The following is a 115,343-nucleotide window of genomic DNA, read 5'->3' as shown; positions in this document are numbered from 1 at the left end:
CAGTTCTTCGATTTGATGTACGCAAACCAAAATGGCTGGAAGTTCAACGAGCATAAGCAATATACTTTTTTGCGAAAATACAAAAACGAACTGCTTCTCATTGTTGTCAACTTTGATTGTGTGGCTGTTGAAGTTGCCATCAATTTACCCTCGCACGCATTTGATTATCTTCAAATGCCCCAAACGGAGGGATATGAAGCAACCGATTTGCTGACGAACAAAAAGGAAATCATTTCTTTGCTCCCCTACAAAGCTACCGAGACAAGCCTCGCAGCGCACGGAGCCAAAATTTTGAAGATTATTTTTTAGACACACGTTTTCAACACAAAAAAATACCGTTCTGAATAGATGAGCTACTTAATTGAGCTCTGCTTCAGAACGGTATTATTATTTTGTTTTTGTAACAGCCAAACGCTTACATCTTCTTTAAAACAACTGCCGTACGAGCAGGGATGTAAATTTTAAGCCATTCTTTCTTTTCACGTGCATAAAGCGGATCGGCAACGGTAAAGTGCTCAACCGTGTCATCTGTCAGTCCGTTGCCACCGTAAAGAGGACTATCGGTATTCAAAACAGCCATGTATTTACCCGGCGTTACCAAAAAACCATAATCGGTAAAAGACTTCTTGGGGTTGAAGTTGAACACAAAAATCAAATCTTTGCGTTGAAAAGCCAATACCTGATCTTCATCATTGTGCCAGATTTCTTGCACAGGAGTGGTTTGGAAACTCTTCACACCCTTCAATAGCTTCAACATATCAGCGTCAAAGTCGGCCATGACGTGGTAAAGCAGGTTCTTATTATCAACTAAATCCCATTGGCGACGAGCATACTTACAAGACCAACCGTTACCCTCTCTGGGGAAGTCAATCCATTCGGGATGCCCAAACTCGTTACCCATAAAATTAAGGTAACCACCGTTCATGGTAGAAGCCGTAATCAACCGAATCATTTTATGCAAGGCTATTCCTCTGTTAACCACGTAGTTAGCATCACCTTTCTGCATGTGCCAATACATATCAGCATCAATGAGACGGAAAATGATGGTCTTGTCGCCCACCAAAGCTTGGTCATGACTCTCTGCGTAAGAAATAGTCTTTTCATTTTTGCGGCGGTTGGTCACTTCCCAAAATATGCCGGAAGGTTTCCAGTCCTCGTCAATTTTATCTTTAATGGTACGAATCCAGTAATCAGGAATATTCATGGCCATGCGGTAATCGAATCCATACCCGCCATCTTCAATTTTCGCTGCAATGCCAGGCATACCCGATACATCTTCTGCTATGGTGATGGCATTCACCTTTACCTGATGAATCAAATCATTGGCCAAAGTTAAGTAGCAGATGGCGTTATCGTCCTGATGTCCGTTGTAATAATCGGCATAATTAACAAAAGCCTCTCCCAACCCGTGACTGAAATACAGCATAGAGGTTACTCCGTCAAAGCGGAAACCATCAAAAGAATATTCCTCCAGCCAATATTTGCAGTTAGACAACAGAAAATGAATTACCTCATTTTTGCCATAGTCAAAACACAAGGAATCCCATGCCGGATGTTCCCTGCGAGCTCCCGGATAAAAATACTGATTTGGGTCACCTGCAAAGTTAGCCAGTCCTTCCACCTCATTCTTCACGGAATGAGAATGAACAATATCCATAATCACTGCAATGCCCAAAGCATGAGCAGCATCAATAAGTTCCTTTAATTCATCGGGTGTTCCGAAACGAGACGAAGCCGCAAAGAAGTTAGAAACATGATAGCCGAAACTTCCATAATAAGGATGTTCCTGAACGGCCATAACCTGAATGCAGTTATAACCCGCTTTGGCAACACGCGGCAGAATCTTTTCGCGAAACTCGTTATACGTACCCACCTTTTCTTCCTGCTGAGCCATGCCAATGTGGCACTCGTAAATCAACAACGGATCGGTAGCCGGTTTAAAGTTCTTAGTCTTAAACACATAAGGTGTTTGAGGGTCCCATACCTGTGCGTTGAAAATGCCGGTTTGTGCATCCTGCACCACACGGGTAGCCCATGCGGGAATCCGTTCGCCACAGCCCCCATTCCAATGCACAATTAACTTATACAAATCACCGTGATGCAATACATCGGCCGGCAATTCTATTTCCCAGTTTCCGTTTTCCAAACGGGTCATAGCATAAGCCTGATCTTCCTTCCAGTTACTGAAAGTTCCAATCAGATAAATCTGGGTTGCATTTGGAGCCCATTCTCTAAAGACCCATCCTTTACTTGTTTTGTGCAAGCCAAAGTAAAGATATCCCGTAGCAAAATCCGATAGAGATTGTTTTCCTCCGTTTGTCAACTCGGATTTTTTTCCCAGTGCATACCGATAACGACCATTAATAGCCTCTTCAAAAGGCTCTAGCCACAGATCGTGTTTGATGATATTAAGAGTTCTTTCCATGCAGGATGAATTAGAGTGTTTGAAATTTATGCTTTCACTTTCACGATTACCTTTTTGACTCCTTCAGGAGTAACGCCGGGTGCATGACCATCTTGGGGGAAGAATATGGCAAACATACCCGGTTTTACGGTAACATAAGTTTCTGCTAAGCCCTCAAAAAATGTAATATCTTTTTCAGCATTGTAAGCAGCATCGGCAGGTGTACAACTTGATGCAGGAGTATACCCCATTGTTTCAATGCCCGACAATGGAATCTGTATGTCGATAAACTCATTGTGAGTTTCCAATTTGGCCTGTTCTTTTGTTTTAGGATTTGTTTGTGCCACATTGACAACCAGGTTTTTGCCCTGAAGCTCTGTTTTGCCAACCTCTAGCGCATTCAAATCGTGAGATTTTAAAAACTCTACAGCCTGAGCGAACAATGGATTCAGCCCGGCATATTTTTCCAGGTTTTCTAAAGTATCTACTATCATAGTTATTGTAATTAAATAATATTCTTATTCCAAATCATCAATCGTAAAATTCGTAAAGTCCGAGAAGCGTTTCAGCTGCACAAAGACCTCCTCCATTTTGTCGAGCCAGTTGGCATCCATAAAAAAGCTGTCGTCCACCTTATAAGCACAAGTGAAATCTTTGCATTTTAGATAGTCAATGTGCTTGAAATCTTTTGGGAAACCTTTGGGGGCAGTTTTCAAAAATGATTCGCCTATCACCGGAAAATATTGCTTGAAAGAAGGGTCCTCAACTATCGACACATACTCGTCGATGTTTTCATAAATAGACTGCCTTAAAGCTTTCAGTATATTGGGTGGCGGACAGTAACTTCCTCCTGCCAGCATGCAGTTGCCCGGTTCCAAATGAATGTAATAGCCGCAATGGTCAGACTTCTTGCCTTTGGCATTGATGTATCCGCCCAAATGGGTTTTATAGGGAGTTTTGTCTGCACTAAAACGTGTATCGCGATAAATACGGTACGTACAGTCTTTGGGTTGAACACTTCTGATGCTTTCGTCAAACATAGAAATGCGTGTTATGGCTGCTGCCAGAAGCTTTTCAAACTCTTCCCTGACCACTTCGTACTCAGCACGGTGTTCTTGAAACCATTCGCGATTATTGTTCTCTGACAAATCTTTCAGAAATTGAAAAATAACAGGTACGTTCATTGTAATTCATCGTATATAACTCCACAAATGTAGGAAATTTATTTGTAACAAGCTATATTAATAATGAAAAAGCAAGAAAAAAGCATCGGTCCGAAAGAACCGATGCTAATAACACATTTATCAAAAAAACAGACTCTTCTGTTTTCGACGTATTTACTTATCCCAAGCGAATACAATCTTTTACTACTAATCTTTTATCTAATACTATGAAAAACACATTTATATAACATTGGCACAAATAAAAAGGTTCACAAAATCCTATTATTTTTATCAACTATGTTACATTTATGTGTTATTTTAGTTTTTAGAGTCTTTATTCTTTGATATTTATCTTTAAATTCAATTCTTCAAGCTGTGACAACTCCAGCGGAGCGGGAGCATCAATCATCACGTCTCTTCCGGAATTATTTTTAGGGAATGCCATGCAGTCACGAATAGAATCGAGACCGGCAAAGAGTGACACCCATCTGTCGAGTCCGTACGCCAAACCGCCGTGAGGAGGAGCGCCAAACTTAAAGGCATCCATCAAGAAACCGAATTGCTCTTGTGCTTTTTCGGGGGTGAAGCCCATCAGTTCGAACATTTTATTTTGCAGTGCACTATCGTGAATACGAATAGATCCTCCACCTACTTCAACGCCATTAATCACCATGTCATAAGCATTGGCTCTGACGGCTCCCGTGTCTGAATCGAGCAAATGAACATCTTCGGGTTTGGGCGAGGTAAACGGATGGTGCATAGCCATGAATCGTTTCGATTCTTCGTCCCACTCAAAGAGAGGGAAGTCGACTACCCACAAGCAGGCAAACGTATTTTTATCTCTTAATCCCAGTTGGTTGCCCATTTCAAGTCGCAATTCACAAAGCTGCTTGCGGGTTTTCATTGCGTCATCTCCGGAAAGTATCAGGATCAAATCGCCCGGTTTGGCACCGAAGGCTTCTTTCATCTGCTGCAAAGTTTCCTGAGAATAGAATTTATCAACGCTCGATTTCACCGTTCCATCGGCTTCGATGCGTGCGTAAACAAGTCCCTTAGCCCCTATTTGAGGTCTTTTCACAAAATCGGTCAGCGCATCGAGCTGCTTACGAGTATATGTTGCAGCTCCTTCTGCACAAATACCGCCTATAAAAGCTGCATCATCAAAAACAGAGAAGCCATGTCCTTTTAATACATCCATTAATTCAACGAACTGCATGCCGAAACGAATATCGGGCTTATCGCTACCGTAAGTTTTCATGGCATCATGCCAAGACATTCTGGCAAATGGCTCGTTGATTTCTATTCCACGAATGGTTTTGAACAAGTGTTTGGCCATACCTTCAAAGATGGTAATCACATCTTCCTGCTCCACAAAGCTCATTTCGCAGTCAATTTGTGTAAATTCGGGCTGGCGGTCGGCACGTAAATCCTCATCTCTGAAACACTTGGCAATTTGGAAATAACGGTCGAAGCCCGAAACCATCAACAATTGCTTGAATAGCTGAGGCGATTGCGGCAAAGCATAAAATTGCCCCGGATTCATGCGTGAAGGCACCACAAAGTCGCGCGCACCTTCGGGCGTTGAGCCAATAAGAATAGGTGTTTCCACTTCGAGGAATCCCAGTCCGTCGAGATACTTACGCACCTCCATAACCATTTGGTGGCGAAGTTCCAAATTTGAACGAACCGCATTTCTTCTCAGGTCGAGGTAACGATACTTCATACGAATATCATCTCCCCCGTCTGTATTATCTTCAATGGTAAAAGGAGGCGTTACGGCTGCATTGAGAACATGAAGTTCCGAAACGATAATTTCAATATCACCGGTAGGAATGTTGGCGTTCTTATTGAAACGCTCATTGACAATTCCCACAACTTGAATAACAAATTCACGTCCCAGTTTATTGGCCTTTTCGCATAATTCGGCATCAACCTCCTCATTAAAAACCAATTGAGTTATTCCGTAACGGTCACGTAAGTCGATAAAGGTCATCCCTCCCATCTTACGGCTTCTTTGCACCCAGCCTGACAGCGTAACTTGCTTGTTTACATCGGAGATGCGTAACTCTCCACACGTATTGGTTCTAAACATGGTCTTTTATATCTTTATATTGATTATTTCTAAAATAACTATTCTTCCAAAGAATATGCAAAAATACACAATAATTTGCAATTCCACTTTGGTTGCCCCACTAAATCAATCTCTCTTTGTGAGTTTCTTCAGCAGTTCCTTATTTTTATTTAGTAAAGTTCGGTTCTTGGCCGTTATATCTTCAAAGATCGAATCATTTAACTGCTTGAGTCCGTTAACATACTCTTGCGCTTTCTGCAGTACGTTGAGTCCTTCTTTTACCTCCTTTTCGCGGGGCACAAACACCTTGAGTCCATTGGTTATTATTTCAATATTCACCACATGATCGGTCATCATCGGATCGCCATCAAAATGTGCCACACCCGATTTGCTTCTGCTGATTTTTAACTTCTTGCACCTGAAGGTTTTAATGCGGCTATTCTGATCTATTGTTTTATTGAAAAGCTGATACGCTAACGAAGGGACATCGAGCACTGTAAAAGGCTCTAGAATCGTTACATCCAGCAAACCATCTGTCAATGTAGCCTGAGGGGTAATGTATGCGTTGTTGCCATATTGCGAAGCGTTGCCACACGCTATTAAGAAAGCCTTGTGTTTCTCCATCCCGTCTTCCGTTTCCAGCTCATAGGTTTCGGGCTGGTACGTCAAACTTTCCTGCAAAGTCTTTTCCAGGTAAGTAAGTAATCCTCTTTTGCCCGCTTTGGCAAATTTGAGGCTAACAAAAGCGTCGAACCCCACCCCACAAGTGCAAAAGAAAGGAACTTTGTTTATCAATCCGTAATCAATGGTTTCCACCAAAGATTCATTAATAACCTCAAGCGCCTTTTTAGGTTCCATGGGAATTTGTAAATGCCTGGCCAATCCGTTACCCGATCCGCTGGGAACAATGCCCATGATTGTATCGGTATGAATAAGTGAGCGCCCAATTTCATTCACCGTACCATCGCCCCCAACAGCTATTACGGCGTATACGCCTTCCTCAGCTGCTTTTTGGGCTATTTCAACCGCATGACCGGCATAGCTGGTCCATACAATTTCTGACTGATACTTCTCCTTATTAATAATATCATCTATTTGACTTATAATTAATTCCTTGTTTTGAGTTCCCGAAGCAGGGTTCAAAATAAAAATAACTCTTTTCATCATTACAAAAACATGCAGATTATGGGCTAATTCATAAGACAAGAGACAAAAGTAATATTATTATTTTATAGTAGAAGCATAATCATTTTATATTTTTGTTATCTTTGCAGCCTGTTTGAAAGACACATAACAGATTATAAAGCTATAGAACATATTTAATGTGATTCGAAAGCGGATTTATTAATAATATATTCATGAAATTACTACAAGAGAAGTTAGCAAAATACGACCTGCCGCAACAAGTGAAGGCAAAAGGCGTATATCCTTACTTTCGGTGTATCGAAAGTGAACAGAACACAGAAGTAATTATGAGCGGCAAAAAGGTTTTGATGTTCGGCTCTAATTCTTATCTGGGTTTGACAAATCATCCGAAGGTAATTGAAGCTGCTGTTGAAGCTACTCGCAAATATGGTACCGGTTGTGCAGGTTCTCGTTTTTTGAATGGAACACTCGACCTCCATTTGCAATTAGAAAAAGAGCTCGCAGAATTTGTAGGCAAAGAAGATGCCATCATCTATTCTACAGGATTTCAGGTAAATCTGGGTGTCGTATCGTGTGTTACAGGTCGTGAGGACTATGTAATTTGCGACGAACTTGATCACGCCTCCATTGTAGAAGGCCGACGCCTCTCTTTCTCTACAGCGCTAAAATTCAAGCACAATGACATGGCGTCACTTGAAAAGGAGTTGCAGAAATGCAGACCTGAAGCTGTAAAACTTATTGTGGTTGACGGTGTTTTCAGCATGGAAGGTGATATAGCCAACTTGCCCGAGATTGTTCGTCTCTCAAAGAAATACAACGCCAACATCATGGTTGATGAAGCTCACGGATTAGGAGTTTTGGGCCGTCAAGGTCGCGGAACCTGTGATCACTTCGGTGTAACGGATGATGTAGACCTGATCATGGGTACGTTCAGCAAATCATTGGCAGCAATCGGAGGTTTTATCGCAGCCGATGAGTCAATTATCAACTACCTTCGTCACAACTCACGCTCTTACATCTTTAGCGCCAGCAACACTCCTGCAGCCACTGCCGCGGCACGTGCAGCACTGCAAATCATGAAGAGTGAGCCTGAACGCATTCAGCATTTGTGGGACATGACCCATTATTCACTCAAGCGCTTCCGCGACTTAGGGTTTGAAATTGGTCACACCTCAACTCCTATTATTCCGCTGTATGTGCGCGACATGGAGAAGACTTTCATGGTTACCAAAATGTTATTTGACGAAGGAGTATTTGTCAACCCGGTGGTGCCTCCTGCATGCTCACCTAACGATACACTTATTCGTTTCTCGTTAATGGCTACGCATACGCAAGAGCAAATAGACATAGCTATTGATAAGCTGGCCACTTGCTTCAAAAAGCTCTCTATCATTTAAAAAATATAAGAGATTCGACTTTTTATCAAAAAAAAAAGGCATCCGTTTGGATGCCTTTTTTTCTTTGTACCACACCGTTTACATAGCAGCTTTTACTTGTCCAAGAACTTTTGCTACCTCCGCTCTTTCGGGCGACAACGCAACGGCCTCTTCTAAATAAGTACTCGCTTTTTGAAAATCATCACTGGCCGATTTCTTTTCAGCCTCGTATTTTGCAGCATCACTATTAGCCAAAGGAGCCGCTTTTTTAAGCGTAACCGCACCGTTGTTAAAGAACAAAACCCCTAAGCTGTACAAAGCATCCGTTTTCCACTTTTTGCTAGTTACTTCAGTAGCATGCTTGTAACTCTCCTCCGCTTTGGCCAAATTACCCGCCTTCTGGAAAGCCTGTCCCTCTTTCAAATAATAAATAGCATATAACTTTTCAATCGTAGCATTAGCGGGAGCAGCCTGCATCGCTTCTTGCAGCGTAGCCAGATATTCACTGTCCTTATTCAAATTACGTAACGCAGAAGCCTTACCGATGTATGCCGAAGCTACATTGTAATTCTTTTGAATGGCCACATCGAATAATTTGGCTGCATCGGCATATTTTTTTGTACGGTCAGCACACACGCCACAATTGAAAGCCGTAATAGAATCTTGGTAATTGGTTTGCTTCAAATACTGATTGTACTTTGTAAAAGCCACTGCATAGTTTTTGGCCTTCAAAGCATTGTCACCTTCGGACTTCAACTTAGCCGGATCGGGAGTTTGAGCAAAAAGATTAGTTACTACAAAACAGAAAGATAATAATACTAAAAAGTTTCTCATAATAATTTTATTTTAATTTGTCGTTTTCCAAATATAGTGAAATAGCACTTTTCCCAAAAATATTTTTTGATATTTTTAGATTTTTGCAAAACATGTAACGTTTGTTATTGTCTGATTTAGTTTCCGGATGAAACATATTTGCATACCTTTGTTCCCCAACATGACACCGCAAGAAGTACAATCAAAAACCATTGCGTGGCTCAGATTCCCTATGATTATAGGCGTATTGCTGATACACAGCTACAACCCCATTCATCCGAAAGGGGATGTGTTTGTGTTTGTGCGCAACCTATCGTCCGAAGTCGTGGCACGTTTTTGCGTTCCGCTGTTTTTTCTCATTGCCGGCTACCTGTTTTTTTATAAACTGAAGCAGTTTACCGGTGCAACATACCGGGAGAAGCTCCGCAAGAGAGCCTCTTCCCTACTGGTGCCCTACCTGTTTTGGAACTTGTGGGCTATTGCCACATACGTTGTACTACAAGAAGTTTTTGAGTTGCGCACACTGGCTTACGGTCCTGTGGACAGAGTTGAAACGTGGCAGATAGCCGACTATCTGCGGTGTTTCTGGGACATCCGCGCACCGCATTATCCGCTGGTGTATCCGCTGTGGTTTGTACGCGATCTCATGGTAACCGTGCTCCTCACTCCCCTTGTGTACGCAGGCATAAAACGCCTGCCGCACCTCTTCATTGCCGCCCTTTTTGTGGCGTGGATCGGCGGTTTTTCGTTTCGTGTCACCGGACTCAATACGGGTGCCATCTTCTTCTTTTCAATCGGTGCATTGCTGAGCATTCAGGGCAGAAATATGGTAACCGAATGCAGAAAGATACAACGTTTCTCGTGGGTGGCATACCCCGCCATTGCGCTGGCCGATACCCTTTGCAAAGGCACAGTGGCTACCACGTACCTGCATCCGGCAGGCCTCCTGCTAGGCATTGTGTTCACCTTCAACATCACCTCGTGGCTCATCGAAAAGGAAAAAATACGTCCCCGGCATTTCCTGGCTTCGGGAAGCTTTTTTGTGTACGCTGCGCACGAACAAATGCTGAGTCAAATCCGAAAAACGCTGGTCACTTTTGTGCCCGATACCAGTGAAACAGCCTCTTTCATACTGTATCTGCTCCCCCTGTTGCTCACCGTGGGCATTACCTTGGCACTGTATTACCTGCAACAACGTTTCGTGCCTGCGCTCAGTCGCTTTACGGTGGGTAAAAGAGACTGATCCCCACAAAGCAAGGTCGCTCATCGGCTTGAAACCCCGCCTATGAATGGATTACAGAACAATACTTCCCAAAAAAAGAAAGTTTATAAAGTTTTTTCGGGGTCAGTAAGAGAAGTCGAGGCTAATTTCATACGGCTCTGCTCCTCGCCGAAGCCAAACAAGGCAAAGTCGTACTTGCACGGGTCGTGCGGACAAAATTCCTTGAGGTGATCCGTGATGATCAATGCCGTTTTCAGCCGTTCGGTTCGGGGAATGTCCGTCCACAGCTCACGCGAGATGCGCCCCACATGTACATCGAGCGGAATGATAAGTTCCGCGGGCGAGATGCGCTGCCACACGCCCAAATCGACAATGCCGTCATTCCGCACCAGCCAGCGAAGCATCAGATTGGAACGCTTGCACGGGCTCTGCGTAAGCGGCGAAGCCACATGCCGGGTTTGCAACAAAGCAGATAGTTCATGCAATCCGCCCAACACTCCGTTGCGACCGGTAAACAGCTCCTCTAAAGAATGATGCGTGGCGTAAAACCCCTGCAACGCCCGGCAAACAAAGAATAAATCGCGCTCAAAAATAGTGCGGTGCACGTTGCGCGCAGAATCCTCCCATCGTTGCCAGCCACCCTCTATAATAAAGTCGAACGGAGAATCGCCCATCGCTTCGTGCAACCGCTGCGCATCACGGCGCACCATGTCGCGACGCCCCCAGGTGATCACAGAAGTCAGCAAAGCCGACACCTCCACATCTTGCAAACGCGAAAACCGACGGGGAAATTGCACCGGATCCGTATCAATAAACGCCTGCACATTGTATTTTTCTGTCAATTCTTCTAATAAATCCTTTAACTGCATGCACGCAAAGATAGGATTTATCTTAAAATTCCAGCACTTTTTCTATCTTTGCTCTCCTAATTTAATAAAGTAACAGAAAAAATGAGCAATTCCCCTCAAGCTGCTAACAAAGGCTTTACAAGAGCCTTTTGGGTTAGCAACACAGTCGAACTGTTTGAACGCATGGCATACTATGCCGTATTTATCGTTCTAACCATCTATTTATCGAGTATTTTAGGTTTCAATGATTTCGAGGCAAGTATCATTTCCGGGCTTTTCTCGGGCGGTTTGTATCTGCTACCCATTTTGACGGGAGCTTATGCCGACAAAATAGGCTTCCGCAAGTCAATGATCACCGCTTTCACCCTGCTCACCATTGCTTACGTGGGACTGGGTGCGTTGCCCACTTTTCTGGAATCATCCGGACTGGTAACCTACGGCAGCACCACACAGTTTAACGGTTTGCCGCAAAGCAGCGAACGCTGGATTATTGTGCCCGTGCTGGTCACGCTGATGATTGGCGGTTCCTTCATCAAGTCCATCATATCGGCTTCCGTTGCCAAAGAAACCACCGAAGCTACCCGTGCACGCGGCTACTCCATTTTTTACATGATGGTGAACATCGGAGCCTTTACGGGCAAAACCGTTATCGACCCCCTGCGTGATCAGATTGGCGACCAAGCCTACATTTACATCAATTACTTTGCCGGCGCCATGACATTCATCGCCCTGCTGGCCGTTATATTGCTTTACAAATCGGCCGAGACAGCCGGCGAAGGCAAAAGCATGGGCGACATCGGTCGCGGTTTTCTGCGCATCATCACCAACTGGCGATTGCTCATACTGATCCTCATCGTAACCGGTTTCTGGATGGTGCAACAACAGCTTTACGCCACCATGCCCAAATACGTTATCCGCATGGCAGGCGAAACCGCCAAACCCGGATGGATAGCCAACGTAAACCCCTTCATCGTGGTGTGCTGCGTTAGCTTCGTGACACGCCTCATGGCTCGCAAAAGCGCCATTACATCGATGAACATCGGCATGTTCCTCATCCCCATTTCTGCCCTGCTGATGGCGTGTGGCAACCTGCTGGGCAACGATTTGCTGGGCAGCATGAGCAACATCACCCTGATGATGATACTGGGAATTGTGGTTCAGGCATTGGCAGAATGCTTCATTTCACCGCGCTATCTGGAGTATTTTTCGCTTCAGGCACCCAAAGGCGAGGAAGGCATGTACCTCGGATTCAGTCACCTGCACTCCTTCCTTTCGTCCATTTTCGGTTTCGGGTTGGCAGGAATCCTGCTCACCAAATACTGTCCCGACCCCGCTTTGTTCGAAACCCGCGAAGCATGGATGGCAGCCAGCGCCAACGCCCATTACATCTGGTATTATTTTGCAGGCATCGGTTTGGTAGCCGCTTTTGCACTGCTGGCATTTGCTAAAATAACCAACAAAATGGACAAAAAAGGATAGTCGGTACGTTCAGTTCTTTTTTATTGTGTATATTTGTGGCCATTTTACCATCGCGTATATTCAACATGAAAATAAAATTTATAAGCCTTGCCAGCGGTAGTAGCGGTAACTGCTACTACTTAGGCACAGAAAAATACGGCATACTGATTGACGCAGGCATCGGAATCCGCACCATAAAAAAGACATTGAAAGAAGTACAAATACCCATGGAGAGCCTTCGGGGCGTTTTCGTTACGCATGATCATGCCGATCACATAAAAGCCGTGGGACATTTGGGTGAAAAACTTCACATACCGGTTTACACCACCGCGCGCATTCACGAAGGAATAAACAAAAGCTACTGCATGACCGAAAAGTTGTGCCACAGCGTGCGTTACCTCGAGAAAGAAGCGCCCATGCAACTGGAAGATTTCCGCATAACCTCATTTGAAGTTCCGCATGACGGAACGGATAATGTGGGTTACTGCGTAGAAATTGACGGCAAAACATTCTCTTTTGCCACCGACCTTGGCGAGATTACGCCCACCGCCGCCCACTACATTTCAAAGGCCAATTACCTTATTATAGAGGCTAATTATGACGAAGAAATGCTGAAAATGGGTCCCTACCCTGCCTATTTAAAAGAACGCATTTCCGGAAGCACCGGACACATGTGTAACATGGACACGGCCGAGTTTCTGGCCGAAAACATAAGCGAACACTTAAAATACATCTGGCTGTGCCATTTAAGCAAAGACAATAATCACCCCGAACTGGCTTATAAAACCATTGAATGGAAATTAAGAAGCAAAGGAATTATTGCCGGAAAAGATGTGCAACTCGCTGCTTTAAAGCGCAGTACGCCATCCGAAGTGTATGTATTTGAGTAGCCGCTCGAAAAAAGCCTTTAAAAAAGGTTCTTTTTTACTTGCCAGTAAAAAATAAAAAGCCTATTTTTGCACCCGCAAACAGAAAAAAAATGCACTCTTAGCTCAGCTGGTAGAGCAATTGACTCTTAATCAATGGGTCCAGGGTTCGAGTCCCTGAGGGTGTACTTTTCTTGTTGCATATTTGTTGCACTCTTAGCTCAGCTGGTAGAGCAATTGACTCTTAATCAATGGGTCCAGGGTTCGAGTCCCTGAGGGTGTACTTTGTTAGTTTTTGTTGTTTAAATTATAACCCCTTTCTGTTGTGATTCAGAAAGGGGTTATTTTTTATACTTTTATCAGTAACGCCTGCGCGGTGCAGGTCCCATGACTCGAAACGCTATTCCACCGTCTTCAACCTTCAACCTGCCGGACACCGGCGTCGAGCCACGCCTGCCATTGTAAGAAGGCACATACGAGTAACGGTTGCCACCAATGGATTTGAGCTTTCCATATTCCCAGTCGTTGAAATCAGAATAGTAAGAAAACTGAGTTCGCCCGATGCTTTTCACCTTGCCTGCCTCATACGACCAAAAGTCGGAGTAATACTGAAAGCCCACATTGCCGATGCTTTTTATTTTTCCCGATTCGTACGACCAGAAGTCAGAATAATAAGAGAAAGAAACGTTGCCGATGCGTTTCACCTTGCCCGCCTCGTATGACCAAAAGTCGGAATAATAGTCAATGAACGCCTGCGTGTCAATTTCAAGAATGTCGCCATACATGTTAACAACGGCGTAACCACCATCTTCGAGGTCAACCATTACCTCAAACTTGCCGTAAATATCTGTGTAAACGGTGCTGACCTGCGCACCTGCACCTCCGGTAACGAGGAGCAAAAGGAGGGATAAAGCTAATTTTTTCATACGTAATAAATAGTTTTGTTAATTCCAGTAATGTAAATGAATAACACAAAGGTAAATCATAATTTGCAAAATACAAGTAATTTTAAACAAAATTTCCGGCTCGTGCACGCTATTTAATCAAGGTACATGGAGCCGGAAATTACTGTTTACAGTGTCATGGCTTGTGCGCCCACGGCACCAGCAACGGCACTAGCCACTGCGATGATGATTTTCAGGATGATTCCCCAACTGATTTTCTTCATTTTTTCAGGTTTTTAATTCAACAATTGTATTACATTTATGTACCCCATGCCTGACCGGTCAATCGGTTTGGAAAGCGTTATTCGCCAGGGTTATAGAATGACCGGTCGGGCCAGCATTATGCGTTCTGGCTATTGGCATGGACGGCCGAGCCAGCGTTACCCGTTCAGATGACCGGTCAAGCCGCCAAGGAAGCGTTATCCGTTCGGATCATCGGGATCTTCGCCGGTACCCCCTGTGCCACCGGTACCGCCTGTTCCGCCGGTGCCCGGATCAACCGGTTCATCGGGAGTTTCGGCATCCTCCGTTCCCGTCCACCGCTGATACTCCACCCCGCAAAACAAGGCTCGGGTAGCGCCTCGGGTGCTCGGACTGCGGGTCGATGTGGGTGTAAACTGCACCCTGAGGGCGCCAATCTGCGAAGCCGAAACATCATCGGCTTTATTCACGCCGCGACCGCTGGCATTGGCTAGGATGGTAAACGAGCCCAGTCCGTCGAGCCGCACGGTGCGGCTGTTGAGCAACTGTTCTCTGAGCACACTCATCAGGTTGCGAATTACGTTGTGCACATCTCCCGGGGTGAGTGAAGCCTTTTCGGCAATCAGTTCGCCCACTTTCTGGGTGTCGATTACCTTGCCCACTTTGACCAGGCGCGGATGCCATTTCTTCACTCCGTCTTTCGACACAATGTTACTTTGACGTGGTTTGTAAAATAAAGTCATAAATAGTTATTTTTAAGGGTTAATTACTCATGGAAAGAAGCGGGTTCGTGGCATTCAGAACTCTCACTTCTTGCCTTTGTTCCGGAACAGTGCAAAGGTACAACCTGCCCCAAAGAGGGTAACTATGTATGGTTCGCAGTGGTTTATAAAGGGTTGAAATGAACGAAAAACGAATAAAATCGCTAATTAGAAACCGCGTATGAATCAGAAAAGGCGGCCAGCCACACTACGTTCGTTCTAAGGCTCTCCTAAATAGTGTACAATACATTTCACCTGTGCGGGAGTGAGCAGGTGCAAGCGCGATGAGTAGCCCGTTTGCTGCAAACAGTCGGTTAGTTGCCGGTTGCGGGCAATCCACACATTGAGTTTTCTGCGTGCCACGGCAGCCGTGAATTCGGGCAGATATAACTGCGCCAGTTCTGTTTTCGTGAGACTGGTATAGGGAAATTGCATTTCTTGTGTGTCCATTATTCTTTCATTTTAGATGTTTCTTCGCTTATAATTTACCGTTTTTGCGCTGTATCTTGCGTATGTACTTTTCGTACGTATCCATGAACAATTCGGGGTGGTTAAATGCCCAAAGCACATAAACGGCAGGGCGTTCCTTACGCTTCAGCTCGGGTAGATAAGAGAAGTTCAAGATGCGCCACACCAGTCCGCCGATGCCGCCAAGCTCGGTGCGACGGCACATCTCACAAATGGCCGACACGGACTTTTCGTCGGTCACCTCGAGCATGTTCATCACTTCACGCACCCGGGCAACCGCCCGAAGATACGTGCCTTCGTCGTGCGGGGGCGCTCCACGAAGGGAGTTTAAGAGGGCTGCAGGAAGAGTTCCGTTTGCGTCGCTGCTTTGCGGATCGTCGTTCATGTTTAGTGCTCCAGTTGGAAGAGCAGCTTCACTATTACCCCCTCCGAAGCCAGCAGGTTTATAGGCTCCCGAAAACTCTTCCCTAATAGACTCGCCAGACGGAGAAGAAAAAATAAAATCAGCGGAAGCGGAAGACAGACCATTAGAAACAACAGCGGGTTCACCCCTGTTTCCGGCAACGCTTTGTGGGGGCAGGCAGCCCGCGGCTGTTATGCCACACCGGGCGATTTCATCTGCTGTGCTATGCTCTTCTGTAGTCTGTTTTAATTCATTTTGATTTGCTGTACTATTCTCTCCTTTGTTTTGGTTTCCTCTTGTCTCCTCTTGTTTCCTTTGGGGCATTCCTTCCGAAGTAACTGCTTCGGAAGGCGCATTTGGGGGCACTTCGTCCGAAGCAGCCCGTTTACGACCCTTTCTTTTGGGTTTTTCAGCGGGTGGTTGGGGTGCTTCCTGCGGTAATTCAATCAAACTTAATTCGGGATTGATGGTGCGTTGCCGCTTGCAATCCTGATTAATTTTCAGGTAGCGCAGCTGAATGGCGGCCGAGGTAAGCACCGCCTTGTCTTGAAACAAATCAACGTTAAAAATCTTAGCTAAAACGCACGCATCAACAATTTTAGCAGCTAGCTCGGGGTCGCATTGCAGGGTCTCGCTGAGGTCGAAACAAGTGTCCTCATCCCAATTCATGTAATACCCCCGCGTGCGGTAAATATCGGTAAACAGCATCACGATGGCCATGGTGCCCGTGCAACCGAAAGTACGCGCAATGCGGCGTACTTTGGTGTCTTTCATAAAATCAACGTCGAACGGAAAATAATCGAGTCCGTCTTTCTGTGGTCTTGCCATGTTCGTTATTTTGTTATTATAAATTCATTTTTGACATCAAAACAGGGACAGGATTTAAGAAATTCATTCGGTGTAATAACACCGTTGCCATCTGCATCCGGACTGGCATCCCGATGCCCTATCACCTGCTTCACCGAAGGAAAGGTCAGGCAAAGCGCATCTACCAATTTGTGCAATGCCTCCTTCTGTGGCTGAGTGCGCGTGTCGCACGGCTGACCCGCCTCGTTGAGTCCGCCCACGTAACAAATACCTATAGAACGGGCATTCCACCCCATGCAGTGCGCCCCGTCGAGCGTCACGTCACGCCCCGCCTCAATGCTGCCATCCAGGCAAATTACGTAATGATAACCAATGCTCCAAAATCCGCGATCGCGATGCCATGCATCAATAACCGCCGCGGTAACATCGTGACCGACACGTGTGGCCGAGCAATGAATAACGATTGTATCTCTCATCATTAATTAATATATTTACTGTTTATAATTTAAAGATATGTTACTACATTTTTATATTTCCCACAAACGGCAGGTACCCGCAACTGCGTGTTGATGGTAGCTATCGAAAAATTCTCGGCCCGGCACATGGCGCTAACCGACGGATAACGCCTTACCACCTCGCCCGCTTCGTTGAGCACGCCACAAGGCTTGGCCTTAAAATTGACCAGTCCGTGCAGCAATGCATGCTGAAAATTTTCATATTGATCACACCACTCCAGGTTATCCGCCCGGTTGTTCGCTTTGTTACCGTCGAGGTGATTCACCATCGGCAGATTCTTGGGATTAGGAATAAACGCCTTGGCCACCAACCGATGAACCAAGTGTTGAGTCATAATACCCTTCATGCAAATCCACACCGACGCATACCCCATAGAAGAGTTCTTTGCCTTGTGAAAGCAGCTTCCACCACGCTTAAAACTCGCCACCCTGCCGGCATCAGACACCATGTAACGACAGTCGGTTCCTTCAATAAATCTCCAATTTTCCATGATATTGTTTTTTTGTTATAAAATAAAATTACTATTCCTGTTATTTATGAAGTCGGCAAGCCATTCATTTAACGCCTGCCGGCCCATTTTATACACCATTTGAAACGTTCAATACAAGAAGTTTCTTTTGTGTGTACAACTTGCACGCTTTTCGTGTATATACTAAAAACACGCAACGCACAACTAGCGTCAATAGCTTGTAGCTATTTTTAAGGGCAAAAAGACATTGATTACGCTCTTTTCTCGTTTGTTTTTATTATTTTAGAAATGCAAACAGCTCTTTTTAGTTTAACGATTTATTACCGTCAAAGATCATTTTTGAAGCAGAGAAACAAAACCACCACTCACCACCACAAACCACTGATAATCAGGCACATCGAAAAAACCGTTAACTAATTAAACAACACCGGCAAAAAAAATAATTCAACCACCACAAACCGCTGATAATCAAGCACATCGAAATAACCGTTAACCATTTAAACAACACTAGCAAAAAAAATAATTCCACCGATGCAAACTACTGATAATCAAGCACATCGAAAAAACCGTTAACCATTTAAACAACACCGGCAAAAAAAATAATCCCACCAATGCAAACCGCTGATTTTCAAGCACATCGAAATAACCGTTAACCATTTAAACAACACCGGCAAAAAAAATAATCCCACCGATGCAAACCGCTGATCCTCAAGCACATCGAAAAAACCGTTAACCATTTAAACAACACCGGCAAAAAAAATAATCCCACTAATGCAAACCCCTGATTATCAAGCACATCGAAAAAACCGTTAACCATTTAAACAACACCGGCAAAAAAAACAATCCAGCCAATGCAAACCGCTGATAATCAAGCATATCGAAATAACCGTTAACCATTTAAACAACACCGGCAAAAAAAATAATCCAACCAATGCAAACAGCTGATTTTCAAGCACATCGAAATAACCGTTAACCATTTAAACAACACCAGCAAAAAAAATAATCCCACCAATGCAAACCGCTGATAATCAAGCACATCGAAAAAACCGTTAACCATTTAGACAACACCGGCAAAAAAAATAATCCAACCAATGCAAACCGCTGATCCTCAAGCACATCGAAATAATCGTTAACCATTTAAACAACACCGGCAAAAAAAATAATCCAACCAATGCAAACCGCTGATTTTCAAGCACATCGAAATAACCGTTAACCATTTAGACAACACTAGCAAAAAAAATAATTCCACTGCTGCAAACCGCTGATTTTCAAGCACATCGAAATAACCGTTATCTAATTAGTCAACACCAGCGAGAAATTCCCAATTGGCGGCAGAGAGCCTGGCGTTCCTGCTCCAACTCGTCGGCCGAATAATAGCAAGAGGGAGAAGAGGTATCGGGCTGCGGTTCCAGCTCATCGACCATGCTCAACACGTATTGCAACTCCTCGGCAAGCGCCAGGGCAGCCTCGCGAAGCGAATCAACCTGATACTGCTTGCAAAGGCGGATGTGCAGCGCCCGCGCCTCACTTTGGTTGGGCAGTGTGCTCATGGCAGCAAATCCGATTTCGGCTGGATAGCATGCTCAGGAGTGCAAATCTGAATGAGATTAGCCGCTTTGCATGCGCGCCATGCCTGCCGCTGCACATCATAGTAAACCACAAAACTCGTATTGTGGCGAGGTTTATAAGGTCGTTTGAAACAATATTCGTAATTACACAAGGTACCCTCCGCCTCTCTCAGGGTGCCATCTTCTTTCTGATACTGAAAGGTCACATTGCCGGCGTGAAGTTTTTCAATTAAGTTAAATGCTAAACTTGCTTTTTCCATAGCTAAACTAAAACTGCACCCACTTTCTTGCTTGATAATCACTGCTTTAATTCTCAACTGGTTCATAAAATCCATATTCGTCATTTTTAAAATTAGTACTTCTTGATTATGTATTTATATAATCAATTACATCATCTTGATTAATTATTAATAAAAAATTAAGTGCTGCAAACCTAGTAATATTAATCAGATAACTAGAATAAAAAAGTTTCTAAAATTAAAATATGCATTTTAGAAACTTTTTATAGTGGATATTACAAATATCCTGCTTATTTTTGCAGAATAAAAAACCTTAATGTGATTGATAACATTAAACAAAATTAATATACTATGAAAAATATTTTTTCATTAATTGGGAGGAGACAATCGGAGTTATTATTCTATGTGCGCTTATTTTTTGCTAGAAAAGGACGTAAAATAACACAAAAAGACATTGCCGATATGGCCGCTACTACCCAACGTACTGTCAGCAACATCGAAGCGGGCGAATGCATTAACAGCAAAAGCGCACCGCAGATGTTCGAGGCTTATGCGCTTTATTGGCCCGAAATACGTGAGCTGTTCGGCGAGCTTTTCTACATGCTACAGAATATTTTAAGTATTCCGGCCAAGTACAAAGCGATTTTGTGTGATGAAGGAGCCAATCGTTCCAGAGTGCCCCAAAAGTACATTATAGACTTCGACAAGGCGGAACAAGCGCTGGCAATAGACTTCAAGGCCATTACTGCATAAGCGCTATCAGAGTGTAATAAGTGTGTTTTCAAAAGTGAGAGGATGTTGAGAACCTCTCATAAACTAAAAATCACCCTCGCTACAGCTATCTGTAACGAGGGTGATTTGTATGTTTTGGGTATGCTAACACACCCTAAGTTTTCTATTAAAAAGCGAGGTAAGGCTATTGCAAAGCCCCAAATTTATAAGTACCCTTACGAATCACGTTGCCGTCTTTATCGGTTTCAACGAAAGGGCCGTGTTTTTTTCCTTGTTTGAAGAAGCCTTCAAAACGGTTGCCGTCTTTGTCTTCCTGCACCCCGTTGCCATCTTCCATACCGTTCACGAAACTGCCTTTGTATTTGGTTCCGTTGGTCAGCGTCAAAGTACCCTGCCCGTTGGGCTGGTTATCCTTCCACTCACCCTCGTACACATCACCGTTGTTCCATTTATAACGGCCAAAACCGTTGCGCTTATTGTCCTTCCAGTCGCCCTCGTACACAGCACCGTTGGCCCAGGTGAAAGTACCCTTGCCATCTTGCATACCTTCCTTGAAGTTGCCCACATACTTGTCGCCGTTGGCATGATAATAAATACCTGCACCGGTGCGCTCACCCAACAGATAAGCCCCCTCGTAACGGTCGCCCGTGTGGAAGAAGTAAATACCCTTGCCGTGCTGAATATCATCTACCCAGTCGCCCACGTACTTATCACCGTTGGCATATTCAAAAGTACCCTTACCGTCTCTCGAGTCGTTTTTCCAGTTGCCTGTGTACTTGCAACCATCGTTCCAGATGAGTTCGCCTTGCCCGTTTTTCTTGTCGCCCTTCCAGGCACCCGAGTACTTCGAGCCGTTCTTCCAGGTGTAAATGCCCTGACCTTCGCGTTTATCATTTGCCCAGCCCCCTTCGTACATGTCGCCGTTGTGATAAAACATAGTGCCCTGTCCGTGCTGGTAATCTTGAAACCACATGCCCGTGTAGCGGTTATTATTCAGAAAATAATACGTACCGTTGCCGTGTTGCTGATCCTGAAACCACTGTCCCTCGTACTTTTCGCCATCGGGAAAGCTGTACACGCCAAAGCCCTCGCGCTTACCTTTTACGTATTCGCCCTCATACACGTCGCCGTTTTTGAAGATGGTTTTGCCTTTGCCATGGGGTTTACGGCTTTTGAGTTCGCCCGTGTAAACCGATCCGTCTTTGAATGTATAGCTACCTATTTTCACCTCACCCGAAAAGCGTTCGGTGATTTTGCCGAAGAAGCCGCCATTGTCCTGAGCCTGAACAGGTGTGTACGATAAGTAGGAGGCCAATATGATAGTGTAAAAATATCTCATCTATTATGGTGTGTTTTGGATTAGTAATCATCACAAAAATACAATTTTTATTCAAATTACCGCCAGCGCAGCCGGCTATTATGACATCTTTTTACCTGCAACAACCTCTTTTAAAGTCTCTTTACATAAATATTGCTGTGCCAAACGGGCCATATCTTGCGGTGTGGCTTCCTTCACGGCACGCAGCGAACGCCGGAAATAATCATCATCAAGTTTCGACACGTAAATAAATATCCAGCCGTCTTGCAATGCAAAGGCCGATTCATACGAGCGGCACATCTCCCCGATCATGTAATTTTTCACCATCGTAAGTTCCTGTTCGCTCACCGGTTCGGTGTGCAAGCGGTCAATCTCGGCATACACTTCGCGCACAACGGCTTCTACATATTCGTTGTCAGATTCCGAGTTAATCATCAACACACTGGTATCGGGGTACGACATCAGTCCTGCCGAGATGCCATACGTGTAGCCTTTTTCTTCGCGTATGTTCGTCATCAGTCGGCTGCCGAAGTAACCACCGAAAAGGGTGATAAGCACACGCAGTTTCAGGTAGTCTTCGTGGTTGTGGTCAATCGTGACAGCTCCCATCCTGAGGGAACTTTGCACGGCATCCGACTTCTCGGTAAAGATGCGTTTCTGCGGTACCGACTGTATCTCAAAACAAGGCCTGGTAAGGTCGGCCTTGTCGCTCCCGAAGGGTTTGGTGCCCATCACATCGGTCACCGCATCCATCACGGCTGGAGTTATCTTTCCCGCCAAAAAGATGTGACAGTTATCTGACGTGTAATACTTTGCGTAAAACGATTTCAGGTGTTCTGTCGTGAGACTGCGGTAATCTTCCTCCTTCGCAAACTTCCCGTACGGATGGTTTTCGCCAAACAGCGAACCAAGCAGGGAGCGTTGCGACAGATATTCCACATTGGCCAAATTCACTTGCAGCCGTTGCAGGTTCATGTCAACAACGGTGGCGAATTCCTTCTCCGGAAATACCGGTTCGGTCACCATGGAGTGCAGCACCGACAGGGTTTCGCGGCAGTAACGGTTCAGCGTGTAAAGCGTTACGATGGCGTGCTCCATGGAGCAGGTCAGCTCCAGCCATGCCCCATAGTAATCGAGTTTCGAAGCAATTTCGGCCGATGTGTAGCGGGTCGTGCCTTCGCGCAACATGCGGTTGGTAAAAAGCGCCTGAAGCAGGGTGTTCTGACGCAGTTGTCCCGCTTCAAACACCAAGTCGATGCGGCACACTTCCTGTTCGCCGCTGTTGATTACACTGAGCGGAATACCGTTGGGAAGTACCGTGCGCACGGGTTTCTGAAGATCGAGTTCCTCGAGTTCAGAGATGGGTGGTTGTTGGGTTCTGTCCATCTTATCGGGCATTCATCTGACGAAGAAATTCTTCTGCTCGCTGCAAATCCTGAGGGGTGTCGATGCCAATGGTTTCAACGTGGGTGATACCTGCTTTGATGGTGTAGCCGTTCTCCAGCCAGCGCAGCTGTTCCAGCGACTCCGCCAATTCGAGAGCCGACTGCGGCAAGGCGGTTATCTCTTTCAACACCTCGGTGCGGTAAGCATAGAGTCCGATGTGCTTGTAGTACACCTGCCCTTTCAGCCAATCTTTCTTCTCGGCGTTGCGCTGAAACGGTATAACGGAGCGGCTGAAATAAAGTGCATGGCGGTTTTTATTGAGCACCACCTTGGGCGAATTGGGATTCTCCAACGCTTCAAAGCCGTCGGCTTCGGTAAACGGTTTCACCAAAGTGGCTATCTGCGTGGTGGCATCGTTGAAGCATTCTTTGATGGCTTCCAGCTGCGAAGGCTGAATAAACGGTTCGTCGCCCTGAATATTGATAACCACATCAAAATCGCCTCCCGCACGGGTGGCAGCCTCGTAACAACGGTCGGTACCGCTGTTGTGATGCGACGAGGTCATAATCACTTTCCCGCCAAAAGCCTGCACGGCTGCCTCAATACGTTCGTCATCGGTAGCCACATACACCTCGTCGAGCACGCCCGCCACCTGTTCATACACACGTTGAATCACGGTTTTTCCGCCCAGCAGTGCCAACGGTTTCGCGGGGAAACGGGTGGATGCATATCGGGCCGGAATAATTCCCAGAAATTTCATCTTATCTTGTTTTTAAGTTATTCATTGGTCATTACTTGCGCCATGCCGCGCTGCACGTAACTGCGCTGCATGTCGGCCGGTTTCAGCACCCGGTCGTTAAATTGCAACAGGTCGGCATCCAGCTTGATCACCTCGAGTTGCTTGTGAGCAGGCAGTCTACCCGCCTCTCGTTCCAGCTCCTTGAGCGTAGCCCGCACCTCGTGGGCCGTTTGCCGGGTGTGCACCACCGCTACCTGATTGAGGAAGGGCGACGGGTTTTGAAGTCCTTCCGCAGCGGTGAGGTATGCCTCAGAAAAACGAACAGACGGATAAATTTCCGTCAGTCGTTCACGTGCCAGTTGCAGGTTTTGCTCCCGGCCGTCGTTGCTCCCCAGGCAGATAATGCAGGTATTCATGCCACCGGTGCTTACCTGAACAGGTCGTCAATACCGGTGCTTTCCGTCGGCGTAGTCGAAGGATCTCCTTCACCACTACCGCAGGGGTCGAATCCTTCGGGTAACTTGAACCGTTCCGTTTGGTCGTAACCCAGCGACTTGTCGGCATACACCTTATTCATGTAAAGCGCCCAAATAGGCAGAGCCATGGAAGCACCCTGTCCGTCATACATCGTATCGAAATGGATGTCGCGCTCCTCGCCACCTACCCAACAGCCCGATACGAGCGAGGGTGTGAAGCCCATGAACCATCCGTCCGAATTACGGTTTGTGGTACCCGTTTTACCACCCATATCTGCCGTAATGCCGTAGCGGCGCACGCGCCCGCCCGTACCTTCGTTAATCACGGCACGCAGCATAATAAGCATTTTGTAAGCACTGGTAGCGCTGATTACCTCCTCCATTTGCGGAGTGAAGTTGGCTATCACGTTGCCGTCACTATCTTCTATTTTAGTCACCAGCAGCGGTGCCACGCGAATACCCTTGTTGGCAAAAGCAGTGTAAGCGCTCACCATCTCGCCCACGGAAATTTCGCACGGGCCCAAACAAAGCGAGGGTGTGGGCTGAATGTCTTTGTTCAGCACCCCGAACGAGTGAATAAGTCTCACCAACGCATACGGATTGAGTTTACTCATGAGGTAAGCCGAGATCCAGTTGTTAGAACGGGCCAATCCCCATTTCAGCGTAACCATTTCGCCGTAGCGATCGCGCGAGCTGTTGCGGGGCGACCACGCCTCACCGGCCTCGGTAATGATGGTTTGCTCCACGTTGCGCGCCTCGTCACACGGAGAGAATCCGTTTTCCATGGCGAGCGAATACAAGTACGGCTTAATGGTTGAACCAATCTGCCGGCGTCCCACCATGGCCATGTCATATTGGAAATAGGTGTAGTTGGGACCGCCCACGTAGGCTTTCACATGGCCGTTGAACGGATCCATCGACACAAAGCCGGTGCGCAGGAAGTATTTGTAGTACCTGATGGAGTCCATCGGAGTCATCACCGTATCTTTCTCGCCATGCCAAGTGAAAACCGACATCTCTTCGGGCGTGTTGAATGCCCGTCTGATTTCCGATTCCGAAGCACCGTTGTCCTTCATAATGCGGTAACGGTCTGTCTGCTTCATGGCCTTGTCGAGTATCTGTTTCACCTGTTCTTCGGTGAGCTGATTGGTGTAAGGGGCTGTTTTGCGGTTTTTCTTTTCGGCAAAGAAACGACCTTGCAGGTAGCCTCCCAAGTGTTCTTCCACCGCTTCTTCGGCATATTTCTGCATGCGCGAGTCGATGGTGGTGTATATTTTCAGTCCGTCGGTGTAAATGTTGTAATTCGAACCGTCTTTCTTGTGATTCTTTTGGCACCATCCGTACAGCGGGTTTGTTTCCCATGCCAGCGAATCTTCGTAATACTTCTGCATCTGCCAGCTGCGGTAATCGCCACGGCTAGGCTTGCGGGCGGTCATCATGCTGCGCAGGTATTCGCGGAAGTAAGTGGCGAGGCCCTCTTTGTGGTCCACACGGTGGTATTTCAGCGTAAGGGGCAGCTCTTGCAGCGAGTCGCACTCTTCTTCGGTAATGTAATCGGCCTTGCGCATCTGGTCGAGCACCACGTTGCGTCTGCCGCGCGAGCGTTCGTTGAAACGCACCGGGTTGAAGAGCGACGGGTTTTTACACATGCCCACCAGCGTAGCAGCTTCTTCTATTTTCAGTTCCGAGGGTTCGCAACCGAAATAGGTGTACGAAGCGGTTTTAATGCCCACGGCGTTATTTAAGAAGTCGAACTTATTGAGGTACATCGTGAGTATTTCCTCTTTTGTGTAATAGCGTTCCAGGCGCACGGCTATCACCCATTCAATGGGTTTCTGAAACAAACGTTGCGTCACGCTGTTCGCGTCGGGCGAATAGAGCTGTTTGGACAGCTGTTGGGTAATGGTACTACCACCACCGGCATTCTTCTGCATGAATATGCCGCGTTTCACCACGGCACGCGCCAAAGCAATGGCGTCAATGCCCGAATGGTCTTTGAAGCGAACATCTTCCGTAGCAATGAGGGCGTTGATCACGTTGGCCGACAGCTCGTTGTAACTGGTGTACACACGGTTTTCTTTGCTGAGCGACCAAGTGCCCATTACTTTACCGTCTTCGGAGAGGATTTCGGTGGCAAACTTGTAATTCGGGTTTTCCAATTCTTCAATCGCGGGCATGTAACCTATCCATCCGTATGCAATGGAGGCAAACAGCATAACGGCTGCCACTAGGCCTACGGCAAAGAATATCCACAATGCTAATACTACTTTTTTTATCATTTTACGGGTGTATTTTTACGAATAATCACTTCTTTTGCATCTGCAATAAGTGTGCAAAATTAAAATAAAAGTTGCTCTTTCACAACATATTTGCCAAGCCTTTTCATTTTTATCATTTTTGAACGCTTTCGTGCATATTTCTAACACAAAGTTAATGCAAAAATACATGAGGTAACATATTTTATTCGTACCTTTACGCTCCGTATTTATGATGTTGTATAAATTAACAGATAACAATATGGAAAACAGGAGTTTAGTAACCATAGCCGAGTATTCCAAAGAGAAAATTCTCTATATGCTCGAAATGGCGAAGCAGTTTGAAAAAACCCCCAACCGGAAGATTCTTCAGGGTAAGGTAGTGGCCACGTTGTTTTTTGAACCGTCTACCCGCACCCGACTGAGTTTTGAAACTGCTGCCAATCGTTTGGGGGCTAGGGTTATCGGGTTCAGTGACCCCAAAGCAACCAGTTCTTCAAAAGGAGAAACACTGAAAGACACCATTATGATGGTGAGCAATTATGCCGATGTCATCGTCATGAGGCATCACCTCGAAGGGGCGGCACGCTATGCCAGTGAGGTGTCTCCCGTCCCCATTGTCAACGCGGGCGACGGTGCCAACCAGCATCCTTCGCAAACCATGCTCGACTTGTATTCCATTTACAAAACACAGGGAACGCTCGAAAATCTGAACATCTACTTGGTGGGCGACCTGAAATACGGACGCACCGTGCACTCGCTGCTCATGGCCATGCGCCACTTCAATCCTGTTTTTCACTTCATTGCGCCCGAGGAGCTGAAGATGCCCGAGGAATACAAGATGTATTGCAGGCAAAACAACATCAGGTATGTGGAACACACTGATTTCAACGAAGAAATCATTGCCGATGCGGATATTCTGTACATGACTCGTGTGCAACGCGAACGCTTTACCGACATGATGGAATACGAACGGGTGAAGAATGTGTATATATTAAGGAGTAAAATGCTGGAGCAAACGCGCCCCAACCTGCGCATTCTGCATCCGCTGCCCCGTGTGAACGAAATTGCGTATGACGTAGACGATAGTCCCAAGGCGTACTATTTTCAGCAGGCGCTCAACGGACTTTATGCTCGTGAAGCCATCTTGTGTGATGTGCTGGGAATTACTCTTCAAGATATCTTATAAACTGATTAACGGAACGCACAAATGAATAAGAATAAACAAGCTTTGCAGGTGGCCGCTCTAAGAAACGGCACTGTAATTGACCATATTCCTGCCGAAAAGCTCTTCACGGTGGTTTCTCTGTTGGGACTGGAACACATGGAGAATAACATCACCATCGGTTTCAACCTCGAAAGCAAGAAGTTGGGCACAAAGGGCATCATCAAAATAGCCGATAAGTTTTTCTGCGACGAGGAGATTAACCGAATTTCTGTCGTGGCTCCTCACGTGAAACTGAACATTATTCGTGATTACGAGGTTATTGAAAAGAAAGAGGTGTACATGCCCGATGATTTGAAAGGCATCGTGAAGTGTGCCAACCCCAAATGCATTACCAACAATGAACCCATGGCCACACTGTTTCACGTAACCGATAAGGAGAATTGTGTGCTCAAATGTCACTACTGCGAAAAGGAACAAAGAAAAGAAGAGATTGTTATTTTATGAAAGAAGACTGGAAACCGGGAACGATGATTTATCCGCTGCCTGCTGTTATTGTAAGCTGCGGAAGCACCGAGGAGGAGTATAACCTCATTACTCTTTCGTGGGTGGGAACCATCTGTACCAATCCGCCCATGTGTTACATTTCGGTGCGCCCCGAAAGGCATTCGTATGACATTATCAAGAAGAACATGGAGTTTGTGATTAACCTCACAACGAAAGATATGGCGTTTGCAACCGACTGGTGTGGGGTGCGTTCGGGCAAGGATTTTAATAAGTTCGAGGAGATGAAGCTCACTCCCGGCAAGTGCTCCGTGGTGCAGGCTCCGCTGGTGGAGGAGTCGCCCTTGTGTATTGAATGCCGCGTAAAGGAAATTATGGCGCTGGGATCGCATCACATGTTCATTGCCGATGTGGTGAATGTGCGGGCGGATCAGGAGCACCTGAACCGTGAAACGGGCAAGCTGGAGCTGGCCGAAACAAACCCGCTGGTGTATGTGCACGGGGGGTATTTCGAATTGGGAGCGCACATCGGCAAGTTCGGATGGTCCGTCGAGAAGAAAAATAAGAAGTGATAGCCACCTCTAAAAGATAAAGAATGAAACGACTGCTTGCTTTTATCATTTGTTCCTGTGCCGTGGGCAGTATCTTTTCGCAAGAAACAGATACGTTAACAACCGTGCCGTCGCAACAGCATGTAACGGTGTGGCAGCAGGACGAAACGGTTGTGGCTCCGGAGAAAAAGAAAACGCACCGGCTTCCTAACCAACACAAGGTGAACGTTGGTTTCAGGGCGGGGTTCAACTCTACCATGTACCAGGTTTCATCGCTGAAAATAAGCGGCATCACGATCGACGATGTGCAGAACAATTACAAGATTGGTTATGCCGGAACGTTGTTCATGCGGTTCAACATCAGGAAGCATTTCGTTCAGCCCGAGGTGTCATACACCATCAGCCGGGGCGAAATTGAGTTCGACAGACTGGGTGAGCACGGCACGGATGTGGAACCGCAATATGCTTACCTGCGGTCTAGCATTCACAGCATTGACGTGCCGGTGTACTACGGTTACAGTCTCGTGAAAGAAGGGCCTTACAATATGTCGGTCTTTGCAGGTCCCAAACTCAAGTACATCCGCACACGGAAAAACGACATTGAGTTTGAGAACTTCGGGCAGCAAGATGTGGTAGAAGAATTGCGCAGGTTTAACGTGGGAATGGCTGCCGGCGTATCGGTGAGCATATCGCACATTTACTTTGACTTCCGTTACGAACAGGGGTTCAACAACCTCACCAAATCTGTTACTTACACGGATGCAACAACAACCGGAGGAACATCAAGTGGTGATATTTCGTTCAAAAGACGAGACAATGTGCTGAGTTTTTCGCTGGGCGTCATATTCTAAATTGAAATTTTATCGGCATTAATTCCGATAGTTTGCATGAATATATCATTTTTTTTGATTAATTTTGTGCGCTTAAACAAAGGATCTCGAAACAACTACTTATTATCTTACTACAAAAAGAATGAAAAGAGACGATTTAATTTTCGATATTATCGAAAAAGAGCATCAACGTCAGTTGAAAGGCATCGAACTGATTGCATCAGAAAATTTCGTTAGTGACCAAGTAATGCAGGCCATGGGCTCTTGCTTAACGAATAAATACGCTGAAGGCTACCCCGGCAAGCGTTATTATGGTGGTTGCGAAGTGGTGGATCAGAGCGAGCAAATTGCTATTGACCGCTTAAAGGAAATATTCGGTGCCGAATGGGCCAACGTGCAACCGCACTCGGGCGCTCAGGCTAATGCCGCTGTTTTCTTGGCTGTTCTGAACCCCGGTGATAAATTCCTGGGATTGAACCTGGCACACGGTGGTCACCTTTCTCACGGTTCATTGGTTAATACTTCGGGAATAATCTATACTCCCTGCGAATATAACGTGAAGCAAGAAACCGGTCGCGTAGATTACGACCAGATGGAAGAAGTTGCTTTACGTGAAAAACCCAAATTGATTATTGGTGGTGGCTCTGCCTACTCTCGCGAATGGGACTACAAACGCATGCGCGAAATTGCCGATAAAGTGGGTGCACTGCTGATGATTGACATGGCGCATCCTGCCGGACTCATTGCCGCAGGTTTGCTCGAAAATCCGGTTAAGTACGCACACATCGTGACTTCTACCACTCACAAAACATTGCGTGGTCCACGCGGTGGTGTGATCCTGATGGGTAAGGATTTCCCAAATCCATGGGGAAAAACCACTCCGAAAGGCGAAGTGAAAATGATGTCGCAGTTGCTTGACTCTGCTGTGTTCCCCGGTATTCAGGGTGGACCGCTGGAGCATGTCATTGCTGCCAAAGCTGTTTCATTTGGCGAGTGCTTGCAACCCGAATACAAAGAATACCAACAACAGGTTCAAAAGAATGCTGCTGCATTGGCAAAAGCATTGATGGACCGCGGATTTACCATCGTTTCGGGCGGTACCGACAACCACTCTATGTTGGTTGATCTTCGTGCCAAATACCCCGAATTGACCGGTAAAGTAGCCGAAAAGGCTTTGGTTTCTGCTGATATTACTGTAAACAAAAATATGGTTCCGTTTGATAGTCGCTCGGCTTTCCAGACTTCGGGTATCCGTTTGGGAACTCCGGCTATTACGACTCGTGGTGCCAAAGAGGATTTAATGGCTGAAATAGCCGAAATGATTGAAACTGTATTGTCAAACGTAGAGAATGAGGCTGTTATTGCCGAAGTTCGTGCACGCGTAAACAAGACAATGGAGAAATATCCTCTGTTTGCATATTAAGATCTTCTTGATGGACGTCGCGAGACGTCTAAAATGTTTGTTTTTCATAATAAAAAAATTGATTTTATCCACCGCGTTACTCACATTGCGCGGTGGTTTTTTTTATTTAGGTTACAAACGGGGCTTCACAAATTTATCAAGCTCGCTGGTATGAACAGCCAAAATGAACCAAACACCCCGCAGAGGCGTTTGCATGAATAGGGAGCCGTGCCGCAATCAGCTTATTATTCACTTTTCTAAATACATATAGCCTATGAATTTTATTGAAAGATTAATGTCTCAAGAACCTTACCGCATTTTAATAGGAATGGGGCTGTTTCTATTGAGCAGCCTGCTGCTGTACCTAATTTACCAACGCGTAATTAGCGTTTTGAAGCGAAAATCGCTCATTAGAAAGCCGGCTGTCAACAGCTTTGTGATTGACATTCTGAAGATACCTGTTCTGTGGTTGCTTCTATGGATTCTGTTTAAAATATTCAGCCATTCATTCATATCAGAAACGCCTATTTTCAGCACGTTAATGAGCATCAACAACATTTTGCTGATACTCACCGTGGGGTGGCTTGTCATTAAAATAGTGAAAGCATTCTTTTACTATTGGCTCAACAAGCTCGATATTCATACGGCCGACAACCTGAATGCGCGCAGGAACCTTACCCGCATGAAAATCTTTGAAAACATCATCGTTGCCACCATTGTCGTGGTGGTGCTGGGCATTTGCCTGATGACGTTTGAGCAGGTGCGTTCCATTGGTGTCAGTCTGCTCACCTCGGCAGGTATTGCAGGTATTATCGTGGGGTTTGCCGCGCAAAAGAGCATCGCCACCGTGCTGGCGGGTGTACAGATTGCCATTACGCAGCCCATCCGACTGGATGATGTGGTCATTGTGGAGGGTGAATGGGGCCGCATTGAAGAGATTACGCTAACCTACGTTGTGGTGAAGATTTGGGATGAGAGGCGGCTGATACTGCCCGTTACTTATTTCATTGAAAAGCCTTTTCAGAACTGGACACGTAGCACCGCGGAGATTCTGGGAACGGTGTTTCTATACGTTGATTATGCCTTGCCCCTGGATGCGCTGCGCTCACGGCTGACGGAGATTGTGCAGCATCACCCTAAGTGGGACGGGCGCGTAGCCAACATTCAGGTGACCGACACCAAAGAGCGTTACAAGGAACTTCGCGTGCTGGTGAGTAGCAAAGATGCCTCTCTGAACTGGGATTTGCGGGTTGACGTGCGCGAGCAATTGCTGGATTTCATTCAACAAAATTACCCCGGCTGCTTTGCGCAAATGCGTGTGCAGAAGCTGCACACGGAAAGTTTATAAGCCGTGCACAGAAAAGAAATTGGCTGCGCACAACGAGTTTTGTCGTTGCACGCAGCCAATTATGTTGTTGCCGAACGGGTGTTAGCTGAGGCCCTCAATGTGACCGTCAACAATGTCGATGTGTTGCGCCTGAGGCTCTTTGGGTAAGCCCGGCATGCGAAGTATTTCTCCGGCAATGGCAACAATCATCTCCGCACCGTTATTAATGACAATGTCTTTGATGTGGAACTCAAAGTTATTCACCGCACCGTATATCTTGGGGTCGGCCGAGAATGAGTACTGCGTTTTGGCAATACACACCGGATAGTGTGAAATGCCCAATTCACCGATCTGCTTCATCAGGTTGCGCGCGCTGCTGCTGTAAGTCACAATGCTGGCACCGTAAATGCCGGTTGCAATTTTCTCAATCTTTTGCTGCACACTGTCGGTATCCTTGTAGGTAAATTGCAACGGTTTCGACGGGTTATTCTCCACCGTGTCGGCCACCAGTTGTGCCAGTTCCACAGCCCCTTCGCCACCTTGCGAGAAGGCATTGTTCACTGCAAAGCCCACACCCAGTTCGTTGCAATGCGTGCGTAGCAGTTCAATTTCTTCCTCGGAATCCGTAGCGTATTTATTGAAAGCCACCACAATGTTCTGCCCGAAAGCGCGCAGGTTGCGCACATGCTTATCGAGGTTGCGCAAGCCCTCTTTCAGTCCTTCTAGATTGGGCTCTTTGATGCGGTCGAGGCTCACACCACCGTGCATTTTCAATCCCTGAGCCGTAGCCACAATAACCGTCAGCTTGGGTTGTAATCCCGATTTACGACACTTGATGTTATAGAACTTCTCGGCACCGAGGTCGGCACCAAATCCGGCTTCGGTAATCACGTAATCGCCAAAAGTCATGGCCATTTTCGTGGCGAGCAACGAGTTACATCCGTGCGCAATGTTGGCAAACGGGCCACCGTGCACAAAGGCTGCGGTATTTTCGGTAGTCTGCACCAAATTGGGGTGCAACGCCTCTTTGAGCAGCACGGTGATGGCACCTGCCACACCCAAGTCCTTCACGGTGAAAGGCTTGTTGTCGTACGTAAAGCCCAAAATAATGTTTTCAATGCGTCGGCGAAGATCTTGCACGTCTTTCGACAAACAGAGAATAGCCATGATTTCGGATGCCGGGGTGATGTCAAAACCCGACTCCTGGGTAATGCCGTTGCTCTTAGGCCCCAAGCCTACCACGATGCTACGCAGCGAACGGTCGTTCACATCGAGCACCCTGCGCCACAAAATCTCTTTCAGTCCGAAACCTTTCGACTGGTTCTGGTACAGGTAGTTATCGAGCAAGGCTGCAATCATGTTATGTGCGGAGGTAATGGCGTGAAAATCGCCGGTGAAATGGAGGTTAATCTTCTCCATGGGCAACACCTGTGCGTAGCCGCCGCCTGCTGCCCCACCCTTCATGCCGAAGCAAGGGCCCAAAGAGGGTTCGCGCAATGCCACAATGGCTTTCTTGCCAATCTTGTTGAGTCCCAGCGCCAAACCGATGGAAACGGTGGTTTTACCAATACCCGCCCTAGTGGCCGTGATGGCTGTTACCAGAATGAGGTTGCTTTTCTTCACCTTTTCATCGTCTATCAGGTAATCGGGTATTTTGGCTATGTAGCGTCCGTAATTCTCTACTTCATCGCGAGGTATGCCTATCTCTTCGGCTACTTGTTTGATCTTCTTTAGCTCTGTGGTACGTGCTATCTCTATATCCGACTTCATAAAAATGCTATATTTATAATTTTAAAGGTGCAAAAATAACAATAAAATCGGTATGATTGTTTGAGGGATGAGTATATTTGCATATCGCGTAAAACTAACACTTTTTATATGAAAAAACTAATAGTTTTATTTTCCGTGTTATGGATTTCGGCGACCGTGAGTGCGCAGTCGGAAATCAAGAATGACAGTCTGACCTTGTCGATGGGGCAAAACAAAATGTTTGGTGATTTCATTCTCGACGGTAGTTTGTTCACCATGGCTGTGAAGCAATTGCCTTCGCTTGAAGACTTCCTGAAAACTGCCCCCAGCATGGACGGACTGCTGCAATCCATCAACCAGCCTGCCCGCTGGGTATTCGGTAAGGCATCGGCCGACGGGCGCCCTACGTTGCTCTACACCAACCGCATGGATAACTTCTATTCTGTCAATGAGAACATTGGTGTGGCAAGCTATCAAATTACCGATAAAATAAGGCTCAACCTGTCGGGTCAGTACAACGCCGACGGTACCAAGATACGGGGAAACAACCTCCTGCCGTGGGACAAAAACTACTTCAAAGGTGCCATGGAGATGAAGTTCAACAAGAACTTCGGAGTGCGCATTGAAGTGCAGCGGGGTGGTAACAACCCTTACCTGTACTGAAAAAACAAGGGGCTATCCTGTTACGGACAACCCCTTTATTTTTTGTGTATATCAGTGTTATACGGGTATTTACCTCATGCTACCGCCCACAATATCGAGCAACTCATTCGTAATGGTTTGCTGACGTATTTTGTTGTACTGCTTAGTCAACTCCTGAATCAATTCATTGGCATTGTCGGTCGCAATCTGCATGGCCACGGTGCGGGCAGCATGCTCGGACGCGTTGGAGTCGAGCAGTGCCGTAAACATCTTCAGCGTGATGACGCGTGGCAACAAATGGGCAATGAACTCTTCAACCGAAGGCTCCACAATGTAATCAATCTTCCGGCCTGTAGCTTTCTTCTCAGAAGCAGATTCGGCTGTAGAAAGGTCAATGGGCAGATAAGTTTCCTGAACCAACTGGAAACTACCGACCGATTTGAAGTGGTGATAAATAAGCTCCACTTTGTCGACCTCGCCCGCCAGAAACATCTCCATCAATTGAGTAGCCAGCTGAACCGTCTCGTCATACGAAGGCTTATCGGCCATGTGCTGAAAACTACCTTGTGTTTGGTAGCCCATCTTGCGCACTTTCTCCTCAATCTTCTTGCCCACCGGAAACACCAGGATGTTATCGGCACCCAGTTGCTGGTATGACTCATGCGCCAACGCAAACTGCTTCAACACATTGGCGTTGAAAGAGCCGCACAGCGAACTGTTGGACGAGAACACCACGAGTGCCACCTTTTGAACAGGGCGCACACGGGTAAAGGGTGATTCAATTTCAGAATCGGTACTCAGGAAGTTGGTCAGTATCGCATTGAGTTTCGACTGATACGGCAACATACTTTCAATGGCTCCCTGTGCCTTGTGCAGTTTTGCAGAAGCCACCATCTTCATGGCCGATGTAATCTGTCTGGTACTTTTTACCGACCCGATTCTCGTTTTTATTTCTTTTAATGAAGCCATTTGTCTCTCATTTATTCATTAAACCATAAACTGCTTGGCAACCATGGCAGCCGTTTCTTCAATCAGCTTGCTTACCTGGTCGTTAATCACACCGCTTTTCAGCACATCCAGCACATCTGCCTGATGATTGAGTTCGAGCGATTTCAAGAAGTTCTGTTCAAACTCACTCACCTTCTCGAGCGGAATGTTTTTGAGCAGTCCGTGCGTGCCGCAATACAAAATGGCAATCTGCTTTTCAACAGCCAGAGGCGAATACTGCGACTGAACCAGCAAGCGGGTGTTCTTACGCCCTTTGTCGATGGTGTGCGCCGTAACCGGATCCATGTCGCCGCTGAACTTCGAGAAAGCCTCCAGCTCGCGATACTGCGCCTGGTCTATCTTCAACGTTCCGGCCACCTTCTTCATGGCCTTGATTTGTGCATTTCCACCCACACGAGACACCGAAATACCTACGTTGATAGCCGGACGAATACCCTGGTTAAAGAGGTCCGTCTCAAGGAAAATCTGTCCGTCGGTAATGGAGATCACGTTCGTTGGAATGTAAGCCGATACGTCGCCCGCCTGTGTTTCAATGATAGGCAAAGCCGTCAGCGAACCGCCCCCCTTTACCTTATCTTTCAGGCTTTCGGGCAAGTCATTCATCTGGCAAGCCACTTCCTGCTGGTTGATGATTTTGGCAGCACGCTCCAGCAAACGAGAGTGCAGGTAGAAGATATCTCCCGGATACGCTTCACGACCCGACGGGCGGCGAAGAATCAGTGATACCTCACGGTAAGACACAGCCTGTTTCGACAAGTCATCATACACCACCAATGCATGGCGACCGGTGTCACGGAAGTACTCACCGATGGCAGCTCCGGCAAAAGGAGCAAAATATTGCAACGCAGCGGGGTCACCTGCCGTAGCAGCCACCACCACCGTGTAATCCATTGCTTTGTGCTGTTTCAGGGTATTTACAATGTTGGCAACGGTAGAACCTTTCTGACCGATAGCCACATAAATGCAATAAACCGGATTGCCCGCTTCGTAGTTGGCACGCTGGTTAATGATGGCATCCAAGGCAATAGCCGTTTTACCCGTCTGACGGTCGCCAATGAGCAACTCACGCTGTCCGCGACCGATAGGAATCATCGCATCGATAGCCTTCAAACCCGTTTGCAACGGCTCGTTAACCGGCTGACGGAAGATCACTCCCGGTGCCTTGCGCTCCAACGGCATCTCATAAAGCTCACCGCCGATGCGTCCTTTACCGTCGAGCGGTTCGCCCAGCGGGTCAATAACGCGTCCCAGCATGCTTTCACCAACCATGATAGAAGCAATTCGGCGGGTACGTTTCACCGTAAAGCCCTCCTTAATCTTATCAGTCGGACCGAGCAGCACGGCACCCACGTTATCCTCTTCCAAGTTCATCACAATGGCCTTAATGCCGTTGTCGAACTCCAGAAGTTCGTTAGCCTCAGCGTTATTCAGTCCGTAAATACGTGCCACACCGTCACTCACCTGCAACACGGTACCTATTTCATCGAGCTGCACGCGAGCCTCAATGCCTTCGAGCTGTTTGCGCAGCACATCCGAGACCTCACTTACTCTTATATTTTCTGACATAATTCTTTTACTATTAATTTAAAAATTACACCCTAAGAACCTGATAATTAAACAATTCGACGATTCTTATCTATGTACTGCTGCTTCACTTTTTTGAGCTGAGTAGCGATGCTGGCATCCAGTCGGTAGCCGTTGATATCAAAAATAAAACCGCCTTCAATAGAAGGATCTACAGCCGTTTGCAGCTCCATGCGGGCATGAAGCCTCTCAGCTGCCGCGGTTTTAATCCGTTCGCGCGTATCATCGTCAACCGGCACAGCGGTAATCAGTTTCCCTACGCCAATGTGCCTGAGCTTACGATACAGTCCGATGTAGGTCATGCACATAAACTGCAGGAAGTTTTCCCTGCGTTCTTTGAGCACCAGCTGCATGAAGCGCTTGTACTGCTCGCTCACATCGCACGTGTCGGACACGGCAGAGCAGAGCAGCTTCAGCTTTACCTCAGCAGGCAGAACCGGGTTATCGAGCGTCTTCTTCAGTGCAGGATGTGTTTCAAAGCTCTGCGACAAAGCCTTCAGTTCCTTGTAAACCACCCTCTCCGCCTTGTGTTCACGAGCGTAAGCAAGCAGCGCCTTGGCATATCGCATTGAAATTATTCCTATATCCATAAACTACACTTGTTTTAAGACTTACTTGATAAAACTTCATCGAGCATTCTGTCAATCATTTCCATCTGCTCTTTCTCGGTGTTCAACGTTTTGCGAATCACTTTCTCGGCGATGTCGACCGACAGAACGGCTACCTGACGACGAATGTCGCGTATAGCCTCTTCCTTTTCCAACTGAATTTGCGCCTTCATGTCATCCAGTTCCTTCTGAGCAGCCATTTCGGCCTGCTTACGCGCTTCATAGATAATCTTTTCGCGCTCCTGCATGGCCTCTTTCAATATGCGTCCCTGTTCCTTGTTGGCGCTGAGTACGATCGCTTCCCCCTCGCTCTTCAAACGGGCCAACTGCTCGTTAGCTTCTTTGGCTACCTGAAGAGACTGGTCGATGTACACCTTCCTGTCTTCCACCATCTTGATGATGATGGGGAAGCCGTACTTCGCCAAAACGGCAAAGACGATTCCGAAAGACAGCAACATCCAGAACAAAAGTCCACTCTCTGGTAATAATAATGACATAAACTTTCTTTTTTATAAAAAGAATACCAATAAACAAACAACGATAGCCAACAGCGCAACACCTTCAATCAGCGCGGCTGCAATAATCATATTCATACGAATATCTCCGGCTGCATCGGGCTGACGGCCAATTGCCTCCATGGCAGAACCACCAATCTTACCAATACCTAGTCCGGCACCGATTACTGCTAAGCCTGCTCCAAAAGCGGCACCTAATTTGCTAATACCAGCAGCTGCTGCTGTTGCTTGAAATAACATTGTAAGTAACATAATCTTATTTTTTTAAATTATTAATATACTTGTAAGTCTCTTGAAATCATGTAATTAATGAGCCTGCTGTTTTTCAGCAGAGTGCTCTTCTTTGTGCTCCTCCTGTGCCAAGCCGATGAACACCGCCGAAAGCATGGTAAACACATACGCCTGAATGAAAGCCACCAGCAATTCGAGTGCATTCATAAAGATATTGAATAGCACCGATGCAATGGTAAGGCTGCTATTGAGCACCGGTCCCATGCTGGCGGAAATAAATATCAGACAGGTAAGTACCAGCATGGCCATGTGACCCGCCAGCATATTGGCAAACAAACGGATCATCAAGGCAAACGGCTTGGTCAGAATACCTATAAACTCGATGAAAGGCATCATGGGCACAGGCACCTTGAGCCACCAGGGCACATCCGGCCAGAATATCTCTTTCCAGTAAGTACGCGTACCAAAAACGTTCACAATCACGAAGGTAAACAGTGCCAACACCATGGTAATGGCAATGTTGCCCGTTACGTTGGCTCCACCGGGAAAGAAAGGAATCAGTCCCATGAGGTTATTGATGAAAATGAAGAAGAATGCCGTGAGCAGGTAGGGTGCAAACTTTTTGTATTTGGGTCCCACACAGCTTTTAATCACATCGTCATTCACCATCATGATGAACATCTCCATCAAGCCTACAAACCCTCCGGGTGCGGCTGCCCCTCTGGGTTTCTTTTTGTACCAATGAGCCACTCCCAACACAATAACCACAAGCAGCAAGCTGTTAATAAGCAGGGCAAGTGTTACTTTGGTAATGGAAATATCGAACGGGCGAACCTCTTGTCCCGCAGCATCGTGCTCCACAATTTTGCCTTCGTACTTACTGCCTGCCGGAGCGATGGAGAGTCCTTCGTAAGTACCTCCGTTCTCTACCAGTTCCGAAGAAAGAAAGGCATGCCAGCCCGTTGTACTGCTATACACTATGACAGGAAGCGGAATGCGCACCTCTGTTTCCCCCCAGGTTGTGATGTGCCACTCGTATGAATCGCCTATGTGACCGAAAACAATCTCTTTCACATTAACCGGTTCACCCTCGTGTTCGTTGGCCGAAACGGTGGGCACCACGCACAAAAGCAACAGGAAAACAACTATATTATGCAATCTTCTCATTTTCTTTTTTTCTTTTACGGTTGCACTCAAAAGCCAGGAAGAACCAGCTTTCAAATACCAGATTCACCAAATAAAAAATAATGAAAGTAACCATGAACTCCCTTATATGGTCTCTCACCGCCAGGCAATACAACACCAAAATAAAAACGGAGAAAATCATTCTGATGATCTTCAGCGCCAGGTGAAAAAGCACCAGTTTCTTCGGCATGTGCTTGCGACAAGCGTCAAACATATAAATGGAGAACACTCCCAAGACAAAGAAATAAATAGGAATGAACGGATACCAGTTAAAGTAATGTTCCGGCAAAAGGAAATAAAATACCAGCGCTCCCAGCGCAGCTGTCATACAGGTTACTGAGGCAAGAGCACTCAGGTAATTCAATTTGGTTTTGCTAATACTCATTCTTTGTCTATCCTCATTCTTTATGAAACGCACACAGAAACGTTTCCGTTACTTAACTCAACGAAGCCTCCGTTAATTTCCAGTTTACACTCCTTATTGCCCGCCACGTAAATGATTTCTCCCTTTTTAAGAGAGGAAACAATGGGGGCATGATTGGGCAAAATAGTAAATTGCCCCAGCAAACCGGGAAGCGTAACCTGACTGACCTCTCCGTTAAAAAGTTCTTTCTCGGGCGAAACGATGTTCAGTTGCAGAGCCATGAATCTTTATTTTTAGTTGGTTTGTTCAAGTAATTGTTTTCCTTTTTCGATGGCTTCCTCAATGGTTCCCACGTTCAGGAACGCCTGTTCGGGCAGGTAATCGACCTCACCGTCCAGAATCATTTTGAAACCTTTGATGGTATCTTCAATGGCCACCATCGCTCCGGGTACTCCGGTAAACTGTTCGGCCACGGTGAAAGGCTGTGAAAGGAAACGCTGCACACGGCGCGCGCGGTTCACAGTGAGGCGGTCTTCGTCAGACAGCTCCTCCATACCCAAAATGGAAATAATATCTTGCAATTCTTTGTTACGTTGCAGAATCTGTTTCACCCGTTGAGCCACATCGTAATGCTCCTGTCCCACTACCAGCGGATCCAGAATACGCGAGGTCGACTCCAGCGGGTCAACAGCCGGATAGATACCCAACTCCGTAATTTTACGACTCAATACCGTGGTGGCATCGAGGTGAGTAAATGTGGTTGCAGGTGCCGGGTCGGTCAAGTCGTCGGCAGGCACATAAACAGCCTGAACGGAAGTGATGGAACCCGATTTCGTTGAAGTGATACGTTCCTGCATGGCACCCATTTCAGTAGCCAACGTAGGTTGGTAACCCACTGCAGAAGGCATACGTCCCAGCAAAGCCGAAACCTCGGAACCTGCCTGAGTGAAACGGAATATGTTATCGATAAAGAACAGAATGTCTCTAGAACCCGATTCGGAAATATCACGGAAAGACTCTGCCACGGTAAGACCCGACAGGGCAACCGACGAACGTGCTCCGGGAGGTTCGTTCATCTGTCCGAACACCAAGGTAGCTTGCGACTTGGCAACTTCGTCGTAATCCACTTTCGACAAATCCCAATTTCCTTCCTCCATGCTCTTTTTAAACGCTTCGCCGTAGCGGATAACGCCCGATTCAATCATCTCGCGCAACAGGTCGTTACCTTCGCGGGTACGCTCACCCACACCGGCAAACACCGAGAAACCGTTGTGCTTCTTGGCAATGTTGTTAATCAGCTCCATGATCAAAACCGTTTTGCCTACACCGGCACCACCAAACAAACCAATCTTCCCGCCTTTTGAGTAAGGCTCCAGAAGGTCAATCACTTTAATACCCGTATAAAGCACTTCCTGCGTGGTAGTGAGGTCTTCAAACTTAGGCGGTTCGCGGTGAATGGCATAAGCCCCCTTGCGGTCGAGCTCCTTCATGCCATCGATGGAATCACCCACTACATTCATCAGGCGTCCTTTTATCTGCGCTCCCACAGGCATCGTTATAGGCATATGAGTCGATAATACCTTCATGCCACGCTGCAATCCGTCGGTACTATCCATAGCCACCGTGCGTACAGTGTTTTCACCAATGTGCTGTTGAACTTCTACGATAAGTTTCTTGCCGTTGGGCCGTTTGATCTCAAGCGCTTCGTGTATACTCGGAAGTACTAATTCGGCATCAGTACCATCAAAATAAACATCGACAACTGGGCCGATGACCTGAGAAATATGCCCGATAATCTGTGACATAAGCTTCAATATGTTTTTAGATAAGAAAACGTAATTCAGTGTTGTATTGTTCTGGCTAAATAGTTAAGCCAACAACCGTGCAAATATAGACACAAAATAGCGTCATTGTTCTCCTTTACCATAATTTGCCTAACGATAACATTCATTAGTTCTGTGTAAAAGAGTTTTAGAACATAATTTGCTCTGTATTCAACTAAAAAGAATAGTTAAAACGTTAAAAAGTGAAAAGAGCCTTTTTCCTTTATCTACATCAGGCATTGAATGGAAAAAGGCTCTATCGTAAGAAGGTGTGTCGCGGGCGACATACTTATCAATTTAGCAGACTTCAACCTTGGCGGCTAATCGTTTTGCTTTTTCACGCAGGGCGTCCAAATCGCTCCCCGCAGGTGCGTAACAAAGCACCACTCCCATGCGGCGGTTTACCCGTGTGGCGGGCTTTCCAAAGATGCGCAGAAGGGTATCTTCCTCCTTCAGCACTTCTTCTGTTCCGCGGTATGTCGGCGGTTCATTAGAGGCGATGGTCGAAAGAATCACCGCACTCACCCCGTTGCGCTCCAGTTTCACGCAAGGAATAGGCAGTCCCAGTACCGCACGCAGGTGTAGTTCAAATTCATTGAGGTTCTGTGTGCCTGCCAGCGTAACCATTCCCGTGTCATGCGGACGCGGAGAGAGTTCCGAGAAATACACACCGTTTTCGTGGCTCAAGAAGAATTCCACTCCCCACAGGCCGGCACCCGTCAGTGCACGCGTTACCTTTTCGGCCATTTCCTGCGCCTGTTTCAAATGATCGGGATCGATGTGGGCAGGCTGAAAGCTCTCGCGGTAATCGCCCCCTTTCTGCACGTGACCGATGGGTGGGCAAAACAGCGTAGGCCCGTCCTTCTGAGTCACCGTAAGCAGCGTAATCTCACTGTCGAAACGAATAAACTCTTCAATGATCAGTTCGCGAATATCGCCCCGGCTACCGCTGCACCCGTATTCCCAGGCATGTTGCAGCTCGTCGGCACCCTTCACGAGCGACTGTCCCTTACCCGACGATGACATCAGCGGTTTCACCACACACGGGAAACCTATCTGAGCCGCAGCCGCCTTCAATTCTTCGAAAGTAGTGGCGTAAAAGTACTTGGCCGTTTTGATTCCCAGTTCCTTCGCCGCCAAATCACGAATAGCCTTGCGGTTCATGGTGAAATTCACCGCACGGGCGCTAGGCACCACCTGAATACCCTCTTTCTCATAGTCGTAAAGGCGTTCGGTGCGAATAGCCTCAATCTCGGGAACGATGATATCGGGTTGGTGTTTCTTCACCACCGCATCCAGTTCCTCGCCGTGCAACATGTCAATTACCTCAAAGCAATCGGCTACCTGCATAGCCGGCGCACCGGCATACGAGTCACAAGCAATGACGTATTCCCCTTTTCTTTTGGCAGAAATGACAAATTCTTTGCCCAGCTCGCCCGAGCCGAGCAACAGTATTTTTTTCATCAATATGTTGTTTTTAAAATATTTTGCGGTAAATGTGGCAATACGGAGTAGTACCCTTGTGCTCGTAATACTGCTGGTGGTAATCTTCCGCCATCCAGAAACGCTCCGCCGGGCGCAACGAAGTAGCCACCTCGTAGCCTTTTTCGGTCAGTATGTCGACATACTTCTTGGCAACCTCTTGCTGCTGAGGCGACAAATAGAAGATGGCCGATAAGTATTGCGAACCGATATCGGGTCCTTGTCCGTCGAGCTGCGTAAAGTCATGCGTTTCAAAAAACAACTTCACCAGTTCCTCGTACGAAGTAACCTGCGGGTCATACACCACCTCAACCGTTTCAAGATGTCCCGTTGTGCCGGTTTTCACCTCCGGATACGTAGGGAAATCCTTGTGTCCACCCATAAATCCTACCGCTGTGCTCAGCACACCCGCGTGCTTCATGAAATGATATTCCGTGCCCCAGAAACATCCCGAAGCGAAATAAGCCGTACTTGTTTGCATATCTGTTCTCCTTTCTATACTATTTATTATTTATTGATGCTGATCGCGCAACAAATCGTTCACCGTCTTCACCGGGTTGAAAGTCGACAACGGCACCTCTACGAACACCGTGTTCCAGTCGCTCATAGCCCCGTTCCACAGTCCCGGCAGTTCCAGCGCTTTCAGTTCTTTTCCATTTTTTGATTTATACGAGATGAAGCCGGTAGCCTTGTCAACAAAAGCAGTCAGGTCGAACTTATGCCCTTTGTAATCGCGCACAGCACAAACCAAATCTACCGGATTGAAATGCGTACCCTTCACAAACATCTCCTTCTTGGCGGGATCGTTCATATCAATCTGCGAACTCTCCAATATTTGAAGAGATACCGTTCCGTCGGGGTTGTAAGCCAGGAACGGACCGCCGCCCGGCTCGCCCACGTTGGGCACCATGCCACACACACGCATCGGCCTGTTGAGCTTATTGCGCAGATAGATCACCAGTTCGGCATCCTCCAGATTCTTCGTTTCCGGATTCTTGCAGAAAAGCTTCTTCTGTAAGAAGTGCAGCACCTCTAATATCTGCTCGTGCGTGTACTGTCCGCTATCCAGCAACTCCAGATAGTCGAAAGCCTGCTTCTGCAAAGACACCAGCACCCCTGCCAGCAACTTCTTGTAGCGCACCGTGTCATCCTTCAGTCTGTCGGGCACCACATTATCTATATTCTTAATAAACACCACATCCGCATCGAGGTCATTGAGGTTCTCAATCAACGCACCGTGACCACCCGGACGGAACAAAAGCTTGCCCTTGTCGCGAAACGGCTCGTTATTCATGTCGGCCGCAACGGTGTCTGTGCTTTGTTTCTGTTCAGAGAAAGACACATTATATATTACATCGTATTTACTGGCATACGCCTTCGCCTTCTCATTCACCAGCGCTTCGAAGAAGAGTCTGTGCTCCGGTGAAACGGTGAAGTGCACATTGGCACGGCGACTCTTGCCGGCAGCGTAAAGCGCCCCTTCCACCAAATGCTCTTCGAGCGGCGTACGTGCCCCGTCTTCATACGAATGAAACTTGAGCAACCCCTTGGGCAGCGAACCGTAGTTCAACCCCTCGGCCGTGAGCAGCGCAGCCACAACCGCCTTGTAATTGCCCTCCTGCACCAGCTGAGTAGCCGTTTTACCCGTCTGCTTTTCGCAAGCCGCACTTAAATCGGCATAAAAAGCAAAGGACGTCAGGTTCTCAAAAAAGGTACGTTCAAAGGCAGTAGTCGGTTCGTTGTACGCAGCCTCCAGAAACTCAAACAAGTCTTTAAACATGCGGCTTGCAGCGCCCGAGGCAGGTACGAATTTTACGATTGTTTTATCAGCATTCGCATAATCTTCCCATGCAGCCAGAAAAGCATTTTCTGCTTCGGCATCGGGTTTAACAATGCCCTTCTCAACAGAAGCGGCGGCGCTTAGTTCCAAATACGGAAACCCAGTCTTGAAACAATCCAGCTGAGCGGCAATTTGTGCTTCGGAAATGCCTTTCTGCGCCAGTTGTTCTTTGTCTTGCGGTGTAATCATCGTATGAAGTTTTATTAATTGATGCCCAAAAATACAAAATGTTATTTAGTTTGTGCGGTACACTGAACAAAAAAAGCTATTTTTACAACGAAAAATTAGAAGATTAACGGCCGATTTTGTTTCAGCCCGCACAGAAAGCTGAAAATCAACCCAATCGGTATTTGGAAACTAACTGTACGGCAAATTATGGATGCATTTTTTACAAAAACCGAGAAAGCGGAACTGACGGCTCTTTACAGAAGGCTCATGCAATCCGCCGGAGACAGCATTGCCCGAGAAGACGCTAAGAAGTTAAAGAACTATTTGATACAGGCCGCTGCCGACAATAACCTGCAGCGTAATAATTTCGGTATGAACCCCGTGATACGTGACATGCAGACCGCTGTGATCGTGTCCGAGGAGATTGGTATGAAGGGTTCCGTTATCACAGGAATCATGCTGCACGAAATCGTGAAAAGCAACATGCTTTCGCTGGAAGACGTGCGAGCGGCGTTTGGAGACGACGTGGCAAGCATCATCAAAGGACTGGTCAAAACCAACGAACTGTATGCTAAGAGTCCGGCCATAGAAAGCGAGAACTTCCGCAACCTGCTCCTGTCATTCGCCGAAGATATGCGGGTGATACTTATTATGATAGCCGACCGTGTGAACATCATGCGGCTCATCAAGCATGACTCCAACGAGGAAGACCGCATTCGTGTGGCCAACGAGGCTGCGTACCTCTACGCTCCGCTAGCGCACAAGCTGGGCTTGTACAAAATCAAGTCGGAACTGGAAGACCTGTACCTCAAGTACTCCCAGAAGGAAACCTATTACTTTATAAAGGATAAGCTCAACGAAACAAAGGCCTCGCGCGATAAGTACATCGCCTCTTTCATCGAGCCTATTCAAAAGAAGGTGGCAGACACCGGACTCACCTTTGAAATCAAGGGACGAACCAAGTCGATACACTCCATCTGGAACAAGATACAGAAGCAGAAAACACCTTTCGAAGGCATTTACGACCTCTTCGCCATTCGTATCATCATTGATTCCGATCCGGAGAAGGAGAAGCAGGAATGCTGGCAGGTGTACTCCATCGTAACGGATATGTACCAGCCCAACCCCAAGCGTTTGCGCGACTGGCTGTCTATTCCCAAAAGCAACGGCTACGAGTCTTTGCACATTACGGTGATGGGCCCCGAAGGCAAATGGGTGGAGGTGCAGATACGTACCCGACGCATGGACGAGATTGCTGAGCGCGGACTGGCTGCTCACTGGCGTTACAAAGGCATCAAGGGAGAAAGCGGACTCGACGAATGGCTTACTTCCGTGCGTGAGGCACTGGAGAATTCCGACAGTGACTCGATGAAAGTCATGGATCAGTTCAAGATGGACTTGTATGAAGACGAGGTGTTTGTGTTCACCCCCAAAGGTGATTTGTTCAAGCTGGGCAAAGGGGCTACCGTGCTCGATTTTGCTTTCCACATTCACTCCAAACTAGGCAGCAAGTGCATCGGTGCCAAGGTGAACGGCAAGAATGCGCAGCTCAAGCAAAAGCTCAACAGCGGTGATCAGGTTGAAATTATGACCTCCAACACCCAAACGCCCAAGCAAGACTGGCTGAACATCGTAACCACCTCGAAGGCTAAAACCAAGATACGCCAGGCGTTGAAGGAGATGACTTCCCGTCAGCTCGAATTTGCCAAGGAAACCATTGAGCGTAAGTTCAAGAACCGCAAGATGGATTATGACGAGGCGGTGATGATGCGACTCATCAAACGCATGGGTTACAAAACCGTGACGGAGTTCTACCAGAAGCTAGCCGAAGGTGCACTCGAGGTGAACGACATACTGGATCGCTACGTGGAACAGCAGAAGCGCGACAGTGACTCGCACGACGAACTGGTGTACCGCAGCGCCGAGGGCTACAACCTGCAAACAACCTTACAGGAAGAAACCAGTGGCAAGGAAGATGTATTGGTCATTGACCAGAACCTGAAAGGCATCGACTTCAAGCTGGCCAAATGCTGTAACCCCATCTACGGCGACGAGGTATTCGGCTTTGTCACCGTGTCGGGAGGTATCAAGATACACCGCCACGATTGCCCCAACGCCAACCAGATGACCGAACGTTTCGGCTACCGCATCGTGAAAGCACGCTGGGCAGGCAAGTCGGAAGGCACGCAATACCCCATCACCCTGCGCATTGTGGGACATGATGACATTGGTATTGTGACCAACATTACCTCTATTATTTCGAAAGAGAACGGCATCAGCCTACGCTCCATCGGAATCGATTCGAACGACGGTCTGTTTTCGGGAACCCTCACCATCATGGTGGGCGATACCGGCCGACTGGAGGCATTAATCAAAAAACTGCGCACCGTGAAGGGTGTGAAGCAAGTAAACAGAAGTTAGCACATGAAAGGCGAACCCTCTAACCAACCCCGGCCGGGCGGAGCGCTGCAACGTTTCCTCCAAGGCTTTGTGTATGCCGGCAAAGGCATCTGCAGCTTTGTGCGAAGCGAACGCAACGCACGCTTCCATTGCCTGGCCATAGCGGTTGTCACGGCAGCGGGTTTCTACTTCGGCATCAGCCGTGGTGAATGGATTGCCGTGGTGCTGTGCTTCGGCATGGTGCTGGCCGCCGAAGGGTTCAACAGCGCCATCGAACGCCTGGTCAACCTGGTTTCGCCCGGGCGAAACCCTCTTGCCGGTGACATAAAAGATGTAGCGGCAGGTGCCGTACTGGTGTGCGCCATTGCCGCCGCCGTTGTGGGACTCATCATCTTTTTGCCCTATCTGCTACCGTAAACCAGTCAGACCACTGACACGTAAAATCCTTGAAACCATGAAAAAGCACTCATTATTGATACTGGCCCTTCTGGCCGCAAGCACCTGCGCATCGCTGCATGCGCAAAGCAGTAAGAAACGCATCTCCGAGGTCAACAACACCCTGTGGTACAACTCCCCCGCTGTTCAGTGGGAAGAAACCCTGCCGCTGGGCAACGGCCGGTTGGGCATGATGCCCGACGGTGGCGTGGAGCAAGAACGCATCGTGCTCAACAACATCCACATGTGGAGCGGTTCCGAGGCCGACTATCGCAATCCCGAAGCCGCCTCTTACCTACCCGCCATTCAACAGCTGCTTTTTCAGGGTAAAAACAAAGAAGCGCAAGAGATGATGTACCAACACTTCGTGCCCGTTAAGCCCGAGAAAGGCGGTACCTACGGCAGCTACCAGATGTTGGGCAACCTCGACATCACCTATCGCTACCCCGCAGACGATGGCAGTTACAAAGCCTACAAACGCTACCTTGACTTGGAGCAGGCATTCAGCGCCACGCACTTCACCAAAGGAGGCGTTAACTTCATACGCGGTTACTTCGTGCCACGCAGCAAAGACGTGATGGTGATGCGCATCATCACACCGTTGGAGACAGACGGTCACGCCATTTCGTTCACCGCCAAGCTGAGCCGCCCCGAACGTGCCACGGTCAGAGCCGTTGGCGACACCCTGATCATGGAAGGAACACTGGATAGCGGAAAAGAAGGAGTTGACGGCGTGCGCTTCACAGCCAAACTGTTTGTCGATGCCACCGGAGGCAAGGTGAGCGTATCCGACCACGGCATCAGCGTTGAAGGCGCCAATGCCACGACCCTTTTCATCTCCTCCGCCACCAGTCTGGAACGCAGCGACTACAACGAATATGCCGGCAAAAAGCTGATGGAAGCCATCGGTGTTTCGTACGGAGACATCAAAAAAGAACACATCGCCGAATACCAGAAACTGTTTAAGCGCGCCTCCCTGTTCATTGGGAAAGACGGCGACGCCAACGACAGCGAAGGTCCGTGGAACCTGCCAACCGACGAGCGCATCCGCCGCTTCGTGCAAAACGACGACCCGTCAATGGCATCACTGTATTACAACTACGGTCGCTACCTGCTCATCAGCAGCACCCGTCCCGGTTCGCTACCGCCCAACCTGCAAGGACTCTGGGCCAATGAGTGCGGCACCCCGTGGAACGGCGACTACCACCTTAACATCAATGTGCAGATGAATCATTGGCCGGTGGAGCAAGGCAACCTTTCGGAACTTCACCAACCCCTTGTGGCACTGACCCGCGGATTGGTACAGAGTGGTGAGGCCACCGCCAAAGCATTTTACGGTTCCCACGCCCGCGGATGGGTAGCCCACATGATGACCAACGTGTGGAACTTCACCGCACCGGGCGAGCATCCTTCGTGGGGCGCTACCAATACAGGCGGTGCCTGGCTGTGCGCCCACCTGTGGGAACACTACCTGTTTACACAAAACCGCCAATACCTCAAAGAAATATACCCCACGCTAAAAGGAGCGGCCGAGTTCTTCCTCTCCACCATGGTGAAAGAGCCGGTGCACGGCTGGTTGGTAACCGCCCCCTCCTCTTCGCCCGAGAACTCCTTCTACGTAGGCAATGACCCCACTCCCGTGAGCGTGTGCATGGGGCCCGTCATGGATACCGAGTTGATTCACGAACTGTACAGCAACGTGATTGAAGCCGCCCGCCTGCTGAAAACCGACAAAGCCTTTGCCGATAGTCTGACCGCCGCCTTGGCACAGCTTCCCCCGCTTCAAATCAGCAAGGAAGGCTACCTCATGGAGTGGCTGGAAGATTACCGCGAAACCGATGTGCACCACCGGCACGTGTCGCACCTGTACGGCCTGCACCCCGGCAACCAGATCAGTCCCACGAAAACCCCGGCCCTTGCCGAAGCCTGCCGTGCCACCCTCAACCGCCGAGGCGACGAAGGCACCGGATGGAGCCGTGCATGGAAGATCAATTTCTGGGCCCGTTTGGGCGATGGCGACCGCGCCTACAAGCTGTTCCGCAGTCTGCTGGTGCCCGCTTACACCCTCGAGAACCCGAAGAAACACGGCAGCGGCACCTTCCCCAACCTGTTCTGCTCGCACCCGCCCTTCCAGATGGATGGCAACTGGGGCGGCACCTCCGGCATCAGTGAAATGCTGGTACAAAGCCACGAAGGCTTTATCAACCTGCTCCCCGCCCTTCCCCCAAGCTGGTCGGAAGGCAGTTTGCAAGGCTTCAAAGTACGCGGCGGTGCCACTGTGTCACTCACATGGAACGATAACCGGGTAACGACCGCCACCCTGCAAGCCGACAAAGCCTACTCCTATCAGCTGAAGAAGCCCGCCGGCACACAAGCCGTGAAGGTAACACGCGGCAAGCGAAGCAAAAGCTTTACGGGAGAATATGTCAGTCTGCCCCTTGCAGCTGGTGAAGTGGTGAGGTTGGAGTTTGAGAAGTGATTGGGAAAAGATATCTCTTATTCAGATAGTCAATCCACTTCTTTTGCTCTTCCGATTGGAAGTGCTCCTCCATCATTTGAAACAATTAACAACACAAACGATATGCATATGCTACATATACTCTTTAATAAACATATGAAGTAAAGTTGCGCTTGTAAAAGAGCAGGTATCATGATACCCGTCAGATTTTTGAGGATTGGCAAAATCGCCTATACCTTTAAGCCATAAAGCATCCTTTTTGACACGTTTCGTTAAGAGGTGCGAAGTCAAATATAAACCATAACCTTCCATATCAAGACCTTCTAATTTTCTATTATCTCTTTTTATTTGATTTACAAAATCATTGGATGTCACTACAAAAGGACCACAACATGTTGCTGATACTTGTATTGCATAATTATCCCTGCTATTAACTTTCAGATTAGCCCGTTCCACTTTAGCATTAAGTGTAGCCCGCGTTTCTGGTTTTGAGGCATACTCCTGAATTTTAGTTACTAACTCAGTAGAAGCTTCTACTTGATGAATCTCCTTTAGGAGCTCAACCGTATTAGCTGGATCATCTATCAATTTTCCATTAGCATAATCTTCTATGGATTTTGCTACCATTACGTCTCCAAGTGCCAAGTCTTTTGACGGAAAACCAGCAGAAAAACCTGTCATAAAAACAGATTGAACCTTAAATAAGTTGTACATAGTCGTAGCAAGCACCGCTGTAGGCACAACACCAGGACGACCTGCTGTAGCAGCTATAACTCGCACAACATTATTTGACGCAGTCGTAATCTCAATCGTTTTAAAACGATATGGATAATCTTCAATTTCAAAATTACGCCATTTTGTATCACCACCAAACGCATCAAGCATTTGATTATATTCTTCTTGCAAAGCACAAATTAATCCAATATCAAATTTATTATTATCATTTATAGTTTTCAATATTGCTTCTTTAATTCGTATAGCATAATCTACTTTTTCCTTTACTTGTTGAATCCAATCACTCGAACCTTGCTTACATAAAATAACGCTAAACAACAACCTCTCAAACTCACCTTTTTTAGTCTCATACGCATTAATATTCTCGGTAAGACCAATTATTTGAATTGGTGTTTTCATTGCAGCACTCCCTTTAAGCTCTGAAATAAAATTCAACCCACCTTTAGGATCTGGATCTTCATTAGAAAACAATGGCAATACTAAATCCAATAAAAGCAAATCATAGACCTTTTCTGTTAGTTTCCTTCTACCACTTGCAATACTATCTGCAGACTCAATATTTTCTAATGGAAGATTGCACCCATCAACCAAGATCTTTTTTATAAGTTTGACCTTTTCTTCTCGATCATCAATAATTAATACATTTATCATTTTATTTCTATCATTTTATGAATATAATCGCTTAACTGCTTCCTCCAATCACTTTTTTGAAACGAGAAAAAAATATACCCATCATAATTCTCAGGACTATCTTCTCTTAGTTCTTTATCTAGCTCTTGTATACTTTTACCATCAAAGCTCTCATACATAGTCATAACTTTTACTTTAACTGGAATATCCCTTAAGTACATCCCATCAAGAATCATTTTTCCAGCAAGCGCTTCTGGAATACCACCATTCTCTTCTACCCCAGCATCATAAGTTGACATTGATACATCAAGCAAAACCACAAAATATTTATTATAATTCCGATATATCTCCTCAATTGCAGTATGATAAGAACTTCTTTCTTCTATCTCTATTTCAGGAAATTCAAGTTTCAATAAACTTTTAATATTATCTGCTTTTTGTGGCAAATCTTCTACTAATAATATCTTTTTCATGCGAGCAAATCTTTTAATTCTATGTTGACATCAATAAGGCATTTATTATTTTCAGCTTTTATAAGCACTTCATTTGACTCACAAGCAAGATCATATTTAATAATTTTTTTCACCTTAATAAGCCCACTCTTCCCTTCCATTTGTAATCGACTATATGAGGTTAGCATCTCTTTAAATTTTTGATTAAGACTATCCTCTGAATCCAAAATATCATTCTCAAAATGAAGATGAGCTATCGTACCATCAACTCTACATGATATCTTAAAATTACGAATCTTGGTTGGTCGGCTATAACTAAACATATTATTATAAAAAATCGTCAAGATATCTGATATATGAATAAAGTAAGCAGCTTTTAATTTCACGCTAATCTCTTCAGATGTCTCATGATTTAATTCATATTTAATATTTGGAAACATTTTAGCTGTTATATTCCAAACTATATCCATTTGCTTTACTAAATAGAAATCATCAAATTTAGCATCTTGGATGTAAAACCATTTTTCAATTCGAATCAGTTTCTGACGAATATCCGCACGAGCATCATTTACAGCCCTACTCAAATCGCAATAAAAATGCTTTGAGTTAAATCTTTGTATATCATTATAAAGTTGGTCTACTAACTGATTAAATTCAATTGTTAAATTTTCAGACACTTCACGACGGATTTTTATTAAGTTTGCATCAGTCACTTTAAATAAAAAATTCATAACATTTTTACAGAATTCTTCATAACTTTGAGCATCGTTAGCATTGACTACGGCAAAGCATTTTTCATCAGGAGTAAATAAATATTTAAAAAAGCCAGAATCTTCCTCTCTACATCTTATTTGTAGAACATTTTTCTTAAATTCTGAGATTAGAAAATTGACACCATGTGAGAAGCGTTCAAGAATCTTCATAAGTTCCGACTGATCACCGGACGACAGTGCATAAGTCGTTTGCCAAAAATGAGTAGGAACATAAGTATCATGTTGAGTTGAAAGCACTAAATTAAGTCTATCAAAACCTGAGCGCAATTCACCTTCTAGCACTCCATGTCGGATTCGTGTACTCAAGTATGTCTTTAAACCAAACTTACTCAAAAGAAATTTATCACATATCGCATCAAATAATTGACACGCAACATCAATAAAAGCTTTATTAGTAAATCTTACAGTATATTTTATTTTAGGGAAATCGTCATCACAACTGGAAGAGTTAGCTGTATTTACAACTAAAATAGGTTTATTATCCTTCGATAATTCAAATTGATATCTATATTGATTGTATAGTCCTTCCTGATCCTTCAATTCATACTTTATAATAGAGAGGTCATTTGCAAATATTCTACTTTCATCAATTTTTTTTATATTTTGATACACAATCATAGCATCAAGTATTTCTTGATTCAGCGTAACATACAATTCTCTATTATTTGTATCCATTGACATCAAATATTGAGAAATAATTTGCTGTTCCTCTAATTTTTGCTTAGTACTTTCTACGTATACCATATGACGTAGTATATCCTCCGTAGCCAATAAGTAGAAAAAAAGTTCTACTTTATCCCTATTTATTTCATCAGCAAATACATTTATCAATTCTGAAACCTTTTCGACATCTTTATAAGCGCAAAATCGTTCCAGCACACAGCTCTTATGTTCGTCAGCTTTTGCTTTAATAAAAACGAAAAGTAATAAATCAAGTGAGTTTCTAACTCCTTTACGATACTTTTCTCTGTAAAGCTGATCCACAAACCTTGTGGTATCAACCTTCGCAACATAGACTTTACCTTTCATGAATTGTTCAATATAAAACACAATTGCAGCTTGCTTTTCTTCTATTCCCATATAGCATTGATATATATAATCTATGGCTGTTTGAGCAATAGGCAAGCATTCTTTATATTTTTCAAGTATATCTTTCCATTCTTCCAATGCCTTAATATAATCTTCATTATTAAAAGAAATCTTTGCATTATCTTGATCCTTGATATATGAAACTATATTAAGAGCAGTATTTATTTTTTTTTCTATTCTACCCTTCTGATATTCACAAACAATAGAATTACCACCTATATATTTTTCCCCTTCATCAATATAATGGAGTCTACTATCCTTGTCATTAATAACTGATGAAAAAAGAGGATCAAATGTATATGTAAACAAAAACTTCAAACTCCTGTAACAAGGCTCATTTTGCTCTTCTTTAATGTAGTTGTCAAGACCACAAGCAAGAGAAAGCCCATAAATATTCTTATTTATATTATACAATTTAAACAAAAATTCATCGTTCAATTTTTCGCTCATTGTTTTAAACACAAGCGAGGTTATTTGGTTAAGCAATGAATCCTTATCAGCTACTATTGGAACATAACCATTGTCAAGAGCAACAAGAGTCCGACAATATATTTTTACAATATCAAAATTAGACGAGTTTTTTTTGACATATTCACGAATATTTAAAACAACATCTTTATATACGCCTTTGTAATATAAGTCCAAAATATTAATAAAACCAACATCATAATAAGACTGATCTAAAAGATCTGTTTGAACATAAGCAACCAAAGGCGTAAGTGCTATATCTTGAGTCTGACGATAGAGTCTAGTACCCCAAAATGAATAAAGTGTTCTATCTGTATTATTTTCAGTTTTTGCAAATTCCGTTTTTAAAATAGTAAGAAGAAGATTGTATCGATCTACTAGCGAATTGGTAGCCTCCATAATCATTGTAACAGACAAATCTTCTACTTCTAGATTATTGTAATAATTCAATCTAAAAAGGTAATAGTTATATCTGTCCTGCTGAAAATCATTTCTATTCATTTTAAAACGAGAAGTCAAATCAGCATCAAAAGATATTGCTGAATACGAAGGAATACTCCTTTTCGCCAAATAATGCAACAAAAACGGAACAAATCCTGTTTTAGCCGTTTTTTTCGCCTCATTAACTTCACTTAGTAGTCCATATATATCTCTTTCTTTACCAAGTCGGCTGTATATCAAACATTTTGTCTCATAGTACCAAATTGAAAGTCCAATTTTTTTTGTCAACTCTTCTAAAATCTCCATCGCTTCATTGTATTTACCTAAAAGTATAAGATGTTCGATTTTACTGCGAGAATGAGCATATATTTTCAGTTCTTTTTTGTATCGGACAATTTGAATATATAGCCATGAAATTTCGTTAATCAAATGCATTGGTTTAAAAAAATATCCATTTCCATCTCCCAGCTCTTGAATATTTCTTGGAAATAAATTACCCATTATTATTTTTTCATAAACAGGCATTTTACTATACAAATCTGACAACGAAGCCGACAAAGTATTTGCATCAAATTTATTTTTTAAATTTGCTACAACTTTAGAACATTCTTTCTTATCAAGGCGAGTATTAAGTATTTCTTGTACAATATAGTGTAGATATTCGACTTGTATTTTATTTTTTCTTTTTTTCTTTAAATAAGCCATTTTATTAGATTTTTTCGTTGAGATTAATTTTATTCGAAAAACAAACGTATATCTACTTAATCATCATGGTTCTTGTAGCAGTAGGTTATTATATTACATAATATTATAATACCATTATGTGTGTTTTTCAAAATAGTCAGCCACAAAGTTAATATTTTAATCTTATGCATTATTGCAATTTATCATATTTTTCAAATAAAAAAGTAGATAATTAAACCCTTTTTCTTTATTTGTCCCTATATAATCTACAACCAAGAACTAGAAAACAAATATTCTATTCAAAATATATTTTTAATAAAAGCAATATACCTGATATACCGCACAATAAGCAAAAAGCAACCCATAAAGCGAACCGTTTCATTCCGTAACGATAACCGCTTTACAGGCTGCTCCCAAATAGCTTATGAATTACGTGTAGTTAGAAATTATTCTTTAGCCAAAACCTCGCTCCCCTCAAAACAAGGGCACTGCTTCACCCACTCCTCCGGTTCAACTTCACCGTTGTGGTTCAGGTCCGGACTTAAATCCCGATGGCCGCATACCCGGCTGAGCGGATAGTCAAGCAACAACGTGCGCACCAACACCCGCAGCGAATGCTTCTGATGACAGGTTCGCGTGTCTTTGGGCATACCCCGGCTGTCGAGCCCGCCCTCGTAACAGATGCCGATGCTGTTGGCATTGTAACCCCGTGCATGCGCACCTACTTGCTCCAGCGGACGGGTGGTGATTATCTTGCCGTCCTTGCGAACGTAAAAGTGATAACCCGCACCCTTGAAGCCCCGACGACGGTGATCCGTCGCCAGATCATGCTCGGAATAGGTGCGGTCTTCCCGCGTGGCCGAACAGTGAATCACAATCAGGTCAATGTGTCTCATACCGCCTACATTCTGGATGAACACTCCTTGGCTGCACACTGCTGCGCCAGCGCTGCCGCCAGCTGCGTTTTCAAGGCGAATAGCTCGGTGTGCATTTCACGAACCTTTTCACTGGTCTCAAAGTAATCTTTGAGCACCTTCTCCAGCTGAGCCACCAGGAACTCGTACTGCCCCTTGATGAGGTCGCTAAACTCCTTGCTGTCCTTTTTATTCGTTTTTACGAAAAACGGAAGAATCACCTTGGTACACTCCAAAACTTTCAAAATAATGGTTTTCATATTCAATTATCCTTATAGATTAAACAAAATTCGTATATTCTTAAATACTGACAATCAAGTAACGGACGTTTGCACATCCGTTACTTTTGGTTAACAAATTATCCATTAGGATCATCATCATCACCCGTATTGCCTCCGGTGTTTCCTCCGGTATTGCCACCCGTATTCTCACCCGGCAACTCATTCTCGGCTACCACCTTGCCCACTGTCTTCTTCTTGAAGGTCAGCGTCTTGATCATCTCGGTGAGGTCAATGCCGGGGCGGAAAATGATGTGTGCGCCCTTCACCTGATTGGCACTGAAATCATCCTTCTTTTCCACTCCCGTGCTGCTTACCCCTACCTGGAAGCTGCCGAAGTCGCCGAAGCGCACAATCTCCCCTTTGGCCAGACTCTTCATCATGCTATCGATCAGTGCGTAGAGCACTGCTGCGATATCGGCACGCATCACCGTGCAGCCTTCAGAGGCATCTTTGCACAAACTGCGGAAATTCATTTCGCCCGCCGCCTGGGCCATGGCATAAAACTTTTCGGGCTCGTTCTGCTTGGCAGGATTTTTTCGGGCCACTACTGTAACAGGTACACTCATGTTGTAATAGATTAAATGATTAATACTCTTTTCCGAAACGCGGATCTGGGCTGCTCACCAACCCTGTTTCCCGCTCCGGTACAACAAAGATACAACCTGCTAAAAAGCCTTTGTACCGTACTTTACCACCCAAACCGTGCATTGTTTTTATTTGATGAAAAGCCCTTGTTTTTCCTTGAAAAACTTGCTTTTCTGCTCGTAAATATGTAAATTTACAAGAGTAAACCAATAAGATAAACTGATGAAAGAAGACGAACCGTTCAGGGTGCGAGCCTACCACAAAGGCATCTTGGCCCATTTGTACAATCCGGGGTTGCCCGTGGAGTCGGCCATGCGCAAACTGCGTAACTGGATACGCAAAAACGAAGACTTGTATGATGCGCTTTACAGCGGCAGAGAAGGGAAAAACGACCACTATTTCACCCGTCGCCAGGTGGAGCTGATTGTGGAACATTTAGGGGAACCGTAAACGGCTCCCCTTTTTTGTGATGTAATACATCCCTTTTCTTTAAACGCTCGCTAAGGTTGTTTTAAGTCCCGCTGTGCCACTTTACTCATTTTTCGCAATCTGTTTACTGTTTCTCTGCATCCATTCAATAGGCGGCACGTAATCGCCGATACACGTTATGCTGGGGTTGTGACCGAAATATACGTTGCCTAGATCCTTTGCTAAGAACCGATTCACCCCTTCTGTAGAACACCTTTTGCCCTTTGATCTCGAGGATCTCGTCTTTGTAGTTGACCTTGATGAACATGGCGAAGAACGCCTCCCGCTCGGTGAGCGGCTTGTCGCTGAGCTTTTTAATCACTTCGAGCAACTCTTCCTGAAAAAGCAGATAATCCTTGGCAGGCTCTTTACCGTCGATAGAATCCATAAATAGAGATTTTAAATGTGTTAAGGGCTCAATCAGGCTGTACAAGCGGGTTTCCGCACGCCTAATTTTGTTGAAATAAATAACCAAAAATTATTCACCTCACTTTTCACCCCTAGAAATATGCTTTTAATTGATTGAAAATCAGCGGATTGCAGATGTAACAAAAAATCGTTTTCACCTCACTTTTCACCCCAATATATTAATATTATATTAAAAATATAGATAAGAAGATTCGGGTTGAGTTTTGGTTGAGTCGACAAATCGCACTGTAATGATTTCTCTTACGAATCAATGTACCGCCAATCGCTGATGGCAATCAGGGCGTTTTTGAGATATGGGTGAGATGCTTTTTGAAGCTTAACAGATGGACGGTCTGAAATAGTTTTAGAGTCCGTTTTTCTTAGAGTCGTGCACGACATTTTATAAATTAACAATAATGCTTTTCCTTTTTATTAATGCAGACTTAAATATAATAATTGACATAATAGCTATAAATTAAATTTATTTTATCAAGAAAAAATATTGCAATACTGATATTTTATAAAAAACAATTATTTTACACATCATATATATAATGCGTTATTTATGTGTTATATAATTACCATTAATATTTTATTGTTCGCCTGCGATTTTTATTTCTACGCCTAGGATTTTAAAAAGTTGGCGTAGGATTTTTAATTGTTGGGGAGGAAATTAAGGAGAGAAATTTGGTAGAAAACAACGGGAAAAAGAAGTATCTTTATCGCATATAACTATAATCTATGAATAGATGAATGTAATAACGACAAAACGGACTCAAGGTGAAAACAAAGACTTCAACCATTCGATAGCTCAGCTCGATAATGACTTAAATAAGCGATACCAAAGGGAGCAATCAGAATATGACAAGTTCAACAAGGTTGATTCCATAGCCACTGTAATTGTAGCCTTCGACGGGGACAAGCCTGTGGGGTGTGGCTGTTTCAAAGAGTATGACAGTGACACGGTTGAAATGAAACGCATATTCGTCGCACCTGATTACAGGGGACGGAAGATTTCAAAACAGGTACTGGGCGAGTTGGAAGCTTGGGCGAAGGAACAGGGCTACTCAAAAGCTGTACTTGAAACAGGATCTGGACAGCCGGAAGCCATAGGACTCTACGCCCGATGCGGATACGAAAGAATAGAGAACTACGGTCAGTATAAAGATTTCCCAAATAGTTTGTGCTTCGAAAAGAAATTGCGTTGAACGATGGCTCTGCCTTACGCCCATTGGTGGTTGACCATAACATCATTACCTCTACCGGACCGGCAACCGCTCTCGACGTGGCCTTTAAATTACTTGAACTGCTAACCGATGTGGAGAATATCGATGAAGTGAAACGAAATATGCGGTTTGTATAAATCGCACGAACCTATTTCTTGCGCCTCTTTGCCTCCATTGACTCATTGAGATGAACCAGTTGATGTCTCAGGCAGGGCATGAGTATGATGCCCGCCACATCTTTCTTGCCCCAAAAATCAATCAGCCAGTTGGCCGACGGCACATCGTCAACAGCCTGTTCGTTTAATATCCGCTGGAGATTTGCCTGATGTACGTCGCGTTTCATATCCTCCGGTTTTAAACGACGAATAATATTTTCGCTCTGTCGCGCAACCGCCATTCTGTAGACACGCAGCTCATTGATGTCAATACGTTCCGAGAAACGAAGTATCTCTTTTTTATCAAGTGAGTTGCCTGTATGCTTCACCGATGCGTTTATTCGGGCAGCCCAATTCTCCTTCTCAAAGATCTGATCATCGGCAGCAACAAGTAGATTCATGGTGATATCTTCTATGCGGGTGGCGTGCCAAATGCCGTACACTACCGTTCGCCCTTTTGTATTGACGGCTTTTCGTGCTGTTTCCTCACTTAGATCTTCCCATAACTCGTCTTCAAAGGTACGCTGGTTGGTACCAGACATTTCTGATGTGTAAACCATTTCATGCAACTGGAGTGCCAATGTTTTCGCTTCGTCAATAAATAATTCTTTTCTGATGATGGAACGCAATTATTTCAACTTGCTTCCCCATGTTTGCTTATCCATATTGAACGTCTTTTTTCTTCGTGCAAATTTACCGTTTTTAAATTAAGTAATTGAAAAGGTGTCGGTAACCATATCAGACTATGAAAATAAAGCAGAATTCAATGAAGCAGATATAGCAGATAGAACAAAACAATTAGCTCAGTATGCATATAGCTCAGTATGGGTAATATGATATATAAGTAAAACAATCAAGAAGTTAAATAATTCCCTTAATAACTTTGATATGGCTAACGACAATAATAAATAACCAATACAACTCCCTGAATAAAAATAAAAATATATCAGCTATAACCACTAACAGTAAATTATAGCTGATATTTATGTCCAAAAATAAGCTTCATAATTTGAGTGCATTTGTGCTTATAATCAATACTTATAAGCTGCTTATTCTTCAGAAATTCAAATTCCTAAATTCTATTATAGAATTTCATAACAATATTAATATAATGGTCATTAAGTTAACGACCATTACATTAAGAGATATAACTCTTGTACAGCCCATAAATCTTCACTTCTTAACACTCATCTTTAAACATCACATAAACCAACTCGTCCATAAACTCACCGTTTTTGTACAAAGCCTTTTTATGTCGCGCCTCGCATGTGAAGCCAGCTTTCTCCAATACCCGCTGCGAGGCTCGATTGGTTGAGAACGGACGTGCGTATATGCGCACAATATCAAAGGTTTTAAAACCATACTCCACTATTTCGCCTATCGCTTGGGGGACTATGCCATTTCCCCAAAAGGGTTCTGCCAGCCAATAGCCTAGTTCGGCACTTTTTTGATGAATATCAGTCTGCGGGAACAGACCGATAGAGCCAACCACCTCTCCGTCAACATCAATGGCAAAAATACCAGGATGGTTTATTGCCAGTGATAAATAGTCCTTGCCATTTTCTTCTGTATAGGGATGTGGAAACATATTAGTTAGAAACTTGGCAATGTTATAGTTATTGGCATATTTCACCAAGCTTGCTAAATCGGACTCTTTGAATTTTCGCAATATAAATTTCATTTCGGATATTCTCATAGTTGGTTTTTAATATTTCACAAATATAGCAAAGTCTTTAATGTCCTGTATATTTTAATCGCAGCTGCCGGCTTTTTTTCCGCCGGCAGCTGCGATATCTTTCTTACTTCTTGTATTTACAACATCCGGGTAAGGCTTTATAAACCTCTGGTATAGCCTTGTCCTTCTCGGTATCATGGCCTACCTTAGCTATTGCTTTACTGATAGCCGACAGGTTGGTTACCGAAGCATTATAATTCACATGAAGCTTCTGATCCTTGGCCTCCCACATGGCAGACGACACACCTTTGACTCCCAACGCCGCTTTCTCAATACGTGCTTTACACATGTCACAGTTGCCCTGCACACCAAGCATGGCATGGGTTGAAGAGGTTTTAGCCTTTTGTGTAGTGGTGGCATGATGGCCAACATGGGATTGTGCATTAACAACCACTGAAGAGAAGGCAACAATAGTTAACATCAAAAATACTTTCTTCATAATTTGTAATTTTTAAATTATTAATATTATTTGGTTCTGTATTTACAACATTCGGGCAAGGCATCGTACACCTTTTGCGAAGCTTTGTCTTTCTCGGTATCATGGCCTACCTTGGCTATCGCTTTGCTGATGACCGGCAGGTTGGTTACCGAAGCATTGAAGTCTAAATGAAGTTTCTTTGCTGTAGCATCCCACATGGCAGACGATACACCTTTGACTCCCAACGCTGCTTTCTCAATGCGCTCTTTACACATGTTACAGTTGCCCTGCACGCCAAGCATGGCATGGGTTGAAGAGGCTTTCGCCGATTGCATCTGATGTCCTTCATGTCCGGTCATGACATGTGTTGAGCGGTCATTCATCATGCTACGTTTGCCTTCAAGTTGTGCCGACGCATCAATGGCAAAGGCTCCGTTAGTAACGATGGTTTCACCGTCATTAAGTCCACTCAATACAACATAAGAATCTCCTAACGAGGGACCAAGTTCTACCTCCCTGAGTTGATAAACAGGTGTGTCATAATCGGAAAGAGCTACATAAACAATAGATCGTTTACCCGTCCATAAAACTGCACTTTGCGGAATCACAATCTGATTATTGTATTGCTGCAAACGGGCATTAACTTTGGCTGTGGCATACATCTCAGGCTTTATGCGTAAATCGGGATTCGAGACTTCCACGCGGATTTTAGCCGTACGGGTGGTTTTATCCAAAATGGGGTCAATGAAAGAAATAATGCCGTTGAACGTTTTACCGGGTATTGCTTGCAACGTAAAACTCAGTTTATCACCCTTACGCAGAAAAGCAAGATCGGCTTCGTAGGCTTCAAACATAGCCCATACTTTAGACAGATTCGCCACATCAAACAGTACACCACCTTGAGGAACGTAATCACCTTCGCTCACTCGTTTGGCGGTAACAATTCCGCTGGTATTTGCTTTTATATCTACGGTAGAAGAAACAATACCTCTCGATTGAATAGTGGCTATTTGCGCATCAGTTAGCTTCCACAATTTCAATTTATCACGTGCGGCTGCCACCAGTTGTGGTTGGGCGGGCGTCATCTTCAAAGCTTCGAGCAACTCTTGTTGCGCAGCAAAAAGTTCGGGTGAATAAACAGAAGCTAACGTTTGTCCTCGCTGAACAGTTTCACCTGTAAAGTCAACATAGAGTCGCTCAATACGACCTGACACATGAGCGGCCTGCGATTGCAGACTACGTTCATCGGGAGCAATTACTCCATAAAGTAACATTTCTTTAACGGGGTTTTTACGGTTGACTACAGAAGTCTGTATATTTGCCAATGCAGTAGCTTCTTCGGACATCTGCATGGCTCCTTCCGGAATGTCACTCGAACCTCCTCCAGAGCGTAACGGTATCAGGTCCATACCACAAATGGGGCATTTACCCGGCTCCTCCTTACGTATCTGAGGATGCATGGAGCAGGTCCATAGCTGCTTCTTTGCATCAGCAATATGGTTGTGCTCTGCTTTACTACTGCTCGGAACTTCCGAAGTACCGAAAATTATCCAGCCGACAAATAACCCTGCCAAAACGAGCAGAATGGCTTGTATTGTTCTGTTCTTGAAAAGTTTCATATTTTTTTTCATCTTTTTATTCTGTTTGAGTATCCGACAATAAATTCTCTATCATTGCTATGACCGTGTTATAGGTAGCAACTGCCTCACTGCGTTTAAGTTTATAGTCGAGTAACTGACGTTCAACATCGAGTACATTGGCGATGGAGCCAATTCCGGCGGCAAACTCATTCACAGCCAATTGGTAAGTAACAAGTGCCAATTGTCGCTGTTGCTCGTAGAGAGTTATCTTGCGCTGTGCATTGGCCAACTGCTCACGAACGGAAAGGTATTCTGCTGTAAGATCATTGAGTGCGCTTTGGTATTTATCTGCTGCCGCCTCACGCATCAGCCGACTTTCGTTCTGTTGTGCCCGATATTTATTACGATACAAAGGGATAGTGAGCGAAAGCATAGGCATCAGCATGTCTTTGCCATTCATATCTGTGGTAGGAATTCCCATAGCCATGCGCTTGCTGATAACGGAATACTGTAAACCAATACCTATCATGGGTAACCCCATGCGCTTATCCATGCGCAGCTTGGCCTCGTAAGCAGCAGCTTCGGCTGTAGCCATACTTAACATGGGATTCTGACGGCGAATTGCTTCGAGCATAGAACTGTTATCAACGGAAAATGCAAGTTGTGTAATTGTATCGGGAAGTACAATCACTTCATCTGCCGAACGATTCAGCAGTGTGTTGAACTTTGCTGTTGCAGACGTTATTTGAGACAATATTGCCTGCTCTTCATTGAGAAGTTCATTCAGTTCCATATCGATACGAAGCACATTAGACATGCCACCCTGAGAACCGGCAGTCATACCACTGCTTCCCGGCATTTTTCCCATACCCGATGATGTTTGTGCGCCTGACGACGATGGATTTGCCATGACACCTGTTGCACCGGTAGTAGCCATGCCTCCCATTTCACTACTCATTCCTCCAGCCGGAGGGAGCGATGTGGTTGCTGACATATTCCGTGCGGCTCCTCCACTGTTGCTTACACCCTGGGTCAACGGGGATGCAAATCGTTGCAAAGCAAGGGTTTTCAAAGACGTAAGCAACACTTTGTTCTCGCCTATATTCGTCAATTGTTGCTGTAAATTTTGCAATCCCCACCAGGCACTTTTCACATCAAAGAACAGATTTTCTCTTTTTTGACGAAACTGCTCGTAAGACATACGTGCCATTTCAGCCATCTCACTTCGTGCTGCACGTCGAGTACCGAACCAGGGAAACATCTGCATCAATTTAAAATCAGCCACTTGCTTACCGTCTATAATTTCCATGGGTTTCAAAAAGAAACCCATCTCTAGTTGCGGGTCGGGGATAGCTCCTGCCTGAGGTATCTTTTCGAGACTAGCCCGATAATTGAGAAATTCTACCCGCAAAGCTGGATTATTCTCCGCTGCCACCGTTAAGTAGTGCATCAGCGAATCAGCCTGAGCAAATACTTGCTTCTCTGCCGCTATGTATATTATGAATAACATAAAGAGGATACTACGCTTCATTTGTTTCTTCGTTTTGAGGTTCTACATTCTTTTTAAATTCTCTCCGGATGACCCGCTCGCGCCACATGCATTGAAATACGGGAACTACGAACATTGTCATTGACTGAATAAGCATACCGCCAAAGGTAGGAATAGCCATAGGCACCATAATCTCGGCACCTTTCCCTGTTGAGGTAAGCACCGGCAACAAGGCAATGAGCGTGGTGGCAGTAGTCATGGCTGCCGGACGGACACGTTTGAGCCCGGCGTAAATTACTGCCTCGCGAATATCTTCTTTCGTTTGCGGATTACGCTTAAGAAATACGTCGTGAATGTATGATCCCATCAGTACTCCATCATCTGTGGCTACACCAAAGAGAGCTATAAATCCGACCCATACAGCTACACTTAGATTAATAGAATGCATTTGAAACAGTTCACGCATGTTCACTCCGGAAAATGAGAAGTTCATAAACCAATCCTGTCCGTAAAGCCACAACATGATGAAACCACCGGAAAAGGCGACAAAGACTCCGGAGAAATGAATGATGGAAGCCGTCAACGTACGGAACTGAAAGTAAAGAATAAGCAGCACTAACAATAATACCAAGGGAATGATCAACATTAACCGCTGTGTAGCCCGTTCTTGTTGCTCATAATTACCGGCAAATTGATAACTTACCCCCTTAGGAAGCAGCAATGTGCCATTTTGTATTTTTTGAGCCAGTATTTGTTGCGCATCCTTCACCACGTCGACTTCAGCGCGTCCTTGCAACTTATCAAAAATAACATAACCCATCAAAAATGTATTCTCACTCTGAATCATTTGTGCTCCTTTTGAATAATGTATCTCGGCTACCTCACCCAACGGTATCTGTACGCCTGTTGATGTGACTACCAACAATTTAGTCAGTTCATCAGGGTTACTCCGAAGTTCGCGCGGATAGCGTAACCGTACCGGGTAACGTTCTCTGCCTTCTACTGTAGTAGTAAGCGGCATGCCTCCAACTGCTGCCGATATGACCTCCTGCAAGTCGGCAATCGTAATGCCATAACGTGCCATATTTTGCCTATTGAGTTCTATCTCAATATAGGGAGCACCTACCGCACGGTCGTAGAATACCGATGAGGGTACAATGGAAGAAATACTTTTCAAAGCCTGCTCAATATCTTTGCCTGCAGTTTCGATTGCTTCAAGATCGGGTCCGTAAATTTTAATACCCATTGGAGCACGCATACCTGTAGAGAGCATTACCAATCGAGCCTCAATAGGTTGAAGTTTAGGCGAGGAAGTGAGCCCGGGCAAGTGACTGGCATTAACAATTTGTTGCCAAATATCATTGGTGCTACGTATCTCAGGCCTCCATTGGCGAAGGTAATCACCTTTGCTATCCCGTATCAAACTGTCAACGGGTACACGTCGAAATCCATTGGCAGGCTGATAAAGACTACCGTTTTTTAAAACGAATGCTCCATCCTTGTCTACTTTGAATCGACCTCGCTGTCCGTCCTCATTTAAAGCATATTCGGAACGATAGTTGATCGTGTTTTCATACATTTGTATTGGAGCAGGATCAAGAGCAGAATTTACACGTCCCCACTTACCAACTGTTTGTTCAACTTCAGGAATATGAGAAATACGTTTATCGAGCGTACCAATCAATTCTAGGTTCTGCTCAACACCCGTGTAAGGCATACTGGTAGGCATAAGCAAGAAAGTTCCTTCATTAAGTGTAGGCATAAATTCCTGTCCCACACCAGGAAATCGCTTCACTGCTGACTGCCAAACAGCAGAAGCACGGATTTTTTGCGAGCCGAATGAGAGGAACCCAAATGTCCGATCGAATCCCAACCAAATGGTAACACCAAAAACAATAGTGGAAAATGGTATCAGCAAGAATATCGTTCGATGTGATAAACTCCAACGCAGAATACGTTCATAATAAATTACCAGCACCCATAACACCGCCAGCACCGCACCTACTGCCAATGCCACAAAAAGAATGTTAAGGAAGAATCCGCGCTCGGGACCCAAAGGTAACCATTCATCAGCCAAGAAGTGGACAGCTATAAGTAAGGTAATTGCTAAATTTATATATGTATTCATTTGTATATTTTTCCACAAATGTGATGTCAGGTTGTTAACTCCTATAACCGTTAATCCAAGAGCAATGATATTACCAAACCAGATTGCCAATATGACACCTGCAACGACCAATAACCAGTTACCGATCTGGCGCATCTTAGCTGAATGAATTTTCACAGCAAACACCAAATAGGCTATTGTAGGTAAAATAACAACACCAATCAAAAATGCAAATCCCAATACATAGGTCTTAGTATAAGCAAGAGGTGAGAAAAGTTTACCTTCCTGACCTTCCATTGCGAAAACCGGAATAAAACTAACAATGGTAGTTATCATTGCGGTGGCTATAGGTACAGAGACTTCGCACACGGAAGCGTAAATTATTTTCAACAAAGTTTTACCTCCTTGTATGTGCTTATTTTCAGGCATTTCTTTATATCGTATAATGCTCTCTACAAAAACCACACCTACATCTGCCACGACTCCAATAGCAATGGCAATGCCCGACAAAGCAACGATATTAGCACTAATGCCTGTCAACTTCATCATCATAAAGGTAGCCAATACTGCAATGGGTAGTAAGCTAGAAATAATAATAGATGCCCGTAAGTTGAAAACCAGTACAATAATGACGATAATCACAATCAATATTTCATGTGAAAGAGCGCTTTCAAGAGTTCCAATAGTTTCTTTAATGATTCCTGTACGATCATAGAACGGTACAACTGTCACTTTAGATACAGTACCGTCTGCCAATGTTTTTTGCGGTAACCCAGGCTCTATTTCTTTTATTTTAGCTTTAACGTTATCTATCACTTCCAACGGATTAGAACCAAAACGAGCTACAACAACGGCACCAACCGCTTCGACTCCTTCTTTATCCAAACCGCCTCGACGAGGTGCAGGCCCCGTGGTAACAAATGCCACATCTTTAATACGCACCGGAACGCCATTACGTGCCGCGATTACAGCCTCTTCAATATCTTTAATATTCTTGATATACCCAAGTCCGCGAATAAGATATTCCACCCGGTTTATTTCTACGGTCTCAGCCCCAATATCAATATTACTCTTCTGTATAGCACTCATTACGTCCATAATTGAAACACCGAAGGAGCGCATTGCATTTGGGCTCAGTTCTACCTGATATTCTTTAACGAAACCTCCGATAGAGGCTACTTCTGAAACTCCACGTGCTGTAGAGAGAGAGTACTTCACATAGAAATCTTGTATTGTGCGCAATTCATCCGGGTCCCAACCTCCTGTAGGTTTACCAGTCTTAGAATCGCGACCTTCAAGCGTGTACCAAAATATCTGGCCCAATGCTGTAGCATCGGGTCCTAGCGTAGGTTGTACACCTTGAGGCAGTGTTCCGGCAGGAAGCGAATTGAGTTTTTCAAGTATCCGCGATCGACTCCAATAAAACTCAATATTATCCTCAAAAACAACGTAGATGAATGACATCCCAAACATCGAAGTACTACGAATAGTTCTAACTCCTGGAATACCGAGCAATGATGTGGTAAGTGGATAAGTAATTTGTTCCTGAATATCTTTAGGCGAGCGTCCCATCCATTCGGTGGCTACAATTTGTTGGTTGTCGCCTATATCAGGAATAGCATCCACAGCAATCGGATCACGCGGGATCAAGCCTCCATGCCAATTAAAGGGGGCAGTAGCCAATCCCCCGACAACCAATACCAGCAACAAAAGTATTGTCACCAGACGATTATCTAAAAAGAATTTGATAATTTTATTCAACATATATGTGTTTTTATTTGATTTACAATGACCAAAGTAGACAGGCATTTTACTATGATCGGAATATATGCGGCTAGTATGGTTAACTATTTTCACATATAACATTCCAGTGCAATATTATGTTTGCAAATACTGCACTATAATTCCTCCTTTATTCATAAAGAAGTTTGTATGAATCAAATAACAAGAATACAGATGCGAGCTAGAAGTTTCCTGCCCGTAGTGAATAATTGCTCCGGAGGAGCATAACTATTTAGAGAAGATACTAAATCAGAAGAAAGTAAAAATGATACAATGGTTCTGACAGAAAGAAACAACACAGGTTTTAAGGTATGCAAATAATTTGCATACCTTATATGTTCAAATTCATCACCCGATAATCTAAGTACAGAGGTATGGCAGCATTTTTCTTTAACCAAGTGTTGTCCCTTACCTGTAGTATCTTGTTCTTGCGAAGAACTGTTTCCGCAGCAATCATCATGTTCTTGTACACTAAAAAACTCAGTAGAAGCAAGCTTGCCTGAGCAGAAATGAAGCGATAAGATGGGGTGCACTGTCAAATGCATCACAAGCAGCAATAACGATATGGATAGGAAATACTTCATTTCTATTGAGTTATCTTTAGTAAAGATAGACTTATTCTTTTCAGAAATACTAATATCTAAGTCATCCAATGTTACCTTTTATATTAAATTTGCAAAAGTTTAATTTTGTTTAAAACACAAATTATGTATATAGCCCATCAAACCTCATTCCTCAACACTCATCTTTAAATGTCACATAAACCAGCTCGTCCATAAACTCACCGTTTTTATACAAAGCCTTTTTATGTCGTGCCTCGCATGTAAAGCCGGCTTTCTCCAATACCCGCTGCGATGCTCGATTGGTTGAAAATGGACGTGCGTATATGCGCACAATATCAAAGGTTTTAAAGCCATACTCCACTATTTCGCCTATCGCTTGAGGCACTATGCCATTGCCCCAAAAGGGTTCTGCCAGCCAATAGCCTAGTTCGGCACTTTTTTGATGAATATCAGTCTGCGGTAACAGACCGATAGAACCAACCACCTCTCCGTCAACATCAATGGCAAAAATGCCGGGATGGTTTATTGCCAATGATAAATAATCCTTGCCATTTTCTTCTGTATAGGGATGTGGAAACATATTGGTTAGAAACTTGGCAATGTTATAGTTATTGGCATATTTCACCAAGCTTGCTAAATCGGACTCTTTGAATTTTCGCAATATAAATTTCATTTCAAATATCCTCTTACTTGTTTTTATTCTTTTACCGCGCTTTTATATTTTTCATCGAGCTCACGTTCGGAATAAACATAGAGCACATTCCCTATCGGATCATATAGTCTGAAAGCTCTGTCGCCCCATTCATGGTCGGCAATCTCTTCAATAAACTGCACTCCGCTTGGCTTAATCTGGTTGTAGCAAGCATCGACATCTTCCACCATTAGGTTGAGAGTAACCCCTCCAGTGAAGCTTGCCTTTTCTTCTTCGTTATAGCTTCCTTGGAAAGAGAGAAATAAAGGAGCATTTTCATTGCCTTCCAAACGGATGCTAACGTACCAGCCGGCATCGAAAGTTACTTTGGCCTGAAAATGCTTTTGTTACTTTTTTAATCTGTCACAAATATAGCAGAAAAATTAATTCGCTGTCTAACCGGTCTTATTTAAAATAGATGATTATGAAAGTTCACTTGCATTAGGAGATCGTGCTTCGCCAAAGCATTGTTATTATCACTAGAGGAATTATGCCGTTATTCCAAATACTAAAAAGAAACAAAAAACAAGTATTAATTAGATAAAAACAACTAATTTATTTTGAATTTTAGATATAAATCACCATCTTTGGCACAAAATATATCTTTTAGTGAAAAAAGGAGCTAACATATTTTTCTTAACACTGGCAACTCTAATGTTTTTAGTGTTAACAATTGTACCGCATCATCATCATAATGGGGGCGTTTGTATAATAAAAGAGAAATGTGAACAAGATTCTGCTATCAGTGACAAGCTTACCGGGCATACACATAATGATAAAAGTCACAGCAGGTCATGCTCTCTTGAATCAGCTTTTGCCATTCGGAAAACAGATGACGGGATAAAATGCAAGGTTCACTCCTGCGATAACCCTCAACACTTCCATATCTTCCCTATTCTTTACCTCGGTGTAGACTTCCTGCTTTATCCGGAGGTTAGTTCAAGTTCGCAACCTGAATGGGGGAATAATGTATCATTCTATACCTCCGCAGAAGCAAGCCAATTTCATGGTTTGCGTGCCCCACCCCACATACTTGCTTAATTAGCCTAATATCCTAATTCAGAATTAGGATAATAACCTTTGTATATCCAAATATGCTTTATTGGATATACAGATAGGCATATAAATATCTTTATTTATAATTCGGTTCTCTGTTGTATGAAAACCGAAAAACAACGGTTAGCAATGTATCTAGAAAAAAAGTGCACTTGCATAATTTGCATCATGCTTATATGTTCTCGCATCACAATGGCTCATACAAATAATGGGAATCAAAGTGAAACAGAAGGTGATAGCATAAAAACGCCTGATACACTAAAATTTTCGTATAATCAGTTGTTCATTCCGGCAACCCTTATGTTATACGGCACAGTAGAAACAGCAGTATCAATCAAGCGGCGAATGCTCAACTATGCTATAGGGCACGAAGTTATAGTTCATAAACCTGAACGATTTCAGATTGACAACATAACTCAATACATCCCGGCAGCAAGTGTTTATGCGCTAAATTTAGCAGGAATAAAAGGGAAAAACAATCTCAGAGACAGGAGTATTATATTAGGATTGTCTTCCCTATTCGCCGCTATTAGCATAAATAGCATAAAATACACCGTAAGAAAAGAACGACCCGATAAATCAGCTTCTAACTCATTTCCTTCGGGACATACGGCAATAGCTTTTATGGGAGCCGAATTTTTATGGCAGGAATACAAGAACGTTTCTGTTTGGTACGGCATAGCGGGATATACAATTGCCGCAGGAACAGGTGTATTCAGGGTATACAATAACAAGCATTGGGTAGGCGATGTGGCCTTTGGAGCCGGACTGGGAATATTATGCACCAAACTAGCCTATTGGATATATCCTTCCGTTGATAAAGCATTTTCAAAAAATCATAAAAACAGGAATAAAATAGCTTTTTATCCTTACTATAACGGACAAAAAGGCGGTTTTTCCTTATCTATTAAATTATAAAAATAAAAAGATGAAAACGTACATCACAAGTTTATTTATTGTAGCAGCAATGATTGCTTCAGGCTGTAGTTCCAACAATAAAAATCAAGCGAGTAAAGAATCTCACGAACATGCAGAAGGCGATGGACACGACCATTCTGAAGGCGATGGACACGACCACGAAGGAGGGCATAGTGAGGAAATTTCTTTTACAAAGAAACAAGCCGAAGCGGTAGGTTTAAAAACAGAAACGGTTACCCCCGGCACTTTCTCTTATGTAATTAAAACAAGTGGGCAAATATTGTCGGCACAAGGTGATGAAGCAACCATTGTAGCCACTTCAAACGGAATTGTATCCTTTACCAATCCATCAATTTCAGATGGTGCAGCTATACGAACAGGGGAAGCCATTGTTACAATATCAGCTAAAAATTTGCTAGAGGGTGATCCGGCAGCAAAAGCTCAAATTGCTTATGAAACTGCAAAGAAGGAATACCAACGTGCAGAAGGACTCGTAAAAACACAGATTATTTCTGCCAAAGAATTTGAGCAAGTACGCCTGCGGTATGAAACTGCCAAAACAGTATACGAGGCGCAATCAGCAAGTATGACAAAGAATGGAGTAAAAGTAACTTCACCCATCAACGGATACATTAAAAAGCGCTTAGTTAGCCAAGGAGAATATGTATCAGTTGGACAGCCTATCGCAACAGTTTCACAAAATCGCCGATTGCAACTGCGCGCTGAAGTATCTGAGAACTATTTCAAGAGTCTTAATAGTATAAGTAGTGCAAATTTTCAAACAGCTTATGATAATGCAGTTTACAAACTATCGGATCTAAACGGAAGATTACTCTCTTTTGGTAGGGCTTCGGGAGGACAATCATTCTATATTCCGGTGACATTTGAATTTGATAATATAGGAGATTTTATCCCCGGTTCGTTTGTTTCTGTATATTTACTCTCAAAGCCTCAAGCTAATATAATCTCAGTACCAACATCAGCAGTAACAGAAGAGCAAGGCCTAAACTTTGTGTACCTGCAACTAGACGAAGAAGGTTATAAAAAACAAGAAGTAAACCTGGGTCAAAGTAATGGAGACAGAGTACAAGTACTTTCAGGACTAAAAGCCGGAGATAAAGCAGTAGTCAAAGGGGTATACCAAGTAAAACTAGCTGCCGTTTCATCTGTAATGCCCGAAGGACATAGTCATTAATTACTAAAGACGAACTGTTATGTTAAATAAAATAATAAAATTCTCACTAAACAACCGAATGGTTGTTTTAGTTACATCCCTGCTACTTATGATGGCGGGAATTTATACAGCTTCCAATATGGAAGTCGATGTATTTCCGGATTTGAATGCCCCTACCGTAGTCATAATGACCGAAGCCAAAGGCATGGCGCCCGAAGAAGTAGAACGTTTGGTGACCTTCCCCGTAGAAACTGCTGTAAACGGTGCAACAGATGTGCGCCGTGTGAGATCCTCATCAACCACCGGATTTTCAATTGTATGGGTTGAGTTCAATTGGGGAACAGATATTTATCGTGCACGTCAAATCGTTTCCGAGAAGTTGGCAGTAGTCAAAGACGCTCTACCATCTAATGTAGGAAATCCGACATTAGGACCTCAATCATCTATCTTAGGTGAGCTAATGATTATTGGATTGACCGCCGATACTACCTCATTGCAGGATTTACGAACATTGGCCGATTGGAATATACGCCCTCGATTACTATCTACCGGCGGGGTAGCCCAAGTTACTGTAATGGGGGGGGATATTAAAGAATATCAAGTCTTACTGAATCCTGACAAAATGAAACATTATAGCATTGCCCTGGATGAAGTAATAAAGGTGGTAACCGAAATGAATCAGAATGCTTCTGGAGGAGTATTATATGAATACGGTAACGAATATATCATACGTGGTGTACTTTCAACAAATAATGTAGCTGCTTTAGGCAAAACGGTCATAAAAAAGATCGATAATGCACCTGTAATGTTGGAAAATATAGCGGAAGTTAAAATTGGGAACAAAGCACCTAAATTAGGCATTGCCTCTGAGAAAGGAAAAGCGGCCGTACTGATAACAGTAACCAAGCAACCATCTACAAGCACTATAGAACTGACTGATAAGTTAGATAAATCGTTAGCCGAATTACAAAAGACATTTCCGGCAGACGTAAAACTGTCTACAGATATTTTCAGACAGGCCAGGTTTATTAATAATTCAATTGGAAACGTTCAAAAATCACTGTATGAAGGCGGTATATTTGTTGTCATTGTACTCTTTATATTTCTAATGAATGTTCGGACAACTGTTATCTCGTTAGTAACAATTCCTCTCTCATTGGTTGCATCTATTTTAGCACTTAAACTAATGGGGCTAACCATTAATACAATGAGTTTAGGCGGTATGGCTATTGCTATTGGTTCGCTGGTAGATGATGCCATTGTGGATGTAGAAAATGTTTTCAAGAGATTGCGTGAAAACAGGCAGAAACCAATAGAAGAGCAAAAAACGGTAATGACAGTGGTGTTTGAGGCATCAAAAGAAGTTCGTATGCCTATTCTTAATTCAACACTCATCATTATTGCCAGCTTTATTCCTTTATTCTTTCTTTCAGGAATGGAAGGGCGTATGCTAGCTCCACTAGGTATTTCATTTATTGTTGCACTTGTTGCCTCTACAGTAGTGGCATTAACGCTGACGCCAGTACTATCTAGCTATCTGTTAGGTAAACAAAAAAAGGATGACAAGCCTGAAAAAGAGCCGTATGTAGTGCGAAAACTAAAGAATGCGTACGAAAAGGCACTGAAATGGACACTTAGCAATCGCAAATGGGTACTCGGAGGAACCGGCGCACTTTTGACCGTTACCATTGTTATCTTTTTCACATTGGGTCGTAGCTTCCTTCCACCTTTTAACGAAGGCTCATTTACTATAAATATCAGCACGCTTCCGGGTATTTCGCTGGAAGAATCAGATAAAATGGGACGCATTGCAGAAAACATATTGCTTTCTGTGCCTGAAATACAGACTGTTGGGCGTAAAACAGGACGCGCCGAACTTGACGAACATGCTTTGGGGGTAAATGTATCAGAGATAGAAGCACCTTTTGTGTTGAAGGAACGCTCTAAAGATGAGGTTCTCGCAGAAATACGAACAAAGCTAAAAGTTTTATCTGGCGTAAATATCGAAATAGGACAACCTATTTCACACCGTATAGACGCTATGCTGTCTGGTACAAGAGCCAATATAGCTATCAAACTATTCGGAACAGACCTAAACAAAATGTTTACATTGGGAAATCAGATAAAAGCATCGATACAGAATGTAAAAGGTATTGCCGACCTCAATGTTGAACAGCAAGTAGAACGTCCGCAACTAAAGATAGAACCCAAAAGAGAGATGTTAGCCAAGTACGGTATCACACCGCCTGAATTCGGTGAGATTGTCAACATAATGCTAGCAGGAGAAGTTGTATCACAGGTATATGAAGGCAATAAATCATTTGATCTGACACTTAAAGTCAATGAAGATAGCCGCGAAACTTCCGAACGTATCCGCAATCTAATTGTAGATGCCGGAGGTCAGAAAATACCGTTCAACTACATAGCTAATATAACATCATCTACAGGACCAAACACCATCAACAGGGAGAATGTGGCGCGAAAAATTGTCATTTCAGCCAATGTGGCCGGACGAGATTTACGAAGTGTTGTGAACGACATTCAAGATAAAATCAATACGGAGGTGAAGTTACCCGAAGGATACCACATTGAATATGGTGGGCAATTTGAAAGTGAGCAGGCAGCTTCACGCATCCTACTTGTCACTTCTGTATTCTCTATTATGGTCATATTCTTATTATTGTTCGCCCAGTTCCGAAGCGTGACTCAATCCACAGTTATATTGCTAAATCTTCCGTTAGCTCTTATAGGTGGTGTCTTTACTGTCTTCTTTACTGGAGGTGTTATCAGTATTCCGGCCATTATCGGATTCATATCTTTATTCGGAATTGCAACGCGTAACGGTATGCTGTTAATCTCTCATTATAATGACTTACAGAACGTAGGGATGTCAGCAATGGATAGCGTTATACATGGCTCACTGGATCGCTTAAACCCAATATTGATGACCGCACTCAGTTCAGGACTTGCTCTAATACCGTTAGCATTAGGAGGAGATTTGCCCGGTAACGAGATTCAAAGCCCCATGGCAAAAGTTATACTTGGCGGATTACTGACATCAACATTTTTAAATGGTTTTATCATTCCAATTATGTATATCTTAACTAACAAGAAAATCGTGACAGAAGTGATAAAAAACGATGAAGTTTAAGAATAAATACCAATAAATATGAAAGTAACAATAATAATGATATTAGCAATATGGGTAAGTGTACCTATATTTGCTCAAAAGAGCATCAACACGGTACTCACGAGCATAGAAGAGAATAACTCAACTCTGAAAGCACTTCGAAAAACCGCTGATGCACAAAAGATAGAAAACAAAACAGGAATATACTTAAGTAACCCTGAAGTTGAATATAATTACCTATGGGGAAAGCCCGGAAACATAGGCAACCGTACTGATATTAGTGTAAAGCAAAGTTTTGACATTCCTACCATAATAGGAATGAAGAATAAAGTGGCAAACGTTCAAAACAACTTGGTTGAACTACAATATCAGTCAGACAGAATAAATATTCTGTTGGAAGCAAAACAATATTGCATCGAACTGATTTACTATAATGCTCTTAAACAAGAACTTGATGTGCGCATGAAACATGCAGAAATGATAGCAGAAGGCTACAAATCGCGTGTAAAATGGGGAGATACCAACAAGTTAGAGTACAACAAAGTTCAACTCAATCTATCAACTGTTCAGGGAGAAATAGCTCGAATTAATGTTGAACGGGAAACTCTACTAACGCAACTCAAGAGATTAAACGGAGGAACAGATGTTGTACTAGAAGAATCTCAATACCATAATATCTCACTTCCCGTGAGTTTTGACGATTGGTTTGCGCAAACAACAGAAAAAAATCCGGCAGTGGCATACGCCAGGCAGGAAATTGAAGCAAGTAGAAAACAGGTTTCATTGAGTAAAGCCATGAATTTACCTACATTTTCAGCCGGATATATGAGTGAAAAAGTGGTTGGACAAAAGTATCAAGGGGTTGCGTTTGGTATTTCAGTTCCTCTGTGGGAAAACAAGAATCGAATCAAACAAGCCAAGTCTTCAGTAATTGCAGCCCAATCTCGTGAATATGACACGAGGCAAAGTTTATATAGTAAACTTCAGATTCTATATAGCCGCACCGCAGGATTGAAAATGACAGCCGATAAATATCGCCAATCCTTAGCAACAGTCAATAATACAGATTTGCTAAAGAAAGCATTAGATGCAGGTGAAATATCTCTTTTGGACTATATTCTTGAAATGGGATTGTACTACAACACAGTTAATCAAATGCTAGAAGCTGAACGCGATTATCAAAAGGCCTTTGCAGAACTTTCAGCTTTTGAGTTGTAAGTGTATGCTAGATTATTGATAAAATAAGAAAGTTTGACTTAAACATTCTGATAACTTATCTCTGAAATAAAACAGGTATATTCTCTACTTTTTGCTGGTATCAATCGCCTAAGATGTAAAAACAAACATTGTTTCTCAGGTGCATTATTTGTAAGCCTAGCTGCCGTATGGGATATACCTGTTTCATTATCAAATAATACAAATAATTTACACTCAACAATGATGTCACAAAATCATAAAAACAATAACCATGCGCAAAGCATAATAATGTGTTGTGCATCGGAAGATAAGATAGATGCTAAAACAGCAACAAAGCATTTAACTGGAAGCCACAGGGAAAAAGATGGGCATAGTAATAATGACGAGCATGATCATAGCGGTGAAAAAATTAGTGCTCTCAAAATATTATGGCCCATTATCCTATCGCTAATCTTTCTACTCACCGCGCTTTATCTAGATAGTTATTCTTCGGGTGAATGGTTCACTGGTTGGATCAGAATAATTTGGTATGTGATTGCTTATACACCGGTTGGCCTACCTGTTTTAAAAGATGCTGTTGTAAATATCAGTAAAGGAAATATTTTCTCGGAGTTTTTTTTAATGGGAGTCGCTACTATTGGGGCTTTTGCCATTGGCGAATATCCTGAAGGCGTTACCGTAATGCTATTCTATGCAATAGGTGAAGTTTTTCAAACATTGGCTGTAAAGAAAGCCAAGAAAAGCATCAAGTCATTACTTGATCAAAGACCCGATGAGGTAACTGTTATACGAAACAATTTGCTTAAAACTGTCAAAGCTGAGACTGTAGAAATAGACGAAATCATACGATTGAAACCGGGAGAAAAGGTTGGTTTAGATGGGATTCTTTTATCAGAATCAGCTACCTTTAACACTGCTGCATTGACAGGAGAAAGCACCCCTGACGCAAAGTTGAAAGGAGATTCCGTTTTAGCAGGTATGATAAACATCAACAGGGTTGTCGATGTAAAAGTAACAACAAGCTATAAAGAAAGTAAATTGAGCCGAATATTAGAGTTGGTACAGAATGCCACTTCTAAAAAAGCTCCAACGGAACTATTTATCCGAAAGTTTGCAAAGGTATATACACCTATAGTTGTCTTTGCAGCTACTGCTATATGCTTTCTTCCTTATTTTTTAAACAGTAACTATCAGTTTGAGACTTGGCTATATAGAGCACTCGTATTCCTCGTGATTTCCTGTCCTTGTGCATTGGTTATTTCAATACCGTTGGGGTATTTCGGTGGTATTGGCGCAGCAAGCCGTAACGGAATTTTATTTAAGGGAAGTAATTTCTTGGACACATTAGCTTCTATAAAGCATGTAGTAATGGATAAAACCGGTACTATGACCGAGGGGGTATTCAAAGTACAAGATATTGTTCTTGACAGCGCATTTAATCAAGAGGAAATATTACAAATGGTAAATGCTTTAGAAAGCCACACGAATCACCCTATTGCAACTGCCATTCAAAACTTTGTTGGCACTGTCAATAGCAATCTTCCATTACTAGACATTGAGGAGATAGCGGGATACGGGCTAAAAGCAAACGTAGATGGGAAAGAATTATTGGTTGGAAATTTTAAATTGATGGATAAATTTTCTATAACTTACAACATGCAACCCGATGATATTTTCTACACTGTTATAGCAGTTGCTTATGATAAAAGATTTGTGGGGTATTTAACCATTGCTGATAGTATAAAAGAAGACTCTCAAATAGCCATTAACAAATTAAAAAGACTCAATGTAAAAACAACAATGTTAAGCGGGGATAAAACATCTGTGGTTAGATTAGTCTCAGAGAAGTTGGGCATAGACAATGCTTTCGGTGATTTGCTACCAGAAGATAAAGTTAATAAGATTAAAGAAATTAAAGATAAGAATGAAACTGTGGCCTTTGTAGGAGATGGTATCAATGATGCACCAGTGGTTGCATTAAGTGATGTAGGCATTGCAATGGGCGGATTGGGTAGCGATGCTACTATAGAAACTGCGGATGTAGTCATTCAAGACGATAAGCCCAGCAAAATAGCAGTTGCAATTAAAATTGGGAAACAGACGAAAAAAATTGTTTGGCAAAACATCACATTAGCATTTGTAGTTAAAGGTATTGTTTTGATATTAGGTGCTGGCGGTGTAGCTACAATGTGGGAAGCTGTGTTTGCCGATGTAGGTGTAGCATTACTTGCCATTGTCAATGCAATACGAATATTAAGGAAGAAATTTTAAAGATAACATTAAATTAATTCTTCACTATACAAAAAGGGATACCTATAGTTTTTCAACCTTTTTCATCATGATTTGCTATACCCTCTATTACTTCGCCGCCTTCATCGTCAGCTTTCCTTTGAAGCTCACATACAAATCAACGATGTTGCAAACAAAGCTTTCGGGAATGCACACAGAAGCCTGGTAGTGAAAGCCCGAAGCCCCCACACCAATGAACTGCATGTCAGAGAAAAGGGATTTAGACAAGAAGTCGGCGGAGACGTACGGACTGAGCATTTGCTTGGTGATGTCACTGGCGTACAGGCTCTTGCGGCCTTCGTATACGCAAATGTGCATCACGTTATCATAATAGATGTTGTCAATGCTCATGCCGTCTTCGTTATAGGATGTTTTTACGACTTTGACTTTCGAGGGGTTGATGTACACGTAAGCACGGTATCTCTTGCCGTCGTAATTCACCACGCTGTCACGCTCCACACGTTCACGGTACGTAGGAATCACTTCCACACCACCGGCACTGAACGCCAGACTGTCATCGGCATCTTCCGAACGGTGCAGCTTAACAACCTCGTCAGATAAGGAGTGAAGCCAGAAGACGTATTGTCCCAACTTATCAATGTGGTAATGCGTTACTTCATTGCCGTACGTATGCAGGGTATCGTTCTGTACTTTGAAATAGACAGGCGAGTTCTGAGGATCTGAATAATAAATGGTGTCGCCCTTGATCTTCATCAGCGGCATGTCACTGTCATCGTCAACCCATATACCTTGTAGTTGTGATTTGGCCAGCGTGTCTTCCTGCATAGCAGAAGAGTCTTTGGTACCGCCGCCCTTACAGGAGAAAAACAACAGCACGAATATGAATGAAGCAATACTCTTTTCCATATGTTTGTTTTGTGCAAAATTACTAATTCTGCATCTATTTATGTAGCAATTTTATGAATAAAAAACAATCAAAACAACGATTTTGTTGCAACCTCAGCAAAAAGAGTTCCGCATTTATCTTTGTCCGATACAATAAGTACACTGGGATCAACGGACCAGTCGATCTTTAACTGAGGGTCGCTGTACATAATTGTAGCTTCGGCCTGAGGTGTGTAATAATTATCAACCTTATAAGTAAAAATAGCTTCATCACTGAGCACCAGAAATCCGTGCGCAAATCCGCGGGGAATAAATAGCTGACGTTTGTTGTCTTCACTGAGTTCCACGCTGATGTGCTTGCCGAATGTGGGCGATGCGGTGCGGAGATCCACCGCCACATCGAGCACGGTGCCTTTGATGACGCGCACCAGCTTGGCCTGACTGTATTCGCCCTGCTGGTAATGCAATCCGCGCAACACGCCGAAAACCGACTTCGACTCGTTGTCTTGCAGAAAGTTTACCCGGCCGATGTGCTGCTCAAACTCTTGTTGCTTGAACGACTCCATGAAGTAGCCGCGCTGATCACCGTAAACGGTAGGTTCAATGAGCCAAACACCGTCAATCTCTGTTTGAATATAATTCATTTTTGGTTTGAATGTTTGTTGATCGGATTATTTCGAGAGGCAAAAGTACACAAATTTTCTGAATCGGAAAGAACAGGGCTTGTACATTTCGGTGCGTTCATAACTTGTTAATAACAAACAAGGGGAATTATGATGCATATCTCAAAAAAAACACTAATTTTGCACTTATGAAAGAATTATCACAGCACATAGAGACATTACTATTGGAGAATGATTGTGTAATCATTCCCGGATTCGGCGGCTTTGTGGCGCACTATGCATCTGCCCAATGGGTGGAGGAAGAGTGCATCTACCTGCCCCCTACCCGGAACATCGGCTTCAACCCGCAACTCAAAATGAATGACGGATTGTTGGTGCAGTCATACATGGCTGTGCACGATACCAATTTCTCTGATGCGCAACGGATAATTGACAAGGAGATTCAAGAACTGATTTCAACACTGCACGAAGAAGGTCGCGCGGACTTGCCCAATGTGGGCGAACTGCATTTCACCATTCACGGCACGTATGAGTTCACTCCTTTCAACAACAAGATTACAACTCCGTCTTTATATGGCTTGGATGCCGTATCCATTACTCCGCTGAAGCAGAAAAGCAAGGTGGCCGACCGCAAGCCGGTAGTCAGCTATAACACTTCGGCCGATAAGAATACGTATAACATCAGCATCAACCGTACTTTTGTGCGTCATGCAGCAGCTGTGGCAGCCGCCATCGTGATGTTCTTCATGCTTTCTGTTCCTGTTGAAAACACGGAAATCAGAAACGAGAACTACGCTCAGCTGATGCCGTCGGAACTGTTTGCCAGCATAGAAAAACAATCGGTTACCACTGCGTTGGTGGGCAACACTGAAAAGGTTGTTACCGGTAAGGCAGCAGCAGGCTCAACAGCACACAAAACGGTCTCCAAAGCAGTGAAGCCTAAAACGGTGAAAGAGGTAACGGTTCCTGCCGTACCTAAGGTTACCAAGGAAACGGAAACAGTAGCGGTTAAGGCTAAAGCTGAAGTTCAGGAAACAAAAGCTAACTCTTCTGATTATCACATCATTATAGCAAGCAGCATCGGACAAAAAGATGCCGAGTCTCTTGCCGAAAAGCTAAAGGCTAAAGGATACAGAAATGCTCGGGTGCTGAAAGGCAGCAGCGTGATTCGTGTGAGCATTGACAGCTACGACAACCGTGAAGAGGCAGGCAAAAAGCTGTCTCAGGTTAGGCAAAACGATGAGTTTGCCACTGCATGGGTGTTGACTCCTGCCAATAAGTAAGAAGATACAACTAAAAGTTTAAGAATGAAAAGAGTTCTTTGTCCCAAATGTGAGAATTACCTGTCTTTTGATGAAACGAAATATACCGAAGGGCAATCTTTGGTGTTTGTGTGTGAACATTGCGGCAAGCAGTTCAGCATACGCTTGGGCAAAAGTAAAGTAAAGGCGGTACGCAAAGAGGAAGACCTCAGCGAGGAATTAACCGACGAGGGTTTTGGAAGCATTGTGGTAATTGCCAATGTATTTGGATTCAAACAAGTAATACCGCTTGCGGAAGGTGATAATGTAATAGGTCGCCGCTGTGTAGGCACGGTTATCAACGCTCCTATTGAAACGGGAGACATGAGCATGGACAGACGCCATTGTATCATCAACGTGAAACGAAACAAGGCGGGGAAACTGGTTTATACGCTCAGAGATGCGCCGAGCCTGACAGGTACATTCCTGCACAATGAGGTTCTGGGAGATAAAGACAGGGTGCGCATTGAAGATGGCGCTATCATGACACTGGGGGCTACATCGATTATTCTGAAAGCCGGAAAATAAATGTTATCTACATAATTAATAAGCACACTTAGTATTAGAGAGGGAAAAAGGGCTGCACTCGTTAAGAATGCAGCCCTTTTCATTTATGCTTATTTCTCAGGAATTAGAGAATGCTCTTTACTGTTTCAAGCATACCGTTTGCCTGAATTGAATCTAGGTTGGCTTTGATAGCAGCAGTCAGTCCCGGAACATGGTTCAGGTTCTCACCCCAGATGAACTCAGCTCCCAGCACGCCTTCGGCTACGGTCTGTGTACAGCCGCTTGCCCAAAGTTGAGTAAGCAAGTCCATGATTTCAGGAGCGTCATTGGGAACAATGGCAGCACCGTCGGCACGAACACCGCCTTTGTAGTAAGTGATGATAGCTGCCAAACCTAATACAAGGCCTTTAGGCAATTCACCCTTACGTTCGAGGTATGTTTTCAAACCGGGAAGGTCACGTGTTTCGTATTTGGGGAATGAGTTCAGCATGATGCTTGTTACGGCGTGGTCAACAAACGGGTTGTTGAAGCGTTCCAATACATCTTTTGCAAACTGATTCAACTCGTCTTTCGGCAAGTTCAAGGTTTCCATCAACTCATCGAACATCACTTTGTTGATGTACTGTCCTACCACTTCGTGGTTGCAGGCATCACGCACAATGTTTACTCCTGAAAGGTATGCAACGGGTGACAACACGGTGTGAGGGCCGTTAAGCAAGGTTACCTTGCGTTCGTGGTAAGGAGCTTCAGAAGGTACAAACAATACGTTCAAACCGGCTTTATCAGCAGGGAATTCTTTAGAAACTTCCTGAGGAGCTTCGATAACCCACAAGTGGAAGATCTCTGCCTGTACTACCAAGTTGTCATCATACTGAAGTTTTTCTTTGATAGCATCGATGTCTTTGCGGGGGAAGCCCGGTACGATACGGTCAACCAACGTTGCATAAACACCGCAAGCTTCTTCAAACCATGTTTTGAATTCGGCACCGAGGTTCCAAAGTTCAATGTACTGGTAGATGGTTTCTTTCAGTTTGTGACCGTTAAGGAAGATCAACTCGCATGGGAAGATGATAAGTCCCTTGCTCTTGTCACCATTAAAAGTCTTGAAACGATGGTAAAGCAACTGAGTTAGCTTGCCCGGATAAGAAGATGCAGGAGCATCATCGAGCTTGCAAGAAGGATCGAAAGCGATACCTGCCTCTGTTGTATTTGAAATAACGAAACGCATTTCAGGTTGTTCGGCCAGTTTCATGAACTCTGCGTTCTGAGAATATGGGTTGAGTGAACGACTGATAACGTCAATCATGGTAAGGTTGTTAACCACCTCACCTTTATCAAGTCCCTGAAGATTCACGTGGTACAGATTGTCCTGCGCATTCAACATGTCAACCATACCTTTGTCAATAGGCTGTACGACTACAACGCTGCTGTTAAAGTCGGTTTTTTCATTCATGTTGTAAACGATCCAGTCAACAAACGCACGAAGGAAGTTACCTTCGCCAAACTGAATGATGCGTTCGGGACGCTGTACTTTCACGGCTGTTTCTTTGTTTAAAGCTTTCATTCTAATTGCAATTTATAAAATATTTATAATCAGTATTTTAATCAAATTCAAAATAATAATCGATATTCTCTTTCATCAGAATATCAATGGGCATAAACCTCGCAGATAAGACGTTTTGCTTGAACACTACGTACTCACACAAAGCTCTGATTCCGCGATATCCCTGCAAGCCGGGACGCTGCCCGATGAGGTATTTCACATAGCCCGCTTTCATGAGGTCTGTGTTCTTATCCAGCAAGTCATAACCAATCAGGGCTTCCATCTTCCGACCGCTTTCGCGCAGGAAATTACCTACCTGGTAAACTCTGGAGTTAAACACAATGCCCAGCTCTGCATCCGGATGATTCTTGAAAAAGTTTTCGAGGGCTTCGTAATCTGTGGTTGTATTGTCTTTGTTCAAAACGAATTCAAGCACTCTTACTTGCGGAAAACTTTCGTTGATGTACTGCATGAAACCCTCCATGCGGCGAATCATCTGTATCTCGGCGGGATTGTCTTTTCCATTCACTAAGAAAAGAACCAGCTTCTGCCCTTCCCGATAGCTCTGCATCAGCAATTTGGCAGCTATGTACCCGCTCATGTGCGAGTCTTGCCCGATGTATTTCAACGCACGGGCACCTTCTATGTTTAAATCAACAAAGATGTAGGGTACCTTGCGCGTTTGCAAAACAGCTGCAAGCTCTGTCGTTTCTTTCTCGAAATTAGGCGCTATGAGTGCGGCATCAATCTCCATGTTTCGCAAGGCGTCACAACCCTTGCTATAAGATGATTCATGGGCATGCACATAGTAAATGAATTCCACACTTACATTAAAAGGACGCAGTTCGAGGGCTGCTTTTTCAATGCCCTGGGCAACGGAATGCCAATAATCTCCTTCCTGATGGGCGGGGATCAAACAGGCTATCTGATACCTTTTTTTGGCTGCCAAACCAATAGCAAACATATTGGGATGGTAATCAATCTCTTTCAAAACTTTCTGCACTTTTTTCAAAGTGGCCTCAGAAACTTCGCCTCTGTTATGCATCACACGGTCAACTGTTCCGGCAGAAACTCCGGCCATACGTGCAATGTCTTTAATGGTGTAATTCTTCTTATCCATGTGTTTTTACGCCTCGTATTAAGGTCAGTATAAGATTTTTTTCGCATATTTGTTCTTTGAAGGGCAAATACGCAAAGCGTTTAAATATTATAAATTTTCCCGCAAATATACGAATAATTTTGGTTTGCCAAGTAAAACTTCTATTTTTGTGTTCGATAACGGTTAATAAAAGCAAAAGGTCTGAAAGACCTATTTGGCTTATTACCAATGTAATACCGGCAGATACTAATTAAGTAACAATTATATACTTTTAAAGCGCAATAAAATGAAGAATTTCATGGATGAGAATTTCTTGCTGCAAACGGAAACGGCACAGAAATTGTATCACGGGCATGCTGCTAAAATGCCGATTATTGATTATCACTGTCACCTTATTCCTAAGATGGTAGCGGATGATCATAAGTTCAAATCATTAACGGAGATATGGCTTGGAGGCGACCATTATAAATGGCGTGCCATGCGTACCAACGGTATTGATGAGCGTTATTGTACAGGAACGGACACAACCGACTGGGAAAAATTTGAGAAATGGGCGGAGACAGTGCCTTACACCATGAGAAACCCATTGTATCACTGGACTCACCTGGAGCTGAAAACGGCTTTCGGCATTGATAAGATTTTGAATCCGAAAACAGCACGTGAAATCTTTGATGAGTGTAACGAGAAGCTGGCTAAACCGGAATATTCGGCTCGTGGCATGATGCGTCGCTACAACGTTGAAGCGGTTTGCACCACCGATGATCCCATCGATTCTCTGGAGTATCACATTCAGACTCGCGAGAGTGGTTTCGAAGTGAAAATGCTTCCTACCTGGAGACCCGACAAAGCAATGGCGGTTGAGGTGCCTGCTGATTTCAAAGCGTACATGGAGAAATTGTCTGAGGTAAGCGGGGTAACCATCTCGAACTTCGACGACATGATTGCTGCATTGCACAAACGTCACGACTTCTTTGCTGAGCAGGGTTGTAAATTGTCTGATCACGGTATTGAGGAGTTCTATGCTGAAGATTATACGGATGCTGAGATCAAAGCGATTTTCAACAAGGTGTATGGCGGCAGCGAACTGACCAAGGAAGAGATTCTGAAATTCAAATCGGCTATGCTGATTGTATTCGGCGAAATGGATGCTGATAAGGGATGGACACAACAGTTCCACTACGGTGCCATTCGTAACAACAACACCAAGATGTTCAAATTACTGGGACCGGATACCGGTTTCGACTCAATCGGTGAATTTACTACTGCCAAAGCAATGGCTAAGTATCTCGATAAGCTGAACAGCAGAGGTAAACTAACTAAAACGATTTTGTACAACCTGAACCCTTCTGCCAACGAGGTTATTGCTACTATGTTGGGTAACTTCCAGGACGGAACGGTAGCCGGAAAGATTCAATTCGGTTCGGGATGGTGGTTCCTCGATCAGAAAGACGGTATGGAGAAACAAATGAATTCTCTGTCGGTACTGGGTCTGCTAAGCCGCTTCGTAGGTATGCTTACCGACTCTCGCTCATTCCTTTCTTATCCTCGCCACGAATATTTCCGTAGAACATTGTGTAACCTGGTAGGTCGCGATGTTGAGAACGGTGAGATTCCTTACGCTGAGATTGAAAGGGTGAACCAAATGATTGAAGACATCAGCTACAACAACGCTAAGAACTTCTTTCAATTTTAAATAGCACTGAGCAAACTTTTGCTATACAGAAATGGCTGCTTATCGGGTGATAGGCAGCCATTCTTTTATGGTTGAATCGGGTAATAATTACCTGAATCGTTTCTTCTTGAAATAAGGGTATGTTACCAGCAGGAAGAAGAGAAGTGATAACACGGCCATGGCCAGACAGAAACGGTAAAGAACCGGAAGTGATTCGGGTATCTGCGCCGTTGTGTAGCAGGCAATGGCTATACCGATGGAGATACCGGTTTCCCACGACAACAGATGCATGGTATTGGCAGTGCCGCGCTGACAATGTTGTGACAGTTTCACAAACATAAGCAGAAACTCGGGGGTAACCAAACCCATACCGATACCCAGCAAAACAGCGCCGGGAGCAGTGGTTAACTCTGCAACGGGGAAAGCCAGCAATGCTGTGGCCAGGATCATCACAACCAGTCCGCTGATAATCTGTCCGAGGAAGTTGTCTTCCTTGAAAAGCAGTTTCAGGAATACAGCCGAGATGAAAAAACCGGTTCCGACCACGGCAAAGAACGGAATGCTATATCCCATCAGAACCACGCATTTATACGTATCGGGTACCAACGTGATCAGCACACTGGGAATCAGTGCAATGAGAATCATGTTAAGCAAGGGTATCCATCCGCGTCCCAGTAAAAAGCGGTCTGTTGTGCACAACTTCGAACCGATAGGTGCACGAAAAGGCACATACAGCATATTAATCAGCAAAATGCCCACTCCTCCTACCGCAGCCGACAGATAAACCACTTCATCAAATCCGCGGTACATGAAAACGGCAATGCCGGCAGCAACTCCCATCATCATGCCAAAGCGGGAAGTCCACCCGAAAACCACATTACTGGCACTTCGCTTACCCGGATTGGTAAGGTCTATTGCCAAGGTAATGCTGGTGGTGGTAGCCAACCCGAATGATATTCCGTGAATAAGACACAGCAACATAAACTCTACGGGAGTTTGCACAAACAAGCAAGCAGCGTTAACCAACAGCATGATGGCAAACGATAACAAGCAAATGTATTTACGCTTATAGGTATCCATCAGGTAACTGTAGAACGGACCTGCCAGAAACATTCCCGCCGTAAGCAGCACAAATATGCTACCTGTAAAAGCGAGTGAAACACCCAAGCGTCCCGCCATGACCACAGGTAACATGGGAAGTAACATGTAGCGGGAAATAAACAACAAAAAATTACCTAAACAAATTTGCAGATAGCTCGAAGAAAGCAGTCCGCTAGTATTGCTCTTTCTCATTTGGGAAATCGGAATCTTTTACGTCTGTTACATATTGTTGAATCGCATCGGTCATGATGGTATGCAAATCGGCATAGCGGCGCAAAAAGCGCGGACTGAAACCTTTACTCATACCCAGCATGTCCTGAACAACCAGTACCTGACCGTCGACCTTGCCTCCGGCACCAATACCGATCACCGGAATGGTAAGCTCTTTGGCTACGCGTTCGGCTAGTGAGGCCGGAATCTTTTCGAGTACCAGGGCAAAGCAACCTGCTTCTTCCAACAAATGGGCATCGCTAAGTAGCTTTTCAGCTTCAGCCTCATCTTTGGCACGCACGGTGTAAGTGCCGTACTTGTTGATGGATTGAGGCATGAGTCCGAGGTGTCCCATGATGGGTATTCCGGCACATAAAATTCGCTTAACGGTTTCGATGATTTCTTCTCCGCCCTCCAATTTCAAAGCATCGGCATGGCTCTCTTTCATGATTCTGATAGCAGAAGCCAATCCCTCTTTGGAGTTTCCCTGATAAGAACCAAACGGCATGTCGACCACTACCATCGCTCTATTCACCGCACGAACAACCGATTTACCGTGATAGATCATCTGATCTAGCGTGATAGGTAAAGTCGTTACGTTACCGGCCATCACATTGGAAGCTGAATCGCCTACGAGGATCACATCCATTCCGGCGCCATCAACTATCTTGGCCATTGTGTAGTCGTATGCTGTTAGCATCGATATCTTTTCGCCTCTTTCTTTCATCTCAATGAGGCGATGAGTTGTTACTTTGCGGGTATCGTCTGAAATATAACCAGCCATAATATTTGAAATTAATAATTAAAAATTGGCTGCAAAGTTATAGCTTTCGGGTGGAACGAAGAAATATTTCTCTATATTTTGGTCTCTGCCCGGAAAGGTTATTCATGAAAGGGTATTCTGTGCGAAAACCCCTATGACAGGAAATCTCTTCCATCAATCACCTTTTGGACGGGAACGGAATATAAAACGAAGAGATTGATCGTACATCACATAATTCCATATCCAATTGATTAATACCATCAATTTGTTCTTTACTCCCAAGATGGAACGCAAATGCACCAACAACCAAACCGCCCAGGCCACAAATCCCTGAAGCTTTATCTTTTTAATATCGGCCACAGCTTTGTTGCGACCAACAGTTGCCAATGATCCTTTGTCCTTGTACTTAAAAGGAGTCAGTGCACCACCCTTCTCCACCTGCATCAAGTTCTTGGCCAGCAGTTCGCCTTGCTGAATAGCCACAGGCGCCACTTGCGGATAGCCATTTGGGAAGTCGGGCTCGGTTTGCATACAGATATCACCAATGGCAAAGAGATTGCTGTGTCCTTTCAACTGATTGAATTCATTCACTACTAACCTACCCGCACGTGCCAGACAATCGTCTGCTATGCCTCCGAAACGTTCTGCAGTAACCCCGCTCACCCAGATCAGCGTATTCGTAGCTATGGTTTGCCCGTCGCTCATAATCACCTTACCATCTACATAATCGGTAACATGTATCTCAGTGATGATATTTACTTCCATCTCCGTAAGGAATTTATAGACATGAGCCGATGCTTCCTCAGACATGACATTCAGCAAACGGGAGGATCCTTCGATGAGGTAGATATTCACTTCGTGATCGGCCAAATCGGGATAATCTTTGGGAATGATGTAACGCTTCATCTCGGAAAGGGCTCCGGCTATTTCCACACCCGTAGCTCCACCGCCCACAATCACAATGTTGAGCAGGGCTTGCTTCTGATCTGCATCGGTGCAATCGAGCGCTCTCTCCAAATTATATAGAAGTGTATTTCGCAGGGTGAGGGCTTCTTCCACACTCTTCATGGGCAGGGCTGCCTTGCGAATGTTTTCGTTACCAAAGAAGTTGGTGGTAGTGCCCGCCGCAATGACCAGATAGTCATACGACAAAGTTCCTATGGGTGTCTCAATATAGTTTTGGTCACTCACAATTCGGGTGACTGCCGCCATACGAAAATAGAAGTTTCTTTTCTTACTGAAGTTCTTTCTGAAGGGAAAGGAAATGGAACTGGGTTCTAATCCTGCCGAAGCAACCTGATATAACAGGGGCTGAAACTGGTGGTAATTGTGTCGGTCGACCAACACTACCTGAAAATGATCGCCACAAAGCTTATCGGCCAGAGCCAGACCAGCAAAACCGCCTCCTATTATAACCACTCTCTTTTGAGAGGTACGAGGTATCTTTATTGTATCCATTTTGTATTTATTATCAAATAATACAAAAAAAACACCTCGCTAAAGAGCTTGTTCAGCCTTTAAACATAAATAACAGAAAAATTTCCGTTATTGGTTATGATTGGAATATGAACATAGCATTTGGAAGTCTATTCCTATGAAATCGCTGAGCACATGATGGCATTTGCCAGCAATCGCTTCACGCGGATTGGTGGTTGCCAGTCCGATAACCGTTGCCCCCGACGACATGCCTGCCTGCAGTCCGTGAAAAGAATCTTCGAACACAAACGTATGGGCGGGAACAGCCTCAAACAGCTTCATGCCTAGCAAGAAACATTCGGGATTGGGTTTGGATTCGGTAAACATGTCGGCCGTGATAATGCGGTCGAATCTTTCGGTTAACCGGGGATGAGCCTTATACACATTCGCCATTTTCTTTTCATTGGAGCTGGTCACAACGGCTATTTTAACTCCGTTGGCTTTTAAATCATCCAAGAAAGCTTCCACACCGGGGATGTAATTGAACTGCATATTCGCCTCAAACGTATCCAGATCGATACGGATTTGCTGTTGCACATCGGTCATGCCGGCAAAATGATTGTCGTATATCTGAGTCAGCGTTTGTCCTTTGATTCTGCGACCAAAGTCTTTCTCGCCCAAGTATTGGTAGCCTTGCTCATCCCAGAAGATGGTGTACTGCCCTTCGGTATCCATAATCACTCCATCAAAATCAAACAAAGCAGCTATTATTGTATTTCTATCCATATTATTTACCATTAGAATCTAAAAAAATATAAAATTATTCGGTTATGTGAGGCGCAAAGTTCCGAATAATCATTGGATGAGACAAATATTTGCTACCTTTGGCAACTTAAAAAAACGTAAAAGAAAACGCATGGCGCAAAACAACGACCCGCATACACTTGGTACAGAAAGCATAGGTAAACTACTGCTTCAATACTCTATTCCGGCTATTATTGGTATGACAGTAACCTCTATCTATCATATCATTGACAGCATCTTTATAGGACATGGAGTGGGACCAATGGCCATATCGGGTTTAGCCATCACTTTTCCGTTTATGAACCTGGTTATGGCCTTCTGCACACTGGTTGCCGGAGGCGGTGCTGCTCTTTCATCCATCAGTTTGGGAAGAAAGGACATGAACGGTGCTACCACCATTCTGGGCAATACGCTGATGCTTTGCATCATCAATGCAGTAACCTTCGGAAGCATGGCTTATCTTTTTCTGGATGACATTCTTCTTTTCTTCGGTGCCAGTGAAATAACCCTGCCCTATGCCCGCGATTTCATGAAAGTTATCTTAATAGGTACGCCTATTTCTTATATAATGATTGGGCTCAATAACGTAATGCGTGCCACAGGCTATCCCAAGAAAGCCATGCTTACATCGATGGTAACTGTTTTGGGAAATATTATCCTGGCTCCTATCTTTATATTCTATTTTAAATGGGGTATTCAGGGAGCGGCAACAGCAACCGTCATAGCACAATCAATCGGGATGGTTTGGGTACTGAAGCATTTCACCTGTTCGCAGAGTTATGTGCATCTCACCCGCAACTTCTGGAGAGTTGATTTAGGTATTGTGGGACGGATATTCTCCATCGGCATGGCGCCTTTCCTCATGAATCTGTGCACCTGTGCCATTGTTATTGTTATCAACGTGAGTTTGCAGAAGCACGGCGGCGACATGGCCATAGGTGCCTATGGCATCATCAACCGGCTGATGACTGTTTTTGTGATGACGGTTATGGGACTTACCATGGGACTGCAACCCATTATCGGTTATAACTTCGGTGCCAAAAACATGAAACGGGTAAAGCAGGCACTTCGTTTGGGAATTATAAGCGGGGTATCTATTACCACTACCGGATTTCTGATCTGTGAGCTGTTTCCACACGCAGTTTCGGCCATGTTCACCAACAGCGGCGAATTGATAGGCATGGCATCAGAAGGCATCCGCATCACCATCATGCTTTTCCCCTTTGTGGGCTGCCAGATTGTTATTTCCAACTTCTTTCAAAGCATAGGCAAGGCAAAAGTCAGCATTTTCCTTTCATTATCCCGGCAATTGGTTTACCTGCTTCCTTTCTTACTTATATTACCCAGACAATATGGCGTTACCGGTGTATGGGCAAGTATGCCGGCATCAGACTTCTTCGCCTTTTTCACAGCCGTAATCTGTTTGATCATCTATTTCAAGAAACTATCCCATTCAGACCATTTAAAAGGATTCACAGAACAAACTTTCCATTAAGGTAATTGTTTCAATAGAAATGTAAACTTTATCTTTGCATTTCGTTTTATAAAACAATTTATATGAAGAAGAATAAGACTTTTCTCCTATCCCTCTTCTCCCTACTATTCATGTACGGCTGTGACTTAATTGACTATCATCCTTACGACGTAGACATATCGGGCGAAACGGGTATCAACGCCAAAAACATGGCCAAAATAGAATCCAACTGCAAAGGAAAAACAACCATAAAGTTTGCAGTTATGGGTGATTCGCAACGGTGGTATGACGAGACGGAACAATTCGTGAAACACATTAACCGTCGAAACGATATTGACTTTGTCATTCACGGGGGCGACGTCAGTGACTTTGGTATAACCAAGGAGTTTTTGTGGCAACGTGATATCCTGAACGGTCTCAAATTCCCATACGTAGTTATCATCGGCAATCACGATGTACTGGGAACCGGTGAAGAGGTTTACACCAAAGTGTTTGGTGAAGACAACTTTTCATTCATTGCCGGTAACGTAAAGTTTGTCTGCCTCAACACCAATGCTATTGAGTATGATTATTCGCACCCGGTACCCGACTTCGATTTCATTGAGAACGCACTAGCCGACCGGAAGGATGAATACAGTAAAACGGTTTTCTCCATGCACGTGCGTCCGTTAATCCATGAGTTCAACAACAATGTGGCGAAAGTATTTCATCGGTACGTAAAGGAAGCACCCGGCATACAGTTTTGCACGGCTGCACATGAGCATCACCTCACGGCAGAAGCCATATTTGAAGACGGCATCATGTACTACGGAAGTGACAGCATGAATCATCGCAGTTATTTAGTATTCACCATTAATCCCGAAAGATATGAATATGAAGTGGTTTATTTTTAACCTGTTATTGTTGAGCGGATTAACGGTTGCAACATCTGACTTGCACGCGCAAGAAACCAAATATGACAAACGGATTCATCGCTACCGCAAGCATTGGGAAAACCTGATACCCACTCACCTGAAACTGCAATATGCAGGTAATATGGGAGCCGTTTCCGTAGGAACCGGATGGGATTATGGCAAAAGGAATCAATGGGAAACGGATGTATACTTGGGTTTCTTACCTAAAAATTCGTCGAAAAGAGCCAAGATGACCATGACGCTGAAACAAAACTACATGCCGTGGAGCTGGTCTGTCAACGACAAACTATCCATAGAACCACTGGCATGCGGACTGTACATGAACACCATTTTCGGTGATGAGTTTTGGGCAGAGGAGCCGGAACGTTACCCCAACGGGTATTACGGTTTTTCAACTAAAGTACGCTTTCATGCCTATTTGGGACAGCGATTTACCATTAATATCAATCCGCAACAGAGGCATTCCGCCAAAGAAGTCACTTTCTTCTATGAACTTAGCGCCAGTGATTTATATATAGCGAGTGCTGTCGGTAACAGTTATCTAAAACCGCGAGATTATCTTAGTTTGTCGTTCGGAGTGAAGTTACAGCTATTTTAATTGAAAGGAGGAGGTTTCTGCAAACAAATCAAATGCTGTGTTGTTTGTATGGATATAATAGTTAGATAATATGATTGAACAACTACTGCCTAACCCGCTGTTCCAAAATGTATCGGCCGGCGAGTTACGGAAAAACTTTGAGGGGCTGACGTATAAAGTTAAGAACTATACTAAAGGTGAGATTCTGGCGCACCAGGGTGACGTGTGCAACAAACTGGTTATCCTGACCAAAGGAAGCGTGAGGGGTGAAATGATTGACGAATCGGGACGCCTGATTAAGATAGAAGATATTGCAGCTCCCAGAGCATTGGCACCACTGTTTCTTTTCGGTGCAGCCAACCGTTTTCCGGTTGAGGTAACGGCCAATGAAAACACCGAAGCAATCATCATTCCCAAAGAGAGCGTCATCAAACTCTTTGCACGCAACGAAGTGTTTTTGGAGAACTACATGAATATGTCGGCCAATTACGCACAAACGCTGTCGGAAAAACTCTTCTTCATGTCATTCAAAACCATCCGTCAAAAGCTGGCTTCTTACTTTCTGCGGCTGTCGGCCACTCAGGGAAGCCAGATACTATTAGATCGATCACAACAGGAACTGGCTGATTACTTCGGCATTTCCCGTCCGTCACTGGCACGGGAAGTTTCGCACATGCAAGACGACGGATTGATTAAAGCCGACCGCAAACAGATAACGATTCTGAATAAGGAAAAGCTGAAAATTCTTATCCGATAGAAAAAAAACAGAGCTTGTAACATTGGTTACAGAATTAGGCACATTGACTGCCGTACCTTTGCCATACAAATTAAAAGTAAACGAATTTAATAATCACTTAATACGTAATAATTATGAGTATGTTCTGTTATCAATGTCAGGAAGCCTCAAAAGGAATAGGCTGTACAATCAGCGGAGTATGTGGTAAAACTCCCGAAGTAGCCAATATGCAAGATCTTCTTCTCTTCGTGGTCAGAGGGGTTGCAGTTTACAATCAGGAACTTCGCAAAGAAGGAAAAGCATCTGCCGAAGCCGACAAGTTTGTGTTCGACGGACTGTTTACGACTATCACCAACGCTAACTTTGACAATGCTGCCATCATAGCCAAGATTAAAAGCGGATTGGAACTGAGAAATCGTTTGGCACAGCAAGTAACTATAGCCAATGCACCCGACGAATGTACATGGAATGGTTCGGAAGCCGAATTCGAAGCCAAATCAAAAACCGTAGGTGTATTACGTAACGAAAACGAAGACATCCGCTCACTGAAAGAATTGGTTCATTACGGAATCAAAGGAATGGCCGCTTACGTGGAACATGCTTATAACCTCGATTCAAAAGATCCTGAGATATACAGCTTCATGCAACATGCATTGGCTGAAATTACCCGCAACGACATTTCAGTAGAAGACCTTATTGCCCTGACACTTGAAACAGGCAGGGTTGGTGTGGCAGCTATGGCACAGCTCGATGCAGCCAACACCGGTCACTTCGGTAATCCGGAACTATCAGAAGTAAACATCGGAGTAAGAAACAACCCCGGTATCCTGATTAGCGGTCACGACCTGAAAGACTTGGAAGAACTGTTGCAACAAACAGAAGGCACCGGCATTGACGTTTACACGCACAGCGAAATGCTTCCTGCTCACTACTATCCGCATCTGAAGAAATACAAACACCTGGCCGGTAACTACGGTAACGCCTGGTGGAAACAAAAAGAAGAATTTGAAAGCTTCAACGGCCCTATCCTCTTTACAACCAACTGCATCGTACCTCCTACCTCAAAGGCAACTTACAAAGACCGCATCTACACAACAGGTGCATCGGGCCTCGACGGAGCCATTCACATTGCAGAACGTAAAGATGGTCAGCCCAAAGATTTCTCTGTCATCATTGAGCATGCGAAACGTTGCCAGCCACCGGTAGAAATTGAAAGCGGCACCATCGTAGGCGGGTTTGCCCATGCACAGGTATTGGCCTTGGCCGACAAGGTTGTTGACGCAGTGAAGAGCGGAGCTATCAGCAAGTTCTTTGTGATGGCAGGTTGCGACGGACGCATGAAGAGCCGCAGCTACTACACCGAGTTTGCCGAGAAATTACCTAAAGACACCGTTATTCTGACAGCCGGTTGCGCGAAGTATCGTTATAACAAACTGCCTCTGGGCGACATCAACGGAATTCCACGCGTACTCGACGCCGGTCAGTGCAACGACAGCTACTCATTGGCAGTAATCGCCCTGAAGCTGAAAGAAGTGTTCGGATTGGACGACATCAACGACCTGCCCATTGTGTACAACATTGCGTGGTACGAACAAAAAGCGGTTATCGTCTTGTTGGCATTGCTTTATCTGGGTGTGAAGAAAATACACCTCGGTCCTACTCTGCCCGCATTCCTTTCACCCAACGTAGCCAAAGTATTGGTTGAGAACTTCGGAATTGGCGGCATCAGCACAGCAGATGCAGACATCGCTAAATTCCTTAGCTAAAGAAAAGAAGCAATAGGTTCAGCATAGTTTACCCTAGTGTAAACAGCAGAGAGGGGTGCATGTTTCGTGATGCACCCCTCTTCTGTTTATCCGGTTGGAAAGAATCTATCTCCTTCGAAACTATTTCTGTTCTTCGTGCGGAAGCAATAAATGCAGCACCACACCCACCACGGCAGCCAGTCCGATGCCCGAGAACGAGAAATCACCCCACGTAAACACAGCACCACCAATACCGATGGTCAGCGTCAGTGAGAAGATAATGATGTTACGCGTGCGAGTAAAATCCACACAACTATTTATTAAATTGGCTACACCAGCAGCAGCGATGGTACCAAACAGCAACAACATAATGCCACCCAATACAGCACTCGGAATTGATTTCAGCAAAGCACTCACCTTACCGATAACCGAGAAAATAATACCCGTAAACGCAGCGATACGGATAACCGTAGGGTCAGTGACCTTGGTCAGCGACATAGCCCCGGTTACTTCCGAATAGGTCGTTACGGGAGGGCCACCGAGGAAACCAGCTACAAAACAAGCCAAACCGTCACCCAACAACGTACGGTGCAAACCGGGATCTTTCACAAAATCTTTTCCGGTAACGGTGTTCACTACATACACATCGCCAATGTGCTCAATAACAGGAGCCACAGCTACGGGTATCATAAACAAGATAGGCTCCCATGAAAAAGAAGGAAACTTAAAATCGGGAACGGCAATCCAGGCGGCATCACGGATACCGGTTAAATCGACATCAAAAAAGATTAGAGCTGTAACATAGCCCACAATGATTCCGCAGAAAATAGGAATGATTTTGAGTAACCCTTTGGCTTTAACGGAAACAACAACAGCAGTCAGCAATGATACCAAAGCCAATATCCAGTTTTCACTGGCCATCTTCACACCCGTTCCGGCAAGCGACAAACCAATCAGCATGATGACCGGCCCGATAACTACCGGAGGGAACAAACGATCCAGAAACTTAACGCCCTGCCATTTAACCAGCGCACTCATTAAAAAGTAAACCAATGCAACACCAACCATCCCCGAAAGAGTGCCGGCCAAACCATACAGTTCCGTTGCTTTGATGATGGGTGCTATAAAGGCAAAGCTGCTACCCAAAAAGATGGGGACTTTCCCCTTAGTAACTAAATGAAAGATAAGCGTACCGACACCAGCGGTAAATAAAGCAGTTGAAGGATCTAGTCCTACTAAAAGAGGTACGAGCACAGTAGCCCCAAAAGCCACAAAAAGAAACTGCACTCCCACGATCCCTTTACGCAAAGGAGAAAGGTTGTTTAATTCCATAATTTATATTAAAGAGGTTTTGGGAGTACAAAAGTAATACAATTAACTAATTAAACAATTATTTGGCATAAAAAGGAATAAAAAACTATTTTTTCGTTTGCTCAAAAATGACTACCTTAGCAACGATACTTCCAATTATTAATCTGTTTAAATATACACTATATGCTCTTTTCAGTAGAAAACATGCTTCTCATAGGATCCGTTTTATTAATCATCAGTATCGTTGTAGGAAAAACAGGGTATCGTTTCGGAGTGCCCGCATTGCTGCTATTCCTGTTGGTAGGAATGTTTTTCGGAAGTGACGGTCTGGGGTTACAGTTCAACAACACACATCAGGCTCAGGCCATAGGCATGGTAGCTCTGAGTGTCATCCTTTTCTCGGGCGGTATGGACACCAAAGTAGCCGACATCAAACCCATTATGAGTGCGGGCGTTGTCCTGTCAACGGCAGGCGTGCTGCTCACCGCCTTGTTCACGGGATTGTTTATCTGGATTATATCGGGCATGAGTTTCACCAACATCAGTTTTCCGCTGACCACCTCCCTGCTGCTCGCCGCAACCATGTCGTCAACAGATTCGGCTTCGGTCTTTGCAATACTGCGGTCACAGAAGATGAACCTCAAACACAACCTGCGCCCCATGCTCGAGTTAGAGAGCGGAAGTAACGACCCCATGGCCTACATGCTTACCATTGTGCTTATACAGATTATACTATCGGGCAGCATGAACGCCGGAGAGATTGCCGGTAACCTAGCGGTACAGTTCCTGGTGGGTGGTGCCGGAGGATATATTTTGGGAAAGCTCACCGTTCTTTTTCTGAACAAAATCAACATTGATAACCAGTCTCTTTACGCCATACTGCTATTAGGCTGCGTGTTCTTCACCTTCACCATAACCGACCGCCTGCATGGCAACGGTTACCTGGCGGTTTACATTGCCGGCATGGTGGTTGGCAACAAAAAGATTGTGTTCCGCAAAGAAATAGCCACCTTTATGGACGGCATGTCGTGGCTCTTTCAAATCATCATGTTCCTCACGCTGGGACTGCTGGTTAACCCCCATGAAATGCTCAATGTAGCCCTTGTAGCCATACTTGTCGGTGTGTTCCTGATACTGATAGGACGTCCGCTCAGCGTGTTTCTCTGTCTGCTGCCTTTCCGGAAAATCAACTTCAAGTCGAAGCTGTTTGTCTCCTGGGTGGGACTTCGCGGGGCTGTTCCCATTATCTTTGCCACCTACCCCGTTGTGGCCGGTGTGGAAGGTTCAAACAGCATCTTCAACATCGTTTTCTTCATCACCATAGTTTCGCTCGTTGTGCAAGGCACCAGCATCTCATTCTTTGCACGGCTGCTGCACCTCTCCGCCCCGCTGCCCCAAACAGGCAATGAATTTGGCGTGGAACTGCCCGAAGAAATAGACAGCAGCCTGTCGGACATGACGGTAACGCCCGAGATGATTGAGCAAGCCGACACTTTAAAGGAGATGAATTTACCACAAGGCACGCTGGTTATGATTGTGAAACGAGGCAATGAATTCCTTATTCCCAACGGCAGTTTGAAGTTGCATGTCGGCGATAAACTGTTGCTAATTTCCGAGAAAGAGAAATCATAAAATCAGCTAAAGTGGCACTTTGTGTCCTTGTAGTGTGGCTGTTCTCCTCATAAAAAGTATAAAAAAAAGTATCACCAAGTATCACCAACTCAATAATCAGTTGATATACAAGTGTTTACGGGTGACACTTGCCTTAAAAAAAGCCTCACCAAGTATCACCAAGTATCACCAACTTTTTTGGCATTAATTCCTTACAAGTTTGCTACTATTTATTCTTTATATATAAGATATTTAGTTAGCATGCTTCTGCGATTTATTTTGCAGGTTAGCAATTTTCGTCTCCACCCGGGTGTACACAGTTTGTACACCCCCATGTACACGGTTTGTAGACCCGGGTGTATAATGGCTGTACACCCGGGTCTACAAAAAGATTTGCAACGAGCAGATTTTATTTCTACTTTTGCGTCATTCAAAACACAAGTGCTTCCCACCTGTAGGCGAAGCATTTTTTATATCAAACCCAAATAAACAGAACCTGAAAATGAAGAAAAGTACATGGAAGAGCAAGCTGCTATGCATCAGCATGGCCGTTGCCACCAGTCTGCTTACAAGCAATTTGTATGCAGCCAATAAACCTATCAGCAAGAAAGAAGCCAAACGCTGGTGTGCGAAAAAAGAATGGGCCAACGGGTTTGCACCTGTCCCCTACAAAGGAACCGACTGTGTGGAGTTTGCCACTCAGTACGCCAAAAACAAAGAACTGTGGGATAAGATGTTCAGCTGGATGGCACAAAACGACTTATTGAACATGCCCGAAGGTACCTACCCTATTGATGGCAAAAGATGCTACATTAAAATATCGAACAGTCAAACGCGAGATGCCAGCAAAAGCAAAGTGGAGTCGCACCGCCAGTACATTGATTTGCAATACGTGGCCAAAGGGACGGAACGTTTCGGCATCATCAACCCCAAAGATGCCACACCCGTAACGGAGTATAAGCCCGATGTGATTCATTACACGGCAAAGAAAATAAAGTATGTTGATTCCAAGCCCGATTTCTTTTTTCTCTTCTTCCCCAATGATTACCACCAGGCACTTGTGAAGGCTGAAAAAGAAGAAATAGTAAGGCTGATTGTTGCTAAAATAGAATATATTCCCTAACAACTATTAATCTATGTTATAAAACACCTGTTTCCGCACACGAGACTTGCAAATACCGAAAAAGTGCGTATCTTTGCAATGTGTTTTTCATAGTATTAGATTTAAGGTTAACAAAGGTTGGAGTCAGGCGTGACTCCTTTTTTTTTGCCCATACCCCAGCAGTGGGCTCTCCGGCTTATCTAACCGATTTCTTTTCCAATTCAATGGCACGTGGAAATATGATATTGTTTTCCAGATGAATATGCTCGTGCAAAGCCTTCTCAAAATCATGAAGTTGTTTTAAGATCAGTCGGTAGCTATCACATGCATCAGCAGGTGCAGTATAATGGTTCGTCAACCCATCGATGGTGCGATACCTTTCTCCCTCGTTATCATGCTCAGCCATCATGGCATCAATAGGATAAGCCACGCTTCCGCAATGCATTTCCTCGGCAGGTTGACCGGCTTCAGCAGCTTCAAACAGCTCGAGCACATAAGGGAAAAGCACGTTCTCTTCCTTTTGCAAGTGCATGTTCAGATCAATGAGAGAGCCCTCGAATAATTCTTGAATGGTATAAAGTTCGGGATGACTATCGCCGTGCACGGAAGCAACCTTATCGAGCAGTTGTTTCATTTGCGGACCTTTCTGGCGAATGCCGCGGTGGTGTATTTTCAGCACATAATCAATCAGCAAATCGATGGGCCAAGATGCAAAATCAATACGTGCCCCCTCTTCAACCTGATTGAGTTCATTCAATATCTGGTCAACGCTGACACCTTTAGCGGCACAAGCCTCGGCAAGCGACACATGACCGTTGCAACAAAAATCAATACCGTATTTTGAGAACACTTCTGCAGCAGCAAAGTTTTCGGCTACCAAAGAGCCTACTGATACCTGAGTTGAAATTACTTTTTCCATAATCTATCATTTTAAAATTTGATTTCGTATGGCAAATATACAGGTATAAGCAGGCTCTATTCTGTAACATTCGTTACAATGCCGAACTATTTTTGTTCAGGTGCAGCAGTTTTAAGGGCAGCAATGGTGTAAACAACCTGTGCTTCGGGTGTGGTGGTGATCACTGTTACTGTAAATTTGTTAAAAAGCTCACTGGCACTTTCCTTTTTCACATTCACTGTTGCTGTAGGATTCTTGCACTCAACAACCACAGAAGACAAGATTTCAGCTGTTTTATTCCATAAATACTCCACTTCAACTCTTTTTGAAGAAGAAAGCGTACCCGTAACAGTCAGCGGCGCCCCTGAAATCATAAAACTCTTAGCACCTACAGTGTAAGTCTGGTTGTTCAATACAATCTTTTCAATAGAAATGTCTGAGTTACTCAACATAGCAGGATTTTCCGAATCAGAAGAACAAGACGCCAATAGAATAACAGAGAGGATAAAAAATAATTTTCTCATAAATAAAGTCTGTTAGTAAAAATACATCAAAATATTATTAATAGAATTCGCGTGCAAACTTCGCAAAACGAGATGCAGTACAAATACTCATATCCGTAGTCAGAAACTTTCCCTTATAAAACACCGAAAAAACAGTTGCAGGAGTAGGCGCCTGCTGTGCCTGTTCTTTTGTTTCCAGTTTAATAATGGTAAGCGGTACGTTGTTTTGTTGCGCCAATGCCGACAAAGCATCATTTATATAGTATTCAGTATACGGACAACGATTGGAGTAATAAACCACCAACCCGTTAGTTTCTTCACACTCCCCTTTCAACACGCACGGCTTGAAAGAAGGAAGTTCAGCCCCACTCTTTAACTTCAAAACCAAAAGAGCAAAGCCGTGTGGTAAAGTCTCAACCACCTCAAAACCCTGTTTCAACAGCCACTTGGTGTCACTCATAAAAGGAAGTTTTTTGGTGCCCACCACGGTAACCAGTCCGGCGCAACCCTGCGCACAAGCATCATCCACGACAGATTTCAACAAAGCTTTTGCATGCCCCTTCCCTTTGTACTGACCGGACACCCAAAAGCAATTAATCATTAAATACCCTTTCGCCTCAACGGGCAGCCAGGCATTCTCTGCCGGAACATACTCTATAAAGACCTTGGCCTTTTCGTCCAATCGCCTGAACACATATCCATGTTCCATTTCATTCTTCAGCCACGATTTCTTTTTCTCGTAACCTTCCTTTATTTTCTTGTCAGAGAACCCGCAACAGATGTGTTCCGCATCCAGATTTTGGGCATTTAATGTGATGTACTTTGTTTCCATCGTGTTAGTTGTTGTTTTATAGATTTATAGAATTATTTCTTTTACGGAATTTATAACTATCATCGTACTGCTACTTTCTTAGTTTTCATTTTCTCTACGTCACTTGTTGTGTACTTTGTGTTATGTAACAGAATGCCGGCAAAAGTAGTATTTATTTTATTATTTTTGGGAAGATAGTATAAGAAATTATCCTTTATGTATCTTATTGCACACTAATACGTTAAATGATATAGTAATATAACTATTTCAGAATCATTTTCTTATTTTTGCCTACATAAAAACATTAATAAGTGATATCGAAACTGCAAGAAATTCAATCTAGTGAAAGAAAAATAGGAATCAATCAAGAAAACTTATTTTATATTAATCTTGAAAACAAAAGAACTAATAATCAAACTTACTGTATTGATACACATGTTCTCACTAAATAGAAAGGCAATGCTTATAGCACTTCATCTTTCAATCAAGAAACTAATCAAATATTCAGCTCGTTTATTTATTCAGGAGCGCGAGATATGAGATCATCATCCAATCATGAAGACCAAACACTAAAGCCTAAGAAGAAAGAAAGGAAAAATAAACTTTAGGAATGTTCCTCATCATAAAAAGCTAATTACAAAGGAGGATATCGAATTAATATTCTTATCTTTGCACATATTAAAAATATAAAAATGGATTTTTTACATTCAGAAATAGGTTCTGCTAAAGACAATTTTTATAGCCCAGTACATAATTGGTATAAATTTACTGCTGGATTCTCTTACAAATTTGTTGATTCCATCCTTGATGAAGAAGCAAAAAGTAAGAATCCAATTGTATTTGAGCCATTTGCAGGTTGCGGAACCACACTTGTTTCATCTCAAAAGAAGCAAATTAAAGCGATTGGTAACGAAGGGCAAGAATTCATGTTTGATGTTATTAAGGCTAAACTTAATTGGGATATTGATGAGTTTCAATGCATGGAAAATCTCAAGCAGATTAATAAATATATTAAAGAGCATTTAAGAGGTTTTAATATCGAGCAAGATAGTCATCCGTTATTACAATCATTATATACACCTGAAACTTTAACAATTTTATATCTTATCCGAAATGGATTGAAAGAGGTGGAATCTGAAAAAACAAGATTGTTTTTCAAATTAGCTTTGAGCCAAATAATGCATAAATCAGCGATTCACCCTATTGCAGTTCCTTATATATCAAGAACAAAAAAATTAGCACATGAAGGTCAGCCATGGGAAAAATTTCAGACTACGGTTTCTCAAATGCTTTTGGATATAAATCCATTGAAAGACATTACTTGTTCGTCAGATATTTACCTGCAAGATTCAAGGAAAAGAAATGAACAAATAGAGGAATCTTCATGCAATGTATGTATTACATCACCACCCTATTTGAACAACCTTGATTATGGAGAAGTGTCAAAAGTACATACTCATTTTTTCGATATTACAAACAATTGGAATGACATAACAACAAAAGTCAGACAAAAACTAGTTACTGGGGCAACAACTCATTATAAGGAATCAGAATTTAATCTTGATACATTCAAATATTCAGAATTTGCACAAGGAAATAAGTCCATATTTGCAGATTTATCAGATACCTTTTTTCAAATCAAGAATATAGCGAAAGATAGAAAAGGGAAAAAAAGTTTTGATATTTTAATGATGCACTATTTTGAGGATATGTACAATGTTCTCAAAGAAATAAAGCGAGTTTTGAAACCAAATAGCAAAGCCTATTTAATATTAGGAGATTCTGCACCTTATGGTGTGTACGTTCCAACAACGAAAATACTTGGTGAGATTTCTAAAAGTGTCGGATTTAATGATTATCAGATTTATAAAATTCGATCAAGAGGTACTAAATGGAAGTCATTAAAAAACAGGCACAGCATTGAACTGTCCGAAAATGTTTTAGTTTTAGAATGAGTAAAGATATATGTTTATATAAATCAAAGCGAATAGAATTACCATCTTTGACAGGCGAAGCTCATACCGAACTATTAAAGGGATGGAGTTTGTCTTATGTCTATTTTTTGAGGGAACTGAAAGACGTATTCTTAATTATCGTAAAATATAAAAGCGTAAGCAAGTCCTTGATTTGTAGGAAGTGTAAAGAAGAAAATATACTTCCAGAAGGAATTAATAATGAATGGACTGAAAGGAGTATATTAGAACGGATTAATGCATTAAAAAATTTCGGATTAATTTCCAAAGATGGAGAAGTGATTAATGCAAATATTTTCAATAGCAATTTAGGTTCAGAGTTGACAGATGAAGATAAGAATATATTCAAGTCAATTTTCTTCCAATATTTTCGATTTAGAGAAATTATATCATGGATGATTAATCCCTATGCAGAAAACCGTTTAGAGATAATGTCATCAATAAATGAATTTGAAGTAAAAGAGAAAACAAAAGTTACTTTTCCATTTATAAATGAAGGACGATTTACAAATTCCTTTTTCTTTGAGCTGAAAGATAATGCAGATGTTTTCTATATAAATGATAAAAATTCAGATTTAATGCGTTTCTGGGACGTATTTGTAAAATGGGGTACTACTTTAGATTTACTCGACAGGTTTCAACCTAAATGGGCAGATATTAATGTTCTGCCTAAAGTCAACAGTCTTTCTTGTGTTTATTTTAAAAAAGAAATACAAAAAAATTTCTCGTTAATTGGGTTTATTCATCAGAATTACAAATCAAACTATATTTATATACCTCAATTAATACTCGATATTATAATGCTATACCGATTTCCTATTGACGGAATAAAAAAAATGATAGTTGATCAATGTTTAGAAAATAGAGATAAAGTTAGTATGCAGCGGACATCTGAGATTTTTGTTGAAGAAAAAGAAAAAGTCCTTCTTCCAATGCATAGAAATACATACGTTTCTCACTTATTAATGTTGTAATGTTATGGAACAAAAGAAAATTTTGGAACAAATTTTGAAGGAGACAAATAGTCATGAAGCCGATTCTATTAGTAACTTAGGGCTCAAATTTAACCCGTTTCCTCGCTCTGGAATAGCTGATTCCAATAGTTCAGATGAAGTAATAGAATCACTTCCTCCAATTAACAAAGAAACTATGAGTGAAATAGTCGGATTTGTTAAGGATTCTTTATTCAACAAAAATCCACGAGAAATAGATCCTTACCTGAGTCTTATAATTAGAGGTGATTATGGCACCGGAAAAACGCAAACTTTATTTTTTATTAAGTGGTTACTTGAAAGTTTGAGAGGGGAAAATAAAGTCAATCCCTATGTTGTATATATAGATAATCCAGGATTAAAACTCTCAGAATTAATCGGTTCAATAATCAATGAAATTGGACAAGAAAATTTCAAACGTTATTTATGGGATGTTTTTCTTGCGCATTTGAATAAAAACCAGTCGCTATTAGAACAGTTAAGATCAATTAGCAAGTCTAATCTTTCCACTCTTTTTACTGAAGAGTCTAAACATCTAACCATTAATGAATATGTTAGTTATAAAATATTTATTGATGACTTGTATAAAGGAGTAGATACAAAGAAGAGAAAAGAGGTTCAAGATGCATTAAAGGTAGCTATTGTTAAATGTTTTGAAGAAATTGCGCCAAATACTAGTGTGGCTATCTATTTCTACGATTTAGTTGCAGATAATATTGGTATAAATAAAACATGGGATTTGCTTACAACGGGATCAATAAAGGAAATTGACAAACGAGAGTTTCATATTTTAAAAACAATCGTAGAGATCATAAAAGGATTAGGCTATACAGATTTTATAATCTTAGCTGACGAATTTGAGGAAATAACAGCAGGAAGGCTCCCTAAAACAGAAATAGATAATTATTTAAGAAACTTAAGGACTCTAATTGATAAAGAGAAAAATTGGTGTGCTGTATTTGCTATGACAGGCAAAGCTCTTACAATGATTGAACAATTTTCTCCACCTCTTGCTGACCGTATTAAGGGGCGAATAATTGATTTAAAGCCTTTGAATATAGAAACATCCAAAATTTTAATAACTAATTATCTAAATTTAGCAAGAGATAATAGTATTGAAATATATCCTTTTGATGAATCTGCAATTTCGACTCTTTTGGAATATACAGAAGGCTCTCCGCGCTTATTATTAAAATACTGCTATCTGTTAATACAAAGGACAAAAGACGAAATGCAGGAAAATGTGATTATTAATGCTGATTTTGTTAAGCGATATGTAAAACCTTTAGACAATTAGTATTATGTCAGTATATGTTGATGATAAATTTAGAATTAATATCTTTCTTGATACAAATATTTTAATTGATGTTCTTGATGGAACTTTCACTAATTTAAATCATTCTATCAATTTTCTTATTTCTTCAGATTTTGTTACTCTTAAATCGTCTCACTATGTTATGTTTGAGATGGTAGAGAATAGAAAATGGAATCATTTTGCTAAAGAGGTAGTTAGACATACAGGGACTATTGAATCTGTAAGAAAAAAATACAATTGGAAAATTAATGGTATAAAATATTCAGACCACAAAGAGAATATCCAGCAAAAAGTCCTGATCGAAAAAGAAAAGATAGTAAGGGATTTCACAATTATTTGGGAAGAAAATGTACTACACAATGAATTACTAGCTCCAACATTAGATTTATGCTTAGAATCCACTATCTCAAGGGAGGATAGCTTGGTGCTACTTTCAAGTGTATTCCCTAAAGAAAGGCAAAAAGAAGAGCAGGTTTTATTAATGAGTAGAGATAAAGAATTTAATAAAAGTTGCAACGAAATTGACATTAAAAGTATATTTTCTAAACACGACATATATGTTCCTGAGATGATAAAAACAGGCTGTCTTTTTTGTAATAAATACCCTAAACAAATAAACCTCAATGCTTCTAATCAACATACGAAGAGTGAAATAGAACAGTTTTGGAAACAGAAAATTATCGAAACCATTGTTAACAAAAACAAAGAATCTTTCCTTGGATATACTTATTCATTCAAACTAGTAGCCGGAAAAGACTGTGTATTTTTCAAATTAGCTAAAAAGACATTTTTACATAACAATATTGGCTTAATAATTATTGGAAAGGATTTGGACTTTATCTATTCTACCTACGTCATTTCTGATTTTTGGAATAATGAAAAAATAGACAATTATCCCTTAGTTGATGATAATAACGAGTTACCTATTTCTTTTAAGCCATACGACAAAGATGACAAGGGAAATATGATAGAATTTCAAAATCTAAATTTGCTATCAAAAATGAGAGAAAAGGGGAATCTTGTATTTGTTAATGACGATTTGTAAAGCGTTTACTTCTTGTGATAGTTTATATATCCCTAGTTTTGCAGATACAGAGAATAAGGTTTATCTTTGCCCTCTATATTCTCCATGAACAAACTACCGCAAAAGCAAGTTGCAAATTAGTAGGAAAATTCATAGGGTATGCTTAAAACTAAAAATATAAAGTTTTAAATATCAGCATGGCAACTCTGTAATGAAAATTACATAAAAAATTATTTAAAGAAAATTGCAAGTAAAGACACTATCCAATATATTGTGTAAACTATAGCTCGAGGTTTTAGATTCAATTATCTTTGAAAATAAAAAGATGGATAGTGTTATTTCAAAACGAGAAAAACCTTGTCAGCACACACCCGCAAAATCAATCTGCCACTCTTGCCCCGGAGCATAAGTGTTGTGATAGACATACTGGTGATGTTTACGGTAATCAATCAGATGCTTCTTGAATTGTGTGTATTGGTAGCCATCCGGATATTGGGAAATGTCTTCCCAAAATGATTGGATCCTAACATACAGGCGGTTGAGCTCTGAAAGATACCCTGCTAACTGAAGGTTCTGTGTGCTTTTACATCCGTCCGCTTGGGGGACAGAGGATGCGGGTTAAGAATGGCGGCAATATCGAAGTCACTCAGGCGTAGAAGCCCATCGTAAGAAAGATCTGTTTGAGACACCAGATGCTTGTAGTTGTGGACAGTGCGCTTACTCATATGGAGCTCTGAACAACGGAAGTTCAGCGAATGCCCACAGTTAAGAAGTTTAAGCATGCGTTTTAGTTTTAACATCGTAATTTTACATTTGTCATAATATTGTAATATAGTGTTTTTTAATGCAATATTACGAGATTTATTAATGAGAAAATTATAAACGAAAAAGCGGTATCCATTTGAGCGCTACAGGTGGTATCCTTTGGTCAATCTAATCAATTTACTGAATCAGTATTCAGAAATTCGAATATTTTGTTTACCTTTGTAATGAATTGGAATTAGTTTACGCTACTTGTTTGAGGTGATATCTTTTATACAATTTACATTTGTATGAATTCGTAAAAATAAAATGGGTAATTTTCAAGAAAAACAAGAAAATGCGAAGCCTCATGTTGTATTAATGATACGGCACAGGTCTATAGGACAAACAAAGTATTGGCTGCTATCGGCAGAGCGATTAATCAATTATAACCATAATGCAACTTAATTTTGAACAATTACTTAAAATGAAAGACATTAGATACCTTCAAAGGAAGTACCCATTTGTAAAGCATAAGATTGATTCAATACTTTTAATAAGTATTGGAATATCTATGATCTTATATATTTTCCAACCTTTTAGTTTTGATTTATATCAAGGGAATAAAATAGAAGCATCTTTGGGATTTGGGTTTGTAACATTTATATGTCTATTCGTATTCAATTATGCCATAAAGAAGAAAATTGCTAAAACGCTAAAAAAATGGACTATATTAAGTGAAATTATGTATATTATAGGCTTAGTTCTATCCATTACGATTCTAAACTATATATATTTTTCAATAATATTAATGAATTTCTCATTTAATATTATTATATTATTGTATGTGTCATATTTTACTTTTTTTATTGGTTCAATTCCTGCAATTATATTAGTCCTTATAAAATATAACCGTTTTTTAAATGGACAATTAAATTCTTTGGTTGATAAAAAAGATGAAGATTATGAATTAGATTTAACAATAATCAATCATTTAACAAAAGAAAAAGATTTAACAATAAAACTCAATGATTTCATCTTTGCGGAAGCTGATAAGAATAATGTTACAGTTTGCTACCTAGAAGGTGAAGAATTAAAGAATAAAAGTATCAGAGCAACAATTTCACAAGTTCAGGATGATTTGAGTCACCCAAACTTGTTTCGTTGCCATAGATCATATATTGTAAACCTTAATAAGATCGAGTCCGCAAAGGGAAACTCAAATGGTTATCAAATAAAACTTAAACACTACAGGAAAGAACTTCCTGTATCGAGGAAATATGCTGATGAGTTTAAGTCGTATATTTATTAATTTTTTTTATATACCAAATACCAAACCAGCACAAAATACTAATTATTATTAGAAATATTTTTATTATATCCATTTGAATGACAGAGAGAATATTTATTATAGCATGAAAACAGCCACATACAATTATAGATTTAGTATTAATCGCTATTTGCCCTATTCCCCAAGAACCCAAAAATAATATCAATAAGAACAATGCATTACTTTGGCATACGCTAAAATTTAAGTGCCATATAAACCACATAATTGTTATTATTGATACTCTCCTTAAAGTAGGCAAGTTTATTAATTCGCTTTGTAGATAGCCTCTCCAACCAAACTCTTCACAATAAGCATAAAGTAAACAGGTTATTAGAATAAGGGTATTAGAAAACGTAGCATTTTTTGTAAATAAATCATATAGAAAAAACAAACAAATTGGAATGGATACAGACAAAAGTGTTCTCTTCATAGAAAGGCCAAAACTAGAATATTCTATCTTCCTTTTAAATAAAATAATAACGAATAAAGCTCCTATCAAAGGCCCGATTCCTGTTAAAATTACATATAAAAGGCTATCCGTGATCGAACCTAAAAATGGTGGTCTATAAATCCCAAAAACATAACGTAGCCCGATTGCAATCAAAAAATAGAAAGTAATCACACCTATTTTTATCAAAATTTGTTTTTTAACTTCCATATGTATTCTATATTAAGTCAATAACCTACAATTATTCCATTATTATATAACTGTTTTAACACCTTGAGATCAACAGTACTTTCATTAAGACGATTACCTGAAAATAAAATATCATACAACTCTTTAGTTAATTTTACAATCTTATATGTCAATTTATTAATAACAAAATAAGAATCTTGAATAATAAATAATCCAGAATAATCATTTAGCTTGTATGGTATATTGGGAGTAAAATCGCCTACATGAGTAATAACCGTTTTTTGCGGTAAGACTAATTTGTGTATATGAAACCAGCCTTGCCATTGGCTGTAGTGTTTCAAAATCATACCTTCCAGGTTCATAAATAACTGCTGCATAGTATATTGGGTATATTCTTGGACATTTAAAAAATTGCTAGGATTGATAGAATCAAAAAGTACCCAATTAGGTTCATAGTCTTCACTATAATATGAGATGAGTGGAACTATTGGACATTTAGAATAAAAAGATAAGTAAGCAAGGCTCTGCCTTACTGAAATTTTCTCATTAAAGAAGTTTACAACAACATTACTGCTTGTGTTATTATTTTCAAATCCTGAACTCCAATCAATATAAGTAAGAATTGAGTAATTTTTATTTATCCTGTCCATCAATTCTATAATCGTATTCTTATTATTGGATGCTAATATTTTTAAATTTGTTGTCGACGTAGGAAATATTTCTTTAGCAAGACTAAAATGAGCTCCTAAGGATTTTTCCAAATCTTCCATTGGGTAAATAGAAGAATCTATGACAATGACAATATTTATATTATTTTTTACCATAGGTAGGATAGCAGTTCGAAATGCACCCAAATGATAAGAAATATAAATTGTAGGCAAATCCTTACTAAATTTATCAGGGGAAAGATTTGCAAAGAAATTATTTAAATCAAATGTTTTAAAATACTCAGGAATATTTTCAAGTATTTTCAGTTTCAATAAATTTTGGTAGATATTTTTATGATCACTAGCACTGATATCAGGCATGAATTTTAGAAGGTTTGCAGATAATATGTGATAACTTTTAAGTTCATTCTTTTCGAACGTAGAGGCTAATTTATCAACGGCATATTTTCTTGCAACCTCCACAATCTGAGTTCTTATTTCATTCTTATTCATATTCTAATTATTTAGGAACCCCAGGATATTCTCAGACAAAAGTTTTCCGTCAAGTATATGAGAAGACTCAGGAAGTTTTTTAATTTCTATTTTGGGTAATAATTTGCTAATCTCTGACACGGAATTAATCTTTAACATTCGATCATTCTCTCCATAAATATATAGCGCGGGGATGTCTAAAACTGGAAAGTCTATTTTATCAATAATCGACATCTGCTTTAATTGTTGTGCTATCGCAGCTGAAGAACATGGGGAGAATTTAAGATTTGCAAATAGCTTTATATAGAATAAGTTATTTTTATTTATAAAAAATGGGTCATAAGATAATATTGTAAGAAATCTACAAAACAGTAATTCATCCATTGAAATCGCATGATAAAGAATTTTATTAATTTCTTTATCATAGAATGTCAATTTATTTTGTGATGAAATTAAGATTACTGAACGCAAGTTGGCATAGGATTCTTTCAGCAACTCCTGTACAACCATTCCACCATAACTATACCCACAAAAAACAAACGGTTTATCCAAATGAATTAATAACTCATTTCGAACCATCTCTGATGTGTCATGCAATGTATTTTGATTAACGAAATCAGAACTAAAGCCAGGATAATCAAATAATATAATTTCATACTTATCATATAGCTCCGCAGGAATTAATGAGCTCCAAAAGTCCTTATTAGTACCCATCGGATTAAAAAATATTATCGCTTCCAACTTATCTCCTCCTTTTCTATATATATTCATTTTGAAAACTGTCTACGTAAAAAATAAAAAATAGCAATACTATATTTCTTTATAATTATGAATACAAGTACTAAAATTGCTATTTTTTTAAGTACTTCAATTACTGTAATATAATTAAATTCCATATATCCAATATTCGTTATAAAGATTGCTGATTTAAAAAGCGAATGAATAACAAACATAAATACTGTAAGGACTACTAAAAACACAAAAAAAAGGCGTAGTAAAGTAAAAACGAATAAGAAATATTCCTGTCTTAAGGATTTCTTTAATACATTATTATGTTGAAAAGGGCTCTTTTTTACGAATAATTTTAGGAATTTATTATTAGACTCTTTCAACAAATTAGGTATTTCAACAAAATCTGATAATATCCAATATCCATCAAATTTGAAAAATGGAATAAGATTAAGGAGAATAATTGAATTATTAACAATCAATAGTTTATTTATAACCCCAAGTATGAACGTATTATCCAATATATTTAATATTGCAAACAAAATTAAGTTAACCAACATTTGAGTAGTTATTCCTCCTAAATTTATTTTTGTTTTTGCGCTTTTTGATAATATCCACGCATCTGTCAAATTCACGTACATCATAGGCATAAAAAAGTATAATCCAAATCCTATCCCTTGCGGCTTAAGTTTTTCCACTGATGAAGCAGCTATATGTCCCAACTCGTGAATCAGCAAAATAAAAAAAAGTAAGATATAGGTGATTACAATTTGCAAAATTTCGTTGTTTGCAGGTATAGCATTAATTAAACGAATATTAGATATATACAATATTATATTTGAAACCGAGAATAAAATAAATATGTATATGAATAATTTTCCAAATAATGGCTTCAAAGATCGAGAAAAATAAGATGCATATTTAGAGGATAATAATTGCCCAGTCCACCAATAGTTCTTCATGAAAGGGATATCCGCTCTTTCTTTCTCACTATTAAATATGGGAAGGATATTATTATTTATAATGTCTGATAATTGTTTACTTGTAATGTTATTATCTGGTAAATTTTTTAGCACTTCTTCAATTGTACCAAATTTCTTTGAATTTGACAATATATAATATATGCTCTTACCGATTTTATAATACTTAGACTTATAGCATAATAGATAAGCATTATTATCTTGAATTAATGTTTGGTATTCGTATTTTTGCAAAATATTTTCCATAATGTTTTATTTTAAAGGTTAGGAGTCTTATCTCCTAACCTTATAAGTTTAACAATACTGTATCAGTTACAGAATCACGACTTTGTCTATGGATATGGATGCTTCCTGAGCAGCAACAACGGGTTCGAATCTTTCTTCCAATTCGATAATGTTCAATTCTTCTAACATAATTTTAAATTTTAAGAGTTTGAAAATAATTTGATAATTACAGGAGCACAACAGTGTCGATAGATATGGATGCTTCCTGAGCAGCTACAACGGGTTCGAATCTTTCTTCCAATTCGACAATGTTCAATTCTTCTAACATAATTT

The 115,343-nt window shown here is 42.9% G+C and carries 105 protein-coding genes, 2 tRNA genes and 1 pseudogene (1 of these 108 running past the window's edge); 42 read left to right on the top strand and 66 right to left on the bottom strand.

Features of this window, described 5'->3' with window-relative positions:
• A protein-coding gene (locus C511_RS0113030) for an alpha-amylase family glycosyl hydrolase (RefSeq protein ID WP_024996969.1) crosses the window boundary here: on the top strand, nucleotides 1–309 show its final stretch. It extends 1,389 nt beyond the left edge of the window; the window shows 309 of its 1,698 coding nt (coding positions 1,390–1,698); the start codon falls outside the window, past its left edge; the stop codon is at nucleotides 307–309.
• Between the two features lie 106 nt (nucleotides 310–415).
• Here the strand turns inward: C511_RS0113030 and C511_RS0113025 are convergent, their stop codons facing one another.
• The 5 genes from C511_RS0113025 to C511_RS0113000 all read right to left on the bottom strand — a co-directional run bounded on the left by C511_RS0113025 (nucleotide 416) and on the right by C511_RS0113000 (nucleotide 6,802).
• Entirely contained in the window at nucleotides 416–2,425 is a 2,010-nt protein-coding gene (locus C511_RS0113025; protein ID WP_027318245.1) for an alpha amylase C-terminal domain-containing protein, read from the bottom strand.
• A 26-nt stretch (nucleotides 2,426–2,451) separates the two neighbouring features.
• Complete coding sequence (locus C511_RS0113020) at nucleotides 2,452–2,898, bottom strand: YhcH/YjgK/YiaL family protein (protein ID WP_024996970.1); 447 nt, start codon at nucleotides 2,896–2,898, stop codon at nucleotides 2,452–2,454.
• 24 nt (nucleotides 2,899–2,922) lie between these two features.
• Complete coding sequence (locus C511_RS0113015) at nucleotides 2,923–3,588, bottom strand: DUF2461 domain-containing protein (RefSeq protein WP_024996971.1); 666 nt, start codon at nucleotides 3,586–3,588, stop codon at nucleotides 2,923–2,925.
• A 313-nt stretch (nucleotides 3,589–3,901) separates the two neighbouring features.
• Complete coding sequence (gene aspS / locus C511_RS0113005) at nucleotides 3,902–5,659, bottom strand: aspartate--tRNA ligase (protein ID WP_024996972.1); 1,758 nt, start codon at nucleotides 5,657–5,659, stop codon at nucleotides 3,902–3,904.
• A 105-nt stretch (nucleotides 5,660–5,764) separates the two neighbouring features.
• Nucleotides 5,765–6,802 (bottom strand): diacylglycerol/lipid kinase family protein, encoded by a 1,038-nt coding sequence (locus tag C511_RS0113000; protein ID WP_027318244.1) that lies wholly within the window; start codon nucleotides 6,800–6,802, stop codon nucleotides 5,765–5,767.
• A 194-nt stretch (nucleotides 6,803–6,996) separates the two neighbouring features.
• Here C511_RS0113000 and spt point away from each other — a divergent pair, with 194 nt between their 5' ends.
• Complete coding sequence (gene spt, locus C511_RS0112995; RefSeq protein ID WP_024996973.1) at nucleotides 6,997–8,181, top strand: serine palmitoyltransferase; 1,185 nt, start codon at nucleotides 6,997–6,999, stop codon at nucleotides 8,179–8,181.
• Nucleotides 8,182–8,259: 78 nt separating this feature from the next.
• On the opposite strand, the gene C511_RS0112990 is transcribed toward spt, so the two are convergent.
• Nucleotides 8,260–8,994: a tetratricopeptide repeat protein gene (locus C511_RS0112990; RefSeq protein WP_024996974.1), complete on the bottom strand. Its 735-nt coding sequence runs from the start codon at nucleotides 8,992–8,994 to the stop codon at nucleotides 8,260–8,262.
• A gap of 127 nt (nucleotides 8,995–9,121) precedes the next feature.
• On the opposite strand from C511_RS0112990, the gene C511_RS17325 reads away from it, so the two are divergent.
• Nucleotides 9,122–10,216 (top strand): acyltransferase family protein, encoded by a 1,095-nt coding sequence (locus C511_RS17325; protein WP_081698316.1) that lies wholly within the window; start codon nucleotides 9,122–9,124, stop codon nucleotides 10,214–10,216.
• A gap of 83 nt (nucleotides 10,217–10,299) precedes the next feature.
• On the opposite strand, the gene C511_RS16910 is transcribed toward C511_RS17325, so the two are convergent.
• The gene (locus C511_RS16910) at nucleotides 10,300–11,064 is read right to left on the bottom strand and encodes a TIGR02757 family protein (protein ID WP_051260530.1); all 765 of its coding nucleotides are present in this window, start codon (nucleotides 11,062–11,064) and stop codon (nucleotides 10,300–10,302) included.
• 81 nt (nucleotides 11,065–11,145) lie between these two features.
• Here C511_RS16910 and C511_RS0112975 point away from each other — a divergent pair, with 81 nt between their 5' ends.
• From C511_RS0112975 to C511_RS0112960, 4 genes are all read left to right on the top strand, one after another.
• Entirely contained in the window at nucleotides 11,146–12,522 is a 1,377-nt protein-coding gene (locus C511_RS0112975; RefSeq protein WP_024996977.1) for an MFS transporter, read from the top strand.
• 65 nt (nucleotides 12,523–12,587) lie between these two features.
• Nucleotides 12,588–13,391: an MBL fold metallo-hydrolase gene (locus C511_RS0112970; RefSeq protein WP_024996978.1), complete on the top strand. Its 804-nt coding sequence runs from the start codon at nucleotides 12,588–12,590 to the stop codon at nucleotides 13,389–13,391.
• A 91-nt stretch (nucleotides 13,392–13,482) separates the two neighbouring features.
• Nucleotides 13,483–13,555, top strand: a tRNA-Lys gene (locus C511_RS0112965).
• Between the two features lie 22 nt (nucleotides 13,556–13,577).
• A tRNA-Lys gene (locus C511_RS0112960) sits at nucleotides 13,578–13,650 on the top strand.
• Between the two features lie 76 nt (nucleotides 13,651–13,726).
• Here C511_RS0112960 and C511_RS17320 read toward each other — a convergent pair.
• The 9 genes from C511_RS17320 to C511_RS16885 all read right to left on the bottom strand — a co-directional run bounded on the left by C511_RS17320 (nucleotide 13,727) and on the right by C511_RS16885 (nucleotide 19,839).
• Nucleotides 13,727–14,293, bottom strand: a complete 567-nt coding sequence (locus C511_RS17320; RefSeq protein WP_024996979.1) for a hypothetical protein — start codon at nucleotides 14,291–14,293, stop codon at nucleotides 13,727–13,729.
• Nucleotides 14,294–14,439: 146 nt separating this feature from the next.
• Nucleotides 14,440–14,535 (bottom strand): smalltalk protein, encoded by a 96-nt coding sequence (locus tag C511_RS17980; RefSeq protein WP_154657504.1) that lies wholly within the window; start codon nucleotides 14,533–14,535, stop codon nucleotides 14,440–14,442.
• A gap of 195 nt (nucleotides 14,536–14,730) precedes the next feature.
• A complete protein-coding gene (locus tag C511_RS0112945) occupies nucleotides 14,731–15,255 on the bottom strand; it encodes an HU family DNA-binding protein (protein ID WP_024996980.1) in 525 nt (174 codons plus the stop codon).
• Nucleotides 15,256–15,492: 237 nt separating this feature from the next.
• Entirely contained in the window at nucleotides 15,493–15,723 is a 231-nt protein-coding gene (locus C511_RS0112940; RefSeq protein ID WP_024996981.1) for a DUF4248 domain-containing protein, read from the bottom strand.
• A gap of 28 nt (nucleotides 15,724–15,751) precedes the next feature.
• Nucleotides 15,752–16,972, bottom strand: coding sequence for a DUF4373 domain-containing protein (locus C511_RS17315; protein WP_024996982.1), 1,221 nt, complete (start codon nucleotides 16,970–16,972; stop codon nucleotides 15,752–15,754).
• A gap of 5 nt (nucleotides 16,973–16,977) precedes the next feature.
• A complete protein-coding gene (locus C511_RS0112930) occupies nucleotides 16,978–17,427 on the bottom strand; it encodes an N-acetylmuramoyl-L-alanine amidase (RefSeq protein WP_024996983.1) in 450 nt (149 codons plus the stop codon).
• 29 nt (nucleotides 17,428–17,456) lie between these two features.
• Nucleotides 17,457–17,957 carry an NUMOD4 domain-containing protein gene (locus tag C511_RS16895; RefSeq protein WP_051260529.1) on the bottom strand — a complete coding sequence of 167 codons (501 nt, stop codon included), beginning with the start codon at nucleotides 17,955–17,957 and terminating at the stop codon, nucleotides 17,457–17,459.
• A gap of 1,280 nt (nucleotides 17,958–19,237) precedes the next feature.
• Entirely contained in the window at nucleotides 19,238–19,360 is a 123-nt protein-coding gene (locus C511_RS18455; protein WP_262482341.1) for a hypothetical protein, read from the bottom strand.
• Between the two features lie 122 nt (nucleotides 19,361–19,482).
• Nucleotides 19,483–19,839 (bottom strand): SH3 beta-barrel fold-containing protein, encoded by a 357-nt coding sequence (locus C511_RS16885; RefSeq protein ID WP_051260528.1) that lies wholly within the window; start codon nucleotides 19,837–19,839, stop codon nucleotides 19,483–19,485.
• 255 nt (nucleotides 19,840–20,094) lie between these two features.
• Between C511_RS16885 and C511_RS0112890 the strand changes: the two genes are divergently transcribed.
• The gene (locus tag C511_RS0112890) at nucleotides 20,095–20,496 is read left to right on the top strand and encodes a helix-turn-helix domain-containing protein (protein WP_024997337.1); all 402 of its coding nucleotides are present in this window, start codon (nucleotides 20,095–20,097) and stop codon (nucleotides 20,494–20,496) included.
• Between the two features lie 163 nt (nucleotides 20,497–20,659).
• On the opposite strand, the gene C511_RS0112885 is transcribed toward C511_RS0112890, so the two are convergent.
• The 5 genes from C511_RS0112885 to C511_RS0112865 all read right to left on the bottom strand — a co-directional run bounded on the left by C511_RS0112885 (nucleotide 20,660) and on the right by C511_RS0112865 (nucleotide 26,673).
• On the bottom strand, nucleotides 20,660–21,814 hold the full coding sequence (locus C511_RS0112885; protein WP_024997338.1) for an MORN repeat-containing protein: 1,155 nt from the start codon (nucleotides 21,812–21,814) through the stop codon (nucleotides 20,660–20,662).
• A 78-nt stretch (nucleotides 21,815–21,892) separates the two neighbouring features.
• The gene (locus C511_RS0112880; RefSeq protein ID WP_027318242.1) at nucleotides 21,893–23,179 is read right to left on the bottom strand and encodes a M16 family metallopeptidase; all 1,287 of its coding nucleotides are present in this window, start codon (nucleotides 23,177–23,179) and stop codon (nucleotides 21,893–21,895) included.
• Nucleotide 23,180: 1 nt separating this feature from the next.
• Entirely contained in the window at nucleotides 23,181–23,939 is a 759-nt protein-coding gene (kdsB, locus tag C511_RS0112875) for a 3-deoxy-manno-octulosonate cytidylyltransferase (RefSeq protein ID WP_027318241.1), read from the bottom strand.
• Nucleotides 23,940–23,956: 17 nt separating this feature from the next.
• Complete coding sequence (locus C511_RS0112870; RefSeq protein ID WP_024997339.1) at nucleotides 23,957–24,334, bottom strand: 2-amino-4-hydroxy-6-hydroxymethyldihydropteridine diphosphokinase; 378 nt, start codon at nucleotides 24,332–24,334, stop codon at nucleotides 23,957–23,959.
• 11 nt (nucleotides 24,335–24,345) lie between these two features.
• Nucleotides 24,346–26,673 carry a transglycosylase domain-containing protein gene (locus tag C511_RS0112865; RefSeq protein ID WP_027318240.1) on the bottom strand — a complete coding sequence of 776 codons (2,328 nt, stop codon included), beginning with the start codon at nucleotides 26,671–26,673 and terminating at the stop codon, nucleotides 24,346–24,348.
• 238 nt (nucleotides 26,674–26,911) lie between these two features.
• Here C511_RS0112865 and pyrB point away from each other — a divergent pair, with 238 nt between their 5' ends.
• The 6 genes from pyrB to C511_RS0112830 all read left to right on the top strand — a co-directional run bounded on the left by pyrB (nucleotide 26,912) and on the right by C511_RS0112830 (nucleotide 32,449).
• Entirely contained in the window at nucleotides 26,912–27,838 is a 927-nt protein-coding gene (gene pyrB / locus C511_RS0112860) for an aspartate carbamoyltransferase (protein ID WP_024997340.1), read from the top strand.
• Between the two features lie 21 nt (nucleotides 27,839–27,859).
• On the top strand, nucleotides 27,860–28,321 hold the full coding sequence (gene pyrI / locus C511_RS0112855) for an aspartate carbamoyltransferase regulatory subunit (RefSeq protein ID WP_024997341.1): 462 nt from the start codon (nucleotides 27,860–27,862) through the stop codon (nucleotides 28,319–28,321).
• Complete coding sequence (locus tag C511_RS0112850; RefSeq protein WP_024997342.1) at nucleotides 28,318–28,890, top strand: flavin reductase family protein; 573 nt, start codon at nucleotides 28,318–28,320, stop codon at nucleotides 28,888–28,890. Before pyrI ends, C511_RS0112850 begins: the two co-directional genes overlap by 4 nt.
• Nucleotides 28,891–28,913: 23 nt before the next feature.
• Nucleotides 28,914–29,720 (top strand): porin family protein, encoded by an 807-nt coding sequence (locus tag C511_RS16880; protein WP_051260527.1) that lies wholly within the window; start codon nucleotides 28,914–28,916, stop codon nucleotides 29,718–29,720.
• A gap of 121 nt (nucleotides 29,721–29,841) precedes the next feature.
• Nucleotides 29,842–31,122 (top strand): serine hydroxymethyltransferase, encoded by a 1,281-nt coding sequence (gene glyA / locus C511_RS0112835; protein ID WP_027318239.1) that lies wholly within the window; start codon nucleotides 29,842–29,844, stop codon nucleotides 31,120–31,122.
• A 253-nt stretch (nucleotides 31,123–31,375) separates the two neighbouring features.
• The gene (locus C511_RS0112830) at nucleotides 31,376–32,449 is read left to right on the top strand and encodes a mechanosensitive ion channel family protein (protein WP_027318238.1); all 1,074 of its coding nucleotides are present in this window, start codon (nucleotides 31,376–31,378) and stop codon (nucleotides 32,447–32,449) included.
• 81 nt (nucleotides 32,450–32,530) lie between these two features.
• Here the strand turns inward: C511_RS0112830 and C511_RS0112825 are convergent, their stop codons facing one another.
• Nucleotides 32,531–34,198 (bottom strand): formate--tetrahydrofolate ligase, encoded by a 1,668-nt coding sequence (locus C511_RS0112825; protein ID WP_024997345.1) that lies wholly within the window; start codon nucleotides 34,196–34,198, stop codon nucleotides 32,531–32,533.
• A gap of 108 nt (nucleotides 34,199–34,306) precedes the next feature.
• Here C511_RS0112825 and C511_RS0112820 point away from each other — a divergent pair, with 108 nt between their 5' ends.
• Nucleotides 34,307–34,840, top strand: a complete 534-nt coding sequence (locus tag C511_RS0112820; protein ID WP_024997346.1) for a hypothetical protein — start codon at nucleotides 34,307–34,309, stop codon at nucleotides 34,838–34,840.
• 69 nt (nucleotides 34,841–34,909) lie between these two features.
• Here the strand turns inward: C511_RS0112820 and C511_RS0112815 are convergent, their stop codons facing one another.
• The 12 genes from C511_RS0112815 to C511_RS0112760 all read right to left on the bottom strand — a co-directional run bounded on the left by C511_RS0112815 (nucleotide 34,910) and on the right by C511_RS0112760 (nucleotide 45,648).
• Nucleotides 34,910–35,788 (bottom strand): F0F1 ATP synthase subunit gamma, encoded by an 879-nt coding sequence (locus tag C511_RS0112815; RefSeq protein ID WP_027318237.1) that lies wholly within the window; start codon nucleotides 35,786–35,788, stop codon nucleotides 34,910–34,912.
• An 18-nt stretch (nucleotides 35,789–35,806) separates the two neighbouring features.
• Nucleotides 35,807–37,393: a F0F1 ATP synthase subunit alpha gene (gene atpA, locus C511_RS0112810; RefSeq protein ID WP_027318236.1), complete on the bottom strand. Its 1,587-nt coding sequence runs from the start codon at nucleotides 37,391–37,393 to the stop codon at nucleotides 35,807–35,809.
• A 47-nt stretch (nucleotides 37,394–37,440) separates the two neighbouring features.
• Complete coding sequence (locus C511_RS0112805; protein ID WP_024997347.1) at nucleotides 37,441–38,001, bottom strand: F0F1 ATP synthase subunit delta; 561 nt, start codon at nucleotides 37,999–38,001, stop codon at nucleotides 37,441–37,443.
• Nucleotides 38,002–38,015: 14 nt separating this feature from the next.
• Entirely contained in the window at nucleotides 38,016–38,516 is a 501-nt protein-coding gene (gene atpF, locus C511_RS0112800; protein WP_024997348.1) for a F0F1 ATP synthase subunit B, read from the bottom strand.
• A gap of 12 nt (nucleotides 38,517–38,528) precedes the next feature.
• Nucleotides 38,529–38,786 (bottom strand): ATP synthase F0 subunit C, encoded by a 258-nt coding sequence (gene atpE / locus C511_RS0112795; RefSeq protein ID WP_027318235.1) that lies wholly within the window; start codon nucleotides 38,784–38,786, stop codon nucleotides 38,529–38,531.
• A gap of 54 nt (nucleotides 38,787–38,840) precedes the next feature.
• Nucleotides 38,841–39,932: a F0F1 ATP synthase subunit A gene (gene atpB / locus C511_RS0112790; protein ID WP_027318234.1), complete on the bottom strand. Its 1,092-nt coding sequence runs from the start codon at nucleotides 39,930–39,932 to the stop codon at nucleotides 38,841–38,843.
• The gene (locus C511_RS0112785; RefSeq protein ID WP_024997349.1) at nucleotides 39,916–40,335 is read right to left on the bottom strand and encodes a hypothetical protein; all 420 of its coding nucleotides are present in this window, start codon (nucleotides 40,333–40,335) and stop codon (nucleotides 39,916–39,918) included. The genes atpB and C511_RS0112785 overlap by 17 nt, the downstream gene beginning before the upstream one ends.
• Nucleotides 40,336–40,355: 20 nt before the next feature.
• A complete protein-coding gene (gene atpC / locus C511_RS0112780) occupies nucleotides 40,356–40,595 on the bottom strand; it encodes an ATP synthase F1 subunit epsilon (RefSeq protein ID WP_024997350.1) in 240 nt (79 codons plus the stop codon).
• Nucleotides 40,596–40,607: 12 nt separating this feature from the next.
• Complete coding sequence (gene atpD, locus C511_RS0112775; protein ID WP_024997351.1) at nucleotides 40,608–42,119, bottom strand: F0F1 ATP synthase subunit beta; 1,512 nt, start codon at nucleotides 42,117–42,119, stop codon at nucleotides 40,608–40,610.
• Nucleotides 42,120–42,434: 315 nt separating this feature from the next.
• The gene (gene purT, locus C511_RS0112770) at nucleotides 42,435–43,601 is read right to left on the bottom strand and encodes a formate-dependent phosphoribosylglycinamide formyltransferase (RefSeq protein WP_024997352.1); all 1,167 of its coding nucleotides are present in this window, start codon (nucleotides 43,599–43,601) and stop codon (nucleotides 42,435–42,437) included.
• Between the two features lie 13 nt (nucleotides 43,602–43,614).
• Nucleotides 43,615–44,100: a peptide-methionine (S)-S-oxide reductase MsrA gene (gene msrA / locus C511_RS0112765; RefSeq protein WP_024997353.1), complete on the bottom strand. Its 486-nt coding sequence runs from the start codon at nucleotides 44,098–44,100 to the stop codon at nucleotides 43,615–43,617.
• A 30-nt stretch (nucleotides 44,101–44,130) separates the two neighbouring features.
• Nucleotides 44,131–45,648: a DUF4301 family protein gene (locus C511_RS0112760; RefSeq protein WP_024997354.1), complete on the bottom strand. Its 1,518-nt coding sequence runs from the start codon at nucleotides 45,646–45,648 to the stop codon at nucleotides 44,131–44,133.
• A gap of 186 nt (nucleotides 45,649–45,834) precedes the next feature.
• Between C511_RS0112760 and C511_RS0112755 the strand changes: the two genes are divergently transcribed.
• From C511_RS0112755 to C511_RS0112745, 3 genes are read left to right on the top strand one after another with little or no spacing between them, the layout of a single operon-like run.
• Nucleotides 45,835–48,048, top strand: a complete 2,214-nt coding sequence (locus tag C511_RS0112755) for a RelA/SpoT family protein (protein WP_024997355.1) — start codon at nucleotides 45,835–45,837, stop codon at nucleotides 48,046–48,048.
• Between the two features lie 3 nt (nucleotides 48,049–48,051).
• On the top strand, nucleotides 48,052–48,444 hold the full coding sequence (locus C511_RS0112750; protein WP_051260526.1) for a diacylglycerol kinase family protein: 393 nt from the start codon (nucleotides 48,052–48,054) through the stop codon (nucleotides 48,442–48,444).
• 37 nt (nucleotides 48,445–48,481) lie between these two features.
• A complete protein-coding gene (locus C511_RS0112745) occupies nucleotides 48,482–50,941 on the top strand; it encodes a glycoside hydrolase family 95 protein (RefSeq protein ID WP_027318232.1) in 2,460 nt (819 codons plus the stop codon).
• 111 nt (nucleotides 50,942–51,052) lie between these two features.
• On the opposite strand, the gene C511_RS0112740 is transcribed toward C511_RS0112745, so the two are convergent.
• The 6 genes from C511_RS0112740 to C511_RS16875 form a co-directional block, all read right to left on the bottom strand.
• Entirely contained in the window at nucleotides 51,053–52,306 is a 1,254-nt protein-coding gene (locus C511_RS0112740; protein WP_024997357.1) for a phosphorylase family protein, read from the bottom strand.
• On the bottom strand, nucleotides 52,303–52,758 hold the full coding sequence (locus C511_RS0112735; RefSeq protein WP_027318231.1) for a hypothetical protein: 456 nt from the start codon (nucleotides 52,756–52,758) through the stop codon (nucleotides 52,303–52,305). The genes C511_RS0112740 and C511_RS0112735 overlap by 4 nt, the downstream gene beginning before the upstream one ends.
• A complete protein-coding gene (locus C511_RS0112730; protein WP_024997359.1) occupies nucleotides 52,755–56,213 on the bottom strand; it encodes a hypothetical protein in 3,459 nt (1,152 codons plus the stop codon). The genes C511_RS0112735 and C511_RS0112730 overlap by 4 nt, the downstream gene beginning before the upstream one ends.
• A 425-nt stretch (nucleotides 56,214–56,638) precedes the next feature.
• Nucleotides 56,639–57,088, bottom strand: a complete 450-nt coding sequence (locus tag C511_RS0112725; protein ID WP_024997360.1) for an N-acetylmuramoyl-L-alanine amidase — start codon at nucleotides 57,086–57,088, stop codon at nucleotides 56,639–56,641.
• 5 nt (nucleotides 57,089–57,093) lie between these two features.
• Nucleotides 57,094–57,366 carry a hypothetical protein gene (locus C511_RS0112720; protein WP_034782462.1) on the bottom strand — a complete coding sequence of 91 codons (273 nt, stop codon included), beginning with the start codon at nucleotides 57,364–57,366 and terminating at the stop codon, nucleotides 57,094–57,096.
• Between the two features lie 98 nt (nucleotides 57,367–57,464).
• A complete protein-coding gene (locus tag C511_RS16875; protein ID WP_024995515.1) occupies nucleotides 57,465–57,953 on the bottom strand; it encodes an HU family DNA-binding protein in 489 nt (162 codons plus the stop codon).
• A gap of 241 nt (nucleotides 57,954–58,194) precedes the next feature.
• On the opposite strand from C511_RS16875, the gene C511_RS0112705 reads away from it, so the two are divergent.
• Nucleotides 58,195–58,422 carry a DUF4248 domain-containing protein gene (locus tag C511_RS0112705; protein ID WP_027317654.1) on the top strand — a complete coding sequence of 76 codons (228 nt, stop codon included), beginning with the start codon at nucleotides 58,195–58,197 and terminating at the stop codon, nucleotides 58,420–58,422.
• Nucleotides 58,423–58,546: 124 nt separating this feature from the next.
• Here the strand turns inward: C511_RS0112705 and C511_RS0112700 are convergent, their stop codons facing one another.
• Complete coding sequence (locus C511_RS0112700) at nucleotides 58,547–58,828, bottom strand: hypothetical protein (RefSeq protein ID WP_024997363.1); 282 nt, start codon at nucleotides 58,826–58,828, stop codon at nucleotides 58,547–58,549.
• A gap of 769 nt (nucleotides 58,829–59,597) precedes the next feature.
• Here C511_RS0112700 and C511_RS0112695 point away from each other — a divergent pair.
• Together C511_RS0112695 and C511_RS17975 are read left to right on the top strand one after the other, a co-directional pair.
• Nucleotides 59,598–60,056, top strand: coding sequence for a GNAT family N-acetyltransferase (locus tag C511_RS0112695; RefSeq protein WP_027318229.1), 459 nt, complete (start codon nucleotides 59,598–59,600; stop codon nucleotides 60,054–60,056).
• Nucleotides 60,032–60,211, top strand: coding sequence for a hypothetical protein (locus C511_RS17975; protein ID WP_148297744.1), 180 nt, complete (start codon nucleotides 60,032–60,034; stop codon nucleotides 60,209–60,211). The genes C511_RS0112695 and C511_RS17975 overlap by 25 nt, the downstream gene beginning before the upstream one ends.
• Before the next feature lie 11 nt (nucleotides 60,212–60,222).
• On the opposite strand, the gene C511_RS16870 is transcribed toward C511_RS17975, so the two are convergent.
• The 9 genes and pseudogenes from C511_RS16870 to C511_RS16865 all read right to left on the bottom strand — a co-directional run.
• Nucleotides 60,223–60,771, bottom strand: a complete 549-nt coding sequence (locus tag C511_RS16870; RefSeq protein ID WP_211227697.1) for a DinB family protein — start codon at nucleotides 60,769–60,771, stop codon at nucleotides 60,223–60,225.
• 638 nt (nucleotides 60,772–61,409) lie between these two features.
• Entirely contained in the window at nucleotides 61,410–61,910 is a 501-nt protein-coding gene (locus C511_RS0112680) for a GNAT family N-acetyltransferase (RefSeq protein ID WP_024997026.1), read from the bottom strand.
• A gap of 118 nt (nucleotides 61,911–62,028) precedes the next feature.
• Nucleotides 62,029–62,403, bottom strand: a complete 375-nt coding sequence (locus C511_RS0112675; RefSeq protein ID WP_024997025.1) for a heavy-metal-associated domain-containing protein — start codon at nucleotides 62,401–62,403, stop codon at nucleotides 62,029–62,031.
• 26 nt (nucleotides 62,404–62,429) lie between these two features.
• On the bottom strand, nucleotides 62,430–64,013 hold the full coding sequence (locus C511_RS0112670) for an efflux RND transporter periplasmic adaptor subunit (RefSeq protein WP_024997024.1): 1,584 nt from the start codon (nucleotides 64,011–64,013) through the stop codon (nucleotides 62,430–62,432).
• Between the two features lie 4 nt (nucleotides 64,014–64,017).
• Nucleotides 64,018–65,493 (bottom strand): TolC family protein, encoded by a 1,476-nt coding sequence (locus C511_RS0112665; RefSeq protein ID WP_024997023.1) that lies wholly within the window; start codon nucleotides 65,491–65,493, stop codon nucleotides 64,018–64,020.
• Complete coding sequence (locus C511_RS0112660) at nucleotides 65,483–69,322, bottom strand: efflux RND transporter permease subunit (RefSeq protein ID WP_027318228.1); 3,840 nt, start codon at nucleotides 69,320–69,322, stop codon at nucleotides 65,483–65,485. The genes C511_RS0112665 and C511_RS0112660 overlap by 11 nt, the downstream gene beginning before the upstream one ends.
• 173 nt (nucleotides 69,323–69,495) lie before the next feature.
• Nucleotides 69,496–69,993, bottom strand: coding sequence for an HYC_CC_PP family protein (locus tag C511_RS0112655; protein WP_024997022.1), 498 nt, complete (start codon nucleotides 69,991–69,993; stop codon nucleotides 69,496–69,498).
• An 82-nt stretch (nucleotides 69,994–70,075) separates the two neighbouring features.
• Entirely contained in the window at nucleotides 70,076–70,576 is a 501-nt protein-coding gene (locus tag C511_RS0112650; protein ID WP_024997021.1) for a GNAT family N-acetyltransferase, read from the bottom strand.
• Between the two features lie 23 nt (nucleotides 70,577–70,599).
• Nucleotides 70,600–70,920, bottom strand: a pseudogene (locus C511_RS16865) (VOC family protein); the annotation flags it as partial.
• A gap of 283 nt (nucleotides 70,921–71,203) precedes the next feature.
• Here C511_RS16865 and C511_RS17970 point away from each other — a divergent pair.
• The 6 genes from C511_RS17970 to C511_RS0112615 all read left to right on the top strand — a co-directional run bounded on the left by C511_RS17970 (nucleotide 71,204) and on the right by C511_RS0112615 (nucleotide 80,340).
• Entirely contained in the window at nucleotides 71,204–71,635 is a 432-nt protein-coding gene (locus C511_RS17970; RefSeq protein ID WP_024997019.1) for a DUF6769 family protein, read from the top strand.
• A 207-nt stretch (nucleotides 71,636–71,842) separates the two neighbouring features.
• Entirely contained in the window at nucleotides 71,843–72,568 is a 726-nt protein-coding gene (locus C511_RS0112635; protein ID WP_226992546.1) for a phosphatase PAP2 family protein, read from the top strand.
• Between the two features lie 10 nt (nucleotides 72,569–72,578).
• Complete coding sequence (locus C511_RS0112630; RefSeq protein WP_024997017.1) at nucleotides 72,579–73,763, top strand: efflux RND transporter periplasmic adaptor subunit; 1,185 nt, start codon at nucleotides 72,579–72,581, stop codon at nucleotides 73,761–73,763.
• A 19-nt stretch (nucleotides 73,764–73,782) separates the two neighbouring features.
• Nucleotides 73,783–76,893: an efflux RND transporter permease subunit gene (locus C511_RS0112625; protein ID WP_024997016.1), complete on the top strand. Its 3,111-nt coding sequence runs from the start codon at nucleotides 73,783–73,785 to the stop codon at nucleotides 76,891–76,893.
• 18 nt (nucleotides 76,894–76,911) lie between these two features.
• Nucleotides 76,912–78,090, top strand: a complete 1,179-nt coding sequence (locus tag C511_RS0112620; protein ID WP_024997015.1) for a TolC family protein — start codon at nucleotides 76,912–76,914, stop codon at nucleotides 78,088–78,090.
• A gap of 219 nt (nucleotides 78,091–78,309) precedes the next feature.
• Nucleotides 78,310–80,340, top strand: coding sequence for a heavy metal translocating P-type ATPase (locus C511_RS0112615; protein WP_024997014.1), 2,031 nt, complete (start codon nucleotides 78,310–78,312; stop codon nucleotides 80,338–80,340).
• Nucleotides 80,341–80,427: 87 nt separating this feature from the next.
• Here the strand turns inward: C511_RS0112615 and C511_RS0112610 are convergent, their stop codons facing one another.
• Complete coding sequence (locus C511_RS0112610; protein WP_024997013.1) at nucleotides 80,428–81,225, bottom strand: DUF4738 domain-containing protein; 798 nt, start codon at nucleotides 81,223–81,225, stop codon at nucleotides 80,428–80,430.
• 68 nt (nucleotides 81,226–81,293) lie between these two features.
• Nucleotides 81,294–81,848, bottom strand: coding sequence for a dTDP-4-dehydrorhamnose 3,5-epimerase (rfbC, locus tag C511_RS0112605; protein ID WP_024997012.1), 555 nt, complete (start codon nucleotides 81,846–81,848; stop codon nucleotides 81,294–81,296).
• Between the two features lie 167 nt (nucleotides 81,849–82,015).
• Here rfbC and C511_RS0112600 point away from each other — a divergent pair, with 167 nt between their 5' ends.
• On the top strand, nucleotides 82,016–83,110 hold the full coding sequence (locus C511_RS0112600) for an HU domain-containing protein (RefSeq protein WP_024997011.1): 1,095 nt from the start codon (nucleotides 82,016–82,018) through the stop codon (nucleotides 83,108–83,110).
• Between the two features lie 24 nt (nucleotides 83,111–83,134).
• The gene (locus tag C511_RS0112595) at nucleotides 83,135–83,656 is read left to right on the top strand and encodes an FHA domain-containing protein (protein ID WP_027318225.1); all 522 of its coding nucleotides are present in this window, start codon (nucleotides 83,135–83,137) and stop codon (nucleotides 83,654–83,656) included.
• Nucleotides 83,657–83,759: 103 nt separating this feature from the next.
• On the opposite strand, the gene C511_RS0112590 is transcribed toward C511_RS0112595, so the two are convergent.
• The gene (locus C511_RS0112590; RefSeq protein ID WP_024997009.1) at nucleotides 83,760–85,199 is read right to left on the bottom strand and encodes a tagaturonate reductase; all 1,440 of its coding nucleotides are present in this window, start codon (nucleotides 85,197–85,199) and stop codon (nucleotides 83,760–83,762) included.
• A gap of 37 nt (nucleotides 85,200–85,236) precedes the next feature.
• A complete protein-coding gene (locus tag C511_RS0112585; RefSeq protein WP_027318224.1) occupies nucleotides 85,237–86,298 on the bottom strand; it encodes a LacI family DNA-binding transcriptional regulator in 1,062 nt (353 codons plus the stop codon).
• 265 nt (nucleotides 86,299–86,563) lie between these two features.
• Between C511_RS0112585 and uxaC the strand changes: the two genes are divergently transcribed.
• The gene (gene uxaC / locus C511_RS0112580) at nucleotides 86,564–87,970 is read left to right on the top strand and encodes a glucuronate isomerase (RefSeq protein ID WP_024997007.1); all 1,407 of its coding nucleotides are present in this window, start codon (nucleotides 86,564–86,566) and stop codon (nucleotides 87,968–87,970) included.
• Between the two features lie 87 nt (nucleotides 87,971–88,057).
• On the opposite strand, the gene C511_RS0112575 is transcribed toward uxaC, so the two are convergent.
• The 4 genes from C511_RS0112575 to C511_RS0112560 form a co-directional block, all read right to left on the bottom strand.
• The gene (locus tag C511_RS0112575; protein ID WP_024997006.1) at nucleotides 88,058–89,242 is read right to left on the bottom strand and encodes an MFS transporter; all 1,185 of its coding nucleotides are present in this window, start codon (nucleotides 89,240–89,242) and stop codon (nucleotides 88,058–88,060) included.
• Nucleotides 89,223–90,044 carry a 3-methyl-2-oxobutanoate hydroxymethyltransferase gene (gene panB / locus C511_RS0112570; protein ID WP_024997005.1) on the bottom strand — a complete coding sequence of 274 codons (822 nt, stop codon included), beginning with the start codon at nucleotides 90,042–90,044 and terminating at the stop codon, nucleotides 89,223–89,225. The genes C511_RS0112575 and panB overlap by 20 nt, the downstream gene beginning before the upstream one ends.
• Nucleotides 90,045–90,197: 153 nt before the next feature.
• Nucleotides 90,198–91,481 carry an NAD(P)/FAD-dependent oxidoreductase gene (locus C511_RS0112565; RefSeq protein ID WP_024997004.1) on the bottom strand — a complete coding sequence of 428 codons (1,284 nt, stop codon included), beginning with the start codon at nucleotides 91,479–91,481 and terminating at the stop codon, nucleotides 90,198–90,200.
• 87 nt (nucleotides 91,482–91,568) lie between these two features.
• Complete coding sequence (locus C511_RS0112560) at nucleotides 91,569–92,225, bottom strand: HAD family hydrolase (RefSeq protein WP_024997003.1); 657 nt, start codon at nucleotides 92,223–92,225, stop codon at nucleotides 91,569–91,571.
• Between the two features lie 130 nt (nucleotides 92,226–92,355).
• On the opposite strand from C511_RS0112560, the gene C511_RS16860 reads away from it, so the two are divergent.
• From C511_RS16860 to hcp, 5 genes are all read left to right on the top strand, one after another.
• Nucleotides 92,356–93,738 carry an MATE family efflux transporter gene (locus tag C511_RS16860; protein ID WP_024997002.1) on the top strand — a complete coding sequence of 461 codons (1,383 nt, stop codon included), beginning with the start codon at nucleotides 92,356–92,358 and terminating at the stop codon, nucleotides 93,736–93,738.
• Nucleotides 93,739–93,800: 62 nt separating this feature from the next.
• Nucleotides 93,801–94,610: a metallophosphoesterase family protein gene (locus tag C511_RS0112550; RefSeq protein WP_024997001.1), complete on the top strand. Its 810-nt coding sequence runs from the start codon at nucleotides 93,801–93,803 to the stop codon at nucleotides 94,608–94,610.
• Nucleotides 94,591–95,229, top strand: a complete 639-nt coding sequence (locus C511_RS0112545; RefSeq protein ID WP_024997000.1) for a hypothetical protein — start codon at nucleotides 94,591–94,593, stop codon at nucleotides 95,227–95,229. Before C511_RS0112550 ends, C511_RS0112545 begins: the two co-directional genes overlap by 20 nt.
• Before the next feature lie 70 nt (nucleotides 95,230–95,299).
• Entirely contained in the window at nucleotides 95,300–95,965 is a 666-nt protein-coding gene (locus C511_RS0112540; RefSeq protein ID WP_024996999.1) for a Crp/Fnr family transcriptional regulator, read from the top strand.
• 113 nt (nucleotides 95,966–96,078) lie between these two features.
• Nucleotides 96,079–97,710 (top strand): hydroxylamine reductase, encoded by a 1,632-nt coding sequence (gene hcp / locus C511_RS0112535; protein WP_024996998.1) that lies wholly within the window; start codon nucleotides 96,079–96,081, stop codon nucleotides 97,708–97,710.
• 120 nt (nucleotides 97,711–97,830) lie between these two features.
• Here hcp and C511_RS0112530 read toward each other — a convergent pair whose 3' ends face one another.
• The gene (locus tag C511_RS0112530) at nucleotides 97,831–99,021 is read right to left on the bottom strand and encodes a uracil-xanthine permease family protein (RefSeq protein WP_024996997.1); all 1,191 of its coding nucleotides are present in this window, start codon (nucleotides 99,019–99,021) and stop codon (nucleotides 97,831–97,833) included.
• A 162-nt stretch (nucleotides 99,022–99,183) separates the two neighbouring features.
• Here C511_RS0112530 and C511_RS0112525 point away from each other — a divergent pair, with 162 nt between their 5' ends.
• Together C511_RS0112525 and C511_RS16855 are read left to right on the top strand one after the other, a co-directional pair.
• Nucleotides 99,184–100,632: a potassium/proton antiporter gene (locus C511_RS0112525; RefSeq protein ID WP_024996996.1), complete on the top strand. Its 1,449-nt coding sequence runs from the start codon at nucleotides 99,184–99,186 to the stop codon at nucleotides 100,630–100,632.
• A 481-nt stretch (nucleotides 100,633–101,113) separates the two neighbouring features.
• Entirely contained in the window at nucleotides 101,114–101,734 is a 621-nt protein-coding gene (locus tag C511_RS16855; protein WP_081698322.1) for a YhcH/YjgK/YiaL family protein, read from the top strand.
• Nucleotides 101,735–101,909: 175 nt separating this feature from the next.
• Here the strand turns inward: C511_RS16855 and ric are convergent, their stop codons facing one another.
• The 3 genes from ric to C511_RS0112505 form a co-directional block, all read right to left on the bottom strand.
• Nucleotides 101,910–102,632 carry an iron-sulfur cluster repair di-iron protein gene (ric, locus tag C511_RS0112515; RefSeq protein WP_027318222.1) on the bottom strand — a complete coding sequence of 241 codons (723 nt, stop codon included), beginning with the start codon at nucleotides 102,630–102,632 and terminating at the stop codon, nucleotides 101,910–101,912.
• 86 nt (nucleotides 102,633–102,718) lie between these two features.
• Complete coding sequence (locus C511_RS0112510) at nucleotides 102,719–103,135, bottom strand: hypothetical protein (protein WP_024996994.1); 417 nt, start codon at nucleotides 103,133–103,135, stop codon at nucleotides 102,719–102,721.
• 37 nt (nucleotides 103,136–103,172) lie between these two features.
• Nucleotides 103,173–103,946, bottom strand: coding sequence for a GNAT family N-acetyltransferase (locus C511_RS0112505; RefSeq protein ID WP_024996993.1), 774 nt, complete (start codon nucleotides 103,944–103,946; stop codon nucleotides 103,173–103,175).
• Nucleotides 103,947–104,617: 671 nt separating this feature from the next.
• Here C511_RS0112505 and C511_RS0112500 point away from each other — a divergent pair.
• The 5 genes from C511_RS0112500 to C511_RS0112475 all read left to right on the top strand — a co-directional run bounded on the left by C511_RS0112500 (nucleotide 104,618) and on the right by C511_RS0112475 (nucleotide 111,282).
• Nucleotides 104,618–105,880, top strand: coding sequence for a class I SAM-dependent methyltransferase (locus tag C511_RS0112500; RefSeq protein WP_211227696.1), 1,263 nt, complete (start codon nucleotides 104,618–104,620; stop codon nucleotides 105,878–105,880).
• A complete protein-coding gene (locus C511_RS0112495) occupies nucleotides 105,877–106,872 on the top strand; it encodes a hypothetical protein (protein ID WP_024996991.1) in 996 nt (331 codons plus the stop codon). Before C511_RS0112500 ends, C511_RS0112495 begins: the two co-directional genes overlap by 4 nt.
• A gap of 4 nt (nucleotides 106,873–106,876) precedes the next feature.
• Nucleotides 106,877–108,187: a hypothetical protein gene (locus C511_RS16850; RefSeq protein ID WP_024996990.1), complete on the top strand. Its 1,311-nt coding sequence runs from the start codon at nucleotides 106,877–106,879 to the stop codon at nucleotides 108,185–108,187.
• Nucleotides 108,188–108,191: 4 nt separating this feature from the next.
• Nucleotides 108,192–109,250 (top strand): hypothetical protein, encoded by a 1,059-nt coding sequence (locus tag C511_RS0112485; protein ID WP_024996989.1) that lies wholly within the window; start codon nucleotides 108,192–108,194, stop codon nucleotides 109,248–109,250.
• A 1,207-nt stretch (nucleotides 109,251–110,457) separates the two neighbouring features.
• Nucleotides 110,458–111,282 carry a LytTR family DNA-binding domain-containing protein gene (locus C511_RS0112475; RefSeq protein WP_161625904.1) on the top strand — a complete coding sequence of 275 codons (825 nt, stop codon included), beginning with the start codon at nucleotides 110,458–110,460 and terminating at the stop codon, nucleotides 111,280–111,282.
• Here the strand turns inward: C511_RS0112475 and C511_RS16845 are convergent.
• Genes C511_RS16845 through C511_RS17310 form a run of 4 tightly spaced genes read right to left on the bottom strand, consistent with a single transcriptional unit; the run spans nucleotide 111,263 to nucleotide 115,031 of the window.
• Nucleotides 111,263–111,958, bottom strand: a complete 696-nt coding sequence (locus C511_RS16845) for a CPBP family intramembrane glutamic endopeptidase (protein ID WP_024996987.1) — start codon at nucleotides 111,956–111,958, stop codon at nucleotides 111,263–111,265. The genes C511_RS0112475 and C511_RS16845 overlap by 20 nt on opposite strands.
• A gap of 17 nt (nucleotides 111,959–111,975) precedes the next feature.
• On the bottom strand, nucleotides 111,976–113,097 hold the full coding sequence (locus tag C511_RS0112465; RefSeq protein ID WP_024996986.1) for an LpxL/LpxP family acyltransferase: 1,122 nt from the start codon (nucleotides 113,095–113,097) through the stop codon (nucleotides 111,976–111,978).
• 3 nt (nucleotides 113,098–113,100) lie between these two features.
• Nucleotides 113,101–113,847, bottom strand: coding sequence for an alpha/beta fold hydrolase (locus C511_RS0112460; protein ID WP_024996985.1), 747 nt, complete (start codon nucleotides 113,845–113,847; stop codon nucleotides 113,101–113,103).
• Entirely contained in the window at nucleotides 113,844–115,031 is a 1,188-nt protein-coding gene (locus C511_RS17310; protein ID WP_027318220.1) for a zinc metalloprotease, read from the bottom strand. Before C511_RS17310 ends, C511_RS0112460 begins: the two co-directional genes overlap by 4 nt.
• Between the last annotated feature and the right edge of the window lie 312 nt (nucleotides 115,032–115,343).

Origin of the sequence: Bacteroides graminisolvens DSM 19988 = JCM 15093 (genome assembly GCF_000428125.1) — a bacterium.
GTDB lineage: Bacteria > Bacteroidota > Bacteroidia > Bacteroidales > Bacteroidaceae > Bacteroides > Bacteroides graminisolvens.
This window is presented reverse-complemented; position numbering and strand designations above follow the sequence as displayed.

Excerpts from the sequence above, each read along its gene's own strand:
- C511_RS0113025 (WP_027318245.1), bottom strand. The coding sequence starts at position 2,425 with ATGGAAAGAACTCTTAATATCATCAAACACGATCTGTGGCTAGAGCCT.
- C511_RS0113020 (WP_024996970.1), bottom strand. The coding sequence starts at position 2,898 with ATGATAGTAGATACTTTAGAAAACCTGGAAAAATATGCCGGGCTGAAT.
- C511_RS0113015 (WP_024996971.1), bottom strand. The coding sequence starts at position 3,588 with ATGAACGTACCTGTTATTTTTCAATTTCTGAAAGATTTGTCAGAGAAC.
- aspS (WP_024996972.1), bottom strand. The coding sequence starts at position 5,659 with ATGTTTAGAACCAATACGTGTGGAGAGTTACGCATCTCCGATGTAAAC.
- C511_RS0113000 (WP_027318244.1), bottom strand. The coding sequence starts at position 6,802 with ATGAAAAGAGTTATTTTTATTTTGAACCCTGCTTCGGGAACTCAAAAC.
- spt (WP_024996973.1), top strand. The coding sequence starts at position 6,997 with ATGAAATTACTACAAGAGAAGTTAGCAAAATACGACCTGCCGCAACAA.
- C511_RS0112990 (WP_024996974.1), bottom strand. The coding sequence starts at position 8,994 with ATGAGAAACTTTTTAGTATTATTATCTTTCTGTTTTGTAGTAACTAAT.
- C511_RS17325 (WP_081698316.1), top strand. The coding sequence starts at position 9,122 with ATGAAACATATTTGCATACCTTTGTTCCCCAACATGACACCGCAAGAA.
- C511_RS16910 (WP_051260530.1), bottom strand. The coding sequence starts at position 11,064 with ATGCAGTTAAAGGATTTATTAGAAGAATTGACAGAAAAATACAATGTG.
- C511_RS0112975 (WP_024996977.1), top strand. The coding sequence starts at position 11,146 with ATGAGCAATTCCCCTCAAGCTGCTAACAAAGGCTTTACAAGAGCCTTT.
- C511_RS0112970 (WP_024996978.1), top strand. The coding sequence starts at position 12,588 with ATGAAAATAAAATTTATAAGCCTTGCCAGCGGTAGTAGCGGTAACTGC.
- C511_RS17320 (WP_024996979.1), bottom strand. The coding sequence starts at position 14,293 with ATGAAAAAATTAGCTTTATCCCTCCTTTTGCTCCTCGTTACCGGAGGT.
- C511_RS17980 (WP_154657504.1), bottom strand. The coding sequence starts at position 14,535 with ATGAAGAAAATCAGTTGGGGAATCATCCTGAAAATCATCATCGCAGTG.
- C511_RS0112945 (WP_024996980.1), bottom strand. The coding sequence starts at position 15,255 with ATGACTTTATTTTACAAACCACGTCAAAGTAACATTGTGTCGAAAGAC.
- C511_RS0112940 (WP_024996981.1), bottom strand. The coding sequence starts at position 15,723 with ATGGACACACAAGAAATGCAATTTCCCTATACCAGTCTCACGAAAACA.
- C511_RS17315 (WP_024996982.1), bottom strand. The coding sequence starts at position 16,972 with ATGGCAAGACCACAGAAAGACGGACTCGATTATTTTCCGTTCGACGTT.
- C511_RS0112930 (WP_024996983.1), bottom strand. The coding sequence starts at position 17,427 with ATGAGAGATACAATCGTTATTCATTGCTCGGCCACACGTGTCGGTCAC.
- C511_RS16895 (WP_051260529.1), bottom strand. The coding sequence starts at position 17,957 with ATGGAAAATTGGAGATTTATTGAAGGAACCGACTGTCGTTACATGGTG.
- C511_RS18455 (WP_262482341.1), bottom strand. The coding sequence starts at position 19,360 with ATGGTCGATGAGCTGGAACCGCAGCCCGATACCTCTTCTCCCTCTTGC.
- C511_RS16885 (WP_051260528.1), bottom strand. The coding sequence starts at position 19,839 with ATGGATTTTATGAACCAGTTGAGAATTAAAGCAGTGATTATCAAGCAA.
- C511_RS0112890 (WP_024997337.1), top strand. The coding sequence starts at position 20,095 with ATGAAAAATATTTTTTCATTAATTGGGAGGAGACAATCGGAGTTATTA.
- C511_RS0112885 (WP_024997338.1), bottom strand. The coding sequence starts at position 21,814 with ATGAGATATTTTTACACTATCATATTGGCCTCCTACTTATCGTACACA.
- C511_RS0112880 (WP_027318242.1), bottom strand. The coding sequence starts at position 23,179 with ATGGACAGAACCCAACAACCACCCATCTCTGAACTCGAGGAACTCGAT.
- kdsB (WP_027318241.1), bottom strand. The coding sequence starts at position 23,939 with ATGAAATTTCTGGGAATTATTCCGGCCCGATATGCATCCACCCGTTTC.
- C511_RS0112870 (WP_024997339.1), bottom strand. The coding sequence starts at position 24,334 with ATGAATACCTGCATTATCTGCCTGGGGAGCAACGACGGCCGGGAGCAA.
- C511_RS0112865 (WP_027318240.1), bottom strand. The coding sequence starts at position 26,673 with ATGATAAAAAAAGTAGTATTAGCATTGTGGATATTCTTTGCCGTAGGC.
- pyrB (WP_024997340.1), top strand. The coding sequence starts at position 26,912 with ATGGAAAACAGGAGTTTAGTAACCATAGCCGAGTATTCCAAAGAGAAA.
- pyrI (WP_024997341.1), top strand. The coding sequence starts at position 27,860 with ATGAATAAGAATAAACAAGCTTTGCAGGTGGCCGCTCTAAGAAACGGC.
- C511_RS0112850 (WP_024997342.1), top strand. The coding sequence starts at position 28,318 with ATGAAAGAAGACTGGAAACCGGGAACGATGATTTATCCGCTGCCTGCT.
- C511_RS16880 (WP_051260527.1), top strand. The coding sequence starts at position 28,914 with ATGAAACGACTGCTTGCTTTTATCATTTGTTCCTGTGCCGTGGGCAGT.
- glyA (WP_027318239.1), top strand. The coding sequence starts at position 29,842 with ATGAAAAGAGACGATTTAATTTTCGATATTATCGAAAAAGAGCATCAA.
- C511_RS0112830 (WP_027318238.1), top strand. The coding sequence starts at position 31,376 with ATGAATTTTATTGAAAGATTAATGTCTCAAGAACCTTACCGCATTTTA.
- C511_RS0112825 (WP_024997345.1), bottom strand. The coding sequence starts at position 34,198 with ATGAAGTCGGATATAGAGATAGCACGTACCACAGAGCTAAAGAAGATC.
- C511_RS0112820 (WP_024997346.1), top strand. The coding sequence starts at position 34,307 with ATGAAAAAACTAATAGTTTTATTTTCCGTGTTATGGATTTCGGCGACC.
- C511_RS0112815 (WP_027318237.1), bottom strand. The coding sequence starts at position 35,788 with ATGGCTTCATTAAAAGAAATAAAAACGAGAATCGGGTCGGTAAAAAGT.
- atpA (WP_027318236.1), bottom strand. The coding sequence starts at position 37,393 with ATGTCAGAAAATATAAGAGTAAGTGAGGTCTCGGATGTGCTGCGCAAA.
- C511_RS0112805 (WP_024997347.1), bottom strand. The coding sequence starts at position 38,001 with ATGGATATAGGAATAATTTCAATGCGATATGCCAAGGCGCTGCTTGCT.
- atpF (WP_024997348.1), bottom strand. The coding sequence starts at position 38,516 with ATGTCATTATTATTACCAGAGAGTGGACTTTTGTTCTGGATGTTGCTG.
- atpE (WP_027318235.1), bottom strand. The coding sequence starts at position 38,786 with ATGTTACTTACAATGTTATTTCAAGCAACAGCAGCAGCTGCTGGTATT.
- atpB (WP_027318234.1), bottom strand. The coding sequence starts at position 39,932 with ATGAGAAGATTGCATAATATAGTTGTTTTCCTGTTGCTTTTGTGCGTG.
- C511_RS0112785 (WP_024997349.1), bottom strand. The coding sequence starts at position 40,335 with ATGAGTATTAGCAAAACCAAATTGAATTACCTGAGTGCTCTTGCCTCA.
- atpC (WP_024997350.1), bottom strand. The coding sequence starts at position 40,595 with ATGGCTCTGCAACTGAACATCGTTTCGCCCGAGAAAGAACTTTTTAAC.
- atpD (WP_024997351.1), bottom strand. The coding sequence starts at position 42,119 with ATGTCACAGATTATCGGGCATATTTCTCAGGTCATCGGCCCAGTTGTC.
- purT (WP_024997352.1), bottom strand. The coding sequence starts at position 43,601 with ATGAAAAAAATACTGTTGCTCGGCTCGGGCGAGCTGGGCAAAGAATTT.
- msrA (WP_024997353.1), bottom strand. The coding sequence starts at position 44,100 with ATGCAAACAAGTACGGCTTATTTCGCTTCGGGATGTTTCTGGGGCACG.
- C511_RS0112760 (WP_024997354.1), bottom strand. The coding sequence starts at position 45,648 with ATGATTACACCGCAAGACAAAGAACAACTGGCGCAGAAAGGCATTTCC.
- C511_RS0112755 (WP_024997355.1), top strand. The coding sequence starts at position 45,835 with ATGGATGCATTTTTTACAAAAACCGAGAAAGCGGAACTGACGGCTCTT.
- C511_RS0112750 (WP_051260526.1), top strand. The coding sequence starts at position 48,052 with ATGAAAGGCGAACCCTCTAACCAACCCCGGCCGGGCGGAGCGCTGCAA.
- C511_RS0112745 (WP_027318232.1), top strand. The coding sequence starts at position 48,482 with ATGAAAAAGCACTCATTATTGATACTGGCCCTTCTGGCCGCAAGCACC.
- C511_RS0112740 (WP_024997357.1), bottom strand. The coding sequence starts at position 52,306 with ATGATAAATGTATTAATTATTGATGATCGAGAAGAAAAGGTCAAACTT.
- C511_RS0112735 (WP_027318231.1), bottom strand. The coding sequence starts at position 52,758 with ATGAAAAAGATATTATTAGTAGAAGATTTGCCACAAAAAGCAGATAAT.
- C511_RS0112730 (WP_024997359.1), bottom strand. The coding sequence starts at position 56,213 with ATGGCTTATTTAAAGAAAAAAAGAAAAAATAAAATACAAGTCGAATAT.
- C511_RS0112725 (WP_024997360.1), bottom strand. The coding sequence starts at position 57,088 with ATGAGACACATTGACCTGATTGTGATTCACTGTTCGGCCACGCGGGAA.
- C511_RS0112720 (WP_034782462.1), bottom strand. The coding sequence starts at position 57,366 with ATGAAAACCATTATTTTGAAAGTTTTGGAGTGTACCAAGGTGATTCTT.
- C511_RS16875 (WP_024995515.1), bottom strand. The coding sequence starts at position 57,953 with ATGAGTGTACCTGTTACAGTAGTGGCCCGAAAAAATCCTGCCAAGCAG.
- C511_RS0112705 (WP_027317654.1), top strand. The coding sequence starts at position 58,195 with ATGAAAGAAGACGAACCGTTCAGGGTGCGAGCCTACCACAAAGGCATC.
- C511_RS0112700 (WP_024997363.1), bottom strand. The coding sequence starts at position 58,828 with ATGGATTCTATCGACGGTAAAGAGCCTGCCAAGGATTATCTGCTTTTT.
- C511_RS0112695 (WP_027318229.1), top strand. The coding sequence starts at position 59,598 with ATGAATGTAATAACGACAAAACGGACTCAAGGTGAAAACAAAGACTTC.
- C511_RS16870 (WP_211227697.1), bottom strand. The coding sequence starts at position 60,771 with ATGTCTGGTACCAACCAGCGTACCTTTGAAGACGAGTTATGGGAAGAT.
- C511_RS0112680 (WP_024997026.1), bottom strand. The coding sequence starts at position 61,910 with ATGAAATTTATATTGCGAAAATTCAAAGAGTCCGATTTAGCAAGCTTG.
- C511_RS0112675 (WP_024997025.1), bottom strand. The coding sequence starts at position 62,403 with ATGAAGAAAGTATTTTTGATGTTAACTATTGTTGCCTTCTCTTCAGTG.
- C511_RS0112670 (WP_024997024.1), bottom strand. The coding sequence starts at position 64,013 with ATGAAAAAAAATATGAAACTTTTCAAGAACAGAACAATACAAGCCATT.
- C511_RS0112665 (WP_024997023.1), bottom strand. The coding sequence starts at position 65,493 with ATGAAGCGTAGTATCCTCTTTATGTTATTCATAATATACATAGCGGCA.
- C511_RS0112660 (WP_027318228.1), bottom strand. The coding sequence starts at position 69,322 with ATGTTGAATAAAATTATCAAATTCTTTTTAGATAATCGTCTGGTGACA.
- C511_RS0112650 (WP_024997021.1), bottom strand. The coding sequence starts at position 70,576 with ATGAAATTTATATTGCGAAAATTCAAAGAGTCCGATTTAGCAAGCTTG.
- C511_RS0112635 (WP_226992546.1), top strand. The coding sequence starts at position 71,843 with ATGGCTCATACAAATAATGGGAATCAAAGTGAAACAGAAGGTGATAGC.
- C511_RS0112630 (WP_024997017.1), top strand. The coding sequence starts at position 72,579 with ATGAAAACGTACATCACAAGTTTATTTATTGTAGCAGCAATGATTGCT.
- C511_RS0112625 (WP_024997016.1), top strand. The coding sequence starts at position 73,783 with ATGTTAAATAAAATAATAAAATTCTCACTAAACAACCGAATGGTTGTT.
- C511_RS0112620 (WP_024997015.1), top strand. The coding sequence starts at position 76,912 with ATGAAAGTAACAATAATAATGATATTAGCAATATGGGTAAGTGTACCT.
- C511_RS0112615 (WP_024997014.1), top strand. The coding sequence starts at position 78,310 with ATGATGTCACAAAATCATAAAAACAATAACCATGCGCAAAGCATAATA.
- C511_RS0112610 (WP_024997013.1), bottom strand. The coding sequence starts at position 81,225 with ATGGAAAAGAGTATTGCTTCATTCATATTCGTGCTGTTGTTTTTCTCC.
- rfbC (WP_024997012.1), bottom strand. The coding sequence starts at position 81,848 with ATGAATTATATTCAAACAGAGATTGACGGTGTTTGGCTCATTGAACCT.
- C511_RS0112600 (WP_024997011.1), top strand. The coding sequence starts at position 82,016 with ATGAAAGAATTATCACAGCACATAGAGACATTACTATTGGAGAATGAT.
- C511_RS0112595 (WP_027318225.1), top strand. The coding sequence starts at position 83,135 with ATGAAAAGAGTTCTTTGTCCCAAATGTGAGAATTACCTGTCTTTTGAT.
- C511_RS0112590 (WP_024997009.1), bottom strand. The coding sequence starts at position 85,199 with ATGAAAGCTTTAAACAAAGAAACAGCCGTGAAAGTACAGCGTCCCGAA.
- C511_RS0112585 (WP_027318224.1), bottom strand. The coding sequence starts at position 86,298 with ATGGATAAGAAGAATTACACCATTAAAGACATTGCACGTATGGCCGGA.
- uxaC (WP_024997007.1), top strand. The coding sequence starts at position 86,564 with ATGAAGAATTTCATGGATGAGAATTTCTTGCTGCAAACGGAAACGGCA.
- C511_RS0112575 (WP_024997006.1), bottom strand. The coding sequence starts at position 89,242 with ATGAGAAAGAGCAATACTAGCGGACTGCTTTCTTCGAGCTATCTGCAA.
- panB (WP_024997005.1), bottom strand. The coding sequence starts at position 90,044 with ATGGCTGGTTATATTTCAGACGATACCCGCAAAGTAACAACTCATCGC.
- C511_RS0112565 (WP_024997004.1), bottom strand. The coding sequence starts at position 91,481 with ATGGATACAATAAAGATACCTCGTACCTCTCAAAAGAGAGTGGTTATA.
- C511_RS0112560 (WP_024997003.1), bottom strand. The coding sequence starts at position 92,225 with ATGGATAGAAATACAATAATAGCTGCTTTGTTTGATTTTGATGGAGTG.
- C511_RS16860 (WP_024997002.1), top strand. The coding sequence starts at position 92,356 with ATGGCGCAAAACAACGACCCGCATACACTTGGTACAGAAAGCATAGGT.
- C511_RS0112550 (WP_024997001.1), top strand. The coding sequence starts at position 93,801 with ATGAAGAAGAATAAGACTTTTCTCCTATCCCTCTTCTCCCTACTATTC.
- C511_RS0112545 (WP_024997000.1), top strand. The coding sequence starts at position 94,591 with ATGAAGTGGTTTATTTTTAACCTGTTATTGTTGAGCGGATTAACGGTT.
- C511_RS0112540 (WP_024996999.1), top strand. The coding sequence starts at position 95,300 with ATGATTGAACAACTACTGCCTAACCCGCTGTTCCAAAATGTATCGGCC.
- hcp (WP_024996998.1), top strand. The coding sequence starts at position 96,079 with ATGAGTATGTTCTGTTATCAATGTCAGGAAGCCTCAAAAGGAATAGGC.
- C511_RS0112530 (WP_024996997.1), bottom strand. The coding sequence starts at position 99,021 with ATGGAATTAAACAACCTTTCTCCTTTGCGTAAAGGGATCGTGGGAGTG.
- C511_RS0112525 (WP_024996996.1), top strand. The coding sequence starts at position 99,184 with ATGCTCTTTTCAGTAGAAAACATGCTTCTCATAGGATCCGTTTTATTA.
- C511_RS16855 (WP_081698322.1), top strand. The coding sequence starts at position 101,114 with ATGAAGAAAAGTACATGGAAGAGCAAGCTGCTATGCATCAGCATGGCC.
- ric (WP_027318222.1), bottom strand. The coding sequence starts at position 102,632 with ATGGAAAAAGTAATTTCAACTCAGGTATCAGTAGGCTCTTTGGTAGCC.
- C511_RS0112510 (WP_024996994.1), bottom strand. The coding sequence starts at position 103,135 with ATGAGAAAATTATTTTTTATCCTCTCTGTTATTCTATTGGCGTCTTGT.
- C511_RS0112505 (WP_024996993.1), bottom strand. The coding sequence starts at position 103,946 with ATGGAAACAAAGTACATCACATTAAATGCCCAAAATCTGGATGCGGAA.
- C511_RS0112500 (WP_211227696.1), top strand. The coding sequence starts at position 104,618 with ATGGATTTTTTACATTCAGAAATAGGTTCTGCTAAAGACAATTTTTAT.
- C511_RS0112495 (WP_024996991.1), top strand. The coding sequence starts at position 105,877 with ATGAGTAAAGATATATGTTTATATAAATCAAAGCGAATAGAATTACCA.
- C511_RS16850 (WP_024996990.1), top strand. The coding sequence starts at position 106,877 with ATGGAACAAAAGAAAATTTTGGAACAAATTTTGAAGGAGACAAATAGT.
- C511_RS0112485 (WP_024996989.1), top strand. The coding sequence starts at position 108,192 with ATGTCAGTATATGTTGATGATAAATTTAGAATTAATATCTTTCTTGAT.
- C511_RS0112475 (WP_161625904.1), top strand. The coding sequence starts at position 110,458 with ATGAAAGACATTAGATACCTTCAAAGGAAGTACCCATTTGTAAAGCAT.
- C511_RS16845 (WP_024996987.1), bottom strand. The coding sequence starts at position 111,958 with ATGGAAGTTAAAAAACAAATTTTGATAAAAATAGGTGTGATTACTTTC.
- C511_RS0112465 (WP_024996986.1), bottom strand. The coding sequence starts at position 113,097 with ATGAATAAGAATGAAATAAGAACTCAGATTGTGGAGGTTGCAAGAAAA.
- C511_RS0112460 (WP_024996985.1), bottom strand. The coding sequence starts at position 113,847 with ATGAATATATATAGAAAAGGAGGAGATAAGTTGGAAGCGATAATATTT.
- C511_RS17310 (WP_027318220.1), bottom strand. The coding sequence starts at position 115,031 with ATGGAAAATATTTTGCAAAAATACGAATACCAAACATTAATTCAAGAT.